Source organism: Hymenobacter terrigena, from assembly GCF_054776515.1.
The window spans coordinates 1-115,343 of the sequence record NZ_BAAHBU010000003.1; the positions used below are offsets into that span (position 1 = coordinate 1).

Here is a 115,343-nt window from a genome sequence, read left to right on the forward strand (position 1 = left end):
CCTGCGAATTCCAGTCGCCGGGCACCTGCAGCGCGGCCGAGTGGTCGAAGTCGTACTCAATCAGCTCGGGCTCCTGGGCGGTGCTGGGCTTCTGGTTGTCGTAGTAGCCGCCCTTGCCGCTGGCCGACTTATCGAACGCTTCGCGGCGGTAGTCGTAAAAGCCGTTTTCGTAGGGGTCGATGATGTAGTTCCAGCGGCCGTTGAGGCTGAGCACGCGCCGCGCCGGCGCATTCTGGATAAGGCTGCTCTGGGCCCGGGCCGTTGGTGCGGCCAGCAAGCCCAACGCGCCCAACAACAGGGCCGTCAGCAGCTTCATCGGGAGGGGGAGGGTCATAATTGAAGGAAAAATAAACTCGTCGTAAAAGCGAAGGTGGTGAAAGCCAGCGCTACACCGGCCATTGCAGTGGCCTTGCGGTGCTTTGCCAGTCTTCACCACCTCACTTACTCACCATGCTGCTAGTTGTAGCCCTGGTTCTGGGTCAGAATCGGGTTGGTTTGAATTTCCTGAATCGGAATGGGGAAAAGCAGGTTGTGCGCGTCAATCTGGACGATGGGGCCCGAGGCGCTGCCGTTGTTCCGAATAGCGTACTTGGTGAAGTGAGTGTTCATCACATCAACGGCGCGGCCGGTGCGCACAAGGTCGAACCAGCGGTGGCCTTCCATGTTGAGCTCCAGGCGGCGCTCGTTTTCAATGGCGAGGCGCGTGGTGGGCTGGTCGAGGGTGAGGGGCAGGCCCGCGAGGCCGGCGCGCACGCGCACCCGGTTCACCAAGGGAATGGCGTCGACGGGACGGTTCAGCTCGTTCAGCACCTCGGCGTACATGAGCAGCACGTCGGCGAAGCGCAGCACTATCCAGTCGTTGTCCGAGTCGTTCACGGTGGTGGGCGTGTCGAAGTATTTTTTGGTGTAGTACACCGACGCGCCGCCCACCGTCACGGGGCCACCGGTCTCGGCGTTGTAGCGCGTGTCGGCCGCACCGCTGGCCGTGAAGGCGTCCACCAGGTCCTTGCGCACCGAGTTGTACTGGAAGCCCTGGCCGCCACCGGCCTGCGCGGCCAGCGGGGCGAAGTAGTTGGTGAAGGGGCTGCCCGTGCCAAAGCCGCCCTTCGAGTAGCGCACCGCGAAGATGATTTCGGCATTCAGCTCGTTGGAAATCGCGAAGATGTCGGCGTAGTTGGGCAGCAGGCGGTAGTTGGTCGCGTTGTCGTAGTCGGTCAGAAACGCGCTGAGCGTGGCCTGGGCCTGGGTGTACTTCTTCTGGGTGAGGTACACCTTGGCCAGCAGCGCGCGGGCGGCGCCTTTGGTGGCACGGCCGGGGTTGTTGTTGGCCAGCACCGAGGTGTTGGTAGGGTACACGTTGGGCAGGTCGGCGGCGGCATCGGTGAGGTCTTTCTCAATCTGCGCGTACACGTCGGCGGCCGGCGTGCGGCCGAACTTATACGCGTCCGCCACGCTGACAATTTCGCCAGTCACCAGCGGAACATCGCCCCATATCCGCACGGCATTGAAATACTGCAGTGCCCGGATAAACTTCATTTCCGCGATGTAGCGGTTGCGCAGGGCCGTGGTGAGCTTCACGCCCGGCGCCCGGCTGATGATGATGTTGCAGCGGGCAATGCCGCGGTAGGTCACCGTCCACTGGCTTTGCAGGCGGCCGTTGCCCGAGGTGAGGCTGAAATAGTCGAACTCGCCCAGGCCCTGGCCTTCTACCACGGCCTGGCTGTTGTCGGAGGGCACTTCGCTGAACACGAACAGGCCAATGTTGCTGCCCGCCTTGCCGTACACGTCCTGCAGGGAGGAATACGCGGCCGTGACGCCGGTGGCAATGCTGGACGAGTCCTGGTAGGATTCCGACGTGGGAATGCGGGTGGGGTCGTTGAGGTCGATGAAGTCCTTGTTGCAGGAGGTCAGCCCCAGCGAGGCCGAGCCCAGCAGGGCGGCGAAACTGGCGCCGGTGAGGATTTTATTGAAAGTCATGGTGGGAATGATTCAAGGGTTGGGAAGTATCAATCAGGCCGTCAAACTCCGCTTATCGCGGCGCGCCCGTTGCTTGATTGACGTGCTAGAAGCCGACCGTGGCGCCAATGGTGATGGTGCGGGCCATGGGGTAGGAACCTTGGTCCACGCCGTAGGTGGGGGCGGTGGTGTTGCCGTAGAGGTTGGCCTCGGGGTTGTAGCCGAAGTACTTGGTGAAGGTGTAGAGGTTTTGGGCCGCTACGTACACGCTGGCGTTGTCCATCCCGAATTTGCCCACCAGGCCTTTGGGCAGGTTGTAGCGCAGGTTCACGGTGCGCAGGCGCAGGAACGAGCCGTCGTAGATGTAGTGCGAGCTAAACGAGGTGAGCGACGACGGGGCCGACGACGTGGCGCGGGGCTCCCAGCCGTTGCCGGGGTCGGAGGGCGAGTGCCAGCGGTCGAGCACGTTGGTGCGGGCATTGGCCGAGCCGGGGAAGTTGTTCACGTACCGGTCGCCGGCGTACAGGATGTCGTTGCCCTGCGAGCCTTGCAGCGTGATGGCCAGCGAGAAGCCCTTGTAGCCGAAGGTGTTCTGGATGCCGTAGGTGAAGTCCGGGAACGGCGAGCCGAGCTTGGTGATGTCCTGCGAGTCAATCTTGCCGTCGCCGTTGATGTCGGCAAATTTCAGGTCGCCGGGCACCGAGCCGCCCGACGCCCACTTGGCGCTGGCGTCCACGTCGGCCTGGTCCTTGTACACGCCAATCTGCTTGTAGCCGTAGAACGAACCCAGCGGCTGGCCCGGCACCACCCGGATGGAGCTGGTATAGCCGAACACGGCGTCGTACACAATCTGGTCGGTGGGGCCGCCCAAGGCAATCACCTGGTTGCGGTTGAACGACAGGTTGGCCGCGGTGCTCCACGTAAAGGCGTTGCCCTGAATGTTGGCCGTGTTCAGCTGGAACTCCAGGCCGCGGTTGCGCACCTCGCCCACGTTGGTGAGCGTGCGGTTGGTGAAGCCGATGATGGACGGCACGTTGCGGTTGAGCAGCAGGTCGGTGGTGTTGCGCTGGTACACGGCGGCCGTCAGGTAGATGCGGTCGCGGAACAGGCCGAGGTCAAAGCCGGCGTCTACCTGCGTGTTGGTTTCCCAGGTCAGGTCGCGGATGCTCACGCCGTTGGGGGCGAAGCCGAAGGACCGGGCGCCGGCGTTGGCCCCAAACACGTAGTTGGCGGCCGTCTGGTAGCTCTGGTAGGAGTAGTCGCCGATGTTGTTGTTGCCGGTCACGCCGTAGCTGGCGCGCAGCTTCAGCTCGCTGATGGTGGGGAACTGCTTGATGAAGTCCTCTTCGCCCGCGCGCCAGGCCAGGGCCACCGACGGGAAGGTGGCGTAGCGCTTGTCGGGCCCGAAGCGCGAGGAGCCGTCCGTCCGCACGGCCGCCGTCACGATGTAGCGGTCCTTGAACGCATAGTCGAAGCGGCCGAACACCGACGTCAGGGCGTTGGCGTTGTAGGCCGCCGAGCCGAAGAGCTGGCCGGCCGCCGTGGCGTACTCAATGGCGCTGTTGGTGTAGGTGCCGCTCTGGCCAAACACGTTGCTGCCCTCGTTGGTGTTGCGCTGGGCCGAGTAGCCCGCGAGCACCGTCACGCTGTGGTTGAGGCCAATGGTGCGGCTATAGTTCAGCGTGTTTTCCCACACCCAGTTGAAGTTGGTGTTGTTGAGCTGGCGGGCGTCGATGTTCGTCAGCAGCGGGTTGTTGATGTTGGCCGATGCCTGGTTGTTGGACGGCAGCGTGGCCGGCACGTACCAGTTGCGGCGGTTGGCCAGCACTTCCACGCCCAGGTTGGTGCGGAACGTCAAGCCCTTGAAGACATTGTAGTCCAGCGCCAACGTATTGAGGGCCCGGGCCTGCATGGTGCGGTCCTGGTACAGGTCCAGCGGCGCCACCGGGTTGAACAGCCCCACGCTGATGGCCGTGCCGGTGGCCGGCGCCACGTTCGGGAACATGTTCAGTACGCCGGCGTAGTCGCCGTTGGGCGTGTGCACCGGGAAAATGGGCGGCGCAATGAGGGCACTGGTTACGGCGGCTATTTGGTTATTGGCGCCGTTGAAGCTGGCGTTGTTGAAGCTGCCCGACAGCGGCTTGGTGTCGGTGCGCGAGAAGGTGGGCGCGAAGCTCACCGCCAGCTTCAGCTTTTTCGACAGCTGGGCGTCGTAGTTGGCCCGCAGCGAGAACCGGTCGAAGCCCGTTCCTTTCACAATGCCGGTTTGCGTGAAGTAGCCGCCGCTGATGTAGAAGCGCGAGTTTTCGCCGCCGCCCGAGGCCGACACCTGGTAGTTGGACTGGTGGCCGGTCTGGAAAATTTCGTCCTGCCAGTCGGTGTTGGCGTAGGTGCTGGGGTCGGCCTGCAGCGAGGGCTGAATGGTGCCGCCGCCGTTGGTGCGGGCTTCTTTGAGGTAGTCCAGGTACTGCGGGCCGTCGAGCAGGTCGATTTTCTTCGACACGTTCTGCACGCCGGTGTATACGTTGGCCGAAAACCGGGTTTGGCCGGCCACGCCGCGCTTGGTGGTCACAATCAGGATGCCGTTGCCGCCGCGCGAGCCGTAAATGGCGCAGGCCGCCGCGTCCTTCAGCACCTGAATAGAGAGGATATCCGACGGCGGAATCTGGTTGAAGCTGTCGGCGCTGTTCAGCGGGTAGCCGTCCACCACGTACAGCGGGCTGTTGCCGGCCGAAATCGAGCCCAGCCCGCGGATGCGGATGGTGGCCGTGCTGCCCGGCTCGCCCGAGGGCTCCGTAATCTGGGCGCCGGCTACCAAGCCCACCAAGGCTTCGCCGGGCGAGGCTACCGGCACCTGCTCCACGCTTTTGGCCGAAATAGTGGAAATGGACGTGGCCAGCATCTTGCGCTCCTGGGCACCGTAGCCCACCACCACCACTTCTTCCAGCCCGTTGGCATCGGGCGCCAGCGAAGCGTTGATGGCCGTGCGGCCACCCACGGCTTCTTCCTTGGCGGCATAGCCCACAAAGGTGAAAATCAGGGTGGCGTTGTCGGCGGCTTTGATACTGTAGCGGCCGTCGGCATCGGTCTGGGTGCCGTTGCTGGTGCCTTTCACGATGACGTTGACGCCGGGCAGGCCCGCGCCTTTTTCGTCCACTACGCGGCCCGTAATCGTGATGTCGGCCCGCATGGCGCGGGGGGTGGGGGCCAGTTCGGCGGCCGAGGCCAGGTGCAGGCCGAGGCCCAGGTTCAGGGCTGGGAGCAGCACCAGGGGCCGCAGGCAGCGCCGGAAATCAAGTCGTAAAGTGACCATCATATTGGGGGTGGGAGTTTGGTGACAGAGGAGAGACGAAGCCGGCCGGTGCACGGCGCGAAGGGCGTGCTCATCGGGACGGATGCAAACCTGGAGCGCAATAGAGGAGCTTAAAACCGGGGCTTTGCTCTGCGAATTACCGGATTGTAATCTGCTATCTAATGCAATAGCAGGCCTTTATTTACGTAAACGTTTGCAGCAAATCGGGCCGTTTTGGGCGGTTAGCGGTTGGGCTTTGTAACTTGCCAGACATTCATCTGACATTCATCAGCCCCAAAAAGGCTGCACTCCCTTTTCTCTGTTCCAAAGCCACCCTCCCCCATGACGCCCGTGAACCTGAAGTCGCTGGCCGAAGAGCTGAACATGTCCATCGCCACGGTGTCGCGGGCGTTGCGTGACAGCCACGAAGTATCCGAAGCCACTAAGCAGCGGGTGCGCGCCCTGGCCGCCGCCCGCCACTACGAACCCAACGCCTACGCCAGCAGCCTGCGCCGCAACATCAGCAAGACCATCGGCGTGGTCATTCCTAAAGTGGCCAACCATTTTTTTGCGTTGGCCATCAATGGGATAGAGGAAGCCGCCCGCCAGGCCGGCTACCACGTCCTCATCTACCTCACCCACGACGACTACACCCGCGAAGTTTCCATCGTGCAGCACCTCAAAGGCGGCCGGGTCGATGGCCTGCTGATGTCGGTGGCCAGCGGGACCGAGGATTTCGCCCACATCAAAAGCCTGCGCGAGGCCAACATTCCCATCGTGTTTTTCGACCGCGTGTGCGCCGAAGTGGCCACGGCCAAAGTCACCACCAACGACTACGAAAGCGGCTACCAGGCCACCGAGCACCTCATTCGGGCCGGCTGCCGGCACATCGCGCACCTGCTTATTTCCAACAACCTCTCCATCGGTCAGTTCCGGCTGCAGGGCTACCTCGATGCCCTCGCGGCCCACGGCCGCGCCGCCGACCCCGACCTTATTCTGCATGGCGTGATGGACAACCAGCAGAACGTGGCGCTCATCCGCGAGCTGCTGCTGCGCCGGCCCGATATCGACGGCGTGTTTGCCTCCGTCGAGCGGCTGGCCATTAGCACTTATCACGTCTGCAACGAGCTGGGCCGCCGTATTCCAGAGGATATTAAGGTTATCGGGTTCTCCAACCTCGAAGCCGCCGCCCTGCTCGACCCGCCGCTGTCCACCATTACCCAGCCGGCCTACGACATCGGCCGCGAAGCCGCCAAAATCCTCCTGCGCGCCGTGGAAAAGAAGAAAGGCGTGCTCCCCAGTCAAAGCGTGGTGCTGGAATCGACGCTGTTTGCGCGGCAGTCGACGGCGCAGGGCTGAGGGCGCCTGTCATCCTGAGCATAGCGAAGGACCTTATCGCGTTAGAAGTATTTTTCTAACGCGATAAGGTCCTTCGCTATGCTCAGGAGGTATTTTATTCCTTCGTCACCTTCTGACGCAGCACCTGCCCGGCTTCGGTAATGGCGGTGAGCAGGTACGTGCCCGCCGCCAGCTGGCTGATATCAACCGGCGCAGTGGCGGCCAGTTGCTGCCGCAACACCACCTGCCCCGTGAGGCTGCGGAGCGTTACATCCACCGTGCCGGCCAGGCCATCAAGGGTGAAGCTGCGGCTGGCCGGGTTAGGATAAATGGCTACGACGGGTGCCGTGATGGCTCCGGTGGTAGCCGTCACGGTGGCGGCGCGTTGCAGCACGGGGGCCGCGTCGTTGTCGTCGTAGTAGGTTTTCGACTCGAAGGTGCCCGACGGGGTGAGGCGGTAGAGGATGCTCATGTGGCCGTTGATGGTGCCCGTGCGCAGGTCGGTCGACACGCCGCTGTAGCCTTCCAGCTTGATGCGGGCCGAGGCCGTGCCGCGGTAGGTGTTGTCGAGCGAGATGCTGTAGGTGCGGGCGGTGCCGGAGTTGTTCATCAGCAGCACGGTGTAGCCGGTGGCATCGCGCAGGCCCAGGAACACGAGGTCGTCTTTGGCGTAGCTGGCGTTGGTTTCCTGGTCGCCGGGCATGTAGTTGGCGCGCTGGTTCTGGCTCAGCAGCGCGAAGTGGTGCAGGGTGGAGCGGCGGGAGTTGTCGGCATTGTAGAGCGAAAAATCGGTGCTGCCCTGGTCGCTGCTGCTTTCCGAAATGCTCCACGGCGTGACGCAGAAGGCCCGTTTGGCGAGGGCCAGCTTGGTCATGGTGGCCACAAACTGCCCGGCCGTGAAGTCGTAGGGTTTCCAGGTGCTGGTCGATTTGGCCTCGGTGTTCACCTCGGTCACGGCCAGGCGCAGGTCGGTCCAGGTCGCGTCGATGCCGTGGCGGGTGGTGTTCACATTATCCAGGTAGCCCTGAACGGTGTCGAAGCGGCTGGCCAGCACCTGCTCGCGGTTGCCGGCGCTGTCGTAGTAATGAAACGAAAAGGTGTCGAGCAGTGGGATTTTGCGGGTGCCCACTGTCACGTACTCGTCGCCCACGTCGCTGATGAAGTTGGAATAGTAGAGCGAAATCGGCTGGTCGTAGAACAGGCGGAAGTCGCCGCCCACAATTTTACAGTTGTTGTTGGCCTGCTTCACCAGCCGCGCAATGGCCTTGAACCGGTCGCGGAAACCGTAGTAGCTCAGGCCCAGGTAGGGCTGGTTGTTGGTCACCCAGTCGGTCATGCTCATCTGGTCGGGGGCCGGGTCGGCCTCGTTGCCGATGGCGAAGTAGCTCACCCCGTTGCTCGTAAAGTAGTTGACCCAGGTGGTCACCTGCGCATCGGTCAGGTTGATGGACAGCTGCACCAGCGGCTCACCGTTCAGGCTGGTCTTGATGTAATTCACCAGCGGCAGCCAGTTTTCCTTCACGCTCCAGTCGCGGGCCGGGTTGGTGTTGCGGTTGCGCTCGTTGCCCCCAATGCGATAGAATTTCAGCTGGGCCGTTTTCAGGTCGGCCGTGATGGTGGCATTGGGCTGGTTGTTCCAGTAATTAATGCCGAAAAAATTGGTGCTCACGGGCACACCCTGGGCCGCTGCCGGCCGCGCTGCTGCGCCAAGAATCAGCCCGGCTAGCAGGAGTTGAAAGGAATTGCGAAGTGGTTTTTTCATAGGATGTGGGAATTTGGGGATGGAAAAAAGAAAGAAAAATCAGCGTATAGCTCCGCCATTGCGGCTGAGAAATGCCCTCGAAATGAGTTAATAATGGAGCGAAAAAGGAACGGTCATGCCGAGTGCAGCCGAAGCACCGCTACTGCGTGAGTAATCCAACCGACGGGGTTTACTAATGCGGTAGCGATGCTGCGACTGTGCTCAGCATGACCGTTCTTTTTGGCTGTCCAGCCTGATTCTGCTTACTCCAGCACCACGCGCTTCGTCAGCGTCTGGCCCGCGGCTTGCAGGCGCAACGTGTACACGCCCACCGCCAGCGCCGAAGTCTGGAATTCCGCCGTAGCGCCGGCCGCATTCAGCTCAATGGTGCGCGTGAGCACCGCCTGCCCCAGTGCATTGAACAAGGTGGCGCGCACCTCGCGCTGCCCGGTCAGCGGCGGTAGCAGCACTGTGAAACTGCTGTGGGCCGGATTCGGGTACAAACTCACAGTGGTCGAGTTCAGCTCGGCCCGCGTGGCCGTGACGGTGGCCGGGCGCAGCACGAGGCTGAAGCGGCCGGTGCCGCTGGCGGCCGTCGCCAGCGTGAAGGCGTAGCGGGTGCCCGCCGCCAGGAGTTGCTGCGTGCCGGTCGCGGCATCGCGCAGCAGCACCGTGGTGGAGCCGAAGTTATTCAAATCAGCCACCTCAAACGTGAAATTACCGGCCTGCGGCACGCGCAGGTGCAGCGGCACTACCACTTCAGCGGCGCCCAATAAGGGCAGGCCGTTGATGGCCAGCGGGCGGGTGCTGGCCAGAGTGGCCAGGTCCAGGCCGCTGGGGTTGGGCAGCTTCACGGCGTCAAATTCGGCATCGACGCCGGCCGTGGCCCCGGCTTGCAGGTACAGAAAGGCGTCGTCGCTCAGGGTGGTGCCGGTTAGCTGCAGGTGCAACAGGGGCCGGGTATCAGCCACTCCGCGGCCAAACACGGGCTGCGCCGCGAAGCTGGTGACGCGGTTGGCGTTGGTCAGGTTCACGGCACCGGGCGTGCCGGGGGTGCTCACCCGCACGAAGTAGCCCGAGCCGGCCACCACCAGCGGCGAGGTCCCCACGCCGTTGGCGTAGCTGCGGTAAGTACCGGCGTAGTGCCCGGTGCTCTGGTACACGTAGGCGGCGGCGTCGAGGCCGGGGCGCTGGGCGGGAGCCACGGTGCTCCAGTCGAGCGGGGCGGGGTAGGGGTTGCCGAGCAGCTGCCAGCCGGCGTCGGCATCGGTGCCCCGGTTCAAGGCGCCGGAGGGTTGGGCGGCGTTATTGAAGGTGCCGGTGAAGGCCACGGGCGCGGTGGTGACGGGCGCGTTCACGGTGTAGCCGCGGGTGGGCTGCATCACGTCGGTGGCATCGGCGGGCGAGAACCAGCCCTTGTCGAAAGCCCCATAATTGGAAGTAACCGTGGCAATGCGGCCTTCATCGTACCCAAACACCGTGGGGAACGGCGCTACCGCGCCGGGCGTGCCGCTGGTATTGTAGGCCGGATTGAACGTGGGCACGAAGCCCGGCATGCTCAGGCTGGCAAACGTGGCCCCGGCCACCGGCGAGCTGAAATGGCGGTAGGCCGGCCCGGTCACGGTGCTGGTGACGGCCCGCTGCATGGTGCCGCTGCCCGTAACCACGCCGCCGGTATTGTCAATCAGGGCCGTGCCCGCGGCCGAGGACAGCAGCACAAAGGCCTGGCCGTTGGTGCTCAGGTTGCCGGTTTGCAGGCGGGTCACCTGCGCGATGCTCACGCCCTGGCTCAGCGTGAGGCCAAGGGAATTATTCACCGTCAGGTTGCGCACCTGGGCGGGCAGTCCCGCGCCGGTGAGCTGGGCCGCCGTGCCGTTGTAGGTGTACGAAGCGTCCACATCAAACGTGCGGTTACCGGTCACCTGAATCGCGCCCGTGGCTCCGGTGGCCGCGATGCCGGCCGGGTCGCAGATTTGCAGCTCGGCCCCGGCTTGCAGCTCGAAGGTGGCCGCGCCGGTCAGCGTCTTGCAGCTGGTGCTGAACACGCCGCCCGTTTGCACCTGTACGGCGCTGGCCACGCTGGTGGCCCCCAGCAGCGTGAGCAACCCGCCGGGCTGCACCGTGATGCTGTTGTAGCTGCCGCCGGCCGAGAGGCGCTGGCCGCCGGCCACCACCAAATCGGGGCCGGTCGTGGCGTTGCGCAGGCTCTGGATGTAGTCGATGTTAGGCTGGCCGAAGCCGTAGCCCCAGTTCAGGGCGGTGCTGCCCGAGGCGTTGGCTTTGCCGGCGCCGTTGTAGTCGGCCAGGGTCTGGGTGGGGTTCAGCGGGTAAACAAACTTGCTGGGGCTGCCGCCGTTGTCCAGGTCCGGCGCGGCCATTTTGTAGTTGGGCGCGGCCGTGAAGTTGGCCATGGTAGCGCCGCCCGCGCCGGCCATGGCCAGGCGCGTGGCAAACGTATGAATGGCCCCCGCCACGCCCGTCGCCGGCGACCCCGCCGCCTTAATCATCACCATATCGTACTGCGTGATGTTGAAGATGCTGCCGCCGCCCACGTTGGTGAGGTACGTAGTGTTGCCCAGCAGCATATCCAGCGTAAAATCCGAGGCATCGTAGTCGGGTGCGTAGCCGGCGGGGCCGGCCAGCTGGCGCAGCACAATGGTGGTGCCGCTGCGCAAATCCGACCAGAAAGCGGAGTTCGTGAACTGGTATTTGCCGCCGTTGTCGGCCGTGCCGTTGGTTTCAAAGTCCTTCACAATCATGCCACGCACGTCCAGGTGGTCCTGCACCACCAGCAGCTCCACGGCATCGAGGTTGCCGGTGCCGTCATTCGAGCCGTTGTAAATCCGGTTCACCACCACGGTCGGGGGCGTGAGTGCCAGCCCGCGCAGGGTGCTGATGTAGTTGCTGTTGCCCGTGCCGTAGCCGTAGCCCCAGGTGCGGGTGGTGGTGTTGGAGGTAGCCGCGCTGGTGCCGTTGTAGTCGGCCGTGCTCTGAGCCGGGTTCAGCGGGTAAAGGAAATAGCCCGTATTGAGAATGGCATTGAACACCAGCTTCGGGCCCGTCAGGCCGGTGTAGAGGGCACTGGCGCTGCCGTTGTTCGACACCAGCGCGTGCACCGGGTTGTCGATGCCGCTGGCCGCGCCGGTTTTCAGCAGCACCATGTCGGTGTTGGTCAGGTTGAAGTTCTGGCCCGCTCCCGACAAATCCGTCAGGTACGTAGTGTTTTCCATCAGCATGTCCACCGTGAAATCCGACGCGTCCACGTCCGTCGCGTAGCCGGTGATGCCCGAGGTCAGCCGCCGGAGCACGATGGTGGTGCCAATGCGCAAATCCTTCCACAGCGCATTGTCCTTGAACTGAAGCCTGCCGCCGGTGTCGCTGGTCAGGTTGGTTTCGAAGTCCTTTACAATCAGCCCGCGAATGTCGAGGTGGTCCTGCGTCACGAGCAGCTCCACGGCATCCGTCGAGCCGTCCGAAGTCGAGCTGCCGTTGTACATCCGGTTCACTACGATGCCCGTCAGCGGCTGTTCCGCAAACGTCAGCTTCGAGAAGTTGAACCCGCCGCTCACAATGTCGAACCGTAGCGTGGTCGTTGGCGAGGCTTCCAGATAAACGTTGTTGATAACCACGTCCTGGTACGTCCCGAAACTGCCCGTGGCGGGCACGGCCACCGTGCCGGTACGGTCCACGTCGTTCACCGCCAGCCGCAGCGAGCCCGTCGAAGTCGCCCCCGTCGAAACCCGCACCCGGAGTTGGTAGAGGCCGGTGCGCAGCACGTTCACCGTGTATTTCAGCCACTCGCCGCTGGCCGTGTAGCCCACTTCGCCGAGGCCTTCGCCGCTGTTGCTGGTGTCCACGCCCTCGGTGGGGCGGGGCACATTGGGGTCGGCGGCCGCGCCGCGGTTGGCCGTTTCGGTGTCGTGGTAGGCCACGTTCTCGCCGCCGTTATCGTACTCCACGGCCTTCACTACGCCCGGAATCACGGGCACCGTGGCGGGGTAGGGCGTACGAATGCAGTTGCTCACGGGCAGGTAGTTCGCCTTGGTATTCACGATGGTGGTGTCGGCATTCACCAGCGTCAGCGAGATGGTTTTGTTGCCGGGCGTGGCGTAGGTCACCGCAATTGGCCCGCGGCCGGTGCCAGTGGCCGGCGTGGCCCCCGCGCCGAAGTCCCAGGTCAGGGAAGTAACTTCGCCCAGCACCGAGGCCGTGAAATTTACCGCCTCGGGCGCCACGCAGGTAAAGGTCTTGTCCGACGAAAAGGACGCCAGCGTCACGTTGTGGCCGGGGCTGAGATAGGTCGGCGGCAGGGTCTGCTGCGCGTGTTGCAGCGAGTACACAATCTTGCGCGTGAGCGTGCCCTGCGCGTTGAACAGCAGCACCAGCGTCGACTGCGCGTAGATTTTATCGTTGTAGAAGTTATTGATGCCGGCCGGCACGTTGATTTTCAGGGCCGCCGTGCCGGGCACCGTGGCCCCGTCCAGCTGCACCGTGAAATCATAGTCCGTCACGTCGCTCTCGTTCAGCAGCATCACGGCCGTGGTCCCGTTATCGGTGCTGCTGAGCACCTTTACCGTGGTCTGGTTGTCGGTGGCGTTGAGGTTGGTGCCGTGCAGGTTTTCCGACACCAGCATTTCGTGCCAATAGGCCGAGCGAGGCTTCACAGTGGCGGCCGTCGGCCCGTCCAGGTAGCCCAAATCGCCCGTCCCGCGCGCCCCGCTGCCCTCGTGGATGGACCACGGCATCATCGACACGCCCTCGTACTTCATGCCCACCCCAAACACCTCGGCCCAATATTGGCCATTCAGGAAGGAATGCACGCCCACGCCTTCCACGGTGTTGGCCGTGGGGTTGGCGTAGTCGATGTTGAATTCGGTGAGGGCCCAGCGCAGGGCGTTAGCCCCAGTACGGTTGTTCTTGGTGTTGGCGGCCGCCATCAGGCTCAGCAAGTTGGTGACGTTGTTGGTCAGTGTCTGGGCCGCCGTGAGCACGGCGCTGCGGGTCTGCGTGCCATTGAAGGCGTAGCTGTGGAAAGAGATGACATCGATGTAGTAGCGCCCGTTGGCATCGGTGCCGGTGATGTCGTTGGCCCCGCCCACCAACGAGGGCATGTAGGTACTGCCATAAGAGGCGTTTTCCGGCCCCACGGTGAGGATGGTCGGGTCCACTGCTTTCATGGCCGAGGCAAATGACTTGATGTAAGCCGCCACGCCGGCCACCGACACGGGGTTGGGCTGCGCGGTATTGTTCAAATCAGGCTCGTTGCCGATAATCCAGTACCGGATGTTGCGGCCCATCGTCACGTTCACGTACTGCACCACCTGCGCCGCCTGGGCCGCCGTGAAGCGCCCGCGCCCCTCCGATACCTGCACCATCGGCTCGGCTCCGATGCGCCGGATGGAGTCGATAAGGGCGATGTACTGGGCATTGGTCACCAGGTTGGAGTTCACCCCATTGCCACCGATGCGCACCATCTTCACCTTCGACTTCTTCACCACCGGCCACAGGTAGTCGAGCTGCCCGTTGTAGACGGCGGTGCCCAGGGCCGTGGGCAGCCAGGCATTCTGGCCGGCGAGGTAGGGCGAAATGTCTTGGGCATGGCTGGTGCCCAGCGTTAGCCAGCTTAGTAGCAGTATCGATAGCAGTTTCTTCATAGGGGTGGGAGTTTGGTTGGTGATGGCGAAGGGGAGGGCAGGGGCCAGCCTGCCGAAAAGCACGTAGCCAGCCGGCCAGCCGAAAAGCAGCGGCGGCAAGGGGAAACCAGAAAAAGCAGGGGCTGAAACCGGAGCAGCCCGCATCAGCCGAAACCAGACAGCTCAGCGCCACCCGAACTCGGCTGGAGCATCGTGGCCGGGCAGAAACCGACCAAATGGGGCGAATAGGTGGCTAAAGGTATTGGGCTGGTGTGCCTAGAAGCTAGGGCGTTAGCATATTTATCTACGAAAACGTTTGCGGTAAAATCCCACCGTTCCGGATAATCCGAAGCCGTTGGCAACAGCCCCGCGCGCTGCCTGGTGGGGCTGGAAGGCAACCACCACGCGGAAAAACAGTAATGCTGGAAAAATTCGGTTCGGGCATAGCTTACCCCCGGCGTGCTGGCAACGCCCCGCCTCCCGCCCACAGGTTTCACCCAGCAATTCCACCACGGCTTCGTTTTGGCAACCTACCCATCCATCCTGCCGCCCGCGCCGGCCCCCATCGTGCTGGCCGGGGCCACCGGCGACCTCGGCTTCCGCATCGCCCGGGAGCTGCTGAAACGCGGCGCCGCTGTGCGGGCGCTGGTTCGCCCGGGCAACACCAAGCCCACAGTGACTGAATTGCAGGCCCTCGGGGCCGAAATAGCCACCGTCGATTTCAACAGCGTCACGGCTCTCACTAAGGCCTGCGCGGGCGCGGCCTGCGTGGTATCGGCCCTCTCCGGCCTGCGCGAGGTGATTGTAGACACCCAAAAGCGCCTGCTCGATGCGGCCGTGGCCGCCGGCGTGCCCCGTTTCATCCCCTCCGACTATTGCATCGACTACACCAAGCTCCCCGCCGGCTCCAACCGCAACCTCGACCTACGCCGCGAGTTCAACCAGCGGCTCGACCAAGCCCCCATCCAGGCCACATCCATCCTCAACGGCATGTTCACCGACCTGCTCACCGGGCAGGCCCCGGTAGTACTCTTCGGAATGAAGCGAGTACTGTACTACGGCGATGCCGACCAGCCCCTCGATTTCACCACCATCGCCAACACCGCCGAGTTCACGGCCGCTGCCGCCCTCGACGCCACCACGCCCCGCTACCTGCGCGTGGCCGGCGAAGTAGCCAGCATCCGCGGCTTGCAGAAAGCCGCCACCGCCGCCACCGGCACGCCTTTCAAGCTGCTGCGCGTAGGCGGCCTGTGGGTTTTGGCCACGATGATAAAAGTAACCAAAACCCTCATGCCCGCCTCCGACGACGTGTTTCCGCCCTGGCAGGGCATGCAGTACCTGCACAACATGTTCACGGGCCGGCCCAAACTCGCCCCGCTCGATAACGCCCGCTACCCCGAAATCCGCTGGACGCCGGTGCGCGAAGTATTGGCTGCCCGCAAATAAAATCGCCCCCGCTCCATCCGTTTCCGGTAGGGGCGGGGGCGACTAAAACGCCGGGCTGTATCAAGCCCGGGCGGCAAACACTATTCTACCACCAGGCGGGTAGTCTGGGTCAGGGCACCCGTCTCGAGCTTCACCAGGTAGATACCTGCGGCGAGGCCTTGCAGGGGCAGGTTCTGGCTCTGCAGGCCAGCGTTCTGGCGCACAGCCGAGAACTCACGCACCGACTGGCCCATCAGGTTCTGCACCGTGATGGCGGCCGTAGCCGTAGCGGGCAGCTCGTACGATACGCTGGCCGTGCCCGAAGCCGGGTTCGGCGAAACGGCCATTTTCAGGATAGCAGCGCTGGCCGATTTGGTAGCGGTAGCCACCGAGAACGAGTAAACACCGGTAACATCGTTAAAGCGCACGGTGTAACGGCCGGCCGGCGATACCGGAATGTTAGGACCGTTTTGGGTGCTGCCAGTCCCGGCAGGGAAAGTGGCGGCACCCCAGCTTGCTACGTTCCAGTCGTTGTTGGCCCGGAACTTGGCTTCGCCTGCAGTCAGGGGCAAGGTGAGGGTCCAATCATGACCGCCCGCTACTGTGCGCGTCATTCCGGTTTCCGTGGTCCAACCGCCCGCAGTGGCGGTACCAATGAGGCCGATAGTATTGTAGTTGGTGGTTTGCGCCATCGACACAGTTGCCGAGCACAGGAAAGCCAGCAGGAAGCCGAACTTGAGCGTAGATTTTTTCATAATGCTTACTGTTTAAAAATGTTGGTTGGGAATTGTACACCAAAAGTAGGGCGGAATTGTGTTTTAGTGCACCTGGCTTAGGGCAAATTTTTCGCCCTGCATGAGGATGCGTATGCTGCAATATATTCCAACAAGCTCCGGTATGGCCCGAAAGTAGTGGGCATACATACATTCTCAGGGTGTTTGGAAGGAGTACAAACGTTTGCACTTTGATGTGAATTTCACCAAAAAAATATTGCCATCGGGCAAAATAAATTTGACGCGGCGATGAATTTTTGCGCCCAATCCAACTCACCACCATTGTTAAGCGGCCAATAAAGGGGCATTAAAATTTCATGCTTCCGCCATTGTGTCGGGCAATGCCAATGCTTATCGGATAGCCAAGGGGGGCACCATATGGGCCTGATGCGGTCCCGGGCCCGACTATCACACTCGGCGCAGGGCGACACAAATGCGCTGTGGCAGGGTAGGAGGCAAAGCGAAAAGTGGTAAATTTGCCCCCGCACCCAAAAAATACCGGTTTATGTAATAGCTGCCTTCTTTCAAAAAATGATTAGCCACCCACGCTGTGGGGGTATATCCAGTTGCTTTTTTGAGAAAGAATGTATGCTGATTCTGCAAAACCTTGGGTATGCACACCCCAATAAAGACGTGCTGTTTGAGGGCCTGAGCCTGGCGGTCAATCCTCGCCAGAAAATCGCGCTGATTGGCAATAACGGTGCGGGCAAATCCACGCTGCTGCAGCTCATGGCGGGCCTTTTGTTGCCTTCCGGCGGGCTGGTGCAGGCTAGCTCCGCGCCGTATTATATCCCGCAGCATTTTGGCCAGTTCGATGCCCTGACCGTGGCGCAGGCGCTGCGCATCGACGACAAAACCGCGGCGCTACAGGCAATTCTGGACGGCCAGGCCACGGAAGCCAATCTGGCGGTGCTGGACGACGATTGGACCATTGAGGAGCGCAGCCGAGAAGCCCTGCAGCACTGGGGACTTGCCGAAATGAGCCTGACCCAACGCATGGCCAGCCTCAGCGGCGGGCAGAAAACCCGGGTGTTCCTGGCCGGCAGCACCATTCATCAGCCCGAAATGGTGCTGCTCGACGAACCCAGCAACCACCTGGACACCGCCGGCCGGCAACTGCTGTACAACTTCATCAAAACCAGCCCCAGCGCCCTGGTCGTGGTGAGCCACGACCGCCGGCTGCTGAACCTGCTCGATACCGTTTGCGAATTGAGCAAGCGCGGAATCACGATGTATGGCGGCAATTATGAATTCTACGCCGACCAAAAGCAAACCGAAAGCAACGCCCTGAGCCAGGACGTCAAGAGCCGGGAAAAGGCCCTCCGCAAAGCCCGGGAAACCGAGCGCGAAGCCCTGGAGCGCAAGCAAAAGCAGGACGCCCGCGGCAAGAAGAACCAGGCCAAAGCCGGCCTGCCCACCATCGTGCTCGGCATGATGCGCAACAGCGCCGAAAACAGTGCTTCCCGGCTCAAAGGCATCCAGGCCGAAAAGGTGGGTGCCCTTGCGCAGGAGCTGAGCGAGCTGCGGAAGGAACTGCCCGATGCCGACCAGATGAAGTTTGGCTTCGACCAATCGGCCTTGCACGAAGGCAAAATTCTGTTCACCGCCACCGGCCTCAACCATGCCTACGGCTCCCACCTGCTGTGGCGCGAGGCCCTGAATTTCCAGCTGCACAGCGGCGAGCGACTGGCGCTGCACGGCTCGAACGGCTCGGGCAAAACCACCCTAATCAAACTGCTGCTGGGCGCGCTGGAGCCCACGCAAGGCACCTTGTACCGGGCCGGGGCCAAAGCCGTGTTCATCGACCAGGATTATTCCCTCATCAACAACCAGCTGACGGTGTATGAGCAGGCGCAGCAGTTTAATGCCACGGGGCTGCAGGAGCACGAAATTAAGATTCGTCTCACCCGCTTCCTGTTCTCGAAAGCCGATTGGGACCAGCCGTGCCACACCCTGAGCGGCGGCGAGAAAATGCGGCTGCTGCTCTGTGGCCTGATGATAAGCACCCAAGCCCCCGACCTCATCATCCTGGACGAACCCACCAACAACCTCGACATCCGAAACCTCGACATCCTGACGGCTGCCCTCACCGACTACCGCGGCACGCTGCTTGTGGTATCGCACGATGCGCATTTTCTGGAACAGCTGCGCATCGCGCGGAGCATCCGGCTGGGGTAGTGTTCCGGGCAGTTGCCAGCAAGCAAATGCGGCCATGGTACTGATGCTTTGATTATATATTAATAACTATATTTATATATAATCAAAGCATCAGCACCATGAAAACTATTCCTCATTTTCTGGTAGCGGGCGCCCTGCTGGTTGGGGCTGCCTGTAGCACGTCTAAAACCAGTTCGGATGCCACTGCCAGTGGTGGAATGGGGGCTGTGCCGCCGTCCAGCACCGATGCCGTCAGCAGCCCGCCCGCCACGCCTGCCGTGCCCACGAACGCAGATGCGACTGCCAGCACCACCCCCAGCGATGCCCCCGCGAGCAGCGTCCCGGCGGCCGATGTGCCAGCCGGCGACCTCGCGGTCTTTATGGGGACGTTTCCCACCATGACCGACCCCGTGTTTCTGATTGACGCGGGCAGCAGCAACCTTCTCGAAATTCAGGTGGGGCAGTTGGCCGCGCAAAAGGCCACCAGCCCCGACGTGCGAAAATTTGCGCAGATGATGGTGACCCTGCATACCCAGAACGACCAGGAATTAAAAACCCTGGCCCGGGAGCTCAACGCCACGCTGCCCACCACCATGCTGCCCGTGCACCAGCACCTGGCCGACCGTATGCTAAACAAGGCCGGCAAAAGCTTCGATGAATCGTACATGGACCTGATGGAGAAAGCCCACAAGCTGGACATTGCCATGTTCGAGGTGAAGAGCAAAAACGCCGAAAACCCGGCGGTGAAAAGCTTTGCCACCAGAAACCTGCCCATGCTGCACTCGCGGAGGGCGCTGGCCGACAAAATCGAGAGCAAGGTGGATTAGCGCAGTCGGTGGAAATAGTTGCCTGTATTTTGGGTTGGTCATTTGGCTTATCATCAGCATACAAGCCATTTAGCGCATTAGCCGGGGATTGAGGTAGAACCGCTACGATGGGAGCGGATAATCTTTTGCTCTATTACTTTGAAATGCAAAGTACTTTACTTTAATTTGTGCCATCGCTGTTCGTCCTGACTGACTTAGGTGGCTGCCGCCGGTGGGTGCATTTGCCGGCCTTTTAGCCTCACCCGCGGCCTGTGCCGGAAGTCTGACCTGCCGCCTTCACCCCGCATTCTAAGATATTTTTTCGCTCATTTTAACTCTCAGCCCTACTGCCATGACACTTACCCAAAGCATTGTTCGAATTGCGCTGGCTACGGCGTTCCTGCTGCTGATACCTCTGGTAGCGATGCAGTTTACCAGGGAAGTAACCTGGACCTTGTCCGATTTCGTTGTCGCGGGCATCCTGTTGTTTGGTTCGGGCCTTGTGTATGCGCTGGTGGCGCGCATGGGGGGCAGTGGCACCTACCGCGTGGCCGTTGGGGTGGCGGTAGCGGCCGGGCTTCTGCTCATCTGGGGGAATCTGGCCGTGGGATTCATCGGCAGCGAGAATAACCCGGCCAACCTGCTCTACGGCGCGGTGCTGGCCGTTGGCCTCGTTGGGGCTATTGCGGCGCGCTTCCGGCCGCTGGGGATGGCCCGCGCCATGTTTGCGGCGGCGCTCACGCAGTTTCTGGTTCCCTTCGTTGCAATGGCAATCTGGAAGCCCGAAGCTGATTTGGGTATGGTGCAGGTGCTGGCGCTGAATACCGTATTCGCAGGGTTGTGGGGCGTTTCGGGTTGGCTGTTTCGGCGCGCCAGCACCACGGGCGCTAATGCAGAGCGCCGGCTGGCATAGCATGCACAAACCACCTCGCGCAGTATGCCAGCCCTGATTCAATAGCCACGCTCGAACCAAAGGCAGCGGTCCACGCACTGGGAATACCCCTCCCTGGCGTGAGCCGCTGCCTTTGGCGCTTCCAAAGTCTGCCCCCCGCCCGCCGCTCCCGCCGCTGAAGAAACGGGAGCTTCTTGGGTAGCTGCCCTTGCCTCAATATATACTATCTGGCGTTTCTAAGAAAGATGCTTGAAAACAAGTATTTCTCACCTAGCTTGCGGCTTCACTTGTAGAAGTGAATTTTTTCATCAATTGATAGCACAAGCGAAACTTCGCTAAATAAATAATCGACCATGAGTACTTCATCTGTACGTGAAAAACTGCTTCGTATTCAAAGAGAAAGCAAGGAGCCAGAGCTTTTTCCTTACTTGCAACAACTCTTTAGAAACAAAGGGTACTCTAATGTTATGATAACTCATGGCTCGAATGAGTTTGGCAAAGATTTAGTGTTTAAAGAAAGGGACGAAAAGAATAAGGTGGATAGATGGTTTGCTGTGGTTGTTAAAAATAAAAATGTTACAATTAAGGATTTTACCACAGGAGGTGAAATTGTTACGCAGTTGCATCAGGCGTTTGAAATACCCTATAGCGAAGTAGGGGCATCTCATGATATCAGTCAGGTTATTGTTGTTGCTAACGGGAACGTGACGGAACAGGCTAAAATAATGTCTGAAACAATTCCTAAGTTGATGCGCGCCAATGTTCAGATTTGGAACTACCAGAGGCTTTCTGAAGAAATAGAGTTACATGCTAAGGATGAGTTCCTGGGAGTTAATGACGTTGCAGTAACTACTTTTATTAAGAACCAACTTGCGGCGTTAGCTGAGTTTAAAAACTCTAAAGAGCTTTACAATGGACTTGAAATTAAAGACATAAATGAGATTTATGTTTCAGCGAAAACAACATACAATAAATATCAACAGACCAAAAAGGCTTATACAAACTACGAGCAAACAGCAAGAAGCTCTGAACGGAATGAGGAGTTTGATGACGCAATCGAGATGCTCAATTCAAATAAGAATACCTTGGTGTCTGGCATTCCGACATCTGGAAAAAGTCTGCTGCTGAAAAGGATTGGATATCATGCAATGTCTACGCAAAAAGAGCGTCCTGACTTGGCATTTTATTTTGAAATCGGAGAAATAGAAAATATAAATGATTTTGATATTTTCGAAGAAGTAAAAAAGCAGTATCGGAGGCTGTCTGGTGTTGAATTCAATAGAGAATTGTTTTCTAAAATAATTGTGTTGCTTGATGGGCTAGATGAAATTATCGACTCAAGCAAGATGATTCTTCTAGACAAAGTAAAAGACCTTGTAGTTAGCAAAAATGAAAAAGCGGATAGAGAGCGTGACCTTGAAATAGAAAAGAAAGTAGGCGCCATACAGTTTTTTATCACTAGCAGAGAGATAGAACTGATTAAGAAGCAGGGCTTATTGCCCTCGTTTAATAAGGTGGAATTATTGCCATTCGACGTTGGTCAAGCCTTTAAACTTGTTAAAAAGCTTATGCCAAATAGCAAGGTGAAAGCGGAGTCATTCGTTAAAGCTATCAAGGATAGCCAACTGTCGAATACTCTCACTCGTACGCCAATGGCACTTACGTTGATGGCTATATTGTATCGGGAAGATGAAATAGACCTTGATGAACTGCCTGCCAATATAACTGAGCTTTACAATAAATTTTCGGATTATTACCTCAATAGGTGGGATACTGCGAAAGGTATATCCCTACAATACAAATACGAAGAGGCAAAACAAATACTAGGAAAAATTGCAAAGCACTTGCATGGAAATAATGAGCAAGCAATTAGCAGTGACGATTTAGTCGATTATTTGCACAGGCTCAAGAGAGATTATGACTATGAGGAACTGTCTGATATCCCTGGGTTTGTGCAAGTCCTGAAGCGACGTGCTGGTATTTTTGGGTACGAAGAGGAGTTGGAAGCTTTTAAGTTCTCTCACTTGAGTTTCCAAGAATACTTTGCAAGTACTGCTTTTGACGATTCTGAAGAAGACGAGTTAATGGAGAACTTGTGTAACCAATGGTGGGAAAATACAACCATTTTCTACTGCGGTAGACAGCCATCTCGTGATGTATTTATTAAGAAAGCTAGCGAAAAAATTGTGCCCATCGATATGGAGCAAAGGCACCAGTATTTATATGCAATGGCAAAGGCTTTGCAAGCATCCTATCTTATACCGAAGGCTGCAAAAGTTCAAATTGTCAAAAAATTAGTGTGGAATTTTGAGCAATTTTATCGTGAATACACAGCTTCGGGGAATATATTACTAACAGCTAAACTGACGACGATTGATTACATTTTAAATTACAGAGCGATTTTTAAAAAGCTGTTTGGTACAAAGCATATTGTTCTAGATGACTTAATAGATGCATTTGCATCTACGGTGTTAAAAGAAAACTCTGGCTATTCAGACGTGGTTACCTATTGTGCTTCTTATCTTCTCTCTGAAAGGACACTTGACCCTAGTTATCTTGAAGACTTTTTGAAGATGAAAGACCTCAACGTAAGGTGGAATCGAATCGTTTTCGTCGATATACAATCATTACGCTTAAAGGACCGGATGGATAACGACTTGTACTTAAAAATTAGAAGGAAACAGCTGAAGTATAAAGAGTATATACAACAGCAATTCAAACAGTCCGCATTTAAGCATATACAATTGCCACCGTCACAGCTGACAATTGAGGCGCCCAAAACAGAAAACTAACTGTGGCATATTGACGCGTATTAAGTGATTTAGTCTTGAATTTTCCCGCCAGAAAGTCCGAAAACCCACTCTCGCACCCCATTTGCTAGTCCCTTCGTACATACTTCCTAACCCGAAGCACCTACTTAGAGACTCGCATCATGGACTTTAAAAACTTCACTATCAAGGCACAGGAGGCCGTGCAGAAGGCCACCGAAATAGCTGGGGGCAACCAGCAGCAGGCCATCGAAACGGGCCATTTGCTGAAGGGCCTCTTCCAGAGCGACGAAAGCGTCTTCTCGTTTCTGGCCAACAAGCTGGGTGCCAACCTCAACATTCTCACGCCGCGGCTCGATGCCATTGTGGCCGCTTACCCGAAGGTGAGCGGCGGCTCGCCCTACTTCGCCAATGAGGCCGCTGCCGCCGTGCAGCGCGCCAACACGGCCATGAAGGACATGGGCGACGAGTTCGTGTCCGTCGAGCACCTGCTGCTGGGCATCCTCGGCGGCAAGGATGCCGTGGCTACGCTGCTCAAAGACACCGGTTTTAATGAGAAAGACCTGAAGGCCGCCATCCAGGAGCTGCGCGGCGGGCGCAAAGTCACGAGCCAGAGCGCCGAAGACCAGTACCAGAGCCTGAACCGCTACGCCCGCAACCTCAACGAGCAGGTGCGCGCCGGTAAGATGGACCCTGTGATTGGCCGCGACGAAGAAATCCGCCGCGTGCTGCAAATCCTCTCGCGCCGCACCAAAAACAACCCCGTGCTGCTCGGCGAGCCCGGCGTGGGCAAAACTGCCATTGTGGAGGGCCTGGCCCAGCGCATCGTGGCCGGCGACGTGCCCGAAAACCTGCGCGACAAAACCATCATGAGCCTCGACATGGGCCTGCTCGTGGCCGGGGCCAAGTACAAGGGCGAGTTTGAGGAGCGCCTCAAGGCCGTCATCAAGGAAGTGACCGACTCCGACGGCCAGATTGTGCTCTTCATTGACGAGATGCATACCCTCATCGGGGCCGGCGGCGGGGGCGAGGGCGCCATGGATGCCGCCAACCTGCTCAAGCCCGCCCTGGCGCGCGGCGAGCTGCACGCCATCGGGGCCACCACGCTCAAGGAATACCAGAAATATATCGAGAAGGACAAGGCCTTGGAACGCCGCTTCCAGGCCGTGATGGTGGACGAGCCCTCGCAGGAAGACGCCATCAGCATCCTGCGCGGCATCAAGGAGAAGTACGAGCTGCACCACGGCGTGCGCATCACCGACGACGCCGTGATTGCGGCCGTGGAGCTGAGCTCGCGCTACATCACCGACCGGTTTTTGCCCGACAAGGCCATCGACCTCATGGACGAGGCCGCCGCTAAGCTCCGCATCGAGCTGAATTCTATGCCCGTGGAGCTGGACGAAATCCAGCGCCGCATCATGCAGCTCGAAATTGAGCGCGAAGCCATCCGCCGCGAAAACAACAAGGACCGCGAGGCCGTGCTCAGCAAGGAATTGGCCGAACTGAACGACCGCCGCGATAGCCTGAAAGCCCGCTGGGAAAGTGAGAAGGGCGTCCTCACGGGCATCCAGACCCAGAAGGAAGCCATTGAGCAATTCAAGCTGGAAGCTGAACAGGCCGAGCGCCAGGGCGATTATGCTCGGGTAGCAGAGCTGCGCTACGGCAAGATTCAGGAAGCCGAAGCCAAGCTGAAAGCGTTGCAGGACGAAGCCAACGCCAACAAAGACGGCGGGGCCATGCTCCAGGAAGTCGTGACCAGCGAAAGCATCGCCGAGGTGGTGGCCAAGTGGACGGGCATCCCGGTGAGCAAAATGCTGCAATCGGACCGCGAGAAGCTGCTGAACCTCGAAGCCGAGCTGGGCAAGCGCGTAGCCGGTCAGTCGGAGGCCATCGCGGCTATTTCCGACGCCGTGCGCCGCTCCCGCGCCGGCCTGCAAGACCCCAAGCGGCCCATCGGCTCGTTCATTTTCCTGGGTACCACCGGTGTGGGCAAAACCGAGCTGGCTAAGGCATTAGCCGAGTATTTGTTTAACGACGAAAACGCCATGGTTCGCATTGACATGAGCGAGTTTCAGGAGCGCCACGCCGTGTCGCGGCTCATCGGCGCGCCTCCCGGCTACGTGGGCTACGACGAGGGCGGTCAGCTCACGGAAGCCGTGCGCCGCAAGCCTTACTCGGTGGTGCTGCTCGATGAAATTGAGAAAGCGCACCCGGACGTGTTCAACATCCTGCTGCAAGTGCTGGACGACGGCCGCCTCACCGACAACAAAGGCCGGGTGGCAAACTTCAAGAACACCATCATCATCATGACCTCGAACACCGGGGCCGACATCATCCAGAAGAACTTCAAGGAGCTCAACGAGTTCAACCACGAGGAAGTGGTGGACCGCACCCGCGAGGAAGTCATCGAGCGCCTCAAGCAGCACATGCGCCCCGAGTTCCTGAACCGTATCGACGAAATTGTGATGTTCCAGCCCCTCAAGCGCAAGGAAATCCGCAAAATTGTCGACATCCAGTTCAAGCAAATCCAGCAGCGCCTGGCCGAGGCCGGGATTCAGCTCGAAGCCACCAACGAGGTGTTGGATTACCTGGGCGAGCAGGGCTTCGACCCGACCTTCGGCGCCCGCCCGCTGAAGCGCGTGTTGCAGCGCGTGATTCTGAATGAGCTGTCGAAAGACATCCTCTCCGGCCGCGTGTCGAAAGATGCCGTGGTGGAGGCGGTGTTGGAAGACGGACAGGTGAAGTTCGAGAACGTGGAAATGCCGGCGGTGTAATAACCGAGCGGTTTTGGATGGAAAAGCCCTGCTGGCGTGACGTCGGCGGGGCTTTCCCATTGTTATTGGCTAGGTCAATATGCGGAAACAAGGGAAGAGGCGTTAGGCATATTGTCAATCATTGGCCTTTATAAATTTATGAAACACAAATACTGGCTGGTGTATGTATGCGCCTTCGAAGGACTGCTCACATCATGTGTTCCTCAGGCTTTTCCGAAGACTGACTACGGGACGCATCTTACTTCTGACGAACGGCAGCTGTTGAAGCAAGGACGACCTATTGATAAAATCCACACTTCTTATTGGCGCTTTAAACCAAGTCAACTTTACTACCAAGGGCCGCTCCGTGCCCAACCGGACAGCGTCGGAAAAGTGCATTTTACTCCGCATGGTATGTGGCAAAGATGGTACAAGAGCGGAGCCATTAAGGACACTACCGTGTACTCTGCCGACGGAAAAGCGTCCTATGTGAGATACTATCGGGAAGATGGCAGCTTATATCTGGTTGGCAACACTGTCCCGAGAACGGTGGCTGGACGACCTTGCCTTGAATCGGTAGACATAGAATTCGGAGGCAGTAAGCTGGACACCGTCATGATTCGTCGGTGGGGAGCGTTCGAGCACAATGGCAATACCATCTTGGATGAGCGGATTGAATTCGATTCAAATGGCCATCGAAAAGCAGTTATAAAGGTTAAATAAACTCAGGGAAGCTTGCGTACGCTTGATAAACTTCCGCTACCCGCGCCGCGGCCGCCACGGCGGCGGGGAAATCATCAGCGGCGACGGCTGGCCCGGCGCTCCATTTTCTCGCGGTACTTGCGGCCCGCTTCAACGTGCTTGGGCTTTAGCTGGGCGCGCAGGGCGGGCGGGAGCGGGTGGCCGGCCAGGTACTCGTCGTGCAGCAGCTTGAATTTCGCATCGGAATAGGGCGCGTTGTGTACGAACATGTACACCACGCCGCCCGTCATCAGCGCCAGCCCGAGGGCAATCTGGCCCGCCGGCGGGTCGCTGCTTTGGGTTTGGATGTAAGGCGAAGCCGGCGCGCTGGTTTTGGTGGCGCCGGTCATCAGGCGCAGGCCGGGCAGGGCGAGCAGGATGGGCAGCTGCCCGCCCAGCCGCTTGGCATTGAACAGGCCCTGCACAGCATCGAGGGTATCCTGGCGGGCGTCGGCCAGTGTTTGGGCCGGGGCCTCGGCTGTTGGAGCGCCGGCGCTGGAAACCAGTGCAGGAGTGGAGCTATTGGCCGCCGGCGTGCTGCCGGTGCCGTAGGCCAGCAGCGGGTTTGGCGCGGAGGCCGTGCCGTGCAGGGGCGCAAAGTTGCCATGCAGGCGGCGCTGCACGTCGGTGGGCAGGTGGCCGGTGGCGGCCAGCTTCTGTAGCACGCGCCGCTCGCGTCCCCATCCGAACTGGATGAATTTTTTAGTGCCCAGCACCGCCATTGCCGAGCCGATGACGACGCCGGGCGTCCAGACGCCGGCGCTGGTAGCCTGCTGGGCCGGAATGATGGAGGCCGCCATGCCCGCCGCGCCAAAGCCCAGCCACCCAAACCCGCCGCCGCGCCGGCTCTTGAATAATTCGTGCACGGCGCGGGCAGTGTCCTGGCGCGTGAGGTAAAAAGTGCCCGGGGCCGGATTGGCCGGGGCCTGGGCACGCGCCGCGCCGAGGGGCAGCAGGACAAAAAGCAGCAGGTAGCGCTTCAGCATGAATAGAAGGGAAGTGGAAAAACGGCACAAGTTAGACCGGCCTCGCCAAATCCGAAGCCGCTAGCTTTGCCGCATGGCTTCCGTTTTCCAGACCTACCTGCAACTCGGCTTTCTGCACATCTGCACGCCGCGCGCGGCCGACCACCTCACGTTTTTGCTCGCCCTGTGCGCGCCCTACGTGCTGGCTGACTGGCGGCGCGTGCTGGCGCTGGTCACCAGCTTCACGGTGGGGCACTCGCTCACGCTGGCGCTGGCCACGCTGGGGCTGGTGGCGTTTAAGCCAGCCCTTATCGAAGCGCTGATTCCGGTCACCATCATGGTCACGGCGCTGTGGAACCTGCGCGGCGCGGGCCGGCTCATCACGCGCCGCGCCCCCATGCTGGCGGCGGCTCCCAATGCCCTGGCCCTGGGTTTTGGCTTGATTCACGGGCTGGGATTTTCCAACTACCTGCGGGCCTTGCTCGGGCCAAATAGCCGGCCGGTGGAGGAGTTGCTGGCGTTCAACATCGGCGTAGAGCTGGGCCAAATCCTCATCGTGTCGGCCATTTTGGTGGTTGGGGCGGTGCTGCTGGGCAGCCTGCGCGTAGCCCGCCGCGACTGGCTGCTGACTACCAGCGGCGCGGCCCTCGGCATTGCCACGGTGCTGCTGCTGCAACAGTTGTGGCCGTAGGATGCCCCGGCCGATTGCGGCCCGGTGGCTTTGGCCGCACTGCCGCAACCTTGCCGTAACTTTAAGCGACCTTACCGGTCGCCATTTCTAATCTGATTTTCCCACTTACGGTTTTTCTATGCGTCGTATTCTATTGGCTGGCCTGGTGCTGGCGGTGACGGGCCAGCAGGCCGCCACTGCCCAGACCACCAACTCCGGCACCGACAAATTTGCGCAGCTCGAAACGATGCTGCCGACCCCCAACAGCTACCGCACCGCCAGCGGTGCCCCCGGCTCCGACTACTGGCAGCAGCGCGCCGACTACGACATCAAAGTCACCCTCGACGATGCCAAGCAGGCCCTCACCGGCCGCGAAACCATCACCTACACCAACCTCTCGCCCGATGCGCTGCCCTACCTCTGGGTGCAGCTCGACCAGAACATCTGGGACAAAAACTCGATGACGACGGCCACCGAGGTGAATTCGCTGAGCGACAAAGTGCCCTTCCGAACTCTGGAAGGGTTGGTGGACGACTTTGACGGCGGTTTCCGCATCGAAAGCGTGACCGCCAAAGACGGCAAGGCCCTGCACACCGTCACGAACCACACCATGATGCGCGTGGACCTGCCCACGCCGCTGCGGCCTCACCAGGCGGTGTCGTTCAACGTGAAGTGGCACTACAACATCAACGACGCCACCAAGGGCGGCCGCTGCGGCTACGAGTACTTCCCGGCCGACAAGAACTACCTCTACGAGATGGCCCAGTTCTACCCCCGCATGGCCGTATACTCCGATAACCAGGGCTGGCAGCACAAGCAGTTCCTCGGCAACGGCGAATTCACGCTGCCCTTCGGCGACTACAAGGTGAGCATCACCGCGCCGGCCGACCACGTGGTGGGCGCCACCGGTACGCTGCAAAACGCCGCTCAGGTGATGAGCGCCGCGCAGCTCAAGCGCTTGGAGCAGGCCAAAACCGCCAAGAAGCCCGTGCTCATCGTGAGCCAGGACGAGGCCGTACGCAACGAAAGCAGCCGCGCCACCGGCACCAAAACCTGGACCTACGCGGCCAAAAACGTGCGCGACTTCGCCTGGTGCAGTTCGCGCAAATTCATCTGGGACGCCATGCAAATCACGCAGAGCGGCAAGCCCGTGCTGTGCATGAGCTACTACCCCAAAGAGGGCAACCCGCTCTGGGGCCAATACTCGACGCAGGTGGTGGCTCACACCATCAAAACCTACTCGAAGTACACCATTCCCTATGCCTACCCGGTGGCCATTTCGGTGCACGGCGCCATCGGCGGCATGGAATACCCCATGATTTGCTTCAACGGCGGCCGCCCCGAGAAGGACGGCACCTACTCGGCCGAGCGGAAATACGGGATGATTTCGGTGATTATCCACGAGGTCGGCCACAACTTCTTCCCGATGATTGTGAACTCCGACGAGCGGCAGTGGACCTGGATGGACGAGGGCCTGAACTCCTTCGTGCAGTTCCTCACGGAGCAGGAGTGGGAGCGCAACTACCCCAGCCGCCGCGGCGAGCCCCGCAACATCGCCGCCTACATGGCCACCGATAAGAGCCTGCAAACCCCGATTATGACCAACTCGGAATCGGTGCTGCAGTTCGGCAACAACGCCTACGGCAAACCCGCCACGGCCCTCAACATCCTGCGCGAAACGGTGATGGGCCGCGAGCTGTTCGACTACGCCTTCAAAACCTACGCCCAGCGCTGGGCCTATAAGCACCCCACGCCGGCCGACTTCTTCCGCACCATGGAAGACGCCTCGGCGGTGGACCTCGACTGGTTCTGGCGCGGCTGGTTCTACACCACCGACCACACCGACTTGGCCCTCGAATCGGTGAAGAGCTACAACGTGAGCACCAAGAACCCACAGGTGGAAAATGCCCGCCTGCAGCAGCAGCGCGCCGCCGCGCCGCAGTCCATCACGGCCCAGCGCAACGCCACCGACATCCCCCAAACGCTGGTGGACGAGAAGCCCGAGCTGAAGGACTTCTACAACAGCTACGACCCCCTGGCCGTGACGCCCGCCGACCAGCAGCGCTACACCGCCTACCTGGGCACCCTCACCGACGACCAGAAGCAGCGCCTCGGCGACTCGCAGAATTTCTACGAGCTGAGTTTGCGCAACGTGGGCGGCTTGGTAATGCCCGTGGTCCTGCAAATGACCTACGCCGACAACACCCAGGAAATCCAGACCATCCCGGCCGAAATCTGGCGCAAAAACAACGCCCAGGTCACCAAGGTCATCGTGACCAAAAAGCCGGTTATCAGCTTCGTTATCGACCCCTTCCAGCAAACGGCCGATACCGACCTGAGCAACAACGCCTTCCCGCGCCAGCCCGCCGCCTCGCGCTTCGAGCTGTTCCAGCAGCAACAGCAGGCCACGCCGAACCCCATGCAGCAGCAAACCAGCCGCACCAGCAGCCCCATGCAGAAGCTGGAGCAGAAGCCGGTAGGCAGCGGCCAGTAAGCAGAACGAGGCGCCTGTCATTGCGAGGCGGAGCCGAAGCAACCGAACGGAGCTCGAGCTAATCAGTCCTGTCAGAACCAGACACGTTTTTTTGCCAGAAAGCCCCGGTACCGCAATGGTGCCGGGGCTTTTAATTAGGGTTTAGCTACGCTGACCTTCGGTTGCTTCGGCCTGCGGCCTCGCAATGACAGGCCTTAAGCTTTCGGTGGAATATTCGGCGCTTCCCCGCCCACCATGCGCGAAATCAGCCCGTGGTCTTCCTTGCTTTCGGCCCACACCACGCCTACCACGTGGATGAGAATGAAGCCGATAATCAGGTACATCGTCACGTTGTGCGTTTCCTCAGCTAAGTGGTGAATGCCTTTCAGCCAGGATACATCTTCAAAAATCATGATAAGCCCGGTGGCCACCATGATGGTGATAAACAGGTAAAACAGCGCATAGGTGGTTTTGGCAAACAGGATTTTGCCGGTCTGGCTCTTGTCCGCCGGCGGAGCTAAGCGGTAGCGGCGCAGAATCTCCGTCAGCCGCGCCGAGAAGCGCAAATTGGAAGGCCCCGTGAGCTGCAAGCCCAGCCGCAGCACCCACAGCGCCACCAGCGCCCAGCCAAAGTAGATGTGCCACGCCCAGATGCGCTCGCTGATGATGTGCGCCAGCTCGCGCGCCTGCGGCACCGAAACCTCTTTGCCCGACGATTGCAGCTCCGGTATGGCCGTTCTGGCCTTCACAATCACCTTCTGAAACAGAATGGTCATCAATTGCAGGCTAATCAGCAGTGCATTGGCCCAGTGCCAGAACCGGATGGAGCCCCGGTAATCCTTGATGGGTACTTTGACGGCGGGGGCAATGGTTGGGTTCATGGAGCTGAGTGGTAAAGGGTCAAACGGGGAGGGCAATGGCCGCTTCTACGACGTTGGCGGGCACGGGTTCGGTGCGGCCAGGGTAGGCCAGCAGCGCGTGCGCCAGGCAGTTGAGCGCCGCCGCCAAATCGGTTTGGTTGATGACGTAGGCGATGCGCACTTCCTGTCGGCCCAGGCCCGGCGTGTGGTAGAAGCCGTTGGCCGGCGACAGCATCAGCGTCTGATTGTCCAGCGTAAAATCCTCCAGCAGCCACTGACCAAACTTCTGGGCGTCGTCCACGGGCAGGCGGGCCACCACGTAGAAGGCCCCGCCCGGCACCGGGCACACCACGCCGGGCATGGCGCGTAGGGCATTCACCGTGAGGTCGCGCCGGGCCTGGTATTCGGCCCGGGTGCCGTCGAAATAAGACGCCGGCAGGTCGGCAGCGGCTTCGGCGGCTATCATCTCCAGCACCGGCGGGCACACGCGCATTTGCCCGAAATGAAAAGCCGCCACCCACACCTCGGGGTTGCGCGTAACCAGCGCGCCTACCCGCGCCCCGCAGGCGCTGTAGCGCTTCGAAATAGTGTCAACCATCACCACGTACTGCTCGCCGCCCACCAGGCTCAGGGCGCTGGTGGCTTGAGCACCATCGTAGCAGTATTCGCGGTAGGCCTCGTCCGAAATCAGGTATAGGTCGTGCTGCTTGCACAGGCCCAGCAGCGCGTCCAGCTCATCGCGCCGGTACACGTAGCCCGTCGGGTTGCTGGGGTTGCAGATGAGAATGGCCCGAGTGCGGGGCGTTATAACGGCCTCGAAATCAACCAGCGGTGGCAGCGCAAAGCCGTCCTCAATGTGCGCCGTCACGGCCACAATGTTCACCCCAGCGGCAATGGAAAACGCTGTGTAAGTGCCGTAAAACGGCTCCGCCACAATCACCTCATCGCCCGGATTGAGGCAGGTGAGCAGGGCGAAGAGAATGGCCTCGCTGCCCGCTGTGGTTACCATAATGTCTTCGAAGCGAGCCGGAATCCCGGCGCGCTGGTAATAAGTTTCCAGCTTGCGACGGTAGCTGTCGGTGCCCGCGCCGGGAGCGTAGCCCAGCACTTTAATATCCGCATTGCGCACGGCGGCCAACATTTCGGGCGGCGTCAACACATCGGGCTGGCCGATGTTGAGAGGGTAAACAACCTTGCCCTGTTGGCGGGCGGCGTCAGCATAAGGCAGCAGCTTGCGAAACGGCGAAACGGGCATGTCCTGCCCGCGCTTGGATACTTCTGGCATAGAATAAAGTTAACTCTTTGGCCGGCGCGGCATTGGCCGGCGGCTCCCCAATTGGCTAAATATAACGGCTGGCCACTAGTTACAAGCACTTCTTATACAGATTATACAGAATCCGGTTGTCGGCATCGGTCAGCGGCGCGTTCACGTTTTGCTGGATAAAATGCAGCTTAAACGCCCGGATGGCAGCCGGCAAATCCCGCGTGTCGTACCCGATAATCCGCAAAGCTTCGCGCGGGCTAAACACCGTAATTGGGCCGTTCAATCGCGCCAGTTGGGCATCTACCCGGCTGGTATCCACGGGTGGAATGGTGGCCGCCGGCACATCGTCAGCCGCCGGTAGGGGCGGGGCGAGCAGGCGGCCCGCCAGAGCGGCGGCGCTGTCGGCCACAAACGGGCTGGGCAGTGGCCCGGCATCGTACCACAGGCCGAACCCATTATCTGCCAGTCGCTTCCAGGGGAAAAGGGCGCTGGGGTCGTTCTTGCGACTGGGCGCAATGTCGGCGTGGCCGATGAAATTGGCCGTGGGAATTCCATAAGCCTTTTTCAGGCCGGCCAGAATGTGCATCAGGCTGGTAATCTGCGCTTCGGCAAAAGGCTCAACCCCGTTGTTATCCAGCTCGATGCCGATGGACGAGGAATTGATGTCCGTGGTGTTGCCCCAGCGGGCCACGCCGCCGTGCCAGGCCCGCAGGTAGTCATTCAGCATGTGGTACACCCGACCATCGCGCCCGATGACGTAATGCGCGCTCACCTGCGTGCTCGGCATGGTGAACGTTTTGAGCGTCTGGGCCGTGGAGTCCTGCGCCGTGTGGTGAATGACGACGTAGTTGGGCTTGCGCAGGTTGAAATTGGTGGTGCCCACCCAATATTTGCCCAGCAGGCTGTCGGCCCCTGGCGTAATGACCGGTGTGGCCCGCAAGGCCTTGGCATAAGCCTTTACCTGTGCTTTATAGGACTTGTTGGTGGCGGAGTAGGGGTTTTTGGAGGCGGTGCAGGCGGCCAGGGCGGCCGCGCAGGCCAGGCCCAGGCAGTGGCGTAAGGTCATCGGAGAAAGTAAAGCCCGAGCAACAACAAGTACTCGGTGACTCAAATTTCCGCAAAAAAGCCGGCGCTTCAATGTTCGCTACTGAGTGGGCAGCGGCTGGGCCTTGCGGAACAAGCAGTGCGGAAAAACCGTGATGCCAATGGTGGTGTAGCCCCGGCCTTGTTTCAGGTCGCTCACCCCGGGGGCGTAAGTTGCGTTGGTATCCTTGGGGTTGTAGCCAAAGGTATCCGAGATGCCCCAGGCCGCTTGCAACTGCACGGGCCGGTCCTCGGTGGGGCCGTCGCCCAGCCGCACCCGGATGAACACCATCGGCTCACTCCGGGTCATGCGGCTGAGGTCGACGGGGGCGCCGAGATTGGTGAGGCGCGTGAAATTGACTTGCGTGACGCGGTACGCGGCCCCAAATGAAAATGCGTTGGTAGCCTGAAAAATGCCGTAGGCTTCGCCAAACACCTTGTTGTAGCGCATATCGAACTCGTATCGGGTAGGATAACCGAATAAGAAATCAGTCTTGGTGTAAGCTGCTGCGCCCTGCGCCTGCCCAAAGCCGCCCAATGCGCCCACCAGCCACTCGTCGCCCAGCCGCCAGTAGGTGCCCACGCCCAGGTCGTACTGGTGCCCGCGGTAGTAGGTGCTGTCGTGGGAGTTGTCGCGCAGGGTGCTATACGCTGCCCGCACCAGCAGGTGCCGCACCGGCGAGTACGTGGCGGCGATATCGGCCCGGCCATTGAGGTAAGTGCTAATGGTCGCTTCGCCCTGCTTTTTATCGGTAATCTGCGGAGCCGCGCACTGCATGGGCATGTACACCACGCAGCTGGGCAGCAGGAGGGTGGAGCCAGCCACGATTAGCGTAGAGATGATTTTCATTGGAAAGGAAGATGTTTGCAATGTGGTTTTGCAAGCTCAATTTACGCGTTATGCTCGTCGGCCGTGTGCCTTTGGGTCCGGAAAAATAGCCCTTGGCACGATGCAGCCCAGTACGGTTAAGGAGTGGCGGCAGTGGGGGAGCGCCGGGGCAAAATATCAAGCCAACTCGTAGTCGCAGCCCGCTCACTGGAATGAATTTTTCATCGGCTACGCATTTCGGCGGAACGCTGAAGCAAGCTGCTGCCGGTCATCTTAGGGCACATTGCGAGCCTTTGCCCCTCCCGGATAAAAAATGAGGCTTAGTCCCAGCCGTATAGGTGCCTTATCAAAAGTGCTTTCGTTTGTAACTTCCTGCAAAGCAAAGCTATATGTGCCAGTGGCCTGCCAGCTGAAACGATGTCCTAGCTTTTGCTGCACGACCACCGAATTTTGCAGGTAGTATTGGCTAGGCAGCGGTTGGGGAATGCCGTTCAAGTTCAACTCCGTGAAGCGCACTTGATTTACCCGCAGGCTGGCGCCCCATTCCAGTTTCGGGCGGCGAACATCAGGCCACCACGTTGTCACCTGTACGAAGCGCGTATTATAGGAGCCTACCAATTCGGGAATGGGAGCGCGCCGGCCCGTGCCACTACTACCGCCAGTATAGCCCACCGCGCCCGGGAAAAATAAGTCGGACGACTCGAAGCGCCCGTAGCGATACCCACGTCCCTGGCCCGCTCCCGCTACCGCACTCAACCAGCTATTGCCTAATGTAATGTATCCACCCAGGCCCAGCTCGTATTGTCGGCTACGGGCGTAGCTGTTGCTACTGTCACGTTTGGCATTGTACGCATTCAGCCCGCCAGTGCCGAAGACCAGCGCATGGTCTACCGGCGAGACTATTGCTGAGACCTGCGCTCCGTAAGGCAGCTGCCAGTTGCCCATTACGGCAATATCGCCCGCCTTGCGTACTGCCGGCAGCGTTGTAAACAGCGGCTGGTATAGGGTGCAGCTACTCGTCGCAACCGAACACAGCACAAAGTAGAAATGGCGCATCAGAGAATGTGTAGTGGTTGGAATACGGCTTAAAAGTTAGATTAATCGCCAGCCACTTCACAATTCAATAGTTGTCGGGAAAGGACTTCTGCTTAGTGCGGTTTTCTACAACAAAATAGTATTTACATTGCGTGAACGGGGTTTTTAATGCGAATAATCAGACTTTATAAAAACCATTAAAACCAAACGGCCCCGCCAAGCTAATGACGGGGCCGTTTGAGCTATTAGATGGAAACGCAGAGCGTTATTTGGCGTAGGCTACGGCGCGCATCTCCCGAATCACGGTGATTTTAATCTGGCCGGGGTACTGCATTTCCTTCTCGATTTTCTGCGAAATCTCGAAGCTCAGCTCGGCGGCGCGCTCGTCGGTCACGTTCTCGGCGTCCACCATCACGCGCAGCTCGCGGCCGGCCTGAATGGCAAAGCACTGGTTCACGCCCTTGAAGCCGTTGGCGGTTTCTTCGAGCTGCTTCAGGCGTTTGATGTAGCTCTCCATCATCTCGCGGCGGGCGCCGGGGCGCGAGCCCGAAATGGCGTCACAAGCCTGCACGAGCGGCGAAATCATGGCCGTCATCTCAATCTCGTCGTGGTGAGCCCCAATGGCGTTTACCACGTCGGGGTGCTCTTTCCATTTCTTGGCCATCTCCATGCCCAGGATGGCGTGGGGCAATTCCGGCTCCTCGGTGCTCACCTTGCCGATGTCGTGCAGCAGGCCGGCGCGCTTGGCTTTTTTTACATCGAGGCCCATCTCGGCCGCCATGGTAGCGCAGAGGTTGGCTACTTCGCGGCTGTGTTGCAGGAGGTTCTGACCGTAGGAGGAGCGGAAGCGCATGCGTCCCACCATCTTAATCAGCTCGGGGTGCAGGCCGTGAATGCCGAGGTCGATGATGGTTTTCTCGCCGATTTCGACGATTTCCTCCTCGATGTTTTTGCGGGTTTTGGCCACAATTTCTTCCACGCGGGCCGGGTGAATCCGGCCGTCTTTCACCAGTAAGTGCAGCGAGAGGCGGGCAATTTCGCGGCGCACCGGGTCGAAGCCCGAGATGATGATAGCCTCGGGCGTGTCGTCTACAATGATTTCAACGCCCGTCGCGGCTTCCAGCGCGCGGATGTTGCGGCCTTCGCGGCCGATGATTTTGCCCTTTACATCGTCGCTTTCAATGTTGAAAATCGACACGCAGTTCTCAATGGCGTGCTCCGAAGCAGTGCGCTGAATGGTTTCCAGCACAATCTTCTTGGCGTCCTTGGTGGCCGTCAGCTTGGCCTGGGCCACGGTGTCCTTCACGTAGGAGCTGGCCTGAATCTGGGCTTCGTTTTTGAGGCTTTCCACCAGCTGCTCGCGGGCCTCAGCGGCGGTCAGGTTGGCGATGGTTTCGAGCTGCCGCTGCACCGAGTGCAGCTGCTCGTCGGCTTCACGCTGCTTTTCTTCCAGCTCGGCCATCGCCTCCTCGTGGTCGAGGCGGCGCTTTTCGGCTTGGGCTTCTAATTTGTCGCGCAGCTGCTGGGTATCGGTCTGGTTTTTCTCGCGCTGGCGGTCAAGGTCGGCTTCCTTTTTCTGCAGCTGCTCGAGCTGGCGCTGAGTGGTTTCGGTGAGCATTTTAATGCTCTGCTCTTGCTCCACTACGCCTTGGCGGCGCTGGGTCAGCTCGCCTTCCAGCTCGGCTTTGAGGCGGCGGCTTTCCTGGTCAAACTCGTTGCGCAGCGTCTTGAACTTGTTCTTCGACTGCTCCAGGCGCTCATCGGCCTGCTTGATTTTCTCGTCGCGAAGGCGGTTGCCTTTCTCCTCCGCGTCGCGGAGGATTTGTTGGGCGCGGGCCTGGGCCTCGCCCTCGTGGTCCAGCCGGGCTTTGCCGGCCAACTGTTTACCTACTACGAAGCCCGCCACAAGGGCGGCCACCGCAGTGAGTATACAGTATAATATGGTGGGTAACATGTAATTATGGTTTTTGGGGTGGGGTAAAAACCATAACCGGGTAGAACGATTTTGCCCGGGCCGGGCGGAAGCGGCCGATTGCCGCGCCGCCCGGCCGGGCCAACGAGTTGTGTGCGTGCCAGTCGGGGATATTACCCCGCCAGCACCACGCCGGATAGTAGCTCGTCGAAACGAGCCAGCCGTTCGGTTAGCGCCGCATCGGTGCCATCCTTTTCCTTGCTCACTTTCAATTGGTCGGCCATGGTGGCCAACGCAACCATGGCCAGCAAGTCCTGCTTGTCCTGAATGCCGTAGCCTTCCCGGAATTCGCGCAGCTTGTCGCCCAGCAGGCGGCCCGCCAGGCGCAGCCGTTCCTCATCCTGCACGTCAACGCGCATGGGATAGTCCCGGTCAGCAATACGAATTTTGATGGCTAGTTCGCTCATACGGCGATAGTTACGGCGGTGGGGTAAGGGGTCAGTCGGTTTAGTCTCTCAAATAGGCAAGACACTTGTCCAGTTCGCGGATGTATTCGTTGAGGCGCAGTTTAAGTTCGTTGGCGTGGGTGGGTTCCCCAGCTATGGTGTGTACAAGTTTAACGATATTTTCCTGGTTTTGGCGCTCTTTCAGTAGCCGGTCCTTCTCGCGTACATCAGCGCGGAGCTGCTGCACGGTGGTGTTGGCATCGGCTAACTCCTCACGCAATTGCTGATAGGCAGCCACTAAGGTGGTAATCTGCCGCTCCAGGCGGTCGAGTTGCGCAAGCTGTTGGGAAGAGGCCACGGGCGAATAAATTTTGGGTGAAGATAAAGCGGCGGGCCGAAAGCTACGCTTTACCCGGCGCTTGCTCGCGGCTTGCTACTCAGCGCGGTTTGAATTTGGGCACGGATACGCAAGAAAACAAGAACGCCACCCCAAACGTGCCACCGCATCCCTAGCGCAGTCATAATCCACTAGTTAGGATTAGCTGCACAGTAGAAATGCGGCGGCAAGCCTGGGGTGGCGTCTTAGCCGGCTTGGCAGCCTAGCTCTTGCCCTTTTTAGTCTTGGTTTTGACTTTACCGCCTTCGTCGGTCTGCATCTTCATCTTTTCATCTGTCGGCGCGGCCATTTCCATTTGGGTGGGGGCCGGCTTTTTCATCATTTCGGCCGCTACAGGCTTGCCTTCCATATCCAGTTCCACCACGGGGTAGCCGAGGGCTTGCAGCGCGGGCAGCTGCTTGTTGTCGCCCACTACCACGATGGCCATTTTGTCGGCCGGCAGGTACTGCTTGGCGATGGCCTGCACGTCTTCCTTCTTCAGGTTTTTCAGAATTTCCGTTTGCTGATTTACGTAAGTCGGGTCGAGGTTATACTCGACGAGGCGCGCCAGGAAGCCGGCTTTCTGCTGTCCGGTTTCGTAGCGCAGGGCGTCGCTCTGGCCCACCGATGACTGCACAAAGGCCAGTTCCTCATCGGAAATCCCATTTGGGTAGTTCGAAATCTCACTCATAAACTCCTTCACCGACGCAGCCGTGGCATCGGCGCGCACGCCCGCCTGGGCCGTGAACGGACCCGCGTAGCGCGTGCCTGCGAAGCCCGAGCGGGCGCCGTAGGTGTAGCCCTTGTTCTCGCGCAGGTTCAGGTTGATGCGGGAGTTGAAGGCGCCGCCGAGCAGGTAGTTGGCCAGGTAGGCGCGGTAGTAGGGGCCGGTGGCGTCGTACTTCATATCCGTGAGGTAGCCCACCCGGATTTCCGACTGCGCCGCGCCGGGCTTGTTTACGAAGTAGATGGTCGTCTTGTCGGGCTGTGCGCCGGCCACATCCGTTGGGATGGTCACGTCTTTCTTGGCCCAGTTTTTCAGGAAGCCCAGCTGCTTGTCCAGCGTCGCCTGGTCAACGTCGCCCACGGCCACCAGGTAGCTCACGTTGGGCGCGTAGTACTTGTTGTAGTAGTCCTTCACGTCGGCCAGCGTGAGGCTGCTCACCGAGGCGGTGGTGCCGGCCACGGCCGTCCCGGCAATGTTGTTCTGGCCGTAGAGCAGGCGGTTATAAGTCAGGTCGGCGATGACGCTGGGCTGGTTGGCGAAGTTGGCAATTTTCTCCAGCTGTTGCTTTTTCACGCGGTCAAAGTCCTGGGCGTCAAAGCGCGGGTGTAGTAGGCGCTGGTCGAGCAGGGCCATGGTGGCGGGCAGGTTCTTGGTCAGGCTCTGCACGTACACGGTGGTTTCGTTGTCGTCGGCATTCACAAATACCGACGAGCCCAGCTTGTCGAGCGCCGCCGAGATTTCCTCGCCGGTGTACTTCTCCGAGCCTTCGTTCAGCATGCCGGCCGTGAGCTCGGCAATGCCGGCTTTTCCGGGCATGGTCTGCTCCAGGCGGTGGCCGCCGCGAATGGTCAGGCGCATGGTCACGGCCGGAATCTCGCTGTTGCGCGTGCCTACCACCTTCAGGCCGTTGGGCAGCGTTTCCTGGTACAGGGCGGGCACTTTCACCACGGGGTTGGCCCCGGCGGCGGGCTGCTTGTTGCGGTCGAAGGTATCGGTGGCCTTCGTGTATTTCAGGCCGTTGTAGCCGTAGTCAGGCGCTTTGTAGCCGCTTTTATCGATGGTGTAGTTGTCGGGCTTGGCGGCGGCCACGCTGCCGGTTTTGGGCAGCACGCTCAGAATCACGGCGTGCTTGCCTTTGATGTACTTGTCGTACACGCGCTGCACATCGGCCTTGGTGAGGGCCTGCAGGCGCTTGGTTTCCACGGTGATGTAGTTGGGGTTGCCGAAGAAAGTCTGGTTGGCGGCGAGCTGACTCACCTTGCCCTGCACGCTGGCCAGGCCGCTCACGTTCTGGGCCTCGGTCTGGGCCTTGAAGCGCTGCAAATCCTCGTCGGAAATGCCTTTTTTCTCAAACTCCCGCATCGTGTTGCGGATAATCGCCTCCGTGCTGTCCAGCGTCTTGCCGGGGAAGGGCAGGGCCACAAAATCGAAGAAGCCGCCCAGCTCCGAGTTCTGCTGGTAAGCCTGGGCCTGCACGGCTTTCTGGTTTTTTACCAGGTTTTTGTAGATGAGTGAGCTTTTGCCACCGCCAATGATTTCGGCCAGCGCATCAAGCGGCATTTCATCGGGGTGGCCGTGGGGCACCGTCGGGAACACCATCTGCAGCATCGGGAAGCGCACGTTATCGGTGTAGCTCACGTAGCGGTCGGCGGTGAGCACGGGCTCGGGCAGCTTCTGCACCGGCACCGAGGGGCCGCGCTTGATGGGCCCAAAGTATTTCTCCACCAGCTTCACCACCTGGGCGGGCTGCACGTCGCCGCCCACGGTCAGGGTGGCGTTGTTGGGGCCATACCAGCGCAGGAAGAAGTTCTTCAGGTCCTGCAAATCGGCCCGGTCCAGGTCTTCGAGGTAGCCGATGGTGAGCCAGGAATACGGGTGGCCGTAGGGGTACAGCGTCTTCGAGATGTACTCGCTGGCCAGACCGTAGGGGCGGTTGTCGTAGTTCTGGCCGCGCTCGTTTTTCACTGTCGAGCGCTGGATTTCAAACTTTTTCTGGCTCACGGCATCCAGCAGGAAGCCCATGCGGTCGGCCTCCAGCCACAGGCCGGTTTCGAGCTGGTTGCTGGGCAGCGTCTCAAAGTAGTTGGTGCGGTCCTGGTTGGTGCTGCCGTTGAGGGTGCCGCCGGCGGCCGTCACCAGCTTGAAGTGCTGCTGGTCGCCCACGTGGTCGGAGCCCTGGAACATCATGTGCTCAAAGAAGTGCGCGAAGCCCGACTTGCCAATCTGCTCGCGGGCCGAGCCCACGTGGTAGGTCACGTCCACGTGCACCAGCGGGTCGGAGTGGTCCTCGCTCACGATGAGCGTGAGGCCGTTGGGCAGCACGTACTTCTCGTAGGGAATGACGAGCTGGCCGGGCTGTTTAGTGACCTTCTCCACGAGGCGGGTGCCGCCGGGCGTGGTGGCCAGGGCCGTTTTGGTAGCGGGCGCTTTGGCCGCCGGTTTTTGCTGGGCAAAGCTGACGGTAGTCATCAGCGCGAGGCCCAGCGTGGACAGAAAACGAAGGTTCATTTCGCGGAAAAAAGTGGATAAGATTAGAAACAAAGAGGCCGGCAATGCTGCGCAGTTGCACACCATCGCCGGCCGAAAGGTAAGCGGGCTGATTTACTTCCGAATCAGCGCGCCCGCCTGCTTCTCGAACTGCTGAATCAATTTCTGCATCACCTGGTCGATGGCCTGCTCGCTGAGCGTCTGGCTGAAGTCCTGCAGGGTGAAGCTCACCGAGTACGACTTTTTGCCCGCGCCCAGGTTCTCGCCGGCATACACGTCGAACACGTTGATGCTGTGCAGCAGCTTCTTCTCGGTGCGCCGGGCAATCTGCTGAAGCTGGTCGAAGGTAACCGACTGGTCCACCACGATGCTCAAATCGCGGCGCACTTCCGGGAATTTCGACAGCTCGCGGGCCACCAGCGTGGGCTTGTACTTCTTGCTCAGCGCGTCCCAGTCCAGCTCGGCGTACCACACCGGCTGCGTCACGTCGAGGCGCTTGAGCACCGAGGTCGATACCGCGCCCAGCTGCGCCACCGGCTGGTTATGCACCAGCAGCGTGAGGCCGCCGGCCAGGTACTCGTGCTGCACCGGCTGCGAAGCCGCCCCGCCGAAGCCCAGCGCCGCCAGCACCTGCTGCACCGCCCCCGCCAGGTCGTGGAAAGCGGCCTTCTCGGATTTGTGCTGCCAGGTTTCACCATCAGCGTTGCCGGTCAGGTAAATCACCAGCTTGTTCTTTTCCTGGTACTTGCCGTTCTCGTTCTGCGAGTAGGTTTTGCCGAATTCGTACAGCTTCAGGTCGCGCTGGCGGCGGTTGATGTTGTGCCGGATAATCTCCAGGCCCGAGTGCAGCAGCGTGGGCCGCATCACGTTCAAGTCAACGCTGTTGTAGTTCAGAATGCGCACCAGCGAATTATTCGCTTCACCATCTTTCTCAAAATACAGCGAGTTGGTGAGTGAGTTGGTCAGAATCTCCGAATAGCCCTGGCCGCTGAGCAGCGCAGCGATTTTCACGCGCGTCACCTCCGGGTCGGGGTTCGGGAATTTGGCCAGGAAGGAAGCCGAGTTGTTGGGCCGCAAAGCCACGTTGTTGTAGCCGTAGATGCGCAGGATTTCCTCAATCACGTCGGCCTCGCGGGTTACGTCCACCTTGTGGGGCGGCACAGTCAGCGTCCAGGTGTCCTGGTCGCCGGCGTCGGGGTTTTCTTCGGTGATTTCGATGTCGAGGTCCGTCAGAATCTGGCGAATGCGCTCGGGCGCGATGTACTGGCCCACCAGCCGCTCCACGCGGGGCAGGCGCAGGCGCACGGTGGCGGACTGCACGGGGGCCGGGTACTCGTCCACGATGGGCGCGGCCACGGTAGCACCGGCCACTTCCTGCATCAGCAGCGCGGCCCGCTTCAACGCTATGAGCACCATGTTCGGGTCGGTGCCGCGCTCGAAGCGGAACGAGGCATCCGTTTTCAGCTGGTGCGTCTGGGAGGTGCGGCGCACGGCGGCCGGGCTGAAGTAGGCGCTTTCCAGGAACACGCGGGTGGTGCTTTCGCTCACGCCCGAGGTCTTGCCGCCAAACACACCGGCCAGCGCCATTGGGGCGCCGTTGGCGTCGGCAATCACCAAATCCTCGGCTTTCAGCGTGCGCTCGATGCCATCGAGCGTCACGAATTTCTCGCCCGCCTCGGCGCGCTTCACGCGAATCTGGCCACCGGTAATCTGGTCAGCATCGAAGGCGTGGAGCGGCTGGCCCAGCTCGTGCAGCACGAAATTGGTTACGTCCACCACGTTGTTGATGGAGGAGAGGCCGATGCTGCGCAGGCGGCGTTGCAGCCACTCGGGCGACGGACCGACCTGCACATTTTCCAGCAGCAAGCCGGCGTAGCGCGGGCTGGCTTCCACGTCCTCAATGGTGACCTTGATGTTAGCCGCTGCCGAAGCGGGAGCTGCGAAGCCGCTCACATCGGGCAAATGGCAGGGCTGGCGCAGCAGGGCGCGCAGCTCGCGGGCCACGCCGTAGTGCGAGGCGGCATCGGCCCGGTTGGGCGTCAGGCCGATTTCGTACACCGTATCGGAGCCCAGGCCGAAGTAGTCGGCAGCGGGCGTGCCGTTGGGCAGCTCAGTATCCAGCACCATAATGCCCGCGTGCGACTGGCCCAGGCCGATTTCGTCCTCGGCGCAAATCATGCCTTCGGAAGCCGCGCCGCGTATTTTGCTTTTCTTGATTTTGAACGGCTCGCCCTGCGCGGGGTGAAGCTCGGCGCCTTCCAGGGCCACCACCACGCGCTGGCCAGCGGCCACGTTGGGAGCGCCGCACACAATCTGGCGCGGGGTGCCGTCGCCCACGTCCACGGTGGTCAGGCTGAGCTTGTCGGCATCGGGGTGGCGCTCGCAGGTGAGCACGGTGCCCAGTACCACGCCGCGCAGCCCGCCGGGAATGCTTTCCAGCTCCTCGGCGCTCTCCACTTCCAGCCCCGAGCCGGTGAGCAAAGCGCCAATCTCGGCGGCAGGTTTGTCGGTAGGAATGAGGGTTTTAAGCCAGTCGAGGGAAATACGCATGAGGAGAATTCAGTTATTCGGAGCCGATGGCCCGACTAGCGGGCACTGCCACAAAGGTACAAACCCCGGCAAGCCGCCCGTAACTGCCGCCGCCCATGCCGGCACTTACTCATGAAACGACTTCTCGCCGGCCGGAATGGCGACTTGCAGCCGGTTTTCGGCCGGTGGCACCGGGCAGCTGTATTCGTTATTATAAGCGCAATACGGATTGTAGGCGCGGTTGAAATCGAGCTCGATTTCCGTTTCGTTCAGCCGCGGGATGGGCGCGTCGAGGTAACGACCGCCGCCGTAGGTTTCGTGGCCGTTGGTGAGGTCGGTGAAGGGAATAAACAGCGTGGAATCCTGCCCGTTGGCTTTCAAATAAACGCGCAATTGCTGCGGCGCATTGTTAATGCGAAATTTCACCAATCCCCAATTCAGGTATTTCTCGGCTTTGTTATCGCTCATTTGAATAAGCGTGGTATCGGGGTTTTCGCTGCGCGAAATATCGGCGTGCGGCACGAAGGTTAAATCGCCGGGATAATACTTCAGGCTGTCAAATTGCGCCTTTTGCGCGGCGGGAATTGGGGATTCTTCCGATTGCCGGAAAGCGCGGTTTTTCTCGCTGCGGAATTTATTTAATTGCGCCAAATAGACGCTGTTATTCGGCTTGGCATCATTCAGCGAATACAGAATAATGCCGATGATGGCGGCAGCCAGCGCTATTTTCTTAATCATTAATGTTTGTTTTGAAATCAACTGTCATGCTGAACGCAGTGAAGCATCTGATGATGTAATAACAAAATCGAAATTGTTCAGCCACTGCTCTCAGTTGCTTCACTGCGTTCAGCATGACAGATTTACAACATGCCTTCGTCGGCGAAGCTGTAGTAGCCTTGGTCGGAATAAATGAGGTGGTCAAGAATGGGCAAATCCAGGAAATTACCGGCCTCTTTCAGCTTCTTGGTGAGCTGAATGTCGGCGGCACTGGGGTTGCGGTTGCCGCTGGGGTGGTTGTGCACCAGAATAATGCTGCTGGCTAATTGTTCGAGGGCTTCCTTGAAAATCATTTTCGGGTCGGCCACGGTGCCGGCCACGCCGCCCCGGCTGATGGCCGTTTTGCGCATTACCACGTTGGCGCGGTTCAGCAGAATTACCCAGAATTCCTCGTGTGGCAAATCCATCAGATTCGGCCGAATCAAATTATAGATGTCGCGCGAGCAGGTGATGGTGGTGCGCGGGGCGGCATCGGCTTCCTTGCGGCGGCGGCCCAGCTCCAGGGCAGCCACCACCGTGATGGCCTTGGCCGGGCCGATGCCGGGGTGCCGACAAAGCTGGTTCACGCTTTCGCGGGCAAGGGCATTAATGTCATTGCCAACGGCTTGCAGCATGATTTTGCCCACGTCCACGGCCGTGAGCTTGGTGGTGCCCGAACCGATGAGAATGGCCAGCAGCTCGGCATCGGAGAGGGCGGCGCGGCCCTTGGCCATCAGCTTTTCGCGGGGCCGGTCGTCCTCGGCCCAGCTCTTGATGCCGGAGGCGGCCGGGGCGGTGTAAGCCGGGGTCGTACCCGGCAGGGCAGCGGCGTCGAAATCGGGCAGGTCGTTGGCGGGTTCCATGGGGCGGAGCGGCGGTAGAATGTAAAAAGTGCATTAAATGTAAAGCAAAAGCCGGCCGGGCGCGTTTAAGCTCCGAGGCTGTGGCTGCATCGTGGCGCGACGGCGTAATTTGAAGCGAAGGTTTTTATGCGAAATCCGTTGGTTTTGTGGTTGGTGCTGGCCGTGGTGGTGCTGGCCGAATGGTATGGATATCAGGCGGTGCGCACGGTGGCGCAGCACCTGTCGCCTGGCGCGCGGCGGGCGGCCGCCATCAGCTACTGGCTGCTCACGGTGGGCAGCTGGATGATTGCGGGCTGGGCCGGCTCAACCCGTCAATCGGGTAATATCCAGCTCAAAAGCTACCTCATGAGCCTGCCCGTGCTGCTGCTGGGGGCCAAGCTGATAATGTTCATTCCGCTGCTGCTGGAAGATGTGACGCGGCTGGGCCGTTGGGTTGTGAGCTCGGCCAGCCGCCCGGCGGGCACGGAAGCCGCCGCCATTCCGCGCAGCGAATTTCTGGCGAAGCTGGCGCTGGGTATCGGGGCCGTTCCGTTTTTTGCGCTGCTGTGGGGCATGGTGAAGGGCGGCACCGACTACACCGTGCGCCGCGTGACGCTGCGCTACCCCAACCTGCCGCCGGCGTTCGACGGCTTCAAAGTGCTGCAAATATCGGACTTGCACACCGGCAGCTTCAACTCGACCGAGCCGCTGGAGCGGGCCGTGGCCATGATAAACCGCCAGGGCGCCGACCTGATTCTGATGACCGGCGACCTGGTAAATAACCGCGCCACCGAAGTGGAGCCGCACATTCCGGCGCTGGCCAAAATCAAGTCCGAGCTGCCCATTTTCTCCAGCCTCGGCAACCACGATTACGGCGACTACGTGGCCTGGGAAAGCCCCGCCGCCAAGCGCGCCAACCTGGAGCGCCTGATGCAGAACCACGCCAAAATCGGCTGGACGCTGCTCAATGACACCAGCCACACCATCACGCGCGGCACCGACAAAATTTCAGTACTCGGCGTGCAAAACTGGAGCAGCCACGCCAACTTTCCCAAGCACGGTAACCTGGCCCGGGCCCACGCCGCCAGCGGCGACGCGCCGTTCAAAATCCTGCTCTCGCACGACCCCTCGCACTGGGAAGCGCAGGTCCTCAATTACCCTGACATTGACCTCACGCTCAGCGGCCACACCCACGGCATGCAGTTCGGCGTGAACCTGCCTTTCATGAAATGGAGCCCCGTGAAATACGTGTACAAGCAGTGGGCTGGCCTGTACGAGCAGGGCCGCCAGAAGCTGTACGTGAACGTGGGATTGGGCTTTTTGGGCTACCCGGGACGGGTGGGTTTCCTGCCGGAAATCACGGTATTTGAGCTGCGCCGCGCTTAACCAACGCTATATAAAAACGCTAAACGTCCTGCTGGCCCGCGCCGAAGCAGGACGTTTCTTTTTTAGGCGGCGGTAACATCCACTGCACCATTGCCGTAAAGCGCCCCCAAACCATTTTTGGTTTGTATTTCAACTTCCTCTTTCTGAATTTATGAAAAATTCCCTGCTGATTCTCGCCGGCGCTGCCGCCCTTTCCCTGGCTTCCTGCTCGCAGGAAAAAACCACCGAGGTAACCACCGCGCCCGCCGATGGCACGATGACTACCACGACCACCACCACAACTGGCCCGATGACGGATGCCCAGATTGAGGCCCGGGCCCAGCAAATCGCCGATAAAATGGCGGCCAACATGAAAATCACGGACGAGGCCACGAAAACCAAAATCCGCACCGTGTACGTGAACCGCTACAAGCGCATGAACGAGCTGCGCACCAAGTACACCACCGACACCACCGGCATGGCCGCCGCCATGCGCGATGCCAACGCCGCCCAGGACCAAGAGTTTAAGGTGATTTTCGTGGACCCCACCCAGTACCAGGCCTACGAGTCGAGCCGCTCGACCTACGACGACAGCAACTACTCGGACGATAACTCGTCGGCCACTTCGATGAGCGACACCGCGTCGAGCTCAGCCGCTCCGGCTTCATCGTCGATGACGACCACGGAAAGCACCACCACCACGACCACCGACAACAACATGAGCGGCACCAGCATGAACGCCTCGAAAATGAAGGCCAAAGCCGATGACGGCAGCAAAATCAAGGTGAAAGAAAACGGCAAGGTGAAAACCAAAGACGCCGACGGCACGAAAACCAAAAACTAAGGTTTGGTCGATGCAATCGGCCAAATCATCGCTGAAAAGCCCGCACCTGCAACGGTGCGGGCTTTTTTTGGCTCGTTGGGTTGCTACTTTGTAGTCGCGTTGCGTTAAAGGAGTAATGGGTTTTGAAGTAAAGTCTTGTGTGCCGGCCGTTTGGCCAAAGCTGAGCCGGGTGCTGGGCCTGCTGCTGGTGCTGTGGCTGCTGGCCGATACGGCGCACGCCCAGCTGGCCCCGACGGTGCGCGTGAGCGGCAGCGTGTCGGAGGCCCACACGCGGCTGCCCATTCCGGGGGCCACGGTACAGGTAGTGCGCACCAAGCGCGGCGTAGTAACCTCGACGACCGGCGATTTCAGCATCGACGCGCTGCCCACGGATACGGTTTTGTTTCGGGCCTTGGGCTACAAGGCGCAGCGCATGGCGCTGGGCGGCACGGGCTTGTCGCAGCTGGTGGTGCGCATTCAGCTGGCCCGCGACAGCGTGCGGCTGGGCGATGTGCAGGTAGTAGGCGACCGGCCCGACCGCGCCATCATCAACCGGGCATTGCGCAACATCAAGCGGCCCGCGCCGCCGGTGGTGAGCGGGGCCAAGCGCCCGCCCAAGCCCAAACCGCTTTTCGCCGTCGATTCGACGGCCCCCAAAGCGCCCATCCCCACCATTGCCAGCCCCGTGAGCCTGCTCTACGACCAGTTCTCGCGCGAGGGCAAGCAGCGCCGCAAAATGGAGCAGATTGAAGCTGAGCAGCGCGCCGAAAAAGCTCGCAAAGCCCGGGCCGAGTACAACAAGGCCTTTCTGGACAATCGCGGCTACCAGCCGTAGGGGAGTTAAGAGTTAAGAGTTAAGAGTTAAGAGTCGGACAATAAGCCTTAACTCCTAACTTTTAACTCTTAACTGCCTTTCCGCGTAAGCCCGGGGTATGAGAATTGGGTATCCCTGCGTGAATGAGGCGATGGATTGCAGCTCGGGCAATACGTTCCGGCTGGCCTCGTATTCGGAAGAGCGGCTGATTGCGGCCGTGACGGCCAACCTGGCCTGCCTGCGCCGCATGCTGGAATGGAACGTGGCCCAGGGCCTGCTCTTTTTCCGCATCGGCTCCAGCATCGTGCCCTTTGGCTCGCATCCCATCAATACCTTTTCCTGGCAGACGCATTTCGCGGCCGATTTTCGGGCCATTGGCGACTACATCAAGGCCAATAACCTGCGGGTGAGCTTTCACCCCGACCAGTTTGTGGTGCTGAACTCGCCCAGCCCGGACATTGTGCAGCGCAGCATTCAGGAATTGGTGTATCAGGGCTCGATGCTGGATTTGATGGGGCTTGATGGCACGGCGAAGCTCCAGATACACGTGGGCGGGCTGTACGGAGAGCGGGAACTGGCCATGATTCGATTTGCCCAGGTGCACGCCACTTTGCCCGAGGCCGTGAAGGCCCGCGTGGTGGTTGAAAACGACGACCGGCTGTTTTCCCTGCGCGACTGCCTGGAGTTGCACCAGCTCACCGGCGTACCCATCCTGTTCGACAATTTCCACCACGAATGCCTCAACCACGGCGAGCCCATGGCCGAGGCCCTGCGCCTGGCCGCCGCCACCTGGCACCCCACCGCCGACGGCGTGCCCATGATGGACTACAGCTCGCAGGCCCTGGGAGAGCGCAAAGGCAAGCATACCGACAACCTCGTGGACGAGCAGTTTCGCGAGTTTCTCACCCACCTGCACGGCCTCGATTTCGATGTCATGCTGGAAATAAAAAACAAGGAAGCCAGCGCCCTGCGCGCCGTGGCCATCCTGCGCGAGCTGGGCCTGAGCGCCGCCGCGCCCGATGTTCCCATTCCGCCCCTCACGCTACCGGCCGTACCCAAAGCCAAGCGCGCACCCAAAGCAGTAGGGTAGGGGGCAACCCCCGGTCCGGCCCGCTTTTTCAATTCGACTAATACCTTTCTCTCTTCCCAAACATGAATTCCGACCACCTCCTCGCCACCGTCAGCGCCCTGCGCAACGGCCTCACCAGCCTGCCCCTGGGCTCGGCCATGGACAATACCGAAACCTGGCAGCACCAGTTTCTGCAAAGCGGCGAGCCCGGCCTGCAGGACATTGCCCGCGAACTCGGCAACCTGCAATCGTTGCTCACCAGTGGGGCGTTGAGCGCGCACGCCATCGGCACGTCGCTTTCAATGCTGGGCGACCAGACCAGCGAAATCATTGCCCAGGCCCCGGCCGACCTGAAAAAGCCGCTCACCGAGCTAGCCGACCTGCTGCACCGTCACGGCGGCGACCTGCTGGTCCACGCCGAGAAAAGCAGGAAATAGCCGGTGGCCCTGATTCAGAATCAGTCCTAAAAAAGCCCCGTCCGAGATATCGGGCGGGGCTTTTTCAACCAAGGGTGAGACGGACAACCTAATTCCGAATGTTGCTGCTGGAGCTGCGGCGCGAGCGGCTGGGCACCACTTCGGTCGACTGCCGGGGGCGGTTGTCTCTGATGATGGGCTGCTCCCGGACATCGGGCACGGCAGTGGGCGACATTTCGGGCGTGGCGGCCGGCGAGAAGCCGCGGTCGTCGAGCTGGCGGGTGGGCTGGGCGTCGCGGTTGGTGGGCGTGCGCTGCATATCGGGCGGTCCCTGGATGGTGCTTTGATTGAGGGCCGGGTTTACCGGCGGCACGGTGGTCTGGCCCTGGCTGCCGCCGCGCACGGGGGCCGAGGGGTCGAAGGGAACGGTTTGGGCCTGGGCCGTGGCGGCAAATAGCAGGCCGGCCAGCAAGAGGGAATATTTCATGGTGGGTGGAAGAGAGGAGCCAAAAAAAGCCGGCTGCTTCAGTCAGAAACAGCCGGCTGCCAACTTGTTACGGCGCTGAGCCGCAAAAAGTTATTACATCGTGGACTTGCCTTTCATCTTGCCTTTGCCATGAGACATATTGCCTTTGGTCTTGGTGCGATGACCCGAAGTGGAGCTGCCTGATGTGGTGCCGGACGTGCTACCCATTGAGCCGCTGGAGCTACCCATCGAGCCAGACGTACTGGTGTTCATCGTGCCGGTGGTCGAGCCGCCCGTGGAGCCCGAGGTCATGGCCCCGCTTGAAGTGGTACTGCCGGTGGTGGTACCCGTAGTGGTGCCGGTGGTAGTACCCGTAGTGGTGCCCATGGTGCCACTGGTCGAGCCCGATGAGCCACTGGTAGTTGTTTGAGCGAAGGCGGCGTTGCTCAAGCCAAAGGTCAGTAATGCGGCGAAAAGGATTTTGGTGGTTTTCATGGTATCGGTTGAAAGAATGGGAGTGAGAAGGCGCCGGTTTTGGCGCATCATTTATATGATGTTGCTTTTACGGGCCAGAGGGCGGCTTTGGTTACAAAATAATTCGGGCAATTATTTTAAGCTCAACTGTTTATGATTGGAATAGGGCTAGAGTTATATGTAAAATTGCTTGCGTGTTTGGGGCTGATTGGTGGCCGGTGCTGAAAAAGTTGGCCGCCCGTTGTAACCTTCCGCCGCGGGCGCGGTGTCCACATCCAAATACCCTCAAAAAACCTTCTATCAGGTTGGACTCGCTAACGGATAATGCGCTGATGCTGCGGGTGAAAGCCGGCGACGTGGACCGAATGGGCCTGCTCTTCGAGCGCTACCATCGGCCACTGTTTGGCTTCCTCTACCACATGCTGGGCCGGGCCGCCAGCTGCGACGACCTCGTGCAAACCGTGTTCTACCGCATGCTGAAATACCGTCACACCTTCACCGGCGACGGCGAGTTCCGCACCTGGATGTACCACCTGGCTCGCAACGTGCTGGCCGATTTCGTGAAGAAAAACCGCCACGCCGCCCACCACACCGACGTGGCCGAGATGGCCGAGCACCTGCCCGGCGGCCTCAGCGCCGATGCCGGCCTGGAGCAAGCCCAGGACGTGGCCCAGCTGCACGAAGCTCTGGACCGCCTCCGGCCCGAAGACCGCGAAATCCTGGTGCTGAGCCGGTTTCAGGAGTTGAAATACGCCGAAATAGCCCGCGTGCTGGGCACCACCGAAGGTGCCGTGAAAGTGCGCGTGCACCGCGCCATGAACGAATTGAAAACGACTTTCCTCCGCATTGAAAACTGACCCATCGCCCATGAACTGCGAAGAAACCAAAGGGCAGCTGGTCGACTACCTGAGCCGCCAGCTGTCGGCCCCCGAACACGAAGCCCTGGCCGCCCATCTGGCCGAATGCGCCGAGTGCCGCGACGAGCTGCAAGCCGTGGAGCGCGTGTGGCACACGCTGGGCCGCGTGTCCGTGCCCCCACCCGGCCCCCAGGTGCGGCCCGAGTTCTACGCCATGCTGGCTTCCTTTAAAGAAGAGCTGGAAACCACGCCCGATTATTCGCCCCGGGGCCTGTGGGCGTGGCTGCGGGCCTTGCCCATTCCGCGCCCGGCGCTGCGGCTGGCCTACAGCCTGTGCCTGTTGGGTGTGGGCTTGCTGGGCGGCTACTGGCTGAACAGCGGCTCCAAACCCGCCCCCGCCGACCGGCAGCAGGTGGCCGCGCTGGCCGCCCAGGTGGGCGAAATGCGGCAGGTAATGCTGCTGTCGCTCATCGACAACCCCTCGGCCACGGAGCGGCTGCGGGCCGTGGGCTACACCAAGGAGCTGCCCGACCCCAACGCCAAGGTGGTGAATGCCCTGCTGAGCACCCTCAACCACGACGACAACGTGAACGTGCGGCTGGCCACGCTGGAAGCCCTCACACCGCTGGCCCAGAACGATGCCACCGTGCGCCTGGGCCTGGTGCACGCCTTGGCCCAGCAGAACTCCCCGCTGGTGCAGGCCGCCCTGGCCGATGCCATGGTGCAGCTACAGGAGCGCCGCTCGGTGCAGCCGCTGCGCCGGCTGCTGAAGCAGGCCAACCTGGACGACATGGTGAAAAGCAAAATCGAGCAAAGCATCCAAACCCTGAGCGACGGCCAGCCCGCCGCCCCCGCAACCCCCCAACGCCATGACCAGACTCAACTTTCTCCCCAGCCTGCCCGCGCTGCTCTTGCTGTGTAGCGCCACTGCCTGCCAGGCCCAAACCAGCCTGCACCCGCAATCCAAGGAGCAGATTACCAAAGAATTCACACTCACGTCCGATGCCGGGCGCAGCACGCTGGCTCTGTACAACATCAGCGGCTCGGTGACGGTGCAGGGCTACGCCGGCAATAAGGTGCTGGTGGAAGCCACCAAAACCATCACGGCCGACGACGCCAAAACGCTGGAAACGGGCAAGGCCGAGGCACAATTGGGCTTCACGCAGCGCGGCGACAGCGTGGTGGTGTACCTGACCGGCCCCTACGACTCGCGGCCCCACAACAACGACCGCCGCAACTGGAACCACAAGGACATCGACTACCGCTACGATTTCGATTTCGTAGTGAAAGTGCCTTACCAGCTCAATCTGCACGTTTCGACCATCAACCACGGCGATGTGAAGGTGCAGGATGTGACCGGCCCGCTGCACGTGTTCAACGTGAATGGCCCCATCACCCTCACCAACGTGAAGGGCAGCACGGAGGCCCGCACCGTGAACGGCAACGTGGAGGCTAGCTACGCGGCCAATCCGCCCGGCGCGTCGTCGTACCACACCATTAATGGCCAGATTCGGGTGAAGTACCCGGCCAGTTTCGCGGCCGATATGCACTTCAAGAGCATGCACGGCGAGTTTTACACCGATTTTCCCAACGCGGAAATGCTGCCGGTGCAAGTCACCAAAAACCGCGAAGGCCACGGCGGCGGCACCGTGTACAAGCTGACCAAGGACACGGCCGTGCGCATCGGCAAAGGCGGCCCCGACCTGCACTTCGAAACCCTCAACGGCGACGTCACCGTCACCAAACTCTAATTAGTCAATCAATACCTCCCGATGAATACTTCATTCCAATTATCCCCACGACGCTTTTTACGCTTCCTTGCGCTGAGCCTGTTGCTGCTCGCCTGCGCCCTGTCCGGCCGCGCCCAGGATGCCGAAAAGGACACCAAAGAACAGCTCTCCGTGGCCCTGACCTCGCCCGGCAAGCCCGGCTCGCTGGAGCTGGGCCTCGTGAACGGCTTCATTCACGTAGTGGGCTATGGCGGCAAGGATGTGGTGATTGATGCCGTGGCCCGTGCCCGGCAGGGCGACCGCCGCCCCACCAGCAAAGCCGAAACCAACGGCATGAAGCGCCTCTCGTCCGCTAACAATCTCAACCTGACGGCTGAGGAAAAGAACAACCACGTCGAAATCACCACCGACTCCTACCAACACCCCGTCGACCTAACCATCAAGGTGCCGCAGAACTTCTCGCTCAAGCTCAGCACCGTGAACAATGGCGACATCACCGTTGATAACGTGGCCGGCGAGCTGGAAATAACCAATGTGAACGGTGCGATTCAGCTCAGCCAGGTGGCCGGCTCGGCCGTGGCCAACACGGTGAATGGCAACCTGATTGTTACCTTCAAAAGCGTGACGGCAGGCGCCCCCATGGCCTTCTCCACCCTCAACGGCAAAGTCGATGTGACATTCCCCGGCTCCATCAAGGCGGCGCTCAAGATGAAATCGGAGCGCGGCGACGTGTACAGCGACTTCGACGTGGCCGTGGACAAAGGCAGCGCCAAGGTGACCCGCACCAGCCAGAATGGCCTCTCCCGCCTCAGCACCGACGATTGGACCTACGGCAAAGTGAACGGCGGCGGTCCCGAAGTGATGCTGAAAACCTTCAACGGCGATATTTTCCTGCGGAAAGCGAAGTAAAGCCACACTGCAAATTTTCAGGCCCCAGCGGGGCGGCACTTGCGCCAACGAGTGCCGCCCCGCTGGGGCTTTTTGCGGTTTTAAAGGTCTGCTGCGTCAGCCGATTGCGCTGTTGAAAATGGCCCCATCGGAACTCTCCTGGTGCTTTCTCTGGGCTAATGCCGACCTTCCCGAAAAAAAAGTTGGACCCCGGTGTAACGTCTGGGCCAAGTCCGGGTACTCCTTTCAACTCACCTCCAAAACCCCCACCCGTGACCCTCACGAGTACGAGCGACGAAGAACTGATGGCAGCCGTCCGGGCCGACGACCTGGACCAGCTCGTGCCGCTGTTTGAGCGCTACCACGGCCCCTTGTTCAACTACCTCACCCGCCTCACCAACGACCGCGAAACCAGCGAAGACCTTACCCAAACCGTGTTCGAGCGCATCCTCAAATACCGCAGCAGCTACCAGCCCGCCCAACCTTTCAAAGCCTGGGTGTACCAGATGGCTCGCAACGTGCACGCCGACTACTGGCAGCGCCAGCAGAAGGTCCGCGCCGCCGATGTGGACGTGGACGAAGTGGAGCGCACCGGCGGCCTGCGCGGCGCGGCCTTCTCCCAGATGCGGGTGAACAACCACCACGACGACCTGCACGAAGCCCTCGACATGCTGCCCGTGCCGCAGCGCGAAATTCTGGTCCTGAACCGCTTTCAAGGGTTTGGCTACGAGGAAATCGGGAAGCTGCTGGGCTGCACTGCCGAAGCCGCCCGCGTGAAAGCGCACCGCGCCCTGCAAGCGCTGCGCAAAATCTATTTCGCCAACTAGCTATATGAAAACGCCCGAACTATCTATCTGCCACGAGCTCGAAGCCCTGCTGCCGGCCTACGTCGAGCGCAGCCTGCCGGCCGCCGAGGCCGAGCGCGTGGCCACCCACCTGCCCGCCTGCCCCGCCTGCCAGTTGCAGGTAACCCAGCTCCGCGCCCTGTCCGATGACCTGGACGCGGCCCTGCCCGAAGTGCCCCGCACGGCCCTGCGCGCCAACTTTATGGCCATGCTGGAGCAGCAAAAGCAGCTGCTGAATCCCGAAGCAGCTGCCGCTCCCACTCCGGCTCAGCCCGAAGCCAAAGTGGTTTCGATGTGGCCCACAGCATTGGCTAATAACTGGCTGCGCATTGCCGCCAGCATCGTTCTCATTGCCGCCGGCGTGTTCCTCGGCCGTAACCTGCACTGGGGAAGCAACGCCAACACTGTGGCCACCACCGATAAAAACGCCCCCACCACCCTGGCCAACGCGCTGACCAACGACAACGGCCGCCCCGTATCGGCCAGCGACCGGATTCAGCTGGTGACCAACGCCACTAAAGCCGCTGCGGCCCCCGACGATGCCACGGTGCAGGTGCTGCTCAATACCCTCAATTTCGACCCCAACCCCAACGTGCGCCTCGCCGCCTGCGAAGCCCTCTACCGCCTCCGCGATGCCCCCGGCGTGCGCGAAGGCCTGGCCAACTCGCTGCCCATCCAAACCGACCCCAACGTGCAGATTGCGCTGATTGACATGGTCGTATCGCTGCGCGTGCACCGGGCCGTGCCTCAACTCCAGCGCCTCGCCAAAAAGCCCGATGCCCTGCCCGTGGTGCGCGCCCAGGCCGAAGCCGGCATCGGCAAACTGATTTAACTAACCTCAATAAAATAACCAGAACGGTCATGCAGAGCGCAGCGAAGCATCTCGCTTGTGCCACTGAACCAGCCATGCAACGGGTGCCGGCGAGATGCTTCGCTGCGCTCTGCATGACAGGACCACGCCTCTGCCTGTCGCTTTAATCCACCTCCCTCGATAACTCCCTCAACTCCCATGAATAAGCTCCTATTACTCGCCTTTTCGGGCCTGCTACTTACTCAAACCGCCAACGCCCAGGAATTCCGCACCAAACTCAACGCCAAAGACCCCAAAGTCGTCATCGACATGCAGGGCAGCGAAGTGACCGTGGAAGGCATCGACGGCAGTGAGCTGGTGATAAAAGGCGACGGCTTTGAAGAAGCCCCCGAGCGCGCCAAAGGACTGCGTCCCATCTATAACTCGGCCGTAGACAATACCAAAATCGGCCTTGCTGTGGCACAGGACGGCAATACGGTACGAATTACCCGGGCCTCGCGCAAGGAAGCAAGCTACGTTATTCGGGTGCCGCGCAACGCCTCGGTGCAGTACAAGCAGGCCGGCTGGGATGGCAGCGGCGACCTGGTGATGCGCGACCTGAACGGCGACATCGAAGTGAGCATGACCAGTGGCGACATCAGCCTGAAGAACGTGGCCGGCCCCGTGGTGGCCAACGCCGTGAGCGGCGACATTCAGGTGCGTTTCGCGCCCATGCGCCAGGGCCCGAGCTCCATCTCCACCGTGAGCGGCGACGTGGACGTGAGCATGCCCACCAACACCAAAGCCACGCTGAAGCTGCGCTCCGTGTCGGGTGAAATCTACACCGATTTCGACCTGAACCTGAAAAGCCAGGACAACCTAAACCACATTGGCGGCCAGGTGGTGGATGGCAACATCAACGGCGGCGGCAATACCGTGTCGTTCAAGACGGTGAGCGGCGATATCTACGTGCGGAAAGCAAAGTAGAACAGTCGGCCAAAGCGCGTCATTCCGCTTTTTTGACCGGCTACCAATACCAGAACCCACCTTTCATTTCTATTCTTTCTACGCCATGCGCCAGTTCCTTTTCCTTCTTTTGCTGGTGTGTGCCGCCGTCGGCCGCCAGTCGGTTTCGGCCCAGAAAATCATTGAGAAATCCGCTAATCTGACTGCTGGCCAGCGCGTATTTCTGAATTTGAAGCAGGCCAGCAACATCCGCATCCGGCCCGGGGCAGCGGGCAAAATGACCATGAAGGCCACCGTCAGCATCAACTCGAACCGGCTGAACGATGCCCTGCAAATCGACCTGAACCAGACCAGCGACGAGCTGAAAATAACCGCCGATTTTGACAAGGAAATGCTGCGCCAGGCCCAGCCCGGCGACTGCCCCGGCACCAACGGCGACCGCAACATCTGGCACGGCCAGCAGGTGTGCGACGACATTACCTACGAAATCACGCTGCCCGCCGACGTGGCCCTGCGCGTGTACACCTACAGCGGCAACGTGGACATTGTGGGCTTCAATAACTCTATTGAGGCCAAGTCGTTGAGTGGATTTGTGGACGTGGCCTGGCCGGCGTCGAAAGGCGCGGAGCTGTCGCTCAAAACCATCACAGGCGAAGTATATACCGACCAGGATATTGCCTTCAATAACGAGATGCGCAAAAATCCCATCGTGGGCTACCAGCTCCACGGCACCCTCAGTGGCAGTGGCCCGCTCGTCAAGCTCGAATCCATCAGCAACGACGTTTATTTCCGCAAGCGGAAGTAACCAATCCCAACATCCGGAGTTTCCACGCCAAATGGCGCCACAAAGGCTGCCAAATGGATGATTATTGCCTGACTAAAAATGGTTTGCCGCGATGATTGCAGGATTCTTAACGACCCGGCAGCCGCGTCAAATTCCTGACAAATGGAGCTGGGGCACCGCCCGCGCTGGTCTGCAAGCCGGCTCGGGCGGCAGTGATACGGCCCGGTTATCTGGTGAGTATGCCTTGGCCGCATCCCGCCCCGCTCCATTGACTTAGGGCTGCCATCTGCCCGAAAAATCCCGCTCTACAGGTTCTGCGCCACCTTTTACTGTTCTGCACCATGCCACACACCTTCTTTCTGCGCGCTTGTTTCTTATTGGTTGGAATGTTGGGGCTGGCCCTTGCGCCGGCCCTGGCCCAAACACCGACGGCTACTGCTGACCCCAAAGCCGCCGCTACCGCCGCGCCCAAGCGTCAGCTGGCGGCCCTGCGCATCGCGCAGCCCATCAAGCTCGATGGTGTGCTGGACGAGGCCGCGTGGCGCGAGGCCCTGCCCGCCACTGATTTCATCCAGAACCGGCCCAAGCCCGGCCCGCACGAAAAACACCCCACCGAAGTGCGCGTGCTCTACGACGATGCCGCGATTTACGTGGGGGCCATTATGCACGATGTATCGCAGGATTCCATCCCGCGTGAGCTGACGGCACGCGACAACTTCGGCAATACCGACTTTATCGGAATTTTCCTCGATACCTACCACGACCAGCTCAACGGCTACGCCTTTTTCGTGACCACTGGCGGCGTGCAGATGGATGCCCGTTACTCGCCGGCCGGCGGCGAGGACTTCAACTGGAACGCCGTGTGGGAAAGCCGCACCGCCCTGCGCGGCACCGACTGGGTGGCCGAAATGCGGATTCCGTACTCCGCCATCCGCTTCAGCACGGCCGATGTGCAGCATTGGGGGCTGAATTTTATGCGGCAGCGCAAGCGCGACAACGCGGCCTATTTCTGGAACGAGGTGAAGCCGCAGGTCGACGGTTTCGTGAACCAGTGGGGCGACCTGACGGGCGTGCAGGGCGTGAAACCGCCGCTGCGCCTGTCGCTCACGCCCTACGTGTCGGGCTACATGAACCACAACCCGCTGAGCGCCGACGGCACCAAGCGCCTGACCACCCGCTTCAACGGCGGGGCCGACTTAAAGTGGGGCATCAACGAGAGCTTTACGCTGGATGCCACGCTGGTGCCGGATTTCGGGCAGGTGCAGAGCGACAACCAAGTGCTAAACCTCTCGCCGTTTGAGGTGCAGTTCAACGAGAACCGGCCGTTTTTTACGGAAGGCACCGAGCTGTTTAATAAGGGTAATTTGTTCTATTCGAGAAGGGTAGGGGCCACGCCGGTGGGCTTTTACAAAGTGACGGCGGGCACCAATGAAATCATTACCAGCAACCCTTCGGAAACGCCGCTGCTGAATGCCACCAAAGTGTCGGGCCGTACCAGCAAGGGGCTGGGCGTGGGCATTTTCAACGCCCTGAGCAACGACACCTACGCCACCATCCGCAACACCGAAACCGGGCAGGAGCGCCAGGTGCTGACCCAGCCGTTTTCGAACTACAACATCGCCGTGCTCGACCAGAGCCTGAAAAACAACTCCTACCTCAGCCTCATCAACACCAACGTGACGCGGGCCGGCAGCACCTACGACGCCAACGTGACCGGCGGCCTGTTCCGCTTCGCCAACAAGGCCAACCGCTACGCCATCGACGGCCGCGCCATTTACTCGCGCCGCCGGGGCACCGAATTCGGGACCACCGACCAAATCACCGACCAGGACGGCTACAAATACCGCGTGGGCGTGGGCAAAATCTCGGGCAATTTCACCTGGAACCTGAGCCACGGCATCGAGTCCGATACCTACAATCCGAACGATTTGGGCATCCTGTTTGGCAACAATAACATCACCGAGTCGCTGGATTTGAGCTACGGCAAATACCAGCCGTTCTGGAAGGTGAATAACCTGTATGTATTTGGCAACGTGACGCATTCGCTGCTCTACAAGCCCACCTTGTACCAGGCGCTCAACTTCTACCTCGGGGCCAACACCACCTTCACCAAAAGCTTCAACCAGCTGGGCTTCGACCTGAACGTGGACCCCGTGACGCACGACTTCTACGAGCCGCGCACCGCTACACTGGGCGACTACTACGTGCGGGTGCCCGAGAATACCCGCTTCACGTTCTTCTTCAATTCCGATTCGCGCAAGCCGGTGGCCATCAACTGGAACGCCGGCTTCCAGCGCTACGGCACCGACGACCGGCTGGCCCGCGCCCGCCGCACGGGCTACAGCCTGGGCTTCTACCCGCGCTACCGCGTGAACACCCACCTCACCTTCCGCTACAGCGTGGACTGGAGCCTGCGCCAGAACCAAATCGGCTACGTAAACGGCGGCCTCGACGCGACCCAAACTCTCGACCAGCCCTTCATGGGCCAGATTCTGCTGGGCCGCCGCAATGTGGCCACGGTGGCCAACGTGGCCTCGGTGGCGTACACGTTCACCAACCGCATGTCGTTTACGCTGCGCGTGCGGCACTACACCAGCAACGTGCGCTACCTCGACTTCACCACGCTTGGCAAGAATGGGGAGGAGCAATTCGCCGCCTACCAGCGCAACCGCGACAACACCTACAACGCCTTCAACGTGGACGCGGTGTACTCGTGGTGGTTCGCGCCCGGCTCGCAAATCAGCGTAGTCTGGAAAAACGCCGGCTCCACGTATTTGCAGGCCAACGAAGCCACGCCGCAGTTCTTCGATAATTTCAACAACACCATCAACACCCCGCACAATAACTCGCTGTCGGTGAAGGTGCTGTATTACCTCGATTACCTCACGCTCAAGCGCCACCGCTAAGTGTAGCGTTGTCATTCCGACGCAGGAGGAATGACAAAAGCAAAAAAGCCCCCTGCCGTACTGGCAGGGGGCTTTTCTATGATGAAGCGGCGAGATTTATTTCGTCACCATCAACTGCTGGGTGCTGCTTTGGCCTTTGCTCACGAAGCGGCACAGGTAAATGCCGGTGGGCCAGCGGCTGGCGTCTACTTCGAGCGGGTAGTCGCGGCCCGCCTGGGCTTCGCCTTCAAACAGCGTAGCGACGAGCACGCCCATCTGGTTGTAAACCTGTACCATAGCCGCCGACGTGGCGGGAACCCGGAAGTTTACCACCGTGCTTTGAGTTACGGGGTTGGGGTAGGCTTCGAGCACGACCTGTGCTGCGGCACTCGCGATGTCGGGCATCGACAGACCGGTGCAGCTGCCCAGGTAGTCGTTGTGCGTCGAGCCGGGGCCGATGTGGGCCGGTACGGCGTTGGGCGAAATGCAGATTTCGTGGCCGTTGTGGCACACCAGCACCTTGGGGTTTTTGGCGTTGTTGCCGCAGTTGGCATCAATCACGCTCAGCGTTACGGACGCCGACGTCTGGCAGCCAGCGGCGTTGGTAGCCGTCACGGTGTAGGTGTACTGGCCGGCCGCCGTGGGCGCAAACACCGGGTTGGCGATGCTGGCGTTGCTCAGGTTCGTGGCCGGGCTCCAGCGGTAGCTCACGCCGCCGGTGGCGGTCAGGGTAGCCGTCTGGGGGCCGTAGCCGAGGAAGATGGTGGTGGGCTGCTGCACCACCACGGGGTTCACCAGCGAAACCGTGACGGTGGGCGGCGTGGCCGGGGCGGGGTCTTTCAGGGTGGCCTGGGCGGTGGCGGTGCAGCCGTTGGCCCCGGTCACTACCACGGTGTAGGTGCCCGCGCTGAGCTGCTTCAGGTCCGCAGTAGTGGCCTGGAAGCGGTTGGGGCCGGTCCAGGAATAGGTAACGGGGGCTTGGGCGCCCGTTACGGCCAGCGCAATGCTGCCGGTGCTGCTGCCCGCGCAGGTTGGGTTGGTGGCGGTGGGCACAGCAGCCACGTTGCAGGCCACTACGGTAATAACAAACGTCTGCGAAATAGTGCCGTAGCTGTTGCCGTGGTGGTAGGTGTCTTCGGCTTCCAGCGTTACGCGGTGGGTGCCCACCTGGGCCAGCGTGGGCGTGCCGCTGAGCGTGGCCGTGCCGTTGCCGGGGTATATCAGCCGCAGCCAGCTGGGCAGCACCGAGGCCGTGATGGTCAGCCGGTCGCCGTAGGGCAGGTCGGGGTCGGTAGCGGTGATGTTGTACGTGAACGGCTGGCCCACCGTGCGGGTCAGGCCGCTGGGCTGCGAGGTGAAGGCCGGCGCCGAGTTGATGATGAAGCTCAGCGCGTGGGTAGCCTGCTCGTTGTTGTTGTCGCGGGCCACGAAGGTGGCGGCGTGCGGACCCCAGTCGGCCAGCACGGGCGTCCAGCTCAGTTGGGTGCTGGTGGGGTTGGCGGCGGCCGTGGGCAGCGCGGGCGCAAAGCTGGCGGTCGCAGGTAAGCCGGCCGCGCTCACAATGCTCACCCGGTTGGTAGCCACCGGCGACGACGCCTGAATGGTGTAGCGCAGGGCCGTGCCGGGCGTCACCTGCACCACGCTGGTGTTGGCCGGCGTAGGAGGCACGTCGAAGCGCGGCTTCTGGCTCACCTCAATGGTGACGGACGTAGAGGTTTGCACGCCGGCCAGGTCCTGAGCCACGAAGTTGATGATGACCGTACCCAGATTAGCCGCTGTGGGCGTCCAGGTGAAGGCCGTTTGCACGGGGTTGCCGTTCAGGGGCAGGGTGGGGGCGGTGGTAGCTGCCGCTGGCAGCCCGAAGGCCTTCAGGTTCACCACATCGTTGGGGTCGCTATCGGTGGCGCGCACGCCAAACGTGACCGCCTGTCCCGGGGCCACCCGGTATACATAGCCGTTGGGCGGCGTGATGCTGTAATCGAACACCGGGGCCGTTGAAGCCGCCGTGATGTTAATCAGAAAGTCGACCAAGATGCTGGTGCGCCCGTCGCTCACCTTAATCACGCCATTGAAGAGCTCACCCACCGTGCGGCCCACCGTGCTGAAGGTAGCCGCGCCCGTAGACGGGTTCACGGTCAGGCCGGGGGCGTTGGTGAAGAAAGGCTCGTTGTTGATGTCGGCCGAGGTGGCCAGCGAGTAGGTCAGTGCATCGCCATCAGGGTCGCTGGCGGGCAGCTGAAACGTAGCAGCGGCCTGGCCCACGGCCAGGTTCACCACCGGGGCCAGCGTCGACACCGGCGAGCTGTTGCCCGAGCCGGCATTCACCAGACTGCTCACGTACCAGGTGCTGTTGGCGTTGTTCGATAGGGTATAGATGCGGCAGCAGTCCGAGAAAAAGGCCCGGTAGCTGCCGGCCGCCGCATAGGTGTGCGTCACCACGGCTTCGGCATAGAAACTGTCGCCCGGCGCGTCCACCGACGTTACCACCAAGCTCATGCTGCCGGTTGTGCCATCGCCGAAATTCAAAACGTCGTTAAATACCGCGCCGGGCACCGGAGGATTATTCGCAAAAGCCCCAAAGCTGAGCCGCCACGCCTGGCTCACCTTAAACTGCACGGTCAGCTTGCTCGGGTCGGTGGCCACGGTGCGCCAGGTGAGGGTGCCGTAGCGGAAGTGGCTGGCCTGCGCCGGCGCGCCCGCTCCCAGCAGGAAGCCCAGCACTAGCAGCGTCCAAAGCATGAGCCGGCCCGCCGGCCGGGAGACCACCCTGGGCGGAGCAAACGCCAAACCCCGGTTGTTGTTAGCAAAGTCGAGTTGTTTCATGGGCAATAAATTTAAGGTGAGAATTAAATGTGAATTTTTAAAGAATTTCAGAATCAAAAATTGGATGGTGTCAGATAGCGTCTATTGTAATTGTTATACGAAAATATTAATGAAATGATAATTTGGCGCGTTATAAATGATATAGTTCAAATGTAGCGGCTTTTTATTGCCAGCCAAATAAATATGAATTATTGGTACATTATTTTTTTTGAAATCTGTCTGAATTGCTAAAATCAGCAACCGGATAAGTGCATCCACTCATCGCTGCTACCGCCACCAGCGGCCCAAAACCCGGAATTGACCGTCCTTTGCCGGGCTATTTTCTTCCTGTCAGCTGTATGTCGGCCCCCAGTATTCTCGAACTTCGCACCGTAGAGCTCACGCGCTACGTGACGCCGCTCCGCGAGGGCGGCTCGCTGCCGGCCCTGATGGAGGCCGACGACAACTTTCTCTACGTGGTGAAATTTCGCGGCGCGGGCCAGGGCGTGAAGGCCCTGATTGCCGAGCTGATTGTGGGCGAAATAGCCCGCGTGCTGGGCCTGCGCGTGCCCGAGCTGGTGTTCTGCGAGCTCGACGAGTCCTTCGGCCGCACCGAGCCCGACGAGGAAATCCAGGACCTGCTGCAAGCCAGCACCGGCCAGAACCTGGCCCTGCACTACCTCTCCGGCGCCATCACCTACGATGCGCTGGTGACCACCGTGGAGCCGCACCTGGCCTCCCAAATTGTGTGGCTGGACATGCTGACGCTGAATGTGGACCGCACCGCCCGCAACACCAACATGCTGATGTGGCACAAGGAGCTCTGGCTCATCGACCACGGCGCGGCCCTCTACGTGCACCACGCCGGCCCCGAGTGGGCCGCGCCGCGCCCCCGCCCGTTTCCCCAGATTAAAACCCACGTGCTGCTGCCCCAGGCCAGCGAGCTGGTCGAAGTCGATGCCGCTTACAAGGCGAAACTCACGCCCGAAGTCCTTCGCGCCATCGTGGCCCTGGTGCCCGATGCGTGGCTGACCAACGGCCACGGCACCGCCGCCGACCAGCGCGCCGCCTACGTGGGCTTCCTCGAAGCCCGCCTGGCCGCCTCAGAAACCTTTGTCCAGGAAGCCCAAGATGCCCGCAATGCACTTATTTGAGTACGCCGTGCTGCGCGTGGTGCCCCGCGTGGAGCGCGAAGAATTTCTGAACGTGGGCATCATCGTGTACTGCCGCTCGCTGGGCTTCCTCGAAACCCGGTTTGCGCTGCCTGAGGCCCGTCTGCTGGCCGTGGCGCCGGATTTGGATTTGGCCGAAATCACGGCCCGTTTGCAAGCGTTTGAGCGCATTTGCCAGGGCAAAGCCACCGGTGGTACCATCGGCCAGCTGCCCATTGCCGAGCGGTTTCGCTGGCTCACGGCCACGCGCAGCACGGTGGTGCAGTCGTCGGCGGTGCACCCCGGCCGCTGCTCGGATGCGGGCGCGACGCTGGCCCGGCTGTTTGCCGATTTGGTGCTGTAAGGCCCGATAGTAACCCGTTTTGCCGGGTCGCAGTAGGTTAATTTTGCTTGAGGCTGGTGCCTAACAACGGGCACCGCTAATCAGCAACTATAGCGCGCAACATGAGGAAGTCAGTAGCAGGGAATAAGGCGTTTTCGGGGCTGCTTATGGTCTGGCATTTTTTAGGTTTGCTGCTTGTCAGCAGCTTCTCGTACGGGCAAGCCCCGGCCGTGCTGCGCAAAGACCTGAAAACCGATTTTGGCGCCGTCGGCGATGGCAAAACCAACGACCAAGCCGCCTTCGAGCGGGCCGCCGACTACTTCAACAAGCGCGCCCAGACGCCCGCTGGCACCGGGGCCGCCGTGCTGCGCATTCCCAAAGGCGTGTACCTGGTGGGCCGGCAGGATGCGAACAATCAGGGCGTGAGCGTATTGCATCTCAGCGGCTGCCGCAACCTCACCGTGACCGGCGACGACAGCGCGACCACCGAAATCCGCTACGCTAGCGGCATGCGCTACGGCTCGTTCGACCCCGTCACCAAGCGCCCGTTCGAGTCGCCGAACGCCTATTTTACCGATGGCAAATACGCTTTTTCCGGCGGCACCTGCTTCGTGCTCCAAGGCTGCGATAACGTGCAGATTACCAACCTGGCCTTTAATGGCAACAACGTGCAACTGGAAGTGGGCGGGCACTGGGGCGATACCGGCATCCAGCTGCAGTTCGACGGTATTTTTGTGAGTGACTCGCGCCGCATTTCCCTGCGGCGGCTGGCGCTGCACCACTTTGGGCGCGATGGCATCCAGGTCCTCAACCACCTCGCCAAAAGTCTCGACGACCCTAAGCGGGAGGACATTCTGCTTGAGAATTCCACCTGCAACTATAACGGCCGCCAGGGCCTGTCGCTCACCGGCGTCAACGGCTTTCGGGCCGTGAACTGCAACTTCAGCCACACCGGGCGCATCGTGCCAACCTCCTCCGGCAAAGCCCTGTTTTCGAATCCCGGCGCGGGCGTCGACCTGGAGCCGCAGGACGGCTTTGTGACCAACGTAAGCCTGGAAAAATGCCGCTTCGTGGACAACGCAGGCCAGGCCATCGTTTCGGATTGGGTCGACGAAAAATACCCTTCAAACACGCGCAACATCGTGGTATCCGGCAGTCTGCTCTGGAGCACCACCAACTGGTCGGCCTGGGTCACGCAGAAGGGTTTTCTGTTCAAGGACTGCCGCATCTACGGGGCCTTCGTGCACGGCTGCCATGCGGCCACGGCTCGGGAAGCTACCCGTTTTGTGGGCTGCACTTTTGAGGACCGGCCCTACCACGGCCTGCCGGCCTACGGGCCGTTCACCATGCATTCGGACTCGCACGCCACCCGCATGAGCTTCACCGACTGCCGTTTCATCGGCACGCACGGCTACCTCATCCACGTCATTCCGGCCGCGATGGATACCGCTAGTTTGTTTCATTTCCGCAACTGCAGTTTCCTCTACGACTACGCCCAACCACCCGAGGGTTCCTACGATAAAATCCTGGGTGGCATATTCAGCGGCAACACGGTGTTTCAGAACGGACCGCACCGCAACAGCCCGCACCGCACCGACTTTATGCTGGGCAACAGTAGTACGCCAGGCACCACCATTTTGCGGGCACCTGGCAGCCTGCAGTTTTTGGCGCCCAATTCCTATTACCTGGTAATCGGTGGGCTGAACATTGGCCGGCTGCCAGCCCGCACCCGCGACTCCGCCAACGTAGTGGTAGCTAACAAAAATGCATTAGTCATCAATGAAATGGAGGGCAGTGTGCCCGAGTTGTACATCGGTCCCACCTCGCGCCTGGTAGTGAAGAAAGGTGGCGCGCTCGAAATCCTGCGCCACACCAAAGTCACCATCGCCGGGCAACTCGTGATTGAGGAAGGAGCCTATTTCTTCCGCGACCCGCTGGCCGAGGTAACAACCACCGGCAAAGGCCAACTGCGTGTCAGCTCCAAGGCGCTCAAAACGAAGCATCCGGTGCTGTACTCCACTTACTATTGATGCCATTGGATGGGTATCAACGAAAACACTCCGGTGGAGCCTTATAGCCAGGTCCCACCGGAGTGTTGTTGTTAATGCGTTGCCTAAGCCTCAGCCGCTACCGCGCTTCCATCACGCTGATGGCGTAGCCGCCGCCCGGCGCGCAATACTGCGCCAGCTTGGTTTTGCGCGTCACCGGCATCTTGCGGATGGTATAGGCCTGCGGGTTCTTCTCGTAGTGCGCGTCCTTGGCATCGGCGTAGATGGTGGCCACGTACTTTTTGCCGGGGTCGAGGAAGCCGAAGTTGATGTTCGACGTGCGGCCATTCTCATCACAAGTGCTGCCGATAAACCAGCTGCTCTTGCCTTTGGCCTTGCGGGCGATGGTGATATAGTCGCCGGGCTCGGCTTCGAGCACGTGGGTGTCGTCCCAATCCACGGCCACGTCCTTGATGAACTGAAAGGCGTCGAGGTGCTGGTTGTAGTTTTCGGGCAGGTCGGCCGCCATTTGCAGGGGCGAGTACATAGTCACGTACAGGGCCATTTGGCGCACCAGCGTGCTGTGCACGAAGGACTTGTTGTTGGGATTGAGGACGCTGATTTTCGTCTGAAAAATGCCGGGCGTGTAGTCCATCGGCCCGCCGATGAGGCGGGTGAAGGGCAGAATGGTGGTGTGGTCGGCGTTGTTGCCGCCGAAGGATTCGTACTCGGTGCCCCGGGCGGCTTCGTTGCCAATCAGGTTGGGGTAGGTGCGGGCCAAACCGGTGGGGCGCACAGCCTCGTGGCCGTTCACCATGATGTGGTGGTCGGCAGCTTTCTGCAACACGTAGTTGTAGTGGTTAATCACCCACTGGTCGTAGTGGTGGTGGCCCAGCGGCACGATGTCGCCCACGTAGCCGGTTTTCACGGCGTCGTAGCCGTACTTGTTCATGAAGGTAAACGCAGTGTCCAAGTGCCGCTCGTAGTTGCGCACCGAGCCCGAGGTTTCGTGGTGCATAATCATCTTCACGTGCTTGCTGGCGGCGTACTGCTGCAACTCCGGCACGTTGAAATCGGGGTAGGGCGTCACGAAGTCAAACACGTAGTCCTTGTGCTTGCCGAACCAGTCTTCCCAGCCGGTGTTCCAGCCTTCCACCAGCACCGCGTCGAAACCGTGTTTGGAGGCGAAATCGATGTATTCCTTCACGTGGGCCGTATTGGCGCCGTGCGTGCCGTTGGGCTTCACCGTTTTGTAATCAACGGAGTCGAGCTTGATGTTGTCCATGTTGGTGTACGACCACGTGCTCTTGCCCGTAATCATCTCCCACCACACGCCTACGTACTTCACCGGCTTAATCCAACTGGTATCCTTGAACTTGGTGGGCTCGTTCAAATTCAGCACCAGCTTCGACTCCAGAATATCGCCGGCTTTGTCGCTCACAATCACCGTGCGCCAGGGCGACAGCGCCGGCGTCTGAATCAGGCCCTTGTCGCCCACCGCGTCGGGCGTGAGGTGCGATTCCAGCACGAAGTTCTTATCGTCCAGCTCCAGGCTCATGCACGAGTAATCAATCAGCGCCGCCTCGTGGATGTTGATGTACAGCCCGTCCTGGCTCTTGAGCATGAGCGGCGTTTGCAGGCCGGTGGGGGAGAAGGTGGTCTGCGAGGCGTTGCCGGTCACGGCCGACTTCATCAGCCCCCGCACTTCCGACAGCTTCGATGTCACGGTGCTGTATTCCTGCGTGTCGTAGTCGCCGGGCAGCCAGAAGGCCTTGTGGTCGCCGGCCAACGCAAACTGCGTGCGCTCCTCCTTAATGGTGAAATAGTCCAGCTTGGGCTGGCGCGGAAACTCGTAGCGGAAGCCTAGCCCGTCGTCAAACACCCGGAACCGCACCCGGATGCTGCGGCCGGTGGCGGCCTGCGCCAGTGTCACGGCTAGCTCGTTGTAGTGGTTGCGAATGGTTTTTACCTCGCCCCACACCGGCGTCCAGGTTTCATCAAAGCTGCGCTGCTTGGTATCGGCCACGGCAAAGCCGCTGGTGAGGCCCGCCGCGTTTTTCAGGTCCAGCCCCAGCTTGCTGGTCTTGATAACGTCGCGGCCTTTGTAGGTGAGGTGGTAGGTGGGCACGCCGTCGTTTTGCAGCGCGAACTGCAGCGTCAGCTGCCCGTTGGGCGACTTGATGGTCTGGGCCTGGACGTTATTCCAAAGTAAAACCAGGCAGCAGAATGCCAGCAGCCGGTGGGTATAGTTCAGCATTGCAAAGTGGGAAAAAGAAGTGTGAGTAAAGTGTGCAAACGGTTGATTTTGGCTTGCGCCAAAAACCAAAAAACCCCGTTTGCACCAGGCAAACGGGGTTTAAAGTGGAGATGCAGGGATTCGAACCCTGGTCCAGACAAGGAAATCAACGTGCTTTCTACGTGCGTATCTATGCTTGGATTTTCATGGCGGTACAGGCGCATATCAGGCCTTTGCACCGCCCCTAGCTGCAGTTGGGTTTCGCCCCCGAGTCACAGCTCCTCGAAGGCTATTTTCTACTTACGACGCTCCGAACTCCCAGGTGTAGAAACTTACCCGGGCGGAACGATGGCAATTACCTAATTCTGAACTAGGCAGCCATGGCGTACGAATAGTCGCCAGTTGATTGTTGATAGATTTTTTGACAGGAGAGCTTCCATCAACTCCTGGCACGCTTACCCGCAATTTGCGCAAGCTGTCAATTCCGGTCATCCCCAAATGGTAAAGAACGAGTCCCGAATGGCCGGTTAGGGCCAAGCGGGCCGCGAAGGTACGCGGTGAAGTTGAAACGATGGGGAAGGAGGGAAGGTTTCCGGCGGTTTGGGTGTTTGTGGAGAGGGAAGAACAGAGGCGTCTGGATTAAAAAAGGCAGTCGTGCAGAGCGCAGCGAAGCATCTTGCCCGCTTCGCTGCATGCAATGAATTAGTTACGCAGGCAAGATGCTTCGCTGCGCTCTGCATGACCGTCCCCGTAAGGCCAACCCAACTCTAAACCTGCCCGATTTCACTTCCAAAGCCGCCCATTTCTGGGTAACTTTGTAGACAGAACTTATGGATAATTTCGTCGTTTCGGCCCGCAAGTACCGTCCTTCCACGTTTCGCAGCGTGGTGGGGCAGCAGCACGTCACCACCACGCTGCAGAATGCCATTCAGAGCCAGCACCTGGCCCAGGCGTTCCTGTTTTGCGGCCCGCGCGGGGTAGGCAAAACCACCTGCGCCCGTATCCTGGCCAAGACGATAAACTGCACCAACCTCAGCCCCGAAACCGAGGCCTGCGGCACCTGTGCGTCCTGCGTGGCCTTCCAGGAAAACGCCTCGTTCAACGTGCACGAGCTGGATGCGGCCTCCAATAACTCGGTCGAAGACATCCGCTCGCTGGTAGAGCAGGTGCGCTACGCCCCGCAGGCCGGCAAGTACAAAATCTATATCATCGACGAGGTGCACATGCTCTCGAACGCGGCCTTCAACGCCTTTCTCAAGACGCTGGAGGAGCCGCCGAGCTACGCCATTTTCATCCTCGCCACCACCGAGCGGCACAAGATTATCCCCACCATCCTGTCGCGCTGCCAGATTTTTGACTTCAGCCGCATCAAGGTGGAGGACATGCGCAGCCACTTGCGCTACGTGGCCACCCAGGAAGGCATCACGGCCGAAGACGACGCCCTGCACCTACTGGCCCAGAAGGCCGACGGTGGCCTGCGCGACGCCCTGTCGATGTTTGACCAGATGGTGACCTTCGGCGGCAACAACCTCACCTACAAAGAGGTAGTGCAAAACCTGCACATCCTCGATTACGACTATTATTTCCGGCTGATTGACAGCCTGCTGACCGAAAACCTCTCGGCCGCGCTGCTGCTGCTCGATGAGGTGATGCAGAACGGCTTCGACCTGCACAACTTCGTGGTGGGCACGGCCGAGCATCTGCGTGGCCTGCTCGTGTGCAAAGACGCCGTGACGGTGCAGCTGCTGGAAGTGTCCGACGGCATCAAGCAGAAGTACGTGGAGCAGGCCCAGGCCGCGCCGCTGGCTTTCCTGCTCTCGGCCCTGAACCTCATCAGCCAGTGCGACCGGGAATTCAAGCAAGCCAAAAACCAGCGCCTGCACGTGGAGCTGGCCTTAATGAAGCTGGCCTATTTAAACGGGGCCGTGCAGTTTGTACGTGAGCTAAGCCCTACCGGGTACGACCCTGCCACCAACGGCGAGGCTAAAAAAAAAACTAGTGGCCTAAACGACGGGGAAAACACTGCTGCGCCGGCAGTCGCTTCTGGTAGCAACGGTCACATTCAGCAGGCGCCAGTCGCAGCCGTAGTTACTTCAGCCCCAACTGCTTCTTACGCTGCCCCCGCTGCTTACGCTACTGAGTCACCTGCGGCCCCATACCATGCCGCCCTATCGGGTACGACCCCGCGCCCGGCCGCTGCGCCCGCGCCGCTGCCCATGCCGGCCGGCACACCCGTAGCCACGGGCCCTGCCCCGGCCGACGGTCCCGACCCACTACCCGTCGAAAACGGGGTGGAGGAATTGCACGACACCCCCAGCATCGAAGCCGACCCGGCCGCGCCCATCACCGAGCGCCACCAGATGCGCGACACGCTGCCGCACGTTGAAATCGGCGTGCCCAGCTTCGAGGGCATCGAGCCCGCGCCGCGCCCGTCGCCAGCCGCAGCTTTCGCCAAAATCCCCAGCCTGGCCAGCAAAATCCCCAGCCTGAAAGACCTAAGCAGCCGCACCGCGGCCGCCGCCAGTAAGTCGGCCCAGGATGCAGCGGCGCTGGCCGAGCCACAGTCCACCAGCGGCACCGTCGCACCCATCGACCCCGCGCTATTGCAGCGCGTGTGGAAGGAAATAGCCGAGGAACGCCGTGCTCAGGACCGCATGAGCGAGTATTGGGTGCTGAACCGCCCCGTCACGGCCAACGCCGAGCACAGTATCGAGCTGGCTGTCGATAACCCCATCCAGATTGACCAGTTCAACGAAATGCGGGTCGAATTCCTGGCCGACTTGCGCCGCCGCACTGGCCACCCCCGCCTCAACGTGCTACCCGTGCTGACCGAGGCTGCTCCCACAGCCAAACGGCTCTACACCACCTCGGATAAGTTCGAGTACCTGGCCGAGCGATTCCCCGCCCTGCGCGAGGCCAAGCAACGTCTGGGCCTGGAAGCCGACTATTAATGTAGCGCGGACTTTGTAAGTCCGCGTCTCTCAACAATACCCGAACGGCTCTAACTGCGCGTGGACGCGGGCTACAAAGCCTCTACTGCATTCCCGCAAACGATTGGGAAAGCCTGCCTCCGTTAATTCTGTCACCTGCTGGCGACGAAACAATCAGCCAAGATAAGGCGAAATTTTGTTTTTTATTCCTCTATCAGCCAGCTACCTTTGTTTTTTGAATCCCCCAGCTACCCGCCTGCGCCATTCGTGAAAAAAAACTTTTTGCTGCTGTTTCCCGCCCTGGCGGTACTGGGCCTCACCACGCAATGCCAATCGAGCAAGCCGGCCGCTACGGCTTCGGCAGCAGCTGCGGCCGCACCGGTTTCCACGCCGGTTGCGCCGAAGGAATACCACTACGAATCGGTGCCCGGCGACCCACTCGGCGTACGCATCTATAAGCTGGCTAACGGTCTGACGGTCTATCTGTCCGACTACAAAGACGCCCCGCGCATCCAGACGTACCTGGCCGTGCGCGCCGGCTCCAAAAACGACCCCTCCACCGCTACCGGCCTGGCGCATTACCTGGAGCACATGGTGTTCAAGGGCACCTCGCAGTTGGGCACGCAGGATTGGGCCAAAGAGAAAGTAGAGCTCGACAAGATTGAGGCGCTCTACGAAGTGTACCGCGGCCAGCGCAACGATGCCGCCGCCCGCAAGCGCACCTACCACCAGATTGACTCGATTTCGGGCGTGGCCGCGCGCTACGCCGTGCCGAACGAGTACGACAAGGTGATGGGCGCCATTGGTGCGAAAGGCTCCAACGCCCACACCTCCAACGAGGAAACGGTGTACCAGGAAGACATTCCCAGCAACCAGCTGGAGAAGTGGGCCGCCATTCAGGCCGAGCGCCTGCGCGAGATGGTGCCGCGCCTGTTTCACACGGAACTGGAGGCTGTGTACGAGGAGAAAAACCGCGGGCTGGACTCGGACTTCAACAAGGAGTTTGAGGCGCTGAATGCCTCGCTCTACCCCACGCACCCCTACGGCACGCAGACGACCATCGGCACGATTGAGCACCTGCAAAATCCGTCTATTACGGAGATTAAGAAGTATTTCGGCCAGTACTACGTGCCCAACAACGTGGCGCTGTGCCTGAGCGGCGACCTGGATTACGACCAAACCATCCGGATTATTGACAAGTATTTCGGCGCAATGCCGGGCAAGCCGGTGCCGGTTTTCAACGCACCGGTAGAGAAGCCGCTGACGGCCCCAATTACCAAGGAAGTCCTCGGGCCGCAGTCGGAAAACGTGATGATTGGCTACCGCCTGCCGGGCAAGGCTTCGAAAGATGCCGTGCGCCTGCGCATGCTGGATAAAATCCTGACCAACGGCCAGGCCGGCCTCATCGACCTCGACCTGAACCAGCAGCAGAAAGTGCTGGAAGCCGCCTCGTTCACCGACATGAACGACGATTATTCCACGCACGTCATCTACGGCACGCCGCGCCAGGGCCAGAAGCTGGAAGAGGTGAAAGGCCTGCTACTGGGCGAGCTGGACAAAGTCAAAAAGGGCAATTTCCCCGATTGGCTGATTCCGGCTATTATCAACAACGAGAAGCTGACGCGCACCAAGAGCTACGAAAGCAACGAGGCCCGTGCCAGTTCCATGTACGAGGCGTTTATCGAGCGCATCGACTGGAAAGATTACCTGCAACAGCAGGAGGATTTCGGCAAAATCACGAAGGCCGAAATCGTAAAGTTCGCCAACGACAACTACGGCCCGAACTACGTGACCGTGTTCAAGCGCACCGGGGTCGACCCCAACAAAGTGAAAGTGGTGAAGCCCGCCATCACGCCCGTGCCAGCCAACCGCGACGTGGCTTCGGCCTACTACAAGCAGCTCACGGCCATGCCGAGCACGGAGCTGCAGCCGGTGTTTGTTGATTACAAGAAAGACATTCAGGAGACAGAAATCAAGCCCGGCCTGCCGCTGTATTACACCCACAACGACGAAAACGGCCTGTTCAACCTGTCCTATGTCTTTGACTTGGGCAAGAACAACGACCCACGCTGGAGCCTCGCCTCCGACTACCTGCAATACCTCGGCACCGGCCAGTACACCGCCGCGCAGCTGCAGCAGGAGTTTTACAAGTTGGGCTGCTCCTTCAACGTGACCAGTGGCCCCGACCGCATTTTCGTAACCCTCAACGGCCTCGACACCAACCTGGAGCCCGCGCTGAAGCTGTTTGAGCAGCTGCTGAACGCGCCCAAGCCCGATGCCGCGGCCCTGAAAGACATGGTGGCCGGCGTGCTCAAGCAGCGTCAGGATGCCAAGCTTGAAAAGCGCGTGATTCTGAACCAGGCGATGGTGAACTATGTGAAGTACGGCCCGAAAAACCCCTTCACGAATATCCTGAGCGAGAAAGAGCTGAAAGCGGTGAAGCCCGAGGAGCTCACGGCCATGATTAAGAAGCTGGAAACGTACCAGCATCGTGTGCTGTACTATGGGCCGCGGCCAAGCAAAGGCGCTACTATGACTATTGTGGACGTGCTTAAAGCTGAACACAAAACGCCGGCCAAGCTCACGCCCGCTCCGCCGGCCAAAGACTTCGCCGAGCAGCCGCTGAAGGACAAAAAGGTCTATTGGGTGGACTACAACATGGTGCAGGCCGAAATCCTGTTCCTGACCAAGGGCGACCTGTACAGCAGGGAGCTGGTCCCCACGGTGGCGCTCTACAACGAGTACTTCGGCGGCGGCATGGGCAGCATCGTGTTTCAGGATTTGCGCGAGAGCAAGGCGCTGGCCTACTCGGCCTACTCCGGCTACTCGAACGCCGACAAGCTGGGCCGCTCCAACTACAACCTGAGCTACATCGGCACCCAGAGCGACAAGCTGCCCGAGGCCATGGCCGGCATGGAAGCCCTGCTCACCGACATGCCCGTGGCCGAAGCCAACCTGGAAATCGCCAAAAACGCTATCCGCAACAGCATCAGCACGGAGCGTATCACCAAGGGCGACATCCTGATGAGTTACGAGCGCGCCAAGCGCCTCGGCCTCGACTACGACATTCGCCGCGACGTGTACGCCAGCACGCAGAAAATGACTTTTGATGAATTGAAGAAGTTTCAGCTGGCCAAAGTGCACGGCCAGAACCAGGTAATTCTGGTTATCGGCTCGAAGGACCGGCTCAATTTCAAGGAGCTGGCCAAGTACGGCCAGGTGCAGCAGCTCACGCTGAAGGAGATTTTCGGGTATTAAACCAACCCGACGATTGTCATGCTGAGCGCAGCGAAGCACCTTATCCCGCCTGCGCTCAGTTGAATTATTTCCCAAGACCCTGACGCGATAAGGTCCTTCGCTGCGCTCAGGATGACAGATTTACATAAACGAACACCCCACATGGCAGAGCAAAAAATCACCATTAAAAACGGCAAGCTGACCGTTCCGGATAAACCTACCATTCCCTTCATCGAGGGCGACGGGACGGGGCCGGACATCTGGCGCGCCTCCAAGCTGGTGTTCGACGCCGCGGTGGAAAAAGCCTACGGCGGCAAAAAGCAGCTGGTATGGAAAGAAGTGCTGGCCGGTGAGAAAGCCTACAAAGCCACTACGAACTGGCTGCCCAACGAAACCCTCGATGCCTTCCGCGAATATCTCGTGGGCATCAAAGGCCCGCTGACCACGCCCGTGGGCGGCGGCATTCGCTCGCTCAACGTGGCCTTGCGCCAGGAACTGGACCTCTACGCCTGCGTGCGCCCCGTGCGCTACTACGACGGCGTGCCATCGCCCGTGAAGCACCCGGAGCTGACCGATATGGTCATCTTCCGTGAGAACACGGAGGACATCTACGCAGGCATCGAGTACATGAACGGCACGCCCCAGGCCCAGAAAATGCTCGAATTCCTGCAGGACGAGATGGGCGTGAAGAAAATTCGCTTCCCCGAGTCGTCCTCGTTCGGCATCAAGCCCGTGAGCAAGGAAGGCACCGAGCGCCTCGTGCGCGCCGCCATCAAGTACGCCCTCGACAACAAGAAGCCTTCGGTGACCATCGTGCACAAGGGCAACATCATGAAGTTCACCGAAGGTGCCTTCAAAACCTGGGGCTACGAGCTGGCCGAGAAGGAATTTGGCGCCAAGGTGTTCACCTGGGCTCAGTACGATAAAATCGTGGCCAAGCAGGGCGTGGCCGTGGCTGACGCGTTGCAAAAGCAAGCCGTGGAGCAGGGCAAGCTCATCGTGAAGGACAGCATCGCCGATGCCTTCCTGCAGCAGATTCTGCTGCGCCCCTCGGAGTACTCGGTGGTAGCCACCCTGAACCTGAACGGCGACTACATCTCCGATGCGCTGGCGGCCATCGTGGGCGGCATCGGCATCGCGCCGGGCGCCAACATCAACTACGTGACCGGCCACGCCATCTTCGAAGCCACCCATGGCACGGCCCCCAAATACGCCAACCAGGACAAGGTGAACCCCGGTTCGGTTATCCTCTCCGGCGTGATGATGCTGGAGTACATGGGCTGGAAAGAGGCCGCCGCCCTCATCAACAAAGGCCTCGAAGCCGCCATCGCCAGCAAGCGCGTGACCTACGACTTCGAACGCCAGATGGAAGGCGCCACCCTCCTCAAAACGAGCGAATTCGGCCAGGAGATTATCAAGAATATGTAGTAGCTTGGCCGCTGCCTAAGCACCAACAGAAACCCCCGCGTCGGCTTTGGCTGGCGCGGGGGTTTTATAATTAAAACAAAATCTTAACTGACAATAAAATGAATGAAACGTGTTTTGTCGCAATGGCGATTAGCGAGCAAACTGTTGGAGATTCAACAATAACAGCTGAGCATTTGCAATCTATGTATGAGGACGTAATTAAAGTTGCTCTACAAACTTCTAGACCAAACTTGGATATAGTAAGAGCTGACGAAATAGCGATGCCAGGTTCAATCAGTACTGATATTTTATCTCATCTAATGCATGATGATTTTGTTATCGTAGATATAAGTTACCCAAATCCTAATGTATATTATGAATTAGGTGTTCGGCATTGTTGCAAGCCTGGAACAATTCTGATTCGCAATAGCGCTGCTGGTACCAAACCCGCTTTCGATGTTTCTCATCAGCGTTATATAGAGTATGAATTCTCTCCGAAAGGAATTAAGGACTTGACAAAAAGCTTCCGCGAATATTTCTCTTGGTATGATAAGAACTCCGAAAAACCGGATAATCAAGTTCTGCAGTTTGCTCAATTAATTCGTTACAATTTCCCTCAATACGATGTTGTAAAAGAAAAAACACCTGTTGAAGCAGCAACAGAACTGTTTATGATGATGATGACAAACCCTGAGTTTCTAATGTTGATTGGAGATACTACCATGAATCAGGAAGAAAAGAATGCTGCTATTCTAAGAAGCCTTACCGATAAACCGGAAGCCATGAAAATAGTCATACAATTGCTCATGCAGGGTAAAATAGACTTGTTGACAAATTTTCCTGGTGCATAGGCGACTAAGCATCGTCGGCACTTTTACATCCCGCAGCGTAGTTTAGCAAACGCCCCCAAGTCATCCACCGCCATGACTAAAGTCCAAATCCTCGAAACCGTCAACCAACTGCCGGAAAATTTCGAGCTAGAAGACCTGTTCGAGCGTTTGCTGCTCATCAAGCGGATTGAGGAAGGGGTGCGCCAATCGGATAATGGCGAAACGCTGAATGAGGCAGAAGCCTGGAGCTACCTCAGCCGCTGGCTGACCGACACCGGCGCGGCGGTCCGGTAACAGAGGCAAATACACAACAAAAAAGGGCACCCACGCCACGTGGGTGCCCTTTTTTGTTGCCCAAAACTCCCCGAAACCTAGGCTGCTTTCGGGCCTTCCGCTTTGGAGTCGCTGTCGCCCTGCTGCACCTCATGGTGCTCAAGGTGCTGAATGATTCCCAAGCGGTGCGGGCCTTCTTGCAGGAAAAGCAGCTGGCCTAATTTTTTACTCTCCCGGTTTCAGCCGCTGAAACGCGTTGTTCAGCACCTCGGCCCAGGTGGGGTGGGCCAGTATCATGTCTTCCAGTTCCTGGTAGCGCAGCCCGCCCGCCATCGCTAGCTGGAACATGGTCATAATTTCGCCGCCCTGCTCGCAAAACACGGCCGCGCCCAACAGGCGGTCGTCCTCGCCCACCAGTACTTCCACGAAGCCTTCGGTTTCGCCCGTTTGCACCGCCCGCCCAATGTTGCGGGCGGGCAGCCGGCTCACCCGGTAAGGAATACCTTTTTCCTTGGCCTGATTCTTTGAAAGCCCAATGCGGCCCAGCTGCGGCTCCGTAAATACCACGTAGGGGAGGGGCCGGTGCGCGGTGGTGCGCTTGCCGTGGTGCAGCAGGGCGTCGCGCACAATGCGGTAGTCGTCGTAGCTGACGTGGGTAAACTGCGGGCCGCCCTTCACGTCGCCCAGCGCATACACGCCGCGCGTGCCGGTTTGCAGGTGCTCGTTTACTTCGATGTAGCCTTTTTTGTCGAGGGTGATGTTGGTGCGTTCCAGGCCGAGGTCGCGGGTGTTGGGCTGGCGGCCCACCGCCACCAGCAAGTGGCTGCCACGCAGGCGGCGCTCACCGTCTTTGGTGGTCACGGTGAGGGTGAGGCTGCCGTCGGCAGTGCGGGATACGCGGCGGGTTTCGGCGCTCAGCACCAGTTCCACGCCGGCTTTGGTGAGGCATTCTTCGAGCGGGTGGCTCACGTCGGGGTCTTCGCGGGCCATCAGGCGGGGCTTGCTGTCGATGACCGTCACGCGGCTGCCCAGCCGCCGAAACATCTGGCTGAATTCGACCCCAATGTAGCTGCCGCCCAGAATGAGCAAGTGCTCGGGCTGCTCTTTCAGGTGCAGCAGCAGCGAGTCGCTGGTGAGGTAGCCGCTGTCGGCCAGCCCTTCAATGTCGGGCACAGCAGCACAGGTACCGGTATTGATGAAAATGAGCGGGGCTGTGAGCTGCTGCTCGCCACCGCCCACCAGCGCCACGTGCAGCGTGTGCGGGGCCGTGAACTGCGCCCGCCCCCGAATGAGCGTGATGCCGTCGCGGTCCTCCGTAATCTTGCGGTGCAGGCTGTCGCGCGAGTTCTGGCGCAGGGTGTGCATCCGCTCAATCACGGCCGCGAAGTTTACCACCGGCTCGGGCGCTTCAATGCCTAGTGCCCCAGCAGTACGCACTTGGTGCGCCCGCTCGGCCGAGGCCAGCAGCGCCTTAGTAGGCGCGCAGCCGTAGTTGATGCAGGAACCCCCGAGAAAGTCACTTTCGATAAAGGCCACGCGACGGCCGGCAGCGGCCAGGGCATAGGCGAGCGGTGTACCGGCCTGGCCGGCTCCGATAATGATGGCATCAAACGAATTGGCGGGCATAGCGGGCACAGTGAGGGGATTAATTGCTCCATACATACGGTCCGGCTTACTCCAGCAACTGAGCCCGGCCTGGTAAATCCGGGGGAATGTCGGGCAGAAACACGAAATTGCCGCATCGGGCGTTGCTTGCCCCATTCTTTGCCCCGCCTCGCCCGCTGTATGAAGCATTTGCTGCGTCTGACTTTTTTATCGGTTTCCTCGGGCCTCACGGGCTGCGCCTCGCTGTATTTTCCACCGCCGCCGCACGCGCCCATGCTCACGCACCAAGGCGAGTTCTACGGCACCGTGAGCACCAACCAGCACACCAATTATGCTCTACAGGGTGCCTACGGCCTTACCAACCACTTGGCCGTGGCGGGTACCTTCTCCTCGCTGCACCGCAAAAAGTCCGACAAAACCGAGAACATTGACTTCGGCGAAGCCAGCCTCGGCTACTTTACCCGCCTGCCCGACAAGCGCGTGCTGGAAGTGTACGTGGGCGGCGGCGGCGGCGCCACCCAGCGCATCGAGCGCAACGAAGCCCAAATCACTACCCGCACCCTCGACGGTAGCCTGTCCAAGGTTTTTGCCCAGGTGAACTACGCCAAGAAGAAGCGAAACAGCCTGCACCTCTTCAACCACGACTTCCCGCTCACCTACGGCGCGGCCATGCGCCTGAGCTACATGCAGCTCAACAACTTCAAAATCGACGGCCTGGCCGCCCCCGGCGAAAGCAACGTCTTTTTCGAGCCCATCACCTTCACTCGCACCCAATTATTCGGCCCTGTGCAACTGCAATTAATCAGCGGCCAGATTTTCGGCCTGCGGCACAATGACTACCTGAAAGCCGCCAACTCAGTGTTCCAGGTAGGTATCGTTATCAATTTCGATAAAAATACCACGCTGGACGACTAGGGCAAGGTTGCAACCGCAATACAAAAAAGCCTCCGCCGAAGCGGAGGCTTTTTTGTATTGCCAAAAGCTCCCGCGCGGCCGGTAAGTACCTGTTGCGCGCGTTTGGAGTTTAGTCAATGACTTTCAGTTGCAGTGCATCAGCCACCTGCTCGGCCGGAATGGCAAAGCCGATGCCTTCGATGCCAGTGCCTACCAACTTGGCGTTCACAATGCCGAGCAGTTGGCCCGAGCGTGCCACCAGAGCCCCGCCGCTGTTGCCGCCGTTGATGCTAACATCGGTTTGCAGGAATGAGTGGCCTTCAATCTTGCGCCGGCCGCTGATGATGCCTTTCGTTACGGTTTGGTTGAGCTCCTTGTCGGCCGGCGTGCCGATGGCGAAGACGTCGCTGCCCACTTCGGCCACGCTGGCGGAAGGCAGCTGAAAAGCGGTCAAGCCTTCGGCATCCATTTTCACCAGAGCCAGGTCCATGTCGGCGTTCACGCGCACTACTTTGCCCTTGGCCGACACACCTTCGGCCGTCAGCACTTTCACTTCGCCGTCGTCGCCCACCACGTGGGCGTTGGTGATGATGTAGCCGTCGGACGACACCACGCAGCCGCTGCCGTGCCCGTCGCTGGTTTCGATGACGACCACGTTGCGGGCAGCTTGGCCCACGCCATTATCGCCCGTGATTTTGGGCGCCGCGGCGCGGTGCAGCGTAATAGCGGGCAGCTTTTCATCGCCGGCCCCGGCCTTGCCGTTGCTCGTCTTCGACAAAACCGCCACGACGTCTTTGCTTCCCAGAAACGCCAGCAGCGCGTTCTCAAACGCATCCTCGAAAGCGGCGCTACCGCCTTTTTCGCCCTTAATGCTCGCCCCCGTTGTTTTCTGCTCCACCACGGTCTGCCGTGCTTGGTTCACCAGTTTCCAGGTTACCTCTACCCGGCAGGAAGTCGAAAAGTGAGCAAAGGCCTCGTATTTGTTGGTGGCCATGATGTCGTATTTCATCTCGCGCATTTCCCCTTGCAGGGTATAGCGCGAGTTGGAGCCGGTGGCGAACACGCTGCGCCCCCCGCTGCCCGGCGTTTCGTAGCCCAGGTCCTTGAGGGTGCCGTTCACGTTGCTGCGCAGGTGGTCGGCGTCCACGTCGAGGGTTTTGCCGAAGTAAAGCACGTCGGTTGCTTCCTTTACGATGTAGAAGTTGCCCATCTTATCGCCGCCTTTGATGCGCACGTTGATGGGCCCCGACTGAATACTGGGGCCGCCGGCCACTGCCTTGGGCAGCGGGTGCATTTCGGCGTGTATTTCGTTTTTGCTGAACTTCCGTCCGGCCCCGGTGCCCGAATCAACGGCCATGTTAACCAGAAGCGGAATAACCAAAACGATACCCAAGTAGTTGAGGTACGCCACGGGGTTGGGGCGGTCAGCCGTTAGCACCTCGGTGTAATCCTTGTAGCCCTCGTGTTTTACCGTGAGCTCGGAGGTGCCTTTGCGCTTGAGTAGCACCTTCACGGTGCCGGGCTTGGACGCTACGGGTTTGGCTTTTAACGTCTTGCCGTTGACCGAATACAGGCTACCGGTGGGCTGGCCCGACACGTACATGGCCTGCCGCGAGCCCGAAATGATGGTGGCACAGCTTTGCAGCAGCATCGAGCCGATGACTAAGCCCGACATAACCGGAGTAAAAAGTTTTCTCATTCTGAATGGGCTAAAAGGATAGAGGTGGAAAGTGACAGCAATCCGCGCGCAACGCACTGATTCGCTATAAATCAAGATTCAAATAAACGCAACGGTCGGCTAGCAATTGCTATGGTGGCGCTGCAACGGCAGCGCATCGCCAAAAAGAACCCAAACAGGCAAATAAAAAAGCTCCGGCCGCAACGGCCGGAGCTTTTTAAACAGTCAAGCGAGGAAAGAAACGAGGCCTATTTGCCTGCCAGCACGCGCAGCATGGTATCGCCAATCTCGGCGGGCGAATCCACCACGTGGATGCCGCACTCGCGCATGATGGCCATTTTCGCGGCGGCCGTGTCGTCGGCACCGCCCACGATGGCACCGGCGTGGCCCATGCGGCGGCCGGGAGGGGCCGTCTGGCCGGCGATGAAGCCCACCACGGGCTTCTTGTTGCCGGTTTCTTTAATCCAACGAGCAGCTTCGGCTTCCATGCCGCCGCCGATTTCGCCAATCATCACGATGCCTTCGGTTTCGGGGTCGTTCATCAGCAATTCTACCGCCTCTTTGGTGGTGGTGCCGATGATGGGGTCGCCGCCGATGCCGATGGCCGTGGTCTGGCCCAGGCCGGCTTTGGTGAGCTGGTCAACGGCCTCGTAGGTCAGCGTGCCGGACTTGGATACGATGCCAATTTTGCCTTTCGAGAAGATGAAGCCGGGCATGATGCCCACTTTGCACTCGCCGGCGGTCATCACGCCGGGGCAGTTCGGCCCAATCATCGTGATGCCCTTGCGGTCCTTCAGGTAGTGCTTCACGGCAATCATGTCCTTGGTCGGAATGCCCTCGGTGATGGTGATAATCACCTTGATGCCTGCGTCAGCGGCTTCCATAATGGCGTCGGCGGCGAAAGCCGGGGGCACGAAAATGATGCTGGTGTCGGCGCCGGCCTTCTCCACGGCCTCGGCCACGGTGTTGAACACGGGACGGCCCAGGTGCTCGGAGCCGCCTTTGCCGGGCGTCACGCCGCCCACCACGTTGGTGCCGTAGTCCATCATCTGCTGGGCGTGGAACGAGCCCTCGGAGCCGGTGAAGCCCTGTACGATAACCTTGGAATCTTTATTGACCAGAACGCTCATTCGGAGGTGTTTTTGGGATATTGATGGAGTGGGGGAGGGAAGCCCGGACGGGCAACGGTGGTGCAAAAGTAGGGGATTTTGGGGCTAGGGCAAGGCAGAAGTTATGCAATCGGTTGAACGTCATGCGCAGGGCACTCAGAACGTCATGTTGAGTACGACACCCTTTTCCGCAGCACAGGCGCGACAGTCCCGCCCCGCCGCCGAAATCCTTACCTTTGTACCCTCACATCCCATTACCCCACCCATCATTTTTCGATGTATTTCAACCACGTCATTGAGGCCGTTGGCCACACGCCCCTCGTCAAGCTCAACAAAGTAACCGACGGGATAAAAGGCACCGTGCTGGCCAAAGTCGAGTACTTCAACCCCGGCAATTCGGTGAAAGACCGCATGGCCATCCGCATGATTGAAGATGCTGAAAAGGCCGGCATCCTCAAGCCCGGCGGCACCATCATTGAGGGCACCAGCGGCAACACCGGCATGGGCCTGGCGCTGGCCGCCATTGCCAAAGGCTACAAAACCATCTTCGTGATGAGCGACAAGCAGAGCAAGGAAAAGCAGGACATTCTGCGCGCCGTGGGGGCCGAAGTGGTGGTGTGTCCCGTCGACGTAGCGCCGGAAGACCCGCGCAGCTACTACTCGGTGGCCCGCCGTCTGAACCAGGAAACGCCCAATTCCTTCTACCCCAACCAGTACGACAACCTCTCGAACGCCGCCGCGCACTACGATACCACGGGTCCCGAAATCTGGGAGCAAACCGAGGGCAAAATCACGCACTGGGCGGCCGGCGTGGGCACGGGGGGCACCATCTGCGGCGTGAGCAAGTACCTGAAGGAGCAGAACCCGGACATCTTCACGCTGGGCCTCGACACCTACGGCTCGGTGTTCAAAAAATACAAGGAAACGGGCATCTTCGACGAGAACGAAATTTACCCCTACAAAACCGAGGGCATCGGCGAAGATATTCTGCCCAAAAATGTGGACTTCGATGTCATCGATTTGTTCATTAAAGTAACCGACCAGGACGCCGCCGTGATGACGCGCCGCCTGGCCAAGGAGGAAGGCCTGTTTGTGGGCTGGAGTTGCGGCTCGGCCGTTTTCGGAGCCCTGGAGTACGCCCGCGAGCACCTGAAAGAAGGCGATACGATGGTCATCATCCTGCCCGACCACGGCACGCGCTACCTCGGCAAAATCTATAACGATGACTGGATGCGCGCCCAGGGCTGGCTATAAATATGCCGGCCCATTGCGGGGGCACGTCCGGGTTGGTATCTTCGTAAAAGCTTGTTTATTAGCACTACAATATGTCTACTAATTTGAATCACATTGTACTCGTTGACGATAACGAAACCACGAGCTTTCTCAACAACCGGCTGCTGGGCCGGCTGGCGGTAGCCGACCGCGTCAGCACGTTTTCGCGGGCCGACGAGGCTTTCGAACAGCTCTGGGGCGATAACACCGCCGGGAGCAGCGTGCCCGCGCCCGACCTCGTGTTCGTAGACCTGAAAATGCCGGGCGTGTCCGGCTTCGAATTCCTGGAGCTTTACAATGCCTTGCCCAAACCCGTGCAGGACCAAACGGTGATGGCCGTACTCACCACGTCGATGCACGGGGCCGATACCGCCCGCGTGGCGCAGTACCCCAACGTGGAGTACCTCACCAAGCCCCTCACCGAGGAAAAGATGCGCAAGCTGCTGGAAAAGCGGTTTCAGTAACTAGCCCCGTCTGTCATTGCGGCGCAGCGAAGCAATCCGTCCGGTTCTCAGCGACCAGCGTCCTGGTGTAACAGACCCGGCAATAAAAAGTCCCGGCACTGTGCAGTGCCGGGACTTTTTATTTACAGCCCATCCAGCGCCCGAAAAATCCCGGTTTTCTTCTTTTTGAGGAAAACATACCGCACCGAAACCGCCGTCGGAAATCGATTCCAGTCGGCCGAGCCGTATTCAATAGTGGGCTTGAAATCGAAGGAAACAACAAAAGGAATGAAGGCGATTTTGTATTCGACGCCCACCAGACCGTCGAATCCCCAGAAGTTGCCGGTGTCGCGGTTGTTGCCGTAGTGGCCGCCCGCGCCGAAATAATAGTTCAGGCTGGGGCCGAGGATGCCGAAGTGGCGCTCGGCCAGTACCGTGGCGCTGCGCTCACGGGGCGCAAACATGCCCAGGCCTTCAATGGTGGTTTTGGGTAGAATGAGCTGCTGAATCGTAACACCGTAGTTGGTGCCGTCGCTGCGGATGCCGGCGACCGTGCGGTACTTCTGAGCAACGGCGGGCTGGACCAACAGCATCAGCAGCGGCAGAACCCAGCCGAAGAAACGTGAGGAAAACAAAGAAGGCAGCGGTTTCATAACGAACAGCGTAGGGTGCGGGGGCGTACCTAGGAGGCATGCCCCCGCACCCTACGCAGAAACGACGCCAGAAATTGCCTTAGTTACGCTACCGCATCCACAAACGCGAATTGCTGGCCATCGAAAAGGCCTTTGTCGCTCAGCTTGAGGCTGGGAATGACAAGCAGCGCCATGAACGAAAGCGTCATAAAAGGCGCGCCTAGTGGCGAACCCATCTGCTTAGAAAGCGCATCGACGGCGGCGTAGGCGCTGGCCACGGCCGTGCCCGCCTGGTCCGACATGAGGCCGGCTACGGGCAGCGGCACCAGGATTTCCTGACCATCGGCCCCCACGGCGGCCAGGCCGCCTTTGGCCGCGATAACCAGGTTCACGGCGCGGGCCAGGCTTTCGTCGTCGCAGCCCACGGCGGTGATGTTGTGCGAGTCGTGGCCCACGCTGCTGGCGAGCGCGCCGTACTTCAGCCCGAAGCCCTGGATGAAGGCCACGGCTGGCGCTATGTGCGGCTGGTAGCGGTTGATAACGGCCAGTTTAAGTACATCCGCGGCCACATCGGGCACTACCAGACCGTTTTCAACCGTGGCCGGCACATCCACGCGGGCGGTGATGAGTTGGCCGTCGAAGCATTCGATGACGCGAAGCGTGGGCCGCTCGGTGGCGGGTGCGGGCAACTGGAAATCGGCGGCCGTGACTGGCTGGGCGTGGAAATTGTTGACCACCGCAATGGGCGCGGCCGGCAGCAGCGACTGGCCGTTTTCGGCTACTAGTTCGCCGTTGAGGTAGGTTTGCAGCACCTCAAAATCACGCAGGTCCTTCACCACGATGAAGTCGGCAGGGTCTCCTTCGCCCAGCAGGCCCACGGGCAGGTGGTAGTGCTTCACGGGATTGACGCAGGCTACGCGCAGCACGTTGAATACGTCGTTGCCGAGGGCCACGGCGCGCTGCACCAACTGGTTGATGTGGCCCAGCACGAGCGTATCCGGGTGCTTGTCGTCGGAGCAGAACATGAGGTGGTGGTAGTGCTCGGGCATCAGCTCGATGAGGGCGTCGAAGTTGCGAGCTGCCGAACCTTCCCGAATGAGGATTTTCATGCCTACGGCCAGCTTGTCGCGGGCCTCGGCGGCGGTGAAGCACTCGTGGTCGGTGCTGATGCCGGCGCTGGCGTAGTGGGCCGCGTCGGCGGCGCGCAGGCCGGGGGCGTGGCCGTCCACGGGGCGGCCGGCGGCGTGGGCCAGGGCAATTTTGGCCATCACGTCGGCGTCGCGGTGCAGCACGCCGGGCCAGTTCATCATCTCGGCCAGGTAGCCGATTTTCGGGTTTTCAAACAGCCTGGCAATATCGGCGGCCGTGATTTCGGCGCCGGCCGTTTCAAACGGCGTGGCCGGCACGCAGCTGGGCGCGCCAAAGCAGAACTTGAACGGCGAATGCGCCGCATTTTCCAGCATGAACTCCACGCCGGCCACGCCCAGCACATTGCCGATTTCGTGCGGGTCGCTCACGGTGGCCACCGTGCCGTGCGTCACGGCCAGGCGGGCAAACTCGGTAGGTACCAGCAGCGAGCTTTCGACGTGCACGTGGGCATCAACAAAGCCGGGCAGCACGTAGGGCAGGGCAGGGTCGGCCTCGGCGTCGGCAATGGGCGCGATGGCGGCGATACGGCCCCCTTCAATCTGAATAACGGCGGGCTGAATGGAACGGGCAAAGATGTCAACGACGTTGGCCGTGAGCGAGAAATCAACAGTCATGGGAAGGGGCTAGGGCGAAATGCAAACCGGGCCACTGCCGGTTTTGCATCGGCAAAGAACCTTATATTTGACAAAAAACCGCTTCTGGTGAAAAAGAACCTTGCCCTTTTGCTGCTCGTGCTGCCGCTGTTGCTGGCCGAGGGCGGCTGTGCCCGCCGCACCGCCCAACAGAAAAAAACCTCCTGGTACCGGCACCACAGCGGCGGCAAATCGGTGCCGTGCCCCTGCGGGCACTAGGCAACCATTGGCGACTTGGTTGGCTCTCGTTGGCATGAAACCCTTTTCATTCTGCATTGCTGCCCTATTGCTGCTGACGGGCGCTACTGCCCAGGCGCAGGTGCCCCGGCGCTACCCGGCCGCCCCCAGCACGCCCTCCACCAGCCAGCCGCACGACTACCCCCTCACGCCCGCACCGCGCTACGCCACCGGCGGCCACCCCGGCACCTACCGCCTGCCCGACGGCAGCTGGCACCCGGCCGAAATATTTGGTCCCGACATGCCCGACCGCGTGCGCCTGCGCCCCGAAAACCTGCCCGAATACGCCTTGTTCCTGCCCAACGAAGTGCCAGCCTACGTAGTGCGGGGCGATACGTTCGTAACGGTGCCGGCCTTTGTGCGGCGCAAGGGCCACCAGCTTGTGCCCGCCGGCTACGCCCAGCGCCTGTACCGCGACGCGGGCTATGAGGTGCTGGTCTACCAAGCCCCCACGCCCGAAACCCTGCGGGCGCTCAACGCGCCAGCGGTGCCCAATGGGCCAGTGGTGTCGTCGGCGGGCGCATTGTCGGCCACCAATGAAGCTCCAGCTGATGCCTTCAGCAATTCTTTTTTCGGGGCGCTGCTGGATTTATTTGTTTTCCCTCGCGCCACCCAGACCATGCTGCTGCGCCACGCGGGCCAAACGCAGGAGCTGCCCGTCAAAACGCGCCGCTACAGCCAACTCATGCTGACCCTGCTGGCCGACGACCCGGCTGTTTGCGCCCAACTGCGCGCCGGCCAACTGGCCACGCGCCGGGAGGCCCCCCAGTTGCTGACAACCTACGCAGCGCACCGCCGCGAAGCCCTGTTGCAGGCCCGCAAATAACCCCGGACAGCCGTTTCTGGTTTACTTTGCCTTATGTCTGAACCCACGCCATCCCCCCTCGATTCGATTAATGCTGCCGCCGAGCAGGTGCGGCAGCAACTGAAACTAAAGGCCTTTGACGCTGAAAGCGTGGCCCATCTGGATAATTTTATCCAGGCGCAGCGCGGCAATCTGGGAGCGGCCGAGCGGCCGGGCGTGGTGATGGCGCTGGGCTGCTTCCTGGGGCAGTGCCTGGTGGAGGTGTACCGGGGCGAATGGGGCACCGGCAAGGACGGCACGACCGGCGTGGGGCTGGGCGGCCGATTTTTTTTTAATCCCTTTTATTTGGTCGATGCGCAACTGAATGAGGGAGAAAGCGCCTCGGTCGCGGCATTTTTTGCCTCTATTCCACAGCGCTTGAAGACCCCGCCCGCCGCTCGTAAGGCTTGGATTTCGTAATCTTGCGGGGCCAATGGCCGCCGCGTCGTTATGAAACAACTCGTTATCGCCATTGACGGCTACTCTTCCTGCGGTAAAAGCACCACCGCCAAAGCCGTTGCGAACCTGCTGCACTACGCCTACGTCGACACCGGGGCCATGTACCGCGGCGTCACGCTGTACCTGCTGGAGCAGGGCATCGACTTCGGCGACCTGGCCCGCATCGAGCAGGCCCTGCGCGACATCAGCATCAGCTTCCGTCGCCATCGCCGCACGGGCCGCAACGAGCTGTTTCTGAACGGTGTGAACCGGGAAGACGACATTCGCCAGATGCGGATTTCCAACTCCGTGAGCGAGGTGTCGGTCATCCCGATGGTGCGGCACGCCATGGTGGCCCAGCAGCAGCAAATGGGCCGCAAGCGCGGCGTGGTGATGGACGGCCGCGACATCGGTACCACCGTTTTTCCCGACGCGGAAGTGAAAATCTTTATGACCGCCGAAGTGGAGTTGCGCGCCCGCCGCCGCCAGGACGAGCTGGCTGAAAAAGGCGAACACGTGCCGTTGGAAGACATCATCGAGAACCTGCGCAAGCGCGATTACCTCGACTCGACCCGCGCCGAAAGTCCCCTGCGCCGCGCCGCCGATGCCGTGCTGCTCGACACCACGCACATCACCATCACCGAGCAGGTGGATTTTGTGCTGGATAGGGTGTCGTCGGCGCTGTTCGCGGCGGGTTGGGATTAGGCGATAACCTCGACCAACACCTTACACCGCCTGTCCGCCGTACCTTTGTCCCCGGCGAACTCCTCGCCGCCGCAGTGATGTTAAAGGCACAGCATGAAGGTCACGATTGATAAAAATTCCGGCTATTGCTTCGGCGTTGAATTCGCCATCCAAATGGCTGAGGACGAGCTGGCGAACGAAAAAACACTCTATTGCCTCGGCGATATCGTGCACAACAGCATGGAAGTGGAGCGCCTGCACAAACAGGGCCTGCGCATCATCGACCGCGAGCAGCTCAGCCAGCTGCACGACTGTAAAGTCCTCATTCGGGCTCACGGCGAGCCGCCGGAAACGTACCAATTGGCCCTGCAAAACAACCTGGAGCTGATTGACGCCAGCTGCCCGGTGGTGCTCAAGCTGCAAAACCGGGTGAAGCATGCCTTCGACCTGAGCCAGCGCCAGGACGGCCAGATTGTGATTTACGGCCAGCCGGGCCACGCCGAAGTGGCCGGCCTCACGGGCCAGACCGGCAACCGCGCCGTCATCGTGATGAACGAGGCCGACCTCGACCAGATTGACTTCGCGCGTCCCGTCACGCTGTTCAGCCAGACCACCAAAAGCACGGCCGGCTTCTACAAAATGAAGGCGCTGATGGAAGCCCGCATTCAGGCCGCCGGGGGCTCGCTCGACAGCTTCGATGCCAACGACAGCATCTGTCGGCAGGTGAGCAACCGCGAACCGGCCCTGGCCAAATTCGCTGCCGAATACGACGTGGTGCTCTTCGTGAGCGGCCGCAAAAGCTCCAATGGCAAGGCCCTGTTCTCGGTGGTGAATGCCGTGAACCCGCGCAGCTATTTCATCGAAAACGAAACCGAAATCGATGAAGAATGGCTGGTGGGCGCGCAGTCCGTGGGTATCTGCGGGGCCACCAGCACGCCGCTGTGGCTGATGAAGCAAGTGGCCGAGCGGGTAGAAGGCGTGGGCGAGCCGGCGTAACTACCCCGCCAGCGCCTGCTCATACAGCTGCCGGTTTTCCTCATCAAACACCACGAAAACCACCGTCTGTGGCCACTCGTGCGCCGCCAGCCACTGCCGTACTTCGCGCACAGCCACGGTAGCAGCCTCCGGCTTGGGGTAGCCGTAGATGCCGGTGCTGATGCCGGGGAAGGCCACGCTGGCGAACTGATTTTCTTCGGCCAGGCGCAGGCTGTTGCGGTAGCAGTTGGCCAGTAATTCGGGTTCGCCCTTGTGCCCGCCGTTCCAGACCGGGCCCACGGTGTGAATGACGTGCCCCGCCGGTAGCCGCCCGCCGGTGGTGACGACGGCCTCGCCGGTTTTGCAGCCGCCCTGCCGGGCCCGGATGGTGCGGCACGCTTCCAGAATGGCCGGCCCGCCGGCGCGGTGAATGGCTCCATCGACCCCGCCGCCACCGAGCAGGCTGGAATTGGCTGCGTTCACGATGGCCGAAACCGGCTGGCGGGTGATGTCGCCCTGCACGAGTTGGATGCGGGCGGAAAGGGGAGAGGCGGACATGTGGAAATGGGTGTAATGGAAAGCGAAAGGATGCGATAAATGCGGTACGCGTCAGCAGCGGCTTGTGATGCGGTTTTGGTAAGGCGGTCCACAGCTCAGCCCCCGCTTTCGACGCTTGGGAAGCCTTTCCCAACCGTTCGGCAACCTGTGCTTGCGCGCGGGTTCGCCCATCGACTACCTTTAAATCATCAATTCAAACCAACCTCATCCCCAAGCTCATGGAACCCCTGAACCGCGACCCCTACCTGTGGCAAAAGGCCAAAGCCCGCGCCAAATTCCAAGCGCACTTGCTGTCGTACCTTTCGGTGAACGGGATGCTGTGGGTTATCTGGGCTCTCACCTCGCCGCACCATTCGCACCACTCCGAGATTCCCTGGCCGCTGTGGGTCACTGCCTTCTGGGGCATCGGGCTGATTGCGCGCGGCGTAGCGGCCTACGGCGGCTTCAGCTATGAGCAGCGCGCCCAGCGTGAATACGAGCGCCTGACCGGCGAGCAGGGCCGCCCCGACCCGCTGGACAAGTACCGCTAGGCTACGTAATTACAGGCAGTATGTCATGCTCATTTGGCGTCCGTGGGGTCGAAGCATCTCTATCGCGAGAGTAATCTAATGGATTAGGTTTACTATTGCAGTAGAGATGCTTCGACTCCGCGGACGCCAAATGAGCATGACGTTCTTTGGGCTTGCGCGACGCCGACTCGACCACCCTGCCTGCCCCTTCACTGCATGAACCGACCTGTTAAGCGCACCCTCGGCCGCCGCGAGCTGGTTGATTTTCCGGCCTTCGCCCTGGGCGGCGTCGAGGCCAAGGTGGACACCGGCGCCTACACCAGCGCCATTCACTGCTCCAATATTCACATTGAAAACCCCACCGGCCGGCCGCCCGTGCTGGTGGTGAACCTGCTCGACCCCGGCCACGAGGGGGCCGACGGCCGGCCGCTGGCCTTCACGCAGTTTGCCCTGCGCGACATCCGCTCCAGCAACGGCGAGGTGCAGGAGCGCTACGTCATCCGGGCGGTGGTGCAGCTCTACGGCGAAGATTTTGAAGCCGATTTTTCGCTTTCTGACCGCTCCGACATGAAGTATCCCGTACTACTGGGGCGCAGCCTGTTGCGGCAAGGGCGGTTTGTGGTGGATGTGGCCAAGCGCAACCTTTCCTACAAATCATTGGCCCGTGCCGCCCGGCGCGCCCGTCCCTGATTAATTTTGGGGCGCGGCACCCACCGCCCCTTTTGTTGCCCCGCTTCTCCACTCCCCTCAATCCTCCACGATGAAACTGGCCATTCTCTCGCGTGAGCCCAAATCCTACTCCACCCAACGGCTGGTGGAGGCTGCCGCCGCGCAGGGCCACGAAGCCGTGGTCATCGACCATCTGCAGTGCAACATTGTGCTGGAAAAAGGGAAGCCCGGCATCCTCTACCACGGCCAGCCGCTGGAAGGGTTCGATGCCATTATTCCCCGCATCGGGGCCTCGGTCACGTTCTACGGCACGGCCGTGGTGCGGCAGTTTGAGATGATGAAAGTGCGCACCGCCGTGGATAGCCAGGCCATTGTGCGCTCGCGCGACAAGCTCCGCTCGATGCAAATCCTGAGCCGCGCCGGCGTGGGCATGCCCAAAACGGCCTTCACCAACTACTCTGAAGACGTGCCCGCCATGATAAACCAGGTGGGCGGCGCCCCGGTCATCATCAAGCTCCTCGAAGGCACCCAGGGCCTGGGCGTGGTGCTGGCCGAGTCGGCCAAAGCCGCGCAGTCGGTCATTGAGGCATTTCACAACCTCAAGGCCCGCATTATCGTGCAGGAGTTTATCGCCGAAAGCAAGGGGGCCGACCTCCGCGCCTTCGTGGTGGATGGCGAAGTAGTGGGGGCCATGAAGCGCCAGGGCAAGGAGGGCGAGTTCCGCTCGAACCTGCACCGGGGCGGCTCGGGCACGCTCGTTAAGCTCACCCGCGCCGAAAAAGCCGCCGCTTTATTGGCCACCAAAGCCCTCGGCCTGGGCGTGGCCGGCGTGGATATGCTGCAAAGCAAGCGCGGCCCGCTGGTGCTCGAAGTCAACTCCTCGCCCGGCCTGGAAGGCATCGAAAAAGCCACCAAGCAGGACATCGCCGGCCGCATCATCGAATACACGGCCACTCTCGCGGCAAAGAAAAAAGAGAAACCCAAAGCCAAAAAAGGGTCTTCTCAAGCCGTAGACGCGCAATCGGACGTGCCCACAGGCAAGTAGGGGAGGCAGGGCGAAAAAGAGCGGTAAGGAACGTCATGCCGAGCGCAGCGAAGCATCTTTACCGCAGTCACTAACTTCATCGTTACAGGTTAGTGGTGGCGGTAAAAATGCTTCGCTGCGCTCGGCATGACGTGCCTTTATTCTGCTTTCCTGCTTATGCCTCCCATCGTTCCCAACGCCATCAACCTCAACGGCCTCACCATCTTGCCCGGCGAGCGGGTACTCACGCGGCTGGTCATTTCCAAGCTGCCTTCGGGCACGGTGATTGACGTACCGGTGCACGTGCTGCGCGCCGTGGAGCCCGGCCCCACGCTGCTGCTCATGGGCGGCATGCACGGCGACGAGGTGAACGGCATTGAAACCATCCGGCGGCTGGTGCGGCGCGAGCTGCTTACGCCGCTGCGGGGCACGGTCATCGCCATCCCCATTCTCAACATCTACGGGTTTCTGAATTTTAGCCGCGACGTGCCCGATGGCAAGGACGTGAACCGCTCGTTCCCCGGGTTTCCGCGCGGGTCGCTGGCCGGGCGCGTGGCCCACCGCTTCATGCGCGAAATCATGCCCCTGATTGACTACGGCATCGATTTCCACACGGGCGGGGCTGCGCGGTCCAATTACCCGCAGGTGCGTGCCCTGCTGGGCATCGACCCTGAAGTAGATGCTATGGCGGCGGCGTTCGGGGCGCCCTTCACGCTGCACGCGGGGCTGCGGGGGGGCTCGTTGCGCGAGGCCGCGCAGGAGCTGGGCAAGCGCATCATCGTGTACGAAACCGGCGAGAGCCTGCGGCTCGACGAGCCCGGCATTGAAGAAGCCGTGGCGGGCACGCTCCGGGTGTTGCACCACCTGGGCATGGGGGGTGAAGCGCCCGCGCCGGCCCGGCCGGGCATCATCTGCCGGCGGCACACGTGGCTGCGGGCACGGTTCGCGGGGCTGTTCCGGGCGCATGTCGAGAACGGGCAGTTTATCGAAAAGGGCCAGATTTATGGCTCCATCGCTGACCCCTATGGTGCGCAGTCGGTGCGGCTGGAGTCTCCCCTGAGCGGGTATGTAATCGGGCTGAACTACATGCCCGTGGTGAACCAGGGCGATGCCCTGCTGCACATTGCCGTGCCGACGTAGGGGGACGCATGTGCTTGGATGGGGTGAGAAAACGTCATGCCGAGCGCAGCGAAGCATCTTGCCCGCCACCACTAATTCATTCAATTGGTTTACTTACTGCGGGCAAGATGCTTCGCTGCGCTCGGCATGACGTTCTGCTTTGTTCTCTACCTTCTCCCGGTCTACCCTACTTTTGTCCTTTCCTTATCAGTCGTTTTCAATGAAAAACCCTCTTCAGCTTACCATTAACATCGTGCTGGCGCTGGCCGTGGCCGGCTTGTATTTCCTGCATTTCAACCACAAGCCCGTAGCGCCCGCCATTGCTACCGACAGCAGCACAGCCGTAATGGCCTCTCCCGAGCCCGCCGCCGACACGACGGCCGCTGCCGCTACCACCGAAGCGACCACCGAGCCCGCTGCGGCCGCCGCCCCCGTGCAGGACATGACCGGCGATTTCTCGGGCAAGCTGGCCTACGTGGAGTCGGGCAAAATGCTGGACGGCTACCAGGGCATGAAGGACGCCCGCCGCGCCTTCGAGAGCAAAGCCCGCGGCTGGGAAAAGCAGAACCAAACCATGCTGGCTGGCTTCAAAGCCAACGTAGAAGCCTACCAGAAGCAGGCCGCCACCCTCACGGCCGAGCAGCGCGCCGCCACCGAGCAGAAGCTCCAGGAGCAGCAGCAGCAGGTGGCCCAGCAGCAGCAGATGCTGCAGCAGCAGGCCCAGCAGGAAGAAGCCAAGCTCACTCAGACCGTGCTCGAAAGCGTGAACAAGAAGGTGGAAGCCTACGGCAAAGCCCACGGCTACAAGCTGATTCTCATTGCCGCGCCCAGCGGCACCATCGCCTACGGCGAGAAAAACCTCGACATCACCACGCCCGTGCTGGCTTATTTGAACGCGGGCTACCGGAAGAAATAGGTAGTCAGCCTTTGGGGCTGGCCTGAGCAAAAGGACCGTCCTGCTGAGCGCCGCCGAAGCATCTCCACCGCTTGGGTAGAGATGCTTCGGCGGCGCTCAGCAGGACGGTCCTTTTTACATCCTTTAAAATTCAAAAAATCTGGGCCGCCCCAGGCAACCCTAGTGGCCAGTTTTTGCTCTTCACCCAACACTCACCTTCGCCAATAAAAATGCCCGAATGCCGTTTGGGCAGCACTTCGTTCGGCCCGCAGGGGCTGGTTTCTTTCCACCTTTTTACTGCGATATGAATCCACTTTTCCGCCTGGCTGCCGTGGGCAGCGTGGCGTTGTTGGGGTCCGCTACCGCCCACGCGCAACAAAATAACCGCTTCACCATCAGTGGATATGTGCGCGATGGCGCTACTGGTGAAAGCCTGCCCGGCGTGGCCGTGGTGCACCCCGCCAGCGGCCAGGGCACCACCACCAACACCTTCGGCTTCTACTCCCTCACGCTGGCCGCCAGCTCCGATTCGGTGCGGCTGCTGGTGTCGGCGCTGGGCTACGAGAAGCTGCGGCTGGCCCGCAAAGCCGAGCGCAGTTTTACCCATGATTTCCGCCTGAAACCGTCCTCGGCCGAGCTGGCGGGGGTGGAAGTGGTGGGCAGTAAGGAGGAGAAAATTGCCGAAAGCACGCGCATGGGTACCATCAACATCCCGGTGAACCAGATAAAGCTGCTGCCCGCGCTCTTCGGCGAAACCGACGTGCTGAAGGTGCTCCAGCTGCTGCCCGGCGTGCAGGCTGGCGGCGAGGGCAGCAGCGGCCTCTACGTGCGCGGCGGCTCGCCCGACCAGAACCTGCTGCTGCTCGACGGCACGCCCATCTACAACGCCTCGCACCTGTTCGGTTTCTTCTCGATATTCAACGCCGACGCCATCAAAAATGTGGAGCTGATTAAGGGCGGGTTTCCGGCGCGTTACGGCGGACGACTGTCGTCGGTGGTGGATATCACAATGAAGGAGGGCAACATGGAGAAGCTGCACGGCGAGGGCGCCATCGGCCTCATTGCCTCGCGCTTCACGCTGGAAGGGCCCATTAAGAAGGACACGGCCTCGTTCATTTTCTCGGCCCGCCGCACCTACATCGATATTCTGGCCCGGCCGCTCATCAAAGCCAACGCCGACGGATTGGTGGCCGGCTACTACTTCTACGACCTCAACGGCAAGCTGAACTGGAAACTGAGCCCGCGCGACCGCCTCTACCTAAGCGGCTACCTGGGCTACGACGAGTTTTACGCCAACGACGAGGGCAAGCGCGACAACGGCGACTACAACCGCCAGAACAGCGCCCTGGGCTGGGGCAACCGCATCGCGGCCCTGCGCTGGAACCACATCGTGAACGACCGGTTGTTCATGAACACCCACCTCACCTACACGCGCTACCAGTTCGACGTGGGGACGACGCAGGAGGACCGGTACACGGACAGCAACGGCCGGGTCAGCACCGATAAGTACGCGCTAAATTACCTGTCTAATATCCAGGACATCAGCGTGAAGTCGGATTTCGACTACGTGCCCAACCCCAACCATTATGTGCGCTTCGGCGGGCAGTACATCCGGCACCAGTTCCGGCCCGGCGCGCTGCAAACCGAGGGTAGCACCGACCCCGCCGAGAATAAGGCCACTGGCCGCAACATCGGGGCCAACGAGGCCAGCCTTTACGCCGAAGACGACGTGAAGCTGACCGACCGCCTGAAGGTGAACGTGGGCCTGCGCGTGAACAGCTTTCTGGTGGATAAGAAGTTGTATCCCAGCGTCGAGCCGCGCCTGTCGGCCCGCTTCCTGCTCACCGAGGACTGGGCCCTGAAAGCCGCTTACGCCCGCACCACGCAGTACGTGCACCTGCTCACCAACAGCGGTATCGGCCTGCCTACCGACCTGTGGGTGCCCGCCACGGCCAATATCCTGCCCCAGAAAGCCCAGCAGTTCAGTCTGGGCGCGGCCCGCAGCCTGCGCCTCCACGACGAGGACTTTGAGTTCAGCGTGGAAACCTACTACAAGCCCATGCAGAACCTGATTGAGTTCAGGGAAGGGGCTGATTTTATTGGTACTACCGACGACAATTACGAAAGCAAAATCACCAGCGGGCAGGGCTGGGCCTACGGGGCCGAGCTGTTTCTGCAAAAGAAAAGCGGCCGCACCACCGGCTGGATTGGCTATACCCTGGCCTGGAGCAACCGCCGCTTCCCGGAGCTGAACCAGGGCCAGCTCTACCCTTACAAGTACGACCGGCGGCACGATTTCAAGCTGGTCGTCATCCACGAATTCAGCCCCACGCTCACGCTGTCGGGCACGTTCGTGTACGGCAGCGGCAATGCCGTGACGCTCTCGCAGGGCCGCTATTCGCTGGGGCCGTATGGCTCGTCGATTGAGGACTACGGCACCCGCAACAGCTACCGCATGGCCGCCTACCACCGCCTCGACCTCGACCTGAGCCACACCAAAAAGAAGCGCTGGGGCGAAGTGGTGAACAGTTTCAGCGTGTACAACGCCTACAACCGGCACAATCCCTACTTCATTTACCTGGGGCGTGCAGCAGGCAGCGACCAGCTCAGCTACCGGCAGGTGTCGCTGTTTCCCATCCTGCCATCGTTCAGCAAAACGTTCCGGTTTTAATACTTTCTACCGATGAATAAGACCCTTTTCCGGACCTTGCTTCTCGCCACGGCTGCCTTGGCCGGCTGCGAAACCGCTACCGACCTGCCCGAGCCGCCGCACACGCCCCGCGTGGCCCTGATGCACATCCTCACTACCGCGCCGTTGGATTCTTCCTTCTACGAGCTGTTCCAACAGCGCCGGCTCTACGTCAGCAACAGCCAGCGCGTGTTTGATACCAATTATCTGACCGGCCGCCCCGATGCCACGGTGGAGCTGCGCGATGCCGCCGGCAGCGTGGTGGAGCGCTACCGCGCCAGCAACCGAACCCAGTACGGCAACTACCCCGGCTACTACCTGCCCGTGCTGGGATTCCGGCCGCAGCCCGGCCAGCAGTACACGCTGCGCGCCAGCCTGCCCGGCCTCGAAACGGCCGAAAGTACCCTCACCATGCCATCTGCGCCCGTGATTGAAAGCGGTAGCTATGCGCCCCGCACCGTGCCCGGCCCCAATGGCTCGGGCCAGTACAAGGGCCGCCTGAGCCTGACTATCCGCGACGACCCCAACGCCACTAACTATTACCTGGCCTTTGCCCGCCTGCTTGACCGGCAGGGGCAGCCCTTAAACGGAGGCAGCAGCGTGCAGGTGGATTACAACAGCCAGAACAGTGCCGTCAGCATTGGCCTGTTTCAGCTGTCCAGCACCAACCAGGGGTACAGCATTTATCCCTTTGCCGATACCAACGTGAACGGCCAGCGCATTGCCTTGGCTTCGGACGTGCAGTTTTACAACTACTGCTCCCAGCCCGGCTGCCCGCAGCCCGGCGTCATCGAAGTCACGGTAAGCAGCATCACCAAGGATGCTTACGACTTCTACCTCTCGCGCCGCCGCTACTACGATTCCAACAACAACCCTTTCGCTGAGCCCGCCCCGCTGGCCTCCAACGTGCGCCCCGGCTACGGCCTGTTCGGCGGCGCTACCGATGCTACCTACCGCATTCAACTTCCCTAGCCGAACCATTAAACCCTATGGCTGCGTTTACGTCTAAAAGCCATAAATTGTCCTTCCATCATTAATCAGCGCACCTCGGTGCGAATTCTTATGCGGACTAAATCAGTGTTTTTTTCCCTGGGACTGTTCCTGCTGTTGCTCGGCAGCCAGGCGGTCAGCGCCCAGGTTTCGGTAAGCATCGGGGGGTATTATGGCCCGCCACGCGCTTATTACGGCCCTCGCTACTACCCGCCCCAGCCGGCCGTGGTTTATGCCCCGCCGCCTCCTGTGATTATTGCTCCCGCGCCATATTACTATGCGCCGCGTCCCGTGTACTACGCTCCCCGGCTGTACGGCTACCGGGGCCGCGGCTGGGGCCATGGTGGCCGTCGCTGGTAAGCGCCGCTTCAGTTAGAAATTTAATTGCTAAAAAGCCCGACTGCGGAAACGCGGCCGGGCTTTTTTCTGCCCCCATGGGGCGAGGTCTGCTTTTGAATAGCTACGCCGGATGCCGCAAGCTGGGTTAAGAAAATTGCTTAATCTTACGGTCCCAACTGCTGTCATCCCGTTTTCCATGAAATCCTCGATTCTGACCCTGAGCGCGGCCCTGCTGCTGGCCGGCTGCAACCAAACGGCTCCCGTCACCTCCGCGCCCACCGCCGATACTGCGCCTGTCACCCCCATTGCGGTCGACTCGGCCAACGCGGCCACCAGTACGGCTCCCGATGCGGCGGCTACGGCCCCCGCGCCTGCTGTCGCGCCCACGCTCAAGGATGCTGAAACCATGAAGGTGGCGTTCAGCTTCAAGCCCATCGACAACCCCGACGACCCCAAGCACCCGCGGGTGCTGGCCCACCTGCTGGTGCAGGGCAGCCAGCCGCTCGACATCGACCTGGGCAAATTTCCTAACCAGCCCGACATAGTGACCGGTGATAAAGCCAAGGCTGCCAACTTCCCCAAAGGCATGCTGATGGGCTTCCGTAGCTACGACGCCGCCTCCGGCATTAGCCAGGACCTGGCCGTGCTGCACCCCGACGCCCGCCACCTGCGCGTGGTGCAGCGCCGTGTGGACGAAACCAACCCTGAAGCCGCCAAATTCGAAACCTCGCGCGAAGTGCCGCTGCCCCCCAATACGCTGGTCGTAGCCGCGCCGGTATCGAAAAAATAGCTGAAAATGCGTAGGTTAGGGCATGGAAACTTCCTCTCTCCTCGGCCCGATGAAGGGCGCCACGCACCGCGAAGTCGGCGGCGTGCTCGTTGATGTAGTGCCCACCGGCAACGCCCGCGTCAAGCGCATTGTGTACCCGGTGGGCTTTCGCTGGTCCAAAAACCTAAAGGACATCGTGGGCACAACGTTGTGCATGCACGCGCACGTGGGGTTTTTGGCCAGCGGCCAGATTAACATCCAGTACGCCGACGGCGCGATGGAGAAATTTGTGGCCCCGCAGGCCGTCGCCATCGCGCCCGGCCACGACGGCTGGGTGGTGGGCAACGAGCCCGCCATTCTGATTGAATTCGACTTCGAAGGCGAAACCGTGGAGCGCATGGGCTTGGCCAGTCGGCACTAGCGGTCCAGTGTAGCGGGCAGGTGCAACGAGCAGCCGACGTAGCTTTGATGGGCATTTTGCGCCCCTGCTTTTACTGTTCTGCCCATGCCTACCGGCACCATTCTGCTCATCGACGACGAAGCCATGCTGCGCCAGGCCGTGGCCCGCACCTTGGAGCTGGAGGGCTACACGGTGCGTCAGGCCCCCGATGCCATGCGCGGACTCGAAGCCCTGCGCGAGCACGCCGACGAAATTCTGGTGGTGCTGAGCGACGTGAAGCTGCCCGACGGCCGCGGCCTCGACCTGTTGCCCCGCTACAAAGCCCTCGCGCCCCTGGCCGAAGTGGTGCTGATGACGGCCTACGGCACCATCCCGGATGGCGTGCGGGCCATGAAGGAAGGCGCGTTCGACTACCTTACCAAAGGCGATTCCGACGACCAGCTCATCGTGGTAGTAGACCGCGCCGCCGAAAAAGCCCGCCTGCAGCGCCGCGTGGCCGATTTGGAAAAAAAGGTCGGTGCCCAATACAGCTTCGAGTCGATGATTGGGCACGCCCCCGCGCTGGAACAGGCCAAAAAGCTGGCCCAGCGCGCCGCCCCGACCGACAGCACCGTGCTGCTGGAAGGTCCCACCGGCGCGGGCAAAGAGCTGTTTGCCCAGGCCATTCACCAGGCCAGCCCGCGCCGCAGCAAGCCCTTTGTGGCCGTGAACTGCTCGGCTTTCCCGAAGGATTTGCTGGAATCGGAGCTGTTTGGGTACAAGAAAGGAGCCTTTACGGGGGCGCTGGCCGATAAAAAGGGCCTGCTGGAGGAAGCCAGCGGCGGCACCATTTTTCTGGATGAGATAGGGGAGCTGGAGCTGAACGTGCAGGCCAAATTCCTGCGGGTGCTGGAAACGCGGCAGTTCACCAAGCTCGGCGATACCCGGCCCACCAACGTGGATGTGCGCATTGTGGCTGCCACCAACCGCAACCTGCGCCACGAGGCCGAGGCCGGCAATTTCCGGCCCGACCTGTACTACCGCCTGGCCGTGTTCACGGTGCCCGTGCCAGGCCTCAACGAGCGGCGCGACGACGTGCCCGAGCTGGCCAATCATTTCCTGCAATTCTTCGCCGCCAAGCTGCGCCGCCGCCTGCGCAGCCTCGGCCCCGACGTGCTGGCCCAACTGCGCGCCCACGACTGGCGCGGCAACGTGCGCGAACTGAAGAATGTATTAGAACGCGCCGCCATCCTCGCCGACGGCGATACGCTGACCGTGGACGACCTGCCGCCCGAATTTCACTTCATCCTGCCCGCTCCGGACCTCGACGAGGCCACCGACCGCACCCTGCGCACCCAGGAAAAACGCCAGATTCGGCAGGTGCTGCTCGACGCCGGCGGCAACAAGATGGAAGCTGCCCGCCAGCTCGGCATCGGCACCAAAACGCTCTACCGCAAGATTCAGGAGTACGGACTGTAAGAGGCTCGGCCAGCGGGTGATTTTAGGTTGCCCGCATTTTATACGCTCACTGGTATATGTGCCGAAGCGCATTGAGCGTTAGCGGATAAGTGCGCTCGGGCTGGCTATATTCGGCCGGCTTACTGCCTGAGATTCCTTCCACATTTACCCATCAATTTTATGAGAAAGCACCTACTTGCCGTGCTGCTGGTCCTGCCGTGCCTGGCCCAGGCCCAAACGCCATTTCCATTTACCATCAAAGGGAAGCTTGGCAACCTGAACGCGCCGGCCAAAATATACCTGGTGCGTGGCATGCAGATAGCCGATTCGGCCACCCTGAAAAACGGCATGTTTGAACTCAAAGGCACCGCCGATACACCCGCCACCGCCGACCTAGTGTTTCGACGCAAAGGCCGGCTGGCTACTCTGTTTGGGCCGATGGGCGACCGCGCCCGCGTCTTTCTGGAGCCCGGCACGCTGGCCATCAACAGTCCCGACTCCCTGGCGCACGCCACCTTCAAGGGCGGCCCGGCCATGGCCGACTACCTGCGGCTGACTGCGGCCGTGCAGCTGACGATGGATAAAATGAAGGCCTTTAGCGCCGAAGCCCAAAAGCTCACGGACGCGCAGCGCAAAGACCAGGCGTTTAACGAGCGGATGCAGGCCAGGTTCGAGGGCTATAACAAGGAAATGGCGCAGGGCTACTACGCTTTCATCAAAGCCAATCCCAATTCCTGGGCCAGCCTGGATGCGCTGACGAGTATGCAGATGATAGAACTGCCCCAGTACGCTACCGTGGCTCCGCTTTACGAAGCCTTCAGTCCGGCCCTGAAAAGCAGCCCGCAGGGCCTGCGGTACGGTGAGATGGTGCGGGGCCTGAAGGAAACGGCCATCGGCCAGCCCGCCCCGACCTTCAGCCAGAAAACCCCCGACGGCAAAACGGTGAGCCTGGCCGACTACCGGGGCAAGTACGTACTGGTCGATTTCTGGGCCAGTTGGTGCGGCCCTTGCCGCGCCGAAAACCCGGCCGTGACGAAGGTGTACAACGAGTACAAGGGCCGCAACTTCGACATCTTGGGCATCTCGCTCGATAAGGAAGACGGCCGCGAAAAGTGGTTGAAAGCCATTCAGGACGACCAACTGGCCTGGACACAGGTGTCGGACTTGCAAGGCTGGCAAAATGCGGCTGCCCAGCGCTACCACGTGCGCGCCATTCCGCAGAATTTTTTGGTCGACCCCAACGGCAAAATCATAGCCGCCAACCTGCGCGGCGCCGAACTGAAAACCACGTTGTCGAAGTACCTCAAGTAAGCCGTTTTTGCTAGCCTGTAGTGCTGGCGCCCTCCTTTTGAAACCGGGTTATTCTGACCACCGCACCTGGTCAGAATGACTCGGTTTTCTGCGTTTAGGCTGGTTGAGGTTTGGGGGTGATGCAAAATTATCAGCTGAATATCAGGTTGATAAATGGTGTTTGGCTCCTGCTTGCCCAATGTGGATTCCAATTGGCAAGGGGCTCGGGCAACTCTGTCAAAATCCCCGCTTATGAATCCGCTGCTGCTGATTGTCCTGCTCTCCGCCCTTGGCCTGTCCGCCTTCTGGCTCTTCTATCGCTCGGTCGATTTTTTCGACCGCATTTGATTTCTCACCCCTCGCTTTGCTGCTCTCGCCATGATGCTCGCTCTGCTTTTGCTCTCCCTGGCCACGTTCGGCTACCTCTGCTACGTGCTGCTGAAACCGGAGAAATTCTGATGTAGGGGCGGAGACAAGCCCCCACCCGTCGTCGCACCGCTACAATCCAATACCCATGAACAAAGAACTTCTCGGCATCCTGCTCATTTTCGGCAGCACGGTGCTGCTGGCCGTGCCGCTGGGCCGCTACCTGGCCACCGTGTATCGGGGCGAGAAAAGCTGGACCGATTTCCTGGCCCCGTTTGAGCGGCTGCTCTTTCGCATCGGCGGCATCGATGCCAACCGGGGCATGACCTGGCAGCAGCACTTGGTGGCCCTGCTCAGCATCAACCTGGTATGGTTTGGCTGGGCCATGTTCGTGCTCTGCACTCAGGGCGCGCTGCCGCTGAATCCCGACCACAACCCCTCCATGACGCCCGACCAGGCCTTTAACACGGCCATTTCCTTTCTGGTGAACTGCAATTTGCAGCACTATTCGGGCGAGTCGGGCGTGACGTATTTCTCGCAAGTATTCTGCCTGATGTTCCTGCAATTCGTGACGGCCGCCACTGGTATGGCCGCCTGCGTGGTCGTCTTCAATGCCCTCAAAGAAGGCACTGCGGAGAAGCTCGGCAACTTCTATAACTACTTCGTGAAGAGCATCACGCGGGTGCTGCTGCCGCTGTCGCTGGCCGTGGCGCTGGTGCTGGTGTTTCAGGGTACGCCCATGAACTGGGCAGCCAAATCCCCCGTCATCACCGTGCAGGGCGACTCCGTGAACGTGAGCCGTGGCCCGGCCGCCGCCCTGATTGGCATCAAGCAAATCGGGACCAACGGCGGCGGCTTCTTCGGCGCCAACTCGGCCCACCCGCTCGAAAACCCTACCTACCTCACCAATGCCGTCGAGAATGGGGCCATTATCCTCATTCCCATTGCCATGGCGCTGGCCTTCGGTTTCTACCTGGGCCGCCCCCGGCTGGGCTGGATGGTGTTTGGCGTGATGACGGCCGGCTACCTGCTGCTGCAAGTGCCCACCATAGCCCTCGAAATGCACGGCAACCCCGCCATCGCCCGCCTGGGCATCGACCAAAGCCTGGGCTCGCTCGAAGGCAAGGAAATCCGCCTCGGCGCGCCGGCCTCGGCGCTTTGGGCCATCACGACCACCGTCACCAGCAACGGCTCCGTCAATGCCATGCACGACTCGCTCACGCCGCTTTCGGGCATGAACACACTGCTGGGCATGATGACCAACGCCTTCTACGGCGGGGTAGGAGTGGGCTTCCTCAACTTCTTCGTCTTCATTATCGTGGCCGTCTTTATCTCGGGCCTGATGGTGGGCCGAACCCCGGAATTCCTGGGCAAGAAGATTGAGGCGCGGGAGATGAAAATTGCCATCCTCATTGCCCTGCTGCACCCGCTGCTTATACTGGCGGGCACCGCGCTGGCGGCCCACGGCTACGCCGCCCACCCCACCGAATATGCCTCCTGGCTGGCTAACCCCGGCTACCACGGCTTCAGCGAAATGCTCTACGAATTCACCTCCTCAGCCGCCAACAACGGTTCCGGCTTCGAGGGCCTGGGCGATAACACGCCGTGGTGGAACATCTCAACTGGTATCGTGATGATACTGGCCCGCTACCTGCCCATCATCGGCCCGGTGGCCATCGCCGGCCTGCTGGCTCGCAAGAAGTTCATCCCCGAAAGCGCCGGCACCCTGCGCGTAGATACCGCCACCTTCGGCGTGATGGTCTTCTTCGTGATTTGGATTATCGCGGCGCTGGCCTTTTTCCCCGCGCTGGCGCTGGGGCCACTCGCCGAGCATTTTAACCTGTATTAACCCAATTGCCAGTCATCCTGAGCGTAGCGAAGGACCTTATCACTGTTGCGCTTATCAGCATTACTAACCCTTACGGTGCGGACGTGATAAGGTCCTTCGCTGCGCTCCGAATGACAGCTAAAACCCACATGGCAACTCCATCCCAATCCCTCTTTCAACCCGCGCTGGTCCGCGAAGCCGTCGGCCAGGCCTTCGTGAAGCTCAACCCGCGCACCATGTTCCGCAACCCGGTGATGTTTACCGTGGAAATCGGCACGGTGGTGATGTTCTTCGTCACCATTGGCCTGCTGATTAAGCCCGATGCAGCGCAGGGCAGCTTCGGCTACAATTTTACGGTGTTTGTGGTGCTGTTTTTTACCCTGCTCTTTGCCAACTTCGCCGAAGCCATTGCCGAGGCGCGTGGCAAGGCCCAGGCCGATTCGCTCCGCAAAACCCGCCAGGACACGCCCGCTAACGTGCGCCTCGAAAACGGACAGATGACGGCCGTGTCGTCGGCTCAATTGCAAAAGGGACAGGTTTTCGTGGTCGAAGCCGGCGAGATTATTCCCACCGATGGCGAGATTATCGAAGGGTTGGCTACGATTGACGAGTCGGCTATTACCGGTGAGTCCGCGCCCGTGATTCGGGAGGCGGGCGGCGATAAATCCAGCGTCACGGGCGGCACAAAGGTGCTGAGTGACCGCATTGTGGTGCAGGTGACCACGGCCCCCGGCGAGTCGTTTCTCGACAAGATGATTGCGCTGGTAGAAGGTGCCTCGCGGCAGAAAACACCCAACGAAATTGCCCTCACCATCCTGCTGGCCGGGTTTACGCTGGTATTCGTGATTGTGTGCGTGACGCTGCAGCCCTTCGCCGAATACTCGAAAACGCCCATTGCGGTGGCCTCGTTTATCGCCTTGTTTGTGTGCCTGATTCCGACCACCATTGGCGGGCTGCTTTCGGCCATTGGCATTGCCGGCATGGACCGCGCCCTGCGGGCCAACGTCATCACCAAAAGCGGCAAGGCCGTGGAAACGGCCGGCGACATCGATGTGCTGCTGCTGGATAAGACCGGTACCATCACCATCGGCAACCGCAAGGCCACGCACTTCTGGCCCGCGCCGGGCGTGGCCATGCAGGCCTTCATCGAGCAAGCTACCGTGAGCTCCCTCACCGACGAAACCCCCGAAGGCAAGAGCATCGTGGAACTGGCCCGCGGCAACAAAGTGGACCCCGCGCAACTGCGCGGCCGGTTGGATGGGGCCGACCTCATCAAGTTCACGGCCGAAACCCGCTCCTCCGGCGTCACGCTGGCGGGCGGCACCCGCCTCCGCAAGGGCGCGGCCGATGCCATCCGCCGGCTGGCCGAAGCCGCCGGCCACGCCTACCACGACGACGTGGCCGACCGTGTGCAGGCAGTGGCCAGCAACGGCGGCACCCCGCTCGTGGTGAGCGAAAACGACCGGGTGCTCGGCGTGGTAGAATTGCAGGACATCATCAAGCCCGGCATTCAGGAGCGGTTCGCGCGGCTGCGGGCCATGGGCATCAAGACGGTGATGGTGACCGGCGACAACCCGCTCACCGCCAAATTCATTGCTGAAAAAGCCGGCGTCGACGACTTCATCGCCGAGGCCAAACCCGAGGACAAAATGCAGTACATCCGCGCCGAGCAGCAGCTGGGCAAACTGGTGGCCATGATGGGCGATGGCACTAACGACGCCCCCGCCCTGGCCCAGGCCGACGTGGGCGTGGCCATGAACTCCGGCACCCAGGCCGCCAAGGAAGCCGGCAACATGGTGGACCTCGACAACGACCCAACCAAGCTCATCGAAGTGGTCGAAATCGGCAAGCAGCTGCTGATGACGCGGGGCACGCTCACCACGTTTTCGATTGCCAATGACGTGGCCAAGTACTTCGCCATCGTGCCCGCGCTGTTCATGGTAGCCATCCCGGCCCTGGGCGCGCTGAATGTGATGGGGCTGAAATCGCCGCAGTCGGCCATTTTGAGCGCTGTGATTTTCAATGCCCTCATTATCCCGGCGCTGGTGCCGCTGGCGCTGAAAGGCGTGGCGTATAAGCCGGTGGGCGCATCTGCTTTGCTGCGCCGCAACCTGCTAATTTATGGCCTGGGCGGAGTAGTGGTGCCCTTCATTGGGATAAAAATTATTGACTTGCTGGTGGGTGTTTTCCTGTAGTCGGAAGTAGAACCCCCGATTAATTCTTCTGAAATGAAATCCCAACTCCTTCCCGCCCTCCGCCTCACCCTCACCCTGATGGTTGTGTGTTGCGTGCTGTACCCGGCCCTCGTGTGGGCCGTGGCCCAGGCCGCGCCCGGCCACGGTGCCGGTGTTCAAATCAGCCGCAACGGCCGCGTGGTGGGCTTCGCCAACGTGGGCCAGAAGTTCGACAAGCCCGAGTATTTCAACTCGCGCCCCTCGGCCGCCGACTACCACGCCGATGCCAGCAGCGGCTCCAATAAAGGCCCCAGCAACCCCGAATACCTGGCCGTGGTGAAGGCCCGCCTCGACACCTTCCTACTGCAAAATCCTGGCGTGCGGGCCGCCGACGTGCCCGCTGAACTCATTACCGCCAGCGGCTCAGGCCTCGACCCGCACCTCTCGCCGCAGGGCGCGCTGGTGCAGGTGGCCCGGGTGGCCCGCGCTCGCCAGCTGCCGGCCGGCCGCGTGCGCGCCCTGGTGCAACAGCAAATCGAGCATGGCTTCCTCGGCCCCGACCACATCAACGTTTTAAGGCTGAATTTAGCGCTGGATGCGCTGGCTGGACTGTAATTGTCGTGCCTGAAAAAAGATTCAAGCGCCGCGCCGCAGCTTTTTGGCGCAAGCTGATTTCCTCATTCCTTTGGCCGCTCCTTGCACCGGCCTGCTTTCCATGAAACATCTTTTGCTGCCTGTCTTCCTTGGCCTTGGCACGAGCGCCGCCCTTGCCCAAACGTCCCCTGCCACCGCCCCGGCCCTGGCCGTGCCGCCGCCCGCCGCGCCGGTAGCTGCGGCCGCCCCCGGTCCGCTCACCACCTACGGCTTCGTGGATGCTTATTATGGCTACGATTTTGACCACGCCAACGGGAACAACCGCCAGGCCTTCCTCTACTCGCACGGCCGCCAAAACGAGTTCACCATCAACCAGGGGCTGGTAGGTATGCGCTATGACGACGGCAAGGTGCGCGGGGCCGTGGGCCTGCACGCCGGCACCTACGTAGCGGCCAACTACGCCGCCGAGGACCCCGTGCTCCGGCACGTATACGAGGCCTACGCCGGATTCCGGCCCTTTGCCAAGGCGTGGCTTGATATGGGGATTTTTGGCTCGCACATTGGGTTTGAGTCAGCCATTTCGAAGGATAACTGGACGCTGACGCGCTCCGTGATGGCCGAAAACTCGCCGTATTACGAGTCCGGGGCGCGGTTTACCTACGAAGTGGGCCCGAAGCTGACCCTGACCGGGCTGGTGCTGAATGGCTGGCAGAACATTCGCGAAACCAACCAAGCCAAAGCCCTCGGCACCCAAATCCAGTGGAAGCCGTCGAACAAAATGCTCATCAACAGCAGCACCTTCTACGGCAACGAGCAGCCCACGGACTCGCTTATTCGCCGGCGGTATTTCCACGATTTCTATATCACCTACGCGGCTTCGGAGCGCACCAATCTGGCCTTGGTTTTTGATGTAGGCAAGCAGCAAAGCGCCACGAAACACAAGTACGACACCTGGCACACGGCGGCGGCCTTCATCAAGTATAAGCTGGCTGATAAATGGTCGACCACGCTGCGCGGCGAATATTATTATGCCGAACGCGGCGTGATTATCCGCAGCATCATGCCCACCGCGCTGGATAGCGATTTTCGCGTGGCCGGCGGTTCGCTCAACCTCGATTATCTGCCCACCGGCAATGTGGCTTTCCGGGTCGAAGGCCGGTATCTGAACGGGAGGAAAGGCGTTTTTGCGCGCGGCGACAATGCCGATAACCGCAGCTACGGCAATGTGACGACTAGCATCGCGCTGTCGTTTTGAGAATGACTGAACGACAAAAGACCGTCATGGAGAGCGCCGCGAAGCCCGACGGATAATTAAAACATTCCACCAAACCATGAACCCCGCCGCCGACCCCCGCGACCAATCTGCCGAGCGGTTCCTGCGCCTGGTGCAGGCGCGGCGGCGCGGCACGCTCAAGGTGTACCTGGGCCTGGCCGCTGGCGTGGGCAAAACCTACCGGATGCTCCAGGAAGCGCACGACCTGCACCAGCACGGCGTGGATGTGCTGCTGGGCTACGTGGAAACGCACGGCCGCGCTGGCACCGTGGCCGAGCTGAAAAATGTGCCGCTGCTGCCCCGCAAGCAGGTTTTTTACAAAGGCCACGCGGTGGAGGAAATGGACCTGGAGGGCATCCTGCAGCGCCGGCCGCAGGTGGTGATTATAGATGAGCTGGCCCATAGCAACGTGCCCGGCTCGCGCCACCCGAAGCGCTGGCAGGACGTGGAATACCTCGTAGCCCAAGGCATTTCGGTGATAACGGCCGTGAACGTGCAGCACCTCGAAAGCCTGCACGACCAGGTGCTGAAAATAACGGGCACCGATGTGACCGAGCGCATTCCCGACCAACTCCTGAAGCTGGCCGATGAGGTAGTGAACGTGGACCTGACCGTGGGCGAGCTGCGCACCCGCCTGGAGGAAGGCAAAATCTACGACCCGGCTAAGGTGCCCACCGCGCTGGTTAACTTTTTCCAGGCTGAAAACCTGCTGCAGCTGCGGCGGCTGGCCGTGCGCGAAGTAGCCCAGCTGCTGGGCCGACAGGTGGAATCCGAGGCCGGCGGTGCGCCCGCTGTGGCCCCGCAGCGCCGCAACGATGACCGCCTGCTGGCCTGCATCAACTCCAACGATGCGGCGGCTAAGGAAATCATCCGCAAGACCTCGCGGCTGGCCGACCGGTTTGCGGCCGCCGCCTGGTACGTGCTCTACGTGCAGACGGGCCGCGAATCGGCCGACCGCATCGGACTGGCTACCCAGCGCCACCTAATCAATAACTTACAGCTGGCCACCGAACTGGGCGCACAAATTTTGCGGGTGAAGGACGACGACATCGTTGCGGCCATCCGGCAGGTGGCGCAGGAAAAAAACGCCACGCTGCTGGTCTGCGGCATCACCCGCGAAAAAGGCCTGTGGGGGCGGCTGGGCCAGCGCAGTGTAACGTCGGATTTGCTGCGGGCCGTGGCTGATTCGGAACAGGACATGGACGTGTATCTGGTGACATATTGACCATGAAATATCATCCAATAAGAACGCCGTACCGGGCGCAGTCGAAGCAGCTCTACCATACAATTATTTCAATCGAGCCAACGAAGCAGGAGAGATACTTCGACAGGCTCCGCATGACCGTCTAATTGCCTGACCGTCTTCAATCCATGGACCTCAAAACCAAAATCAACCTCGGCTTTCTGGCTATGCTGCTGCTGGTGCTCAGCATCGGGGGCTACGCGTATTATTCGCTGCGGCAGCTCGACCGCAGCTCGCGGGATGTGCTCAAAGCCAACCTGTATTCGGTGAATGTGGGCCTGCAAATGCTGAAAAGCCTCGACCAGCTGGCCCGCCAGCCGCTGGCCGATACGGCCGGCACTGCCCGCTTTGAGGCCTTTCTGAGTGCCGAGGCCCGCAACGTGACCGAGCCCGGCGAGCAGCAGGTTGTCGACGACCTACGCGACCTGACCGCCCAGCTGAAGCAGCACCAGCAACAGGCGCAGCGCGCGGCCGCTACCGGCCGGCCCGTCCCGTTGGGCATCACGGCCGAACCCTACACGCTTGGCGGCTACACCTACCAAATGATGGCGCTAAACACCGACGCCCTGAACCGCAAAACCGAAGTCGCCAACCAGCGCGCCGACCAGGCCAACCGCAACCTGCTCATCTTTATTACCCTGGCCGGGCTGCTGGCCCTGGCCTTGGCCAGCAGCGTGCCCGAAGCCGCCGTGCAGCCCCTGCGCAAGCTCACGGCCGCCCTCAACCACGCCACCGAGCGCGACTTTGCGGCCAGCATCCCGCAGGAAAGCCACGACGAATTCGGCCAGGTGGCCCGGGCTTTCAACCGCATGCTAAGCCAGCTGCGTGAATACCGCACCTCCACCGAGGCCGGGCTGATAACCGAGCGCAACCGCGCCGCCAGCATCGTGAACACCCTGGACGAAGGCCTGCTCTTGCTCGATGAGAACCGCCACATTCTGCTGGCCAACCCCGTGCTGTGCGAACTGTTGGGGATGCCCGTCGAGAAACTGGTGGGGCGCCCCGCCGCCACCGTGCGCCTCGAAAACGACCTGTTTCAGGCCATGCTGCGGCCTCTGGACGCGCCCAACCGCGAAGCCGCCGTGGCCGAAGCGCCGCTGCTGCACATTGCCCAGCGCGGCGAGGAGGCGTTTTACCGTCTGGCGGTGCAGGATTTGGTGTCGTTTAATGAAGCCACCGAAAAAACGGAATTCGTGGGCCACATTCTCACCCTGCGCAACGTGTCCGATTTCAAGAAGCTCGACCAGGTGAAGTCGAACTTCCTCGCTACTGTATCGCACGAACTGAAAACGCCGCTGTCTAGCATCAACCTCAACACCAAATTGCTCCAGGATGAGCGCCTGCCCGCCCACGAGCGCCAGCGCGTGACCGGCTACATCCGGCAGGAAACCCAGCGCCTGCAGCGTATGGTGGCTGAGCTACTCGATGTGTCGCGCCTCGACGCCGGGGCCGGCATCCAGCTCGACGTGCGCCCCACCAGCCTGGCCGATGTCATCGGCTTTGCCACCGCCACCGTGCAGCCCCAACTCGCCGACAAGCAGCTGCGCCTGGAAATTCAGCTGCCCGCCAACCTGCCCGCCGCCCGCGCCGACGTGGAAAAAACCACCTGGGTGCTCATTAACCTGCTGGCCAATGCCATCCGCTACTCGCCGGTGGGCGCGCCCCTCACGGTGCGGGCCGCCCTGGCCGGGGCCTTCGTGCAGGTGAGCGTGCAGGACCACGGCCCTGGCATCGCGCCCGAGCACCACGAGAAAATCTTCCAACGCTTCGCCCAACTGCCCGACAAAACCGGCTACCGCGGCGGCTCCGGCCTGGGCCTGAGCATTGCGCGCGAGTTCATCACCACGCAGGGTGGCCGGCTGTGGGTGGAGAGCGAGTTGGGCAGCGGCAGCACGTTCAGCTTCACGCTGCCGGTGGTGACGTAGCGCAGCCTTTTCGTCCGCGAGTGTTCAGGGCTGTTCACTTGCGGACGAAAAGGCTGCGCTATGCCTACTTCCGGCCCGGAATCTCCTGCAAGGTCCAGGTATTGCCGTCGGGGTCTTTGAAGGCGGAGTATTTAATCCCGCCCAAATCCTGAATCGCACCCATCGGCACGCCCCGGCCGGCCAGCTCGGCCCGCGCCTCGGCAATATTGGCCACCACCAGGTGCAGGCCGCGCAACGAGCCGGCCGGCATGGCCAGGCCCGCCAGCCCCTCGGCCAGCACAATGGAACAGCCCGAGCCGGGCGGCGTGAGCTGCACCACGCGCACCGTGGGGCTGGGCCGCACGTCGTGGTCGAGGTGGAAGCCGACTTGCTCCACATAAAAGGCTTTGGCGCGGTCGATGTCGACCACCGGCACAGGGATGAGCTCCAGTTTAAAATCCATAAAAAAATCAGGCGTTGGCCGGTTGGTAGGTGAGCACCAGCACGTCGGTGCGGGTGGTGTGCGAAGATTTTAGCTTGAAATCGGTGGGCGCACTCGCAAAAAGGCGCTTGCCGCTGCCCAGCACCACCGGAAAAATCATGAGGCGGTATTCGTCAATCAGGCCGTGTTGGCGCAGGTATTCCACCAGTTGGCCGCTGCCGAAAATGAGCAGGTTCTGGCCGGGCTCCTGTTTCAGGCGGGCCACTTCGGCAGCCACCTCGCCTTCGATGATGCTGGCGTTCCACTCGGCCTGTTGCAGGGTGCGCGAGGCCACGTATTTGGGCATGCTGTTCATGCGGTCGGCGCCGGGGGCGTCGGGCATGTTGGGCCAGGCCCCGGCAAACGCCTCGTAGGTGACGCGGCCCAGCAGCAGGGCATCGCTGGAGGTCATCAGCTCGCCCTGAAATTCGCCCAGCTCGTCGTTGAAATAGGGCGCGGTCCAGGCCGGATTTTCCATTACGCCATCCAGGGAGAGGTATTCGGCGGCAATTACTTTGCTCATAAAATTTCGGGGACTGGAGCCGTTACGCGCCGGCGGATTGGTTAAAGTTGAACAGCCACTCCGTGCCGAACCGGTCGATGAGCGTCCCAAACTTACCGCCCCAGAACATATCGGCCAGCGGGTCGATGACGGTGCCGCCCTCGCCCAGCTTGGCAAACAGGGTGTTGATTTCCTCGTCGCTGCGGCAGTCCAGGCACATGGCGATGTTATTGCCGGGGTCGAACGGGCGGCGGGTATCCAGGGCGTCGCACGCCATGAGTACAAACGAGTCGGTGGTGAGGGTGCCGTGCATAATCTGGTCCTGGGCTTCGGCGGGCATCTGTTCGCACATCGCCGTATCGCCGACGCGCATCAGCTTGAGCTCGCCGCCAATGCAGCTTTGATAGAAGGAGAGGGCTTCGCGGCAGGTGCCGCCGGGAAATGCGAGGTGGGGACTGAGGAGGGCCATGGGATTGGGGCGTTAGAGGTTAGAGGGTTGGTGGCTGATTGTGAGGGTATTGATAGAAAGAAAAGAGAACGGGCATACTGCTACACGGTGGCCGCTGCCGGAGTCGCAAATGCGGCTTCCGTGTCATCGGTGGCGGCCGTTTGGGCGCGGCTGATGAGGTAGCGCTTCCAGAGGAAGTAGATGCCGAAGAGCACGGCCGTCATCACCAGCGCGGGCAGCGTGGCCACGAAACCCATGCCGGCAAGCGCCACCGACGCGGCGGCTCCAATGAAATCGATGGCGAAGCCGGCAAAAGCCCATTCCTTCAGCGTGCGGTACTTGTTCTGGAGCAGCGCCAGCGCGCCCAGGATTTTGGCTGCGCCCGTGATGGTCATGACGTATAGCGGGTAGCCGAGCTGCCGCATGGCCTCCTGGCCGTTTTTCTCCAGCATCAGGCCCGCTACGCCGTCGGCCAGCATCATGAGGCTGAAAAGGATAATGAGCGTCCAATAGAGGCGGGCGGTGGTGCGGGGTTTCATGGCGAAGCGGGTTGAATGAGTGAAAGTTGAACCGGAAGTGGTGAGGAGCCCAGGTCGGTAGGCTCAAGCGTTTGCTAAAAATTTTATTGCCTAACTGGTTTAGCAAAGGTATTAGCAAAAATGGCTGGTGCAAGGGGGCGATTCTGCCCAATTGGGGGGCTGAATGCGGCAGGAAATCCCTTACATTTGACCTCTATGAAGCACGTTTCTATTCTGGTGCCAGCCGGCGATGCGGTGGTGGGCAGCATCGAAGGGCCGCACAAGGTGCTGAGCCAGGTGAATGAGTTGCTGGCGGGCGCGGGCCAGCCACCGGCCTTCCAAATCGAGCTAGTGGGCCTCACGAAGCACAAAACCTTCAATCGGGGCCTGTTCACGCTGCACACCCACCGCACCATCGACGAGGATTTCCGCACCGACCTCATCATCATTCCCGCCCCGCACGGCGACCTGACCGAGGCCGTGGCCCTGAACCAGGGCCTCATTGCCTGGATTGCCGACCAGCACACGCACGGGGCCGAGGTAGCCAGCCTGTGCCTGGGCGCGTTTCTGCTGGCCGCCACCGGCCTCATGGACGGCCGCCAATGCGCCACGCACTGGCTGGGCGCGCCGCAGTTCGCGGCCATGTACCCCGCCGTGCACCTCGTGGCCGAGCAGGTAATCACCGATGAGCAGGGCCTCTACAGCAGCGGCGGGGCCTATTCCTACCTGAACCTAGTGCTGTATCTGGTAGAGAAATACGTGAGCCGCGACATGGCCGTGTGCTGCGCCAAGGTATTTCAGATTGACATTGGCCGGCGCAGCCAGTCGCCATTT

General features: G+C 60.6%; 92 protein-coding genes, 1 other RNA gene and 2 pseudogenes (1 of these 95 running past the window's edge). 61 read left to right on the forward strand and 34 right to left on the reverse strand.

Annotated elements, in window-relative coordinates:
* The 3 genes and pseudogenes from ACYU7Q_RS13120 to ACYU7Q_RS13130 all read right to left on the reverse strand — a co-directional run.
* Positions 1-334 (reverse strand): annotated as a pseudogene (locus ACYU7Q_RS13120) (hypothetical protein); the annotation flags it as partial.
* Between the two features lie 122 nt (positions 335-456).
* The gene (locus ACYU7Q_RS13125; protein WP_460609893.1) at positions 457-1,977 is read right to left on the reverse strand and encodes a RagB/SusD family nutrient uptake outer membrane protein; all 1,521 of its coding nucleotides are present in this window, start codon (positions 1,975-1,977) and stop codon (positions 457-459) included.
* Positions 1,978-2,062: 85 nt separating this feature from the next.
* Positions 2,063-5,272 (reverse strand): SusC/RagA family TonB-linked outer membrane protein, encoded by a 3,210-nt coding sequence (locus ACYU7Q_RS13130; RefSeq protein ID WP_460609894.1) that lies wholly within the window; start codon positions 5,270-5,272, stop codon positions 2,063-2,065.
* A gap of 318 nt (positions 5,273-5,590) precedes the next feature.
* Here ACYU7Q_RS13130 and ACYU7Q_RS13135 point away from each other — a divergent pair, with 318 nt between their 5' ends.
* Positions 5,591-6,607 carry a LacI family DNA-binding transcriptional regulator gene (locus ACYU7Q_RS13135; protein ID WP_460609895.1) on the forward strand — a complete coding sequence of 339 codons (1,017 nt, stop codon included), beginning with the start codon at positions 5,591-5,593 and terminating at the stop codon, positions 6,605-6,607.
* Positions 6,608-6,701: 94 nt separating this feature from the next.
* On the opposite strand, the gene ACYU7Q_RS13140 is transcribed toward ACYU7Q_RS13135, so the two are convergent.
* Both ACYU7Q_RS13140 and ACYU7Q_RS13145 read right to left on the reverse strand, forming a co-directional pair.
* Positions 6,702-8,348, reverse strand: a complete 1,647-nt coding sequence (locus tag ACYU7Q_RS13140; protein WP_460609896.1) for a T9SS type A sorting domain-containing protein — start codon at positions 8,346-8,348, stop codon at positions 6,702-6,704.
* A gap of 242 nt (positions 8,349-8,590) precedes the next feature.
* Positions 8,591-13,981, reverse strand: coding sequence for a carbohydrate-binding protein (locus tag ACYU7Q_RS13145; RefSeq protein WP_460609897.1), 5,391 nt, complete (start codon positions 13,979-13,981; stop codon positions 8,591-8,593).
* Positions 13,982-14,419: 438 nt separating this feature from the next.
* Here ACYU7Q_RS13145 and ACYU7Q_RS13150 point away from each other — a divergent pair, with 438 nt between their 5' ends.
* Positions 14,420-15,406, forward strand: coding sequence for an NmrA family NAD(P)-binding protein (locus ACYU7Q_RS13150; protein WP_460609898.1), 987 nt, complete (start codon positions 14,420-14,422; stop codon positions 15,404-15,406).
* An 80-nt stretch (positions 15,407-15,486) separates the two neighbouring features.
* Here ACYU7Q_RS13150 and ACYU7Q_RS13155 read toward each other — a convergent pair whose 3' ends face one another.
* Positions 15,487-16,140 carry a T9SS type A sorting domain-containing protein gene (locus ACYU7Q_RS13155; protein ID WP_460609899.1) on the reverse strand — a complete coding sequence of 218 codons (654 nt, stop codon included), beginning with the start codon at positions 16,138-16,140 and terminating at the stop codon, positions 15,487-15,489.
* 606 nt (positions 16,141-16,746) lie between these two features.
* On the opposite strand from ACYU7Q_RS13155, the gene ACYU7Q_RS13160 reads away from it, so the two are divergent.
* The 6 genes from ACYU7Q_RS13160 to ACYU7Q_RS13185 all read left to right on the forward strand — a co-directional run bounded on the left by ACYU7Q_RS13160 (position 16,747) and on the right by ACYU7Q_RS13185 (position 26,257).
* Positions 16,747-18,336: an ABC-F family ATP-binding cassette domain-containing protein gene (locus tag ACYU7Q_RS13160; protein ID WP_460609900.1), complete on the forward strand. Its 1,590-nt coding sequence runs from the start codon at positions 16,747-16,749 to the stop codon at positions 18,334-18,336.
* 98 nt (positions 18,337-18,434) lie between these two features.
* On the forward strand, positions 18,435-19,142 hold the full coding sequence (locus tag ACYU7Q_RS13165; RefSeq protein WP_460609901.1) for a DUF4142 domain-containing protein: 708 nt from the start codon (positions 18,435-18,437) through the stop codon (positions 19,140-19,142).
* A gap of 331 nt (positions 19,143-19,473) precedes the next feature.
* Positions 19,474-20,034, forward strand: a complete 561-nt coding sequence (locus ACYU7Q_RS13170) for a hypothetical protein (protein WP_460609902.1) — start codon at positions 19,474-19,476, stop codon at positions 20,032-20,034.
* A 332-nt stretch (positions 20,035-20,366) separates the two neighbouring features.
* Complete coding sequence (locus ACYU7Q_RS13175) at positions 20,367-22,805, forward strand: restriction endonuclease (protein ID WP_460609903.1); 2,439 nt, start codon at positions 20,367-20,369, stop codon at positions 22,803-22,805.
* A 140-nt stretch (positions 22,806-22,945) separates the two neighbouring features.
* Positions 22,946-25,555 (forward strand): ATP-dependent Clp protease ATP-binding subunit, encoded by a 2,610-nt coding sequence (clpB, locus tag ACYU7Q_RS13180; RefSeq protein WP_460609904.1) that lies wholly within the window; start codon positions 22,946-22,948, stop codon positions 25,553-25,555.
* 138 nt (positions 25,556-25,693) lie between these two features.
* Positions 25,694-26,257 carry a hypothetical protein gene (locus tag ACYU7Q_RS13185; RefSeq protein ID WP_460609905.1) on the forward strand — a complete coding sequence of 188 codons (564 nt, stop codon included), beginning with the start codon at positions 25,694-25,696 and terminating at the stop codon, positions 26,255-26,257.
* A gap of 74 nt (positions 26,258-26,331) precedes the next feature.
* On the opposite strand, the gene ACYU7Q_RS13190 is transcribed toward ACYU7Q_RS13185, so the two are convergent.
* Positions 26,332-27,261 carry a hypothetical protein gene (locus ACYU7Q_RS13190; RefSeq protein ID WP_460609906.1) on the reverse strand — a complete coding sequence of 310 codons (930 nt, stop codon included), beginning with the start codon at positions 27,259-27,261 and terminating at the stop codon, positions 26,332-26,334.
* A 73-nt stretch (positions 27,262-27,334) separates the two neighbouring features.
* On the opposite strand from ACYU7Q_RS13190, the gene ACYU7Q_RS13195 reads away from it, so the two are divergent.
* Together ACYU7Q_RS13195 and ACYU7Q_RS13200 are read left to right on the forward strand one after the other, a co-directional pair.
* Complete coding sequence (locus ACYU7Q_RS13195) at positions 27,335-27,931, forward strand: HupE/UreJ family protein (protein WP_460609907.1); 597 nt, start codon at positions 27,335-27,337, stop codon at positions 27,929-27,931.
* 118 nt (positions 27,932-28,049) lie between these two features.
* Complete coding sequence (locus ACYU7Q_RS13200) at positions 28,050-30,404, forward strand: M1 family metallopeptidase (protein ID WP_460609908.1); 2,355 nt, start codon at positions 28,050-28,052, stop codon at positions 30,402-30,404.
* Positions 30,405-30,598: 194 nt separating this feature from the next.
* Here the strand turns inward: ACYU7Q_RS13200 and ACYU7Q_RS13205 are convergent, their stop codons facing one another.
* The 12 genes from ACYU7Q_RS13205 to radC all read right to left on the reverse strand — a co-directional run bounded on the left by ACYU7Q_RS13205 (position 30,599) and on the right by radC (position 45,550).
* Positions 30,599-31,264, reverse strand: a complete 666-nt coding sequence (locus tag ACYU7Q_RS13205) for a cytochrome b/b6 domain-containing protein (protein ID WP_460609909.1) — start codon at positions 31,262-31,264, stop codon at positions 30,599-30,601.
* Positions 31,265-31,283: 19 nt separating this feature from the next.
* Entirely contained in the window at positions 31,284-32,528 is a 1,245-nt protein-coding gene (locus ACYU7Q_RS13210; protein WP_460609910.1) for a pyridoxal phosphate-dependent aminotransferase, read from the reverse strand.
* Positions 32,529-32,607: 79 nt separating this feature from the next.
* Positions 32,608-33,573, reverse strand: coding sequence for an N-acetylmuramoyl-L-alanine amidase (locus tag ACYU7Q_RS13215; protein ID WP_460609911.1), 966 nt, complete (start codon positions 33,571-33,573; stop codon positions 32,608-32,610).
* 78 nt (positions 33,574-33,651) lie between these two features.
* Positions 33,652-34,440, reverse strand: coding sequence for a hypothetical protein (locus ACYU7Q_RS13220; RefSeq protein ID WP_460609912.1), 789 nt, complete (start codon positions 34,438-34,440; stop codon positions 33,652-33,654).
* 252 nt (positions 34,441-34,692) lie between these two features.
* Positions 34,693-35,475, reverse strand: coding sequence for a hypothetical protein (locus ACYU7Q_RS13225; RefSeq protein ID WP_460609913.1), 783 nt, complete (start codon positions 35,473-35,475; stop codon positions 34,693-34,695).
* A gap of 244 nt (positions 35,476-35,719) precedes the next feature.
* Positions 35,720-37,408 carry a ribonuclease Y gene (gene rny / locus ACYU7Q_RS13230; RefSeq protein WP_460609914.1) on the reverse strand — a complete coding sequence of 563 codons (1,689 nt, stop codon included), beginning with the start codon at positions 37,406-37,408 and terminating at the stop codon, positions 35,720-35,722.
* A gap of 131 nt (positions 37,409-37,539) precedes the next feature.
* Positions 37,540-37,833 carry a cell division protein ZapA gene (locus ACYU7Q_RS13235; protein WP_190922794.1) on the reverse strand — a complete coding sequence of 98 codons (294 nt, stop codon included), beginning with the start codon at positions 37,831-37,833 and terminating at the stop codon, positions 37,540-37,542.
* Positions 37,834-37,873: 40 nt separating this feature from the next.
* A complete protein-coding gene (locus tag ACYU7Q_RS13240) occupies positions 37,874-38,170 on the reverse strand; it encodes a hypothetical protein (protein ID WP_342296880.1) in 297 nt (98 codons plus the stop codon).
* Positions 38,171-38,411: 241 nt separating this feature from the next.
* Positions 38,412-41,423, reverse strand: coding sequence for a M16 family metallopeptidase (locus tag ACYU7Q_RS13245; RefSeq protein WP_460609915.1), 3,012 nt, complete (start codon positions 41,421-41,423; stop codon positions 38,412-38,414).
* A gap of 93 nt (positions 41,424-41,516) precedes the next feature.
* Positions 41,517-43,952 (reverse strand): phenylalanine--tRNA ligase subunit beta, encoded by a 2,436-nt coding sequence (gene pheT / locus ACYU7Q_RS13250; protein ID WP_460609916.1) that lies wholly within the window; start codon positions 43,950-43,952, stop codon positions 41,517-41,519.
* Positions 43,953-44,057: 105 nt separating this feature from the next.
* A complete protein-coding gene (locus ACYU7Q_RS13255) occupies positions 44,058-44,669 on the reverse strand; it encodes a DUF1684 domain-containing protein (RefSeq protein WP_460609917.1) in 612 nt (203 codons plus the stop codon).
* Between the two features lie 122 nt (positions 44,670-44,791).
* Complete coding sequence (gene radC / locus ACYU7Q_RS13260; protein ID WP_460609918.1) at positions 44,792-45,550, reverse strand: JAB domain-containing protein; 759 nt, start codon at positions 45,548-45,550, stop codon at positions 44,792-44,794.
* A gap of 126 nt (positions 45,551-45,676) precedes the next feature.
* Here radC and ACYU7Q_RS13265 point away from each other — a divergent pair, with 126 nt between their 5' ends.
* From ACYU7Q_RS13265 to ACYU7Q_RS13285, 5 genes are all read left to right on the forward strand, one after another.
* Positions 45,677-46,915, forward strand: coding sequence for a metallophosphoesterase (locus ACYU7Q_RS13265; protein ID WP_460609919.1), 1,239 nt, complete (start codon positions 45,677-45,679; stop codon positions 46,913-46,915).
* Positions 46,916-47,066: 151 nt separating this feature from the next.
* The gene (locus ACYU7Q_RS13270; protein ID WP_460609920.1) at positions 47,067-47,738 is read left to right on the forward strand and encodes a hypothetical protein; all 672 of its coding nucleotides are present in this window, start codon (positions 47,067-47,069) and stop codon (positions 47,736-47,738) included.
* Between the two features lie 139 nt (positions 47,739-47,877).
* Positions 47,878-48,552 carry a carboxypeptidase-like regulatory domain-containing protein gene (locus ACYU7Q_RS13275; protein ID WP_460609921.1) on the forward strand — a complete coding sequence of 225 codons (675 nt, stop codon included), beginning with the start codon at positions 47,878-47,880 and terminating at the stop codon, positions 48,550-48,552.
* A gap of 97 nt (positions 48,553-48,649) precedes the next feature.
* Positions 48,650-49,621, forward strand: coding sequence for a UV DNA damage repair endonuclease UvsE (gene uvsE / locus ACYU7Q_RS13280; protein WP_460609922.1), 972 nt, complete (start codon positions 48,650-48,652; stop codon positions 49,619-49,621).
* 62 nt (positions 49,622-49,683) lie between these two features.
* Positions 49,684-50,037, forward strand: a complete 354-nt coding sequence (locus tag ACYU7Q_RS13285; protein ID WP_460609923.1) for a hypothetical protein — start codon at positions 49,684-49,686, stop codon at positions 50,035-50,037.
* An 88-nt stretch (positions 50,038-50,125) separates the two neighbouring features.
* Here ACYU7Q_RS13285 and ACYU7Q_RS13290 read toward each other — a convergent pair whose 3' ends face one another.
* The gene (locus ACYU7Q_RS13290) at positions 50,126-50,503 is read right to left on the reverse strand and encodes a hypothetical protein (RefSeq protein ID WP_460609924.1); all 378 of its coding nucleotides are present in this window, start codon (positions 50,501-50,503) and stop codon (positions 50,126-50,128) included.
* A 93-nt stretch (positions 50,504-50,596) separates the two neighbouring features.
* Positions 50,597-50,977: a hypothetical protein gene (locus ACYU7Q_RS13295; RefSeq protein ID WP_460609925.1), complete on the reverse strand. Its 381-nt coding sequence runs from the start codon at positions 50,975-50,977 to the stop codon at positions 50,597-50,599.
* A 284-nt stretch (positions 50,978-51,261) separates the two neighbouring features.
* Here ACYU7Q_RS13295 and ACYU7Q_RS13300 point away from each other — a divergent pair, with 284 nt between their 5' ends.
* The 9 genes from ACYU7Q_RS13300 (at position 51,262) to ACYU7Q_RS13340 (ending at position 60,722) form a co-directional block, all read left to right on the forward strand.
* The gene (locus ACYU7Q_RS13300) at positions 51,262-51,813 is read left to right on the forward strand and encodes an RNA polymerase sigma factor (protein WP_460609926.1); all 552 of its coding nucleotides are present in this window, start codon (positions 51,262-51,264) and stop codon (positions 51,811-51,813) included.
* On the forward strand, positions 51,803-52,735 hold the full coding sequence (locus ACYU7Q_RS13305) for a HEAT repeat domain-containing protein (RefSeq protein ID WP_460609927.1): 933 nt from the start codon (positions 51,803-51,805) through the stop codon (positions 52,733-52,735). The genes ACYU7Q_RS13300 and ACYU7Q_RS13305 overlap by 11 nt, the downstream gene beginning before the upstream one ends.
* Complete coding sequence (locus ACYU7Q_RS13310) at positions 52,683-53,564, forward strand: DUF4097 family beta strand repeat-containing protein (RefSeq protein ID WP_460609928.1); 882 nt, start codon at positions 52,683-52,685, stop codon at positions 53,562-53,564. Before ACYU7Q_RS13305 ends, ACYU7Q_RS13310 begins: the two co-directional genes overlap by 53 nt.
* A 21-nt stretch (positions 53,565-53,585) precedes the next feature.
* On the forward strand, positions 53,586-54,452 hold the full coding sequence (locus tag ACYU7Q_RS13315; RefSeq protein ID WP_460609929.1) for a DUF4097 family beta strand repeat-containing protein: 867 nt from the start codon (positions 53,586-53,588) through the stop codon (positions 54,450-54,452).
* 251 nt (positions 54,453-54,703) lie between these two features.
* On the forward strand, positions 54,704-55,258 hold the full coding sequence (locus ACYU7Q_RS13320; protein ID WP_460609930.1) for an RNA polymerase sigma factor: 555 nt from the start codon (positions 54,704-54,706) through the stop codon (positions 55,256-55,258).
* A 4-nt stretch (positions 55,259-55,262) separates the two neighbouring features.
* A complete protein-coding gene (locus tag ACYU7Q_RS13325) occupies positions 55,263-56,108 on the forward strand; it encodes a HEAT repeat domain-containing protein (protein ID WP_460609931.1) in 846 nt (281 codons plus the stop codon).
* A 177-nt stretch (positions 56,109-56,285) separates the two neighbouring features.
* Positions 56,286-57,053, forward strand: a complete 768-nt coding sequence (locus ACYU7Q_RS13330) for a DUF4097 family beta strand repeat-containing protein (protein WP_460609932.1) — start codon at positions 56,286-56,288, stop codon at positions 57,051-57,053.
* Positions 57,054-57,138: 85 nt separating this feature from the next.
* Positions 57,139-57,837: a DUF4097 family beta strand repeat-containing protein gene (locus tag ACYU7Q_RS13335; protein WP_460609933.1), complete on the forward strand. Its 699-nt coding sequence runs from the start codon at positions 57,139-57,141 to the stop codon at positions 57,835-57,837.
* Between the two features lie 320 nt (positions 57,838-58,157).
* Positions 58,158-60,722 (forward strand): DUF5916 domain-containing protein, encoded by a 2,565-nt coding sequence (locus ACYU7Q_RS13340; RefSeq protein ID WP_460609934.1) that lies wholly within the window; start codon positions 58,158-58,160, stop codon positions 60,720-60,722.
* A 96-nt stretch (positions 60,723-60,818) separates the two neighbouring features.
* Here the strand turns inward: ACYU7Q_RS13340 and ACYU7Q_RS13345 are convergent, their stop codons facing one another.
* Positions 60,819-63,524 (reverse strand): putative Ig domain-containing protein, encoded by a 2,706-nt coding sequence (locus ACYU7Q_RS13345; protein WP_460609935.1) that lies wholly within the window; start codon positions 63,522-63,524, stop codon positions 60,819-60,821.
* A gap of 338 nt (positions 63,525-63,862) precedes the next feature.
* Here ACYU7Q_RS13345 and ACYU7Q_RS13350 point away from each other — a divergent pair, with 338 nt between their 5' ends.
* The 3 genes from ACYU7Q_RS13350 to ACYU7Q_RS13360 all read left to right on the forward strand — a co-directional run bounded on the left by ACYU7Q_RS13350 (position 63,863) and on the right by ACYU7Q_RS13360 (position 67,027).
* Complete coding sequence (locus ACYU7Q_RS13350; RefSeq protein ID WP_460609936.1) at positions 63,863-64,657, forward strand: HipA family kinase; 795 nt, start codon at positions 63,863-63,865, stop codon at positions 64,655-64,657.
* Positions 64,635-65,018 (forward strand): DUF3037 domain-containing protein, encoded by a 384-nt coding sequence (locus ACYU7Q_RS13355; RefSeq protein WP_460609937.1) that lies wholly within the window; start codon positions 64,635-64,637, stop codon positions 65,016-65,018. Before ACYU7Q_RS13350 ends, ACYU7Q_RS13355 begins: the two co-directional genes overlap by 23 nt.
* A gap of 146 nt (positions 65,019-65,164) precedes the next feature.
* A complete protein-coding gene (locus tag ACYU7Q_RS13360) occupies positions 65,165-67,027 on the forward strand; it encodes a glycoside hydrolase family protein (RefSeq protein ID WP_460609938.1) in 1,863 nt (620 codons plus the stop codon).
* 97 nt (positions 67,028-67,124) lie between these two features.
* Here ACYU7Q_RS13360 and ACYU7Q_RS13365 read toward each other — a convergent pair whose 3' ends face one another.
* Positions 67,125-69,242 (reverse strand): glycoside hydrolase family 97 protein, encoded by a 2,118-nt coding sequence (locus ACYU7Q_RS13365; protein ID WP_460609939.1) that lies wholly within the window; start codon positions 69,240-69,242, stop codon positions 67,125-67,127.
* Between the two features lie 102 nt (positions 69,243-69,344).
* Positions 69,345-69,717: a transfer-messenger RNA gene (gene ssrA, locus ACYU7Q_RS13370) on the reverse strand.
* A gap of 334 nt (positions 69,718-70,051) precedes the next feature.
* On the opposite strand from ssrA, the gene ACYU7Q_RS13375 reads away from it, so the two are divergent.
* The 6 genes from ACYU7Q_RS13375 (at position 70,052) to ACYU7Q_RS13400 (ending at position 78,119) form a co-directional block, all read left to right on the forward strand.
* Positions 70,052-72,172, forward strand: a complete 2,121-nt coding sequence (locus ACYU7Q_RS13375) for a DNA polymerase III subunit gamma/tau (RefSeq protein WP_460609940.1) — start codon at positions 70,052-70,054, stop codon at positions 72,170-72,172.
* 246 nt (positions 72,173-72,418) lie between these two features.
* Positions 72,419-75,409, forward strand: a complete 2,991-nt coding sequence (locus tag ACYU7Q_RS13380) for a M16 family metallopeptidase (protein WP_460609941.1) — start codon at positions 72,419-72,421, stop codon at positions 75,407-75,409.
* Positions 75,410-75,550: 141 nt separating this feature from the next.
* Positions 75,551-76,816 carry an isocitrate/isopropylmalate dehydrogenase family protein gene (gene icd / locus ACYU7Q_RS13385; protein ID WP_460609942.1) on the forward strand — a complete coding sequence of 422 codons (1,266 nt, stop codon included), beginning with the start codon at positions 75,551-75,553 and terminating at the stop codon, positions 76,814-76,816.
* A 98-nt stretch (positions 76,817-76,914) separates the two neighbouring features.
* Positions 76,915-77,646, forward strand: a complete 732-nt coding sequence (locus ACYU7Q_RS13390; protein WP_460609943.1) for a hypothetical protein — start codon at positions 76,915-76,917, stop codon at positions 77,644-77,646.
* Positions 77,647-77,718: 72 nt separating this feature from the next.
* Complete coding sequence (locus ACYU7Q_RS13395) at positions 77,719-77,919, forward strand: hypothetical protein (protein WP_460609944.1); 201 nt, start codon at positions 77,719-77,721, stop codon at positions 77,917-77,919.
* 56 nt (positions 77,920-77,975) lie between these two features.
* The gene (locus ACYU7Q_RS13400) at positions 77,976-78,119 is read left to right on the forward strand and encodes a hypothetical protein (protein ID WP_460609945.1); all 144 of its coding nucleotides are present in this window, start codon (positions 77,976-77,978) and stop codon (positions 78,117-78,119) included.
* A 4-nt stretch (positions 78,120-78,123) separates the two neighbouring features.
* Here ACYU7Q_RS13400 and ACYU7Q_RS13405 read toward each other — a convergent pair whose 3' ends face one another.
* Positions 78,124-79,524 carry a mercuric reductase gene (locus ACYU7Q_RS13405; RefSeq protein WP_460609946.1) on the reverse strand — a complete coding sequence of 467 codons (1,401 nt, stop codon included), beginning with the start codon at positions 79,522-79,524 and terminating at the stop codon, positions 78,124-78,126.
* A 159-nt stretch (positions 79,525-79,683) separates the two neighbouring features.
* Here ACYU7Q_RS13405 and ACYU7Q_RS13410 point away from each other — a divergent pair, with 159 nt between their 5' ends.
* Positions 79,684-80,418: a hypothetical protein gene (locus ACYU7Q_RS13410; protein ID WP_460609947.1), complete on the forward strand. Its 735-nt coding sequence runs from the start codon at positions 79,684-79,686 to the stop codon at positions 80,416-80,418.
* 109 nt (positions 80,419-80,527) lie between these two features.
* Here ACYU7Q_RS13410 and ACYU7Q_RS13415 read toward each other — a convergent pair whose 3' ends face one another.
* Positions 80,528-82,096: a S1C family serine protease gene (locus ACYU7Q_RS13415; RefSeq protein WP_460609948.1), complete on the reverse strand. Its 1,569-nt coding sequence runs from the start codon at positions 82,094-82,096 to the stop codon at positions 80,528-80,530.
* A gap of 227 nt (positions 82,097-82,323) precedes the next feature.
* Entirely contained in the window at positions 82,324-83,205 is an 882-nt protein-coding gene (gene sucD / locus ACYU7Q_RS13420) for a succinate--CoA ligase subunit alpha (RefSeq protein WP_460609949.1), read from the reverse strand.
* A 255-nt stretch (positions 83,206-83,460) separates the two neighbouring features.
* Between sucD and ACYU7Q_RS13425 the strand changes: the two are divergent.
* Together ACYU7Q_RS13425 and ACYU7Q_RS13430 are read left to right on the forward strand one after the other, a co-directional pair.
* Positions 83,461-84,435, forward strand: a pseudogene (locus ACYU7Q_RS13425) (PLP-dependent cysteine synthase family protein); the annotation flags it as partial.
* An 86-nt stretch (positions 84,436-84,521) separates the two neighbouring features.
* Entirely contained in the window at positions 84,522-84,920 is a 399-nt protein-coding gene (locus ACYU7Q_RS13430) for a response regulator (RefSeq protein ID WP_460609950.1), read from the forward strand.
* A gap of 122 nt (positions 84,921-85,042) precedes the next feature.
* Here the strand turns inward: ACYU7Q_RS13430 and ACYU7Q_RS13435 are convergent, their stop codons facing one another.
* Together ACYU7Q_RS13435 and ade are read right to left on the reverse strand one after the other, a co-directional pair.
* Entirely contained in the window at positions 85,043-85,552 is a 510-nt protein-coding gene (locus tag ACYU7Q_RS13435) for a hypothetical protein (protein ID WP_460609951.1), read from the reverse strand.
* Between the two features lie 83 nt (positions 85,553-85,635).
* The gene (gene ade, locus ACYU7Q_RS13440; RefSeq protein WP_460609952.1) at positions 85,636-87,294 is read right to left on the reverse strand and encodes an adenine deaminase; all 1,659 of its coding nucleotides are present in this window, start codon (positions 87,292-87,294) and stop codon (positions 85,636-85,638) included.
* An 87-nt stretch (positions 87,295-87,381) separates the two neighbouring features.
* Between ade and ACYU7Q_RS13445 the strand changes: the two genes are divergently transcribed.
* The 5 genes from ACYU7Q_RS13445 (at position 87,382) to ACYU7Q_RS13465 (ending at position 90,511) form a co-directional block, all read left to right on the forward strand.
* Positions 87,382-87,531, forward strand: a complete 150-nt coding sequence (locus tag ACYU7Q_RS13445) for a hypothetical protein (protein WP_198074644.1) — start codon at positions 87,382-87,384, stop codon at positions 87,529-87,531.
* 34 nt (positions 87,532-87,565) lie between these two features.
* Positions 87,566-88,375 carry a hypothetical protein gene (locus tag ACYU7Q_RS13450; protein WP_460609953.1) on the forward strand — a complete coding sequence of 270 codons (810 nt, stop codon included), beginning with the start codon at positions 87,566-87,568 and terminating at the stop codon, positions 88,373-88,375.
* A gap of 33 nt (positions 88,376-88,408) precedes the next feature.
* Positions 88,409-88,813 (forward strand): hypothetical protein, encoded by a 405-nt coding sequence (locus ACYU7Q_RS13455; RefSeq protein WP_460609954.1) that lies wholly within the window; start codon positions 88,409-88,411, stop codon positions 88,811-88,813.
* A 30-nt stretch (positions 88,814-88,843) separates the two neighbouring features.
* Entirely contained in the window at positions 88,844-89,536 is a 693-nt protein-coding gene (cmk, locus tag ACYU7Q_RS13460) for a (d)CMP kinase (protein ID WP_460609955.1), read from the forward strand.
* Positions 89,537-89,629: 93 nt separating this feature from the next.
* Positions 89,630-90,511: a 4-hydroxy-3-methylbut-2-enyl diphosphate reductase gene (locus ACYU7Q_RS13465; protein WP_460609956.1), complete on the forward strand. Its 882-nt coding sequence runs from the start codon at positions 89,630-89,632 to the stop codon at positions 90,509-90,511.
* Here the strand turns inward: ACYU7Q_RS13465 and ACYU7Q_RS13470 are convergent, their stop codons facing one another.
* On the reverse strand, positions 90,512-91,048 hold the full coding sequence (locus ACYU7Q_RS13470; RefSeq protein WP_460609957.1) for a macro domain-containing protein: 537 nt from the start codon (positions 91,046-91,048) through the stop codon (positions 90,512-90,514).
* A gap of 218 nt (positions 91,049-91,266) precedes the next feature.
* Here ACYU7Q_RS13470 and ACYU7Q_RS13475 point away from each other — a divergent pair, with 218 nt between their 5' ends.
* The 19 genes from ACYU7Q_RS13475 to ACYU7Q_RS13565 all read left to right on the forward strand — a co-directional run bounded on the left by ACYU7Q_RS13475 (position 91,267) and on the right by ACYU7Q_RS13565 (position 112,581).
* Positions 91,267-91,578, forward strand: a complete 312-nt coding sequence (locus ACYU7Q_RS13475; RefSeq protein WP_460609958.1) for a 2TM domain-containing protein — start codon at positions 91,267-91,269, stop codon at positions 91,576-91,578.
* Positions 91,579-91,773: 195 nt separating this feature from the next.
* On the forward strand, positions 91,774-92,247 hold the full coding sequence (locus tag ACYU7Q_RS13480) for an ATP-dependent zinc protease family protein (protein ID WP_460609959.1): 474 nt from the start codon (positions 91,774-91,776) through the stop codon (positions 92,245-92,247).
* 70 nt (positions 92,248-92,317) lie between these two features.
* A complete protein-coding gene (gene rimK / locus ACYU7Q_RS13485; RefSeq protein WP_460609960.1) occupies positions 92,318-93,271 on the forward strand; it encodes a 30S ribosomal protein S6--L-glutamate ligase in 954 nt (317 codons plus the stop codon).
* Between the two features lie 156 nt (positions 93,272-93,427).
* Complete coding sequence (locus ACYU7Q_RS13490) at positions 93,428-94,390, forward strand: succinylglutamate desuccinylase/aspartoacylase family protein (RefSeq protein ID WP_460609961.1); 963 nt, start codon at positions 93,428-93,430, stop codon at positions 94,388-94,390.
* A gap of 199 nt (positions 94,391-94,589) precedes the next feature.
* A complete protein-coding gene (locus tag ACYU7Q_RS13495; RefSeq protein ID WP_460609962.1) occupies positions 94,590-95,285 on the forward strand; it encodes an OmpH/Skp family outer membrane protein in 696 nt (231 codons plus the stop codon).
* A 283-nt stretch (positions 95,286-95,568) separates the two neighbouring features.
* Positions 95,569-97,935: a TonB-dependent receptor gene (locus ACYU7Q_RS13500; RefSeq protein ID WP_460609963.1), complete on the forward strand. Its 2,367-nt coding sequence runs from the start codon at positions 95,569-95,571 to the stop codon at positions 97,933-97,935.
* Between the two features lie 12 nt (positions 97,936-97,947).
* A complete protein-coding gene (locus ACYU7Q_RS13505) occupies positions 97,948-98,925 on the forward strand; it encodes a DUF4249 domain-containing protein (protein ID WP_460609964.1) in 978 nt (325 codons plus the stop codon).
* 90 nt (positions 98,926-99,015) lie between these two features.
* Positions 99,016-99,303, forward strand: a complete 288-nt coding sequence (locus tag ACYU7Q_RS13510; protein ID WP_460609965.1) for a hypothetical protein — start codon at positions 99,016-99,018, stop codon at positions 99,301-99,303.
* A 175-nt stretch (positions 99,304-99,478) separates the two neighbouring features.
* Positions 99,479-100,072 (forward strand): hypothetical protein, encoded by a 594-nt coding sequence (locus tag ACYU7Q_RS13515; protein ID WP_460609966.1) that lies wholly within the window; start codon positions 99,479-99,481, stop codon positions 100,070-100,072.
* Positions 100,073-100,094: 22 nt separating this feature from the next.
* Positions 100,095-100,472 carry a cupin domain-containing protein gene (locus ACYU7Q_RS13520; RefSeq protein ID WP_460609967.1) on the forward strand — a complete coding sequence of 126 codons (378 nt, stop codon included), beginning with the start codon at positions 100,095-100,097 and terminating at the stop codon, positions 100,470-100,472.
* Positions 100,473-100,556: 84 nt separating this feature from the next.
* Complete coding sequence (locus tag ACYU7Q_RS13525) at positions 100,557-101,909, forward strand: sigma-54-dependent transcriptional regulator (RefSeq protein WP_460609968.1); 1,353 nt, start codon at positions 100,557-100,559, stop codon at positions 101,907-101,909.
* Between the two features lie 159 nt (positions 101,910-102,068).
* The gene (locus ACYU7Q_RS13530) at positions 102,069-103,199 is read left to right on the forward strand and encodes a redoxin domain-containing protein (RefSeq protein ID WP_460609969.1); all 1,131 of its coding nucleotides are present in this window, start codon (positions 102,069-102,071) and stop codon (positions 103,197-103,199) included.
* A gap of 360 nt (positions 103,200-103,559) precedes the next feature.
* Entirely contained in the window at positions 103,560-103,637 is a 78-nt protein-coding gene (kdpF, locus tag ACYU7Q_RS13535) for a K(+)-transporting ATPase subunit F (RefSeq protein ID WP_460610562.1), read from the forward strand.
* Between the two features lie 55 nt (positions 103,638-103,692).
* Entirely contained in the window at positions 103,693-105,393 is a 1,701-nt protein-coding gene (gene kdpA / locus ACYU7Q_RS13540; protein ID WP_460609970.1) for a potassium-transporting ATPase subunit KdpA, read from the forward strand.
* A 128-nt stretch (positions 105,394-105,521) separates the two neighbouring features.
* Positions 105,522-107,567, forward strand: a complete 2,046-nt coding sequence (gene kdpB, locus ACYU7Q_RS13545; RefSeq protein ID WP_460609971.1) for a potassium-transporting ATPase subunit KdpB — start codon at positions 105,522-105,524, stop codon at positions 107,565-107,567.
* A gap of 33 nt (positions 107,568-107,600) precedes the next feature.
* Positions 107,601-108,161, forward strand: a complete 561-nt coding sequence (kdpC, locus tag ACYU7Q_RS13550; protein ID WP_460609972.1) for a potassium-transporting ATPase subunit C — start codon at positions 107,601-107,603, stop codon at positions 108,159-108,161.
* A gap of 100 nt (positions 108,162-108,261) precedes the next feature.
* The gene (locus ACYU7Q_RS13555) at positions 108,262-109,395 is read left to right on the forward strand and encodes a porin (protein WP_460609973.1); all 1,134 of its coding nucleotides are present in this window, start codon (positions 108,262-108,264) and stop codon (positions 109,393-109,395) included.
* A 76-nt stretch (positions 109,396-109,471) separates the two neighbouring features.
* Entirely contained in the window at positions 109,472-110,638 is a 1,167-nt protein-coding gene (locus tag ACYU7Q_RS13560) for a sensor protein KdpD (RefSeq protein WP_460609974.1), read from the forward strand.
* Between the two features lie 146 nt (positions 110,639-110,784).
* Positions 110,785-112,581, forward strand: a complete 1,797-nt coding sequence (locus tag ACYU7Q_RS13565) for a HAMP domain-containing sensor histidine kinase (RefSeq protein ID WP_460609975.1) — start codon at positions 110,785-110,787, stop codon at positions 112,579-112,581.
* 64 nt (positions 112,582-112,645) lie between these two features.
* On the opposite strand, the gene ACYU7Q_RS13570 is transcribed toward ACYU7Q_RS13565, so the two are convergent.
* The 4 genes from ACYU7Q_RS13570 to ACYU7Q_RS13585 all read right to left on the reverse strand — a co-directional run bounded on the left by ACYU7Q_RS13570 (position 112,646) and on the right by ACYU7Q_RS13585 (position 114,530).
* A complete protein-coding gene (locus ACYU7Q_RS13570) occupies positions 112,646-113,023 on the reverse strand; it encodes a VOC family protein (RefSeq protein WP_460609976.1) in 378 nt (125 codons plus the stop codon).
* A 7-nt stretch (positions 113,024-113,030) separates the two neighbouring features.
* Entirely contained in the window at positions 113,031-113,564 is a 534-nt protein-coding gene (locus ACYU7Q_RS13575) for a dihydrofolate reductase family protein (protein ID WP_460609977.1), read from the reverse strand.
* Between the two features lie 22 nt (positions 113,565-113,586).
* The gene (locus ACYU7Q_RS13580) at positions 113,587-114,012 is read right to left on the reverse strand and encodes a VOC family protein (protein ID WP_460609978.1); all 426 of its coding nucleotides are present in this window, start codon (positions 114,010-114,012) and stop codon (positions 113,587-113,589) included.
* A gap of 80 nt (positions 114,013-114,092) precedes the next feature.
* Positions 114,093-114,530, reverse strand: a complete 438-nt coding sequence (locus ACYU7Q_RS13585) for a DoxX family protein (RefSeq protein WP_460609979.1) — start codon at positions 114,528-114,530, stop codon at positions 114,093-114,095.
* A gap of 195 nt (positions 114,531-114,725) precedes the next feature.
* Between ACYU7Q_RS13585 and ACYU7Q_RS13590 the strand changes: the two genes are divergently transcribed.
* Positions 114,726-115,343 carry the 5' portion of a GlxA family transcriptional regulator gene (locus ACYU7Q_RS13590; RefSeq protein ID WP_460609980.1) on the forward strand. It continues 372 nt past the right edge of the window, so 618 of the gene's 990 nt are visible here — the first part of the coding sequence; it begins with the start codon at positions 114,726-114,728; the stop codon falls past the right edge of the window.

What these genes read in the sequence shown, in the direction of transcription:
- ACYU7Q_RS13475 (WP_460609958.1), top strand. Translation starts at nt 91,267, where the DNA reads ATGGAACCCCTGAACCGCGACCCCTACCTGTGGCAAAAGGCCAAAGCC.
- ACYU7Q_RS13575 (WP_460609977.1), bottom strand. Translation starts at nt 113,564, where the DNA reads ATGAGCAAAGTAATTGCCGCCGAATACCTCTCCCTGGATGGCGTAATG.
- ACYU7Q_RS13565 (WP_460609975.1), top strand. Translation starts at nt 110,785, where the DNA reads ATGGACCTCAAAACCAAAATCAACCTCGGCTTTCTGGCTATGCTGCTG.
- ACYU7Q_RS13245 (WP_460609915.1), bottom strand. Translation starts at nt 41,423, where the DNA reads ATGAACCTTCGTTTTCTGTCCACGCTGGGCCTCGCGCTGATGACTACC.
- ACYU7Q_RS13170 (WP_460609902.1), top strand. Translation starts at nt 19,474, where the DNA reads ATGACACTTACCCAAAGCATTGTTCGAATTGCGCTGGCTACGGCGTTC.
- kdpC (WP_460609972.1), top strand. Translation starts at nt 107,601, where the DNA reads ATGAAATCCCAACTCCTTCCCGCCCTCCGCCTCACCCTCACCCTGATG.
- ACYU7Q_RS13185 (WP_460609905.1), top strand. Translation starts at nt 25,694, where the DNA reads ATGAAACACAAATACTGGCTGGTGTATGTATGCGCCTTCGAAGGACTG.
- ACYU7Q_RS13285 (WP_460609923.1), top strand. Translation starts at nt 49,684, where the DNA reads ATGAATTCCGACCACCTCCTCGCCACCGTCAGCGCCCTGCGCAACGGC.
- ACYU7Q_RS13530 (WP_460609969.1), top strand. Translation starts at nt 102,069, where the DNA reads ATGAGAAAGCACCTACTTGCCGTGCTGCTGGTCCTGCCGTGCCTGGCC.
- uvsE (WP_460609922.1), top strand. Translation starts at nt 48,650, where the DNA reads ATGAGAATTGGGTATCCCTGCGTGAATGAGGCGATGGATTGCAGCTCG.
- ACYU7Q_RS13350 (WP_460609936.1), top strand. Translation starts at nt 63,863, where the DNA reads ATGTCGGCCCCCAGTATTCTCGAACTTCGCACCGTAGAGCTCACGCGC.
- ACYU7Q_RS13360 (WP_460609938.1), top strand. Translation starts at nt 65,165, where the DNA reads ATGGTCTGGCATTTTTTAGGTTTGCTGCTTGTCAGCAGCTTCTCGTAC.
- ACYU7Q_RS13580 (WP_460609978.1), bottom strand. Translation starts at nt 114,012, where the DNA reads ATGGCCCTCCTCAGTCCCCACCTCGCATTTCCCGGCGGCACCTGCCGC.
- ACYU7Q_RS13205 (WP_460609909.1), bottom strand. Translation starts at nt 31,264, where the DNA reads ATGAACCCAACCATTGCCCCCGCCGTCAAAGTACCCATCAAGGATTAC.
- sucD (WP_460609949.1), bottom strand. Translation starts at nt 83,205, where the DNA reads ATGAGCGTTCTGGTCAATAAAGATTCCAAGGTTATCGTACAGGGCTTC.
- ACYU7Q_RS13255 (WP_460609917.1), bottom strand. Translation starts at nt 44,669, where the DNA reads ATGATTAAGAAAATAGCGCTGGCTGCCGCCATCATCGGCATTATTCTG.
- ACYU7Q_RS13585 (WP_460609979.1), bottom strand. Translation starts at nt 114,530, where the DNA reads ATGAAACCCCGCACCACCGCCCGCCTCTATTGGACGCTCATTATCCTT.
- ACYU7Q_RS13335 (WP_460609933.1), top strand. Translation starts at nt 57,139, where the DNA reads ATGCGCCAGTTCCTTTTCCTTCTTTTGCTGGTGTGTGCCGCCGTCGGC.
- ACYU7Q_RS13175 (WP_460609903.1), top strand. Translation starts at nt 20,367, where the DNA reads ATGAGTACTTCATCTGTACGTGAAAAACTGCTTCGTATTCAAAGAGAA.
- ACYU7Q_RS13195 (WP_460609907.1), top strand. Translation starts at nt 27,335, where the DNA reads ATGGCTTCCGTTTTCCAGACCTACCTGCAACTCGGCTTTCTGCACATC.
- ACYU7Q_RS13480 (WP_460609959.1), top strand. Translation starts at nt 91,774, where the DNA reads ATGAACCGACCTGTTAAGCGCACCCTCGGCCGCCGCGAGCTGGTTGAT.
- ACYU7Q_RS13390 (WP_460609943.1), top strand. Translation starts at nt 76,915, where the DNA reads ATGAATGAAACGTGTTTTGTCGCAATGGCGATTAGCGAGCAAACTGTT.
- pheT (WP_460609916.1), bottom strand. Translation starts at nt 43,952, where the DNA reads ATGCGTATTTCCCTCGACTGGCTTAAAACCCTCATTCCTACCGACAAA.
- ACYU7Q_RS13560 (WP_460609974.1), top strand. Translation starts at nt 109,472, where the DNA reads ATGAACCCCGCCGCCGACCCCCGCGACCAATCTGCCGAGCGGTTCCTG.
- ACYU7Q_RS13365 (WP_460609939.1), bottom strand. Translation starts at nt 69,242, where the DNA reads ATGCTGAACTATACCCACCGGCTGCTGGCATTCTGCTGCCTGGTTTTA.
- ACYU7Q_RS13470 (WP_460609957.1), bottom strand. Translation starts at nt 91,048, where the DNA reads ATGTCCGCCTCTCCCCTTTCCGCCCGCATCCAACTCGTGCAGGGCGAC.
- kdpA (WP_460609970.1), top strand. Translation starts at nt 103,693, where the DNA reads ATGAACAAAGAACTTCTCGGCATCCTGCTCATTTTCGGCAGCACGGTG.
- ACYU7Q_RS13515 (WP_460609966.1), top strand. Translation starts at nt 99,479, where the DNA reads ATGAAATCCTCGATTCTGACCCTGAGCGCGGCCCTGCTGCTGGCCGGC.
- ACYU7Q_RS13190 (WP_460609906.1), bottom strand. Translation starts at nt 27,261, where the DNA reads ATGCTGAAGCGCTACCTGCTGCTTTTTGTCCTGCTGCCCCTCGGCGCG.
- ACYU7Q_RS13345 (WP_460609935.1), bottom strand. Translation starts at nt 63,524, where the DNA reads ATGAAACAACTCGACTTTGCTAACAACAACCGGGGTTTGGCGTTTGCT.
- ACYU7Q_RS13145 (WP_460609897.1), bottom strand. Translation starts at nt 13,981, where the DNA reads ATGAAGAAACTGCTATCGATACTGCTACTAAGCTGGCTAACGCTGGGC.
- ACYU7Q_RS13340 (WP_460609934.1), top strand. Translation starts at nt 58,158, where the DNA reads ATGCCACACACCTTCTTTCTGCGCGCTTGTTTCTTATTGGTTGGAATG.
- ACYU7Q_RS13490 (WP_460609961.1), top strand. Translation starts at nt 93,428, where the DNA reads ATGCCTCCCATCGTTCCCAACGCCATCAACCTCAACGGCCTCACCATC.
- radC (WP_460609918.1), bottom strand. Translation starts at nt 45,550, where the DNA reads ATGGAACCCGCCAACGACCTGCCCGATTTCGACGCCGCTGCCCTGCCG.
- ACYU7Q_RS13555 (WP_460609973.1), top strand. Translation starts at nt 108,262, where the DNA reads ATGAAACATCTTTTGCTGCCTGTCTTCCTTGGCCTTGGCACGAGCGCC.
- ACYU7Q_RS13135 (WP_460609895.1), top strand. Translation starts at nt 5,591, where the DNA reads ATGACGCCCGTGAACCTGAAGTCGCTGGCCGAAGAGCTGAACATGTCC.
- ACYU7Q_RS13220 (WP_460609912.1), bottom strand. Translation starts at nt 34,440, where the DNA reads ATGAAAATCATCTCTACGCTAATCGTGGCTGGCTCCACCCTCCTGCTG.
- ACYU7Q_RS13415 (WP_460609948.1), bottom strand. Translation starts at nt 82,096, where the DNA reads ATGAGAAAACTTTTTACTCCGGTTATGTCGGGCTTAGTCATCGGCTCG.
- ACYU7Q_RS13155 (WP_460609899.1), bottom strand. Translation starts at nt 16,140, where the DNA reads ATGAAAAAATCTACGCTCAAGTTCGGCTTCCTGCTGGCTTTCCTGTGC.
- ACYU7Q_RS13315 (WP_460609929.1), top strand. Translation starts at nt 53,586, where the DNA reads ATGAATACTTCATTCCAATTATCCCCACGACGCTTTTTACGCTTCCTT.
- ACYU7Q_RS13125 (WP_460609893.1), bottom strand. Translation starts at nt 1,977, where the DNA reads ATGACTTTCAATAAAATCCTCACCGGCGCCAGTTTCGCCGCCCTGCTG.
- ACYU7Q_RS13295 (WP_460609925.1), bottom strand. Translation starts at nt 50,977, where the DNA reads ATGAAAACCACCAAAATCCTTTTCGCCGCATTACTGACCTTTGGCTTG.
- ACYU7Q_RS13510 (WP_460609965.1), top strand. Translation starts at nt 99,016, where the DNA reads ATGCGGACTAAATCAGTGTTTTTTTCCCTGGGACTGTTCCTGCTGTTG.
- ACYU7Q_RS13450 (WP_460609953.1), top strand. Translation starts at nt 87,566, where the DNA reads ATGAAACCCTTTTCATTCTGCATTGCTGCCCTATTGCTGCTGACGGGC.
- ACYU7Q_RS13455 (WP_460609954.1), top strand. Translation starts at nt 88,409, where the DNA reads ATGTCTGAACCCACGCCATCCCCCCTCGATTCGATTAATGCTGCCGCC.
- ACYU7Q_RS13375 (WP_460609940.1), top strand. Translation starts at nt 70,052, where the DNA reads ATGGATAATTTCGTCGTTTCGGCCCGCAAGTACCGTCCTTCCACGTTT.
- ACYU7Q_RS13325 (WP_460609931.1), top strand. Translation starts at nt 55,263, where the DNA reads ATGAAAACGCCCGAACTATCTATCTGCCACGAGCTCGAAGCCCTGCTG.
- ACYU7Q_RS13165 (WP_460609901.1), top strand. Translation starts at nt 18,435, where the DNA reads ATGAAAACTATTCCTCATTTTCTGGTAGCGGGCGCCCTGCTGGTTGGG.
- ACYU7Q_RS13210 (WP_460609910.1), bottom strand. Translation starts at nt 32,528, where the DNA reads ATGCCAGAAGTATCCAAGCGCGGGCAGGACATGCCCGTTTCGCCGTTT.
- rny (WP_460609914.1), bottom strand. Translation starts at nt 37,408, where the DNA reads ATGTTACCCACCATATTATACTGTATACTCACTGCGGTGGCCGCCCTT.
- ACYU7Q_RS13570 (WP_460609976.1), bottom strand. Translation starts at nt 113,023, where the DNA reads ATGGATTTTAAACTGGAGCTCATCCCTGTGCCGGTGGTCGACATCGAC.
- ACYU7Q_RS13520 (WP_460609967.1), top strand. Translation starts at nt 100,095, where the DNA reads ATGGAAACTTCCTCTCTCCTCGGCCCGATGAAGGGCGCCACGCACCGC.
- ACYU7Q_RS13200 (WP_460609908.1), top strand. Translation starts at nt 28,050, where the DNA reads ATGCGTCGTATTCTATTGGCTGGCCTGGTGCTGGCGGTGACGGGCCAG.
- cmk (WP_460609955.1), top strand. Translation starts at nt 88,844, where the DNA reads ATGAAACAACTCGTTATCGCCATTGACGGCTACTCTTCCTGCGGTAAA.
- ACYU7Q_RS13330 (WP_460609932.1), top strand. Translation starts at nt 56,286, where the DNA reads ATGAATAAGCTCCTATTACTCGCCTTTTCGGGCCTGCTACTTACTCAA.
- ACYU7Q_RS13525 (WP_460609968.1), top strand. Translation starts at nt 100,557, where the DNA reads ATGCCTACCGGCACCATTCTGCTCATCGACGACGAAGCCATGCTGCGC.
- ACYU7Q_RS13355 (WP_460609937.1), top strand. Translation starts at nt 64,635, where the DNA reads ATGCCCGCAATGCACTTATTTGAGTACGCCGTGCTGCGCGTGGTGCCC.
- ACYU7Q_RS13395 (WP_460609944.1), top strand. Translation starts at nt 77,719, where the DNA reads ATGACTAAAGTCCAAATCCTCGAAACCGTCAACCAACTGCCGGAAAAT.
- ACYU7Q_RS13265 (WP_460609919.1), top strand. Translation starts at nt 45,677, where the DNA reads ATGCGAAATCCGTTGGTTTTGTGGTTGGTGCTGGCCGTGGTGGTGCTG.
- ACYU7Q_RS13225 (WP_460609913.1), bottom strand. Translation starts at nt 35,475, where the DNA reads ATGCGCCATTTCTACTTTGTGCTGTGTTCGGTTGCGACGAGTAGCTGC.
- rimK (WP_460609960.1), top strand. Translation starts at nt 92,318, where the DNA reads ATGAAACTGGCCATTCTCTCGCGTGAGCCCAAATCCTACTCCACCCAA.
- ACYU7Q_RS13405 (WP_460609946.1), bottom strand. Translation starts at nt 79,524, where the DNA reads ATGCCCGCCAATTCGTTTGATGCCATCATTATCGGAGCCGGCCAGGCC.
- ACYU7Q_RS13310 (WP_460609928.1), top strand. Translation starts at nt 52,683, where the DNA reads ATGACCAGACTCAACTTTCTCCCCAGCCTGCCCGCGCTGCTCTTGCTG.
- ACYU7Q_RS13130 (WP_460609894.1), bottom strand. Translation starts at nt 5,272, where the DNA reads ATGATGGTCACTTTACGACTTGATTTCCGGCGCTGCCTGCGGCCCCTG.
- ACYU7Q_RS13435 (WP_460609951.1), bottom strand. Translation starts at nt 85,552, where the DNA reads ATGAAACCGCTGCCTTCTTTGTTTTCCTCACGTTTCTTCGGCTGGGTT.
- kdpB (WP_460609971.1), top strand. Translation starts at nt 105,522, where the DNA reads ATGGCAACTCCATCCCAATCCCTCTTTCAACCCGCGCTGGTCCGCGAA.
- ACYU7Q_RS13500 (WP_460609963.1), top strand. Translation starts at nt 95,569, where the DNA reads ATGAATCCACTTTTCCGCCTGGCTGCCGTGGGCAGCGTGGCGTTGTTG.
- ACYU7Q_RS13140 (WP_460609896.1), bottom strand. Translation starts at nt 8,348, where the DNA reads ATGAAAAAACCACTTCGCAATTCCTTTCAACTCCTGCTAGCCGGGCTG.
- ACYU7Q_RS13410 (WP_460609947.1), top strand. Translation starts at nt 79,684, where the DNA reads ATGAAGCATTTGCTGCGTCTGACTTTTTTATCGGTTTCCTCGGGCCTC.
- ACYU7Q_RS13505 (WP_460609964.1), top strand. Translation starts at nt 97,948, where the DNA reads ATGAATAAGACCCTTTTCCGGACCTTGCTTCTCGCCACGGCTGCCTTG.
- ACYU7Q_RS13235 (WP_190922794.1), bottom strand. Translation starts at nt 37,833, where the DNA reads ATGAGCGAACTAGCCATCAAAATTCGTATTGCTGACCGGGACTATCCC.
- ACYU7Q_RS13465 (WP_460609956.1), top strand. Translation starts at nt 89,630, where the DNA reads ATGAAGGTCACGATTGATAAAAATTCCGGCTATTGCTTCGGCGTTGAA.
- ACYU7Q_RS13270 (WP_460609920.1), top strand. Translation starts at nt 47,067, where the DNA reads ATGAAAAATTCCCTGCTGATTCTCGCCGGCGCTGCCGCCCTTTCCCTG.
- icd (WP_460609942.1), top strand. Translation starts at nt 75,551, where the DNA reads ATGGCAGAGCAAAAAATCACCATTAAAAACGGCAAGCTGACCGTTCCG.
- ACYU7Q_RS13495 (WP_460609962.1), top strand. Translation starts at nt 94,590, where the DNA reads ATGAAAAACCCTCTTCAGCTTACCATTAACATCGTGCTGGCGCTGGCC.
- clpB (WP_460609904.1), top strand. Translation starts at nt 22,946, where the DNA reads ATGGACTTTAAAAACTTCACTATCAAGGCACAGGAGGCCGTGCAGAAG.
- ade (WP_460609952.1), bottom strand. Translation starts at nt 87,294, where the DNA reads ATGACTGTTGATTTCTCGCTCACGGCCAACGTCGTTGACATCTTTGCC.
- ACYU7Q_RS13160 (WP_460609900.1), top strand. Translation starts at nt 16,747, where the DNA reads ATGCTGATTCTGCAAAACCTTGGGTATGCACACCCCAATAAAGACGTG.
- ACYU7Q_RS13290 (WP_460609924.1), bottom strand. Translation starts at nt 50,503, where the DNA reads ATGAAATATTCCCTCTTGCTGGCCGGCCTGCTATTTGCCGCCACGGCC.
- ACYU7Q_RS13215 (WP_460609911.1), bottom strand. Translation starts at nt 33,573, where the DNA reads ATGACCTTACGCCACTGCCTGGGCCTGGCCTGCGCGGCCGCCCTGGCC.
- kdpF (WP_460610562.1), top strand. Translation starts at nt 103,560, where the DNA reads ATGCTCGCTCTGCTTTTGCTCTCCCTGGCCACGTTCGGCTACCTCTGC.